This is a genomic window from Shewanella sp. CG12_big_fil_rev_8_21_14_0_65_47_15, from assembly GCF_002783505.1.
In the GTDB taxonomy this organism is placed as follows: domain Bacteria; phylum Pseudomonadota; class Gammaproteobacteria; order Enterobacterales; family Shewanellaceae; genus Shewanella.
In genome coordinates this window covers 1-88182 of sequence record NZ_PFGL01000062.1, presented here as the reverse complement: position 1 = coordinate 88182, position 88182 = coordinate 1, and the positions used below count along the sequence as shown (strand labels likewise).

Here is an 88182-nt window from a genome sequence, read left to right as displayed (position 1 = left end):
CAGCTCTCAATCCATTTTGAGGGACGCTTAGAAAACCATATCGATCTGTGAAATTAACCTGACACAGAATTATGAACAGCCTCCCTGAACCGAGTATTCGCTTAATAAGTGGAATGACCTTATACCAACCTTGGCCAGCAAAAACATCATTATTATGGAGTAAACTAAAACAAGAAATATCACGCCAAGTCGGATTTACGGCAGATAAAAAAGTAGCGGCCTATGCACAATTTCTAAGATCATCCGGCCAACCCTATGCATTATCAACCGCATGGACTGAAACGAGCCCATTTACTTCAGATTACAACTACGTGATCGAAATTCCAAATGTACATATCTTTTACTGGGGAGGGACCAAAGATAATCTAGAACAGGGAGAACAAGTCAATATTTCTAATCCAAGCCAAGTCACTAAAGACTTTATCGTGCTGAACGCCTCTATATTAACAGCATCAACAATTTTAGGTTTCGACCATAATACTAACACTAAAGAAATAACCTTCTTTCATGATATGCCTATCAAATTCATCAGTTCATGTAACAACAAAACACCCGCTGATCTTGATATAAAAACAGTACAAGACCTTAGTTTTGAAGAAAAAATAAAATTCTCAAAACAGAAAATTAGCCTAGCCCCAATGCCGAATCTCAGTGACAACGTGCTAATTAGTTCCTGATAAACGGCCACGCCCTCACCCACAGGATTACCGAAACTGGCCCAGCGATAAGCTTCATTTTGACTCGGTTCACTGTGATGACGCTTTTGAATTAATTGGTCTAAGGTATTGTATTTATAATCCACCAGCCCCGTTTGACTGTCATGCAACTGAACTAACTGATGGCGAGCACTGTAACTATAAAGACCAAGGCAGACCAGAGCTTCGACGAGAAAATCAAATATGGGAAATTTCTGAGGAAGTAATGAACCAATTGAAAGTGAGCCATAATTAACTACACTCTATGGCTCCTTCCAAATTTATAGCTATTTTTTCCAATAACGTTGGTAGTCACTCGGCAACCCTTCCCATGACTTGATTTTATCTATGATATCGATATCAAGTTCATCATACTCTTGGCTCTCTATATCCAATAATTTATACCAAGCGAAATCTTCATCGTATTTAAAGTCAATTGAAAAATCCCCATCGGGCGTAAGTTCAAATCTCGCTTTGTTCCATGGTACATCTTGCTCATTTTTCTGCATGATATGATATAAATCATAAAATGCTTCATCACAATCAGAGAAATTTACAATACCACTCTTTCTATCAAGATCGAAAAAATACTCTACCCCTTCTGAAATATATTTAGAATCAATGGAAATTGCTCGATCAATTTTATCCATATTTACATTCAGATACGCTTTATCCCATTTGCCTGGCAAACTGCTGAACATCTCTTGGCCAACATAATTATAAATACTATCAATGTTCTTAAACATCATAGACCTCAATTTTTAAATTTTTTCGGACTCTGCCGAACTCCGTTGATTGTAGAGTTAGCAATAAGCCTTTTAGGTGTTGTACTATCACCCTCATACTCTACCAGTATTTCTACTTCTACTTCTCTATTCCTATCTAAATTTTTGGCCCATTCCTTTTCCATCTGTCGCCACTCACCATGACGATTCTGCTCTTTCAGTTGCGGCACCAAATTAATTTTTTCAGCAGGCCCTTGAAATAAGGTACCAATTAAATGGCCACCATCATACTCTGGATCATCACCACCGTATTCGCTTTGTCTGGAACTACGGTGTTTTTTATCTCGTATTTTTTGATCATCAATACTCGACTTTCTAAGCTTACCTGTCACACGAACAGTACGTCCTTGATCATCGGTTTCATAAGTGTAGGTTGCTGGTTGTCCATCATGAATTGATGTAACCTCATATATCGTATTAGCCTGAGGATTCTCGAGTTCACTTGCCCAACTGCCTCGCCCATAAGGTGTATCAGATGCACTACCTGCGGTAATTGCGATAATGGATTTTGATTTAGGGGCCGATACTATACCAATATCATTTGGCTTCCCTTCACTTAGCCAATCTTCGAAGCTGCCCTCACCACCATTTGCTTTCCACATCCGATATTGTATGTCATCTTGTGGATTAGCTGTACCCCAAGTTTCTCCATCAACCCCGACTGCGTGATAGATAATTTCATCACTGTATTTACTGTACTGAGTTCCATCAGGGGCAGTAATCTCCTCCAGTCCGCCCCTGAGTCCAGGGCTATAAACCAGTGCCGCCAGCCCCGTTAGCGCCACGCCAGCTATAGGAAGCGCACGGGATAAAAGAGATTCGCCAACTGCATAAATAGAGTCATTCGCTGCAGTACCTACTGCAATACGACCCACAGTTGAAGCAACAGGCGTTGCAGGAGTAATAGGAACAGGGAGCGGTCTTGCCAACGCCGCCACACCCGCTAACGCAGCCCCTTCTTTACAGCTCAGCCCCCAGGGATCTATCCAGTTGATATGATTGGGGGCGTATTGGTAATGGTTCAAGCCACCCAATAGTCCAATGGGATCTTGGCTGATAAAACGGCCTGTTTGCGGATCATAGTAGCGGAAGTGGTTGTAGTGTAAGCCACTCTCCTCATCATAATATTGCCCCTGAAACCGCAGCGGATTGGCAATCACATTAACGCTGACTGTCGCTTGGCCCAATGCCGAGTAACTCGCCTGCCACACGAGATTATTGTGTTGATCTAATAACGCGAACGGCGTACCGAGTTGATCCAGCTGATAGTAATACACTTCACCTTGCACAATGAGCGCGAAAAGTCTGTAGCTTTGGCTACTATTCCCTGCCGGTTCGTACAAATACCAAGTGAATCTATCTTGGCAGTGTTCGCCTATCAGCTGATTGCCATCCCACAAGTAATCGATGCGGCCCGCAGCGGTGATTTTTGCGCTGCGGCGCCCTAAGGCATCATATTCATAACGGGTCAGATTTTGGCCATTGTGTAGGCTTATCAGTTGATTAAACCCGTTAAATTCCCGTTGCTGCTGTTGCTTATGCCCTTTAACGCCCAGTTGATTACCGCTGGCATCATATTGATAGTGGGCCTGTGACTCATCTAGCGAACGTTCGGGATAACGCGCTAATCTGTCCTGGCTAACAACCACGCCCTCACCCACAGGATTACCGAAACTGTCCCAGCGATAAGCTTCATGTTGACTCGGTTCAGTGTGATGACGCTTTTGAATTAATTGATCTAAGGTATTGTATTCATAATCCAACTGACCCGTTTGGCTGTCATGCAACTGAACTAACTGATGGCGAGCACTGTAACAATAACTGCGTTCATGCAGCCAAAATTAACTTCTGTGAGTGTGAGGAGAAGTTCACTTGTGCCATAGGGCGCGATGTATTTTATACAGCCATACATTAGACAGCCAAGCCAGCGTTTTGGCTTAAAAAGATTATTGGATATGGAAGTGTCATCTTTTTAAGCCAAATAACTATTTGTCTCGATGTAAAGCGTTTGAGAGGGCAACAATATCTGCCATCACTTGTTTCTCACCCAATTCGGCCAAGAATGCGAGATGTTCCAAAACTTTTACTTTTTGCAGGTTTTCCAACTTAGGCGCCCCACCTAAGGCCAACGCAGGCACAAAAGCATACATCTCATCGGCGTCCAACGGCCCTAATTTGATCATAGCCCTCTCAAATAGAGGTTTGCCTTCGATATCTTCTTCTTCCAGACTATTTTTTGAGGTAGTTGCAAAAAACAAATCTATGGTGCGTTCTGCTCCCCTTTTCTTCAAATCTTCGGTTTTATCCGTTGGAAATATCATCCCATAACAAGGGTTAATATCGAGGCTTGGCCCTGAAGTTTCGCCCCAGACATACAAACGGCCGAAGGCACTGCGACCTATGACATAGTAGTTATCCTTGCCGACAAAGGGGGTGCCCGCCAACCATAAGTCTAAAATTTCGCTGTAATCTGCCGGATTCACCGTCCAAAAAATACCCTCGCCCCAGCCACAGAAACCATATTCCTGCCAATATTCCAACAGTCTGGCCGGTAGCTTATCTTCAAAAGACCGTAAAACGGCCTCGGATGGTAGTTCCGATTTTATCGCTGGGCCAAACCCTGCGAAAGTATAAAAATTATCAAAAAATTTATTCATTTTACTTACACCTATGTAGATCGACATCCATTAAAGTATCTGGTCCGAATTCATCCAAGGCTTTTTGGGCCTCAATATCCATCAGTTCGACTCGTGTGAGCAGCATTTTTTCACCGAGTTCATTGACCCCTTTATTTTTCCATTGAGAACCGATAGATTGATTGACACTGGCATCACCTAGGTCGAACACTATATCTTTACCACCGGCAATCATATCTGGATTATGCAAGGCATTCAGGGTCTTCATATCGCTCAGAGCTAATTCTTGTGCCTTATCCAGAGCTTCTTGGCCTAAATATTCACCTTCATTTACCAGTTTGTCCGTATATTCTTTAATCAACTTCTCTTTGAAATCTTTTCTGGCTTTATCCTGAGCCGCTCCCGTGCCTTTACGACCTATAGCGTTATAGGACTCTCTATTATCCAGATACTCCTTAACCGACATCTTGTTGATGCCATCTTGCTGACCTTTGAGCTGTCTATCGTACTCGATATCCGAGCCTTTGCTATTCTTCTTGAAACAGGCGACCTTATGCTTTTTCATCAGGCTGGCTTTTGCCACGGTCAGCGCTTTATTGCTGGGTACCTCGACATTATCCAACTTCTTAACCACGGGCTCCAGTACCTTATCCGCTACTTTTCCAGGGATCAACGCAACGGCCATAGTAGCAGCGCCGACCAAAGTAGGCCCAGTTTCCAACATAGTAGACAGTTGCTCGATGGAATCTGCGATCCCTTCTACGGCCCACTCTATCGGTAATAATGTTACCGATTGTAATCCAGGTTCTTCTGGTGGAGGACCATAAGCCACTTCTCCTAAACCTTCCTTGCAACTCAGTCCCAACGGATCTATCCAGTTGATATGATTGGGCGCATATCGGTAATGGTTTATGCCCCCTAGCAACCCTATTGGGTCTTGACTGATAAAACGGCCTGTTTCGGGGTCGTAGTAGCGGAAGTGGTTGTAGTGTAAGCCGCTTTCGCTGTCAAAGTACTGCCCTTGAAAACGCAATGGGTTATTTATGTCGTTAATAGTAACAGTGGCCTTACCAAACACACTGTAGTGGGCTTGCCAAACGAGTTGATTAGTAGCGTTAATCAGTCCTATGGGGGTACCCAGTTGGTCTAATTGATAATGATATACTTGTCCGTCTTTCACCATCGCCATCGGTTTATGGCTATTAGGTTCGTAGAGGTACCAAGTAAAGTGATCAAGATAGTGTTCACCGATCAGAACATCACCGTCCCATAAATAGTCAATCCGTCCTTGGGCGGTGATTTTGGCACTGCGACGCCCTAGCGCATCGTATTCGTATTGAAAACATGCGCTACTACTCTCTAGCCAACTCAGTTGATTTAAACCATTAAATTCGCGTTTCTGAGCCATGCGGTTGGCCGATACAGGGGTTGACGCCGCATTAACTGAAGCCTTGGCCGCGCTCACGCTAACTTGATTACCGCTGTCGTCATAACGGAACTGTCGCCCATCGTATTGCAGCAGTCTGTCGCCTTGAACAGCAATACTCTCCCCCTGCGGATTTCCGAAGCTATCCCATTGATGCTGTTCATTCTGGCGGGGATCTTGTAAGTGCAGTTTACTCACAAGCTGATCTAACGAGTCATACTGATATTGCCACTGACCGCAGAATGTATCGCTCACACTAATACACTGATGTTGCAAGCTATAATGATAACTACGCTCATGTAAGCGGCTATTCGAGTCCTCTTGAGCAGATGTTAACCCTTGCCACTGTTGAGCGCAGAGGCGACCAAATACATCGTATTGTTGGCTGAGTAATATACCGCTGTGATATTCGCGTTCAGTTTCACGGCTTGCGCTATCGAACTGACGCTGCAATAACGGTTGTTGATTAAACCCTACATAGGCAGCGTGGCCTTGCTCGTTGTAACGTAAGGTGATTTGGCTACCATCAGGCAACAATGTCGCGATTTTACGCCCAAAATTGTCATATTCGTGTTCAATATGCCAATTGTCTTGCCAGTGTGATTTTAACGCTTTGTTATTACCAAAATGACTACTCGCATAGCCAAAACGCAATTTACGTTGAGCATTATTTGCCCGTAATAACCGGCCTAACTTGTCGTAGTGAAAATGTTGCTCACTGACATTTCGTCCGGTAGAAGTCTCTTTGTGCGCTTTTTGCTGGATAATACGACCTAAGGTATCGCGCTCTAGAATGACGTGACCTTGCTTACCCTCTTGAATTTTATGGATCCTACCATTAACGTCATACTCAATTTGCTGTGATCGACCATCAAAACCTTGTATTTGTATCGGCCTTTCTTGGCCATCGTAATCAATTTGATAGCAGGCATCGTCACTGCGTTGAATCGCGGTAAGGTTACGTTCACTATCGTACTGGTAGGCAAAGTGACTACCATCAGCTTGCCAATAATGGCTAGCTTGGCTTAGTCCGGCATAACCGAGACGTTGCTCGTGTCCTAGAGAATTACGCTGGCAAATCAATCGTCCCGCATCATCATATTGATAATGAAGCTCAATTACGTCGTGCTCTGGTATCTGACCATTTGCCATAAATGGGTATTGGCGTTGACAAATCACTTGCCCAGCACTATTACGTTGCCATTCAGTGACGAGTCCGGCAGCATCCACTATGCCATTCACTAACCCCAATTCATCGTAACTATAGCGAGTTAGCCCTTGTGGCGATTGCTGAGCGAGTAGTTGACCTTCCTTGTCCCACGCCAATTTAGTTTGTTGACCGCAGGCATCAGTAATGCTCACAAGCTGTGATAAGTTATTGTATTCATAACGTACTGATGCACCATTAGGGCCGGTCTCTGCTCGGAGCAATCCCGCCGATGAAAACTCACGGCGCCACTCCTGACCTTCTGCATCAATCACGCCGCTACGCTGCCCTAGAGCATTATATTGAAACTGGGTAATGCCCTCGTCGGCGGCTATCACTCGGCTTAACTGGCCGCGTCGGTTATATTCAAATGTGGTCACAGCCCCTGAAGGTTGAATTTCAGCAGTTTTCTTACCCTGTGCATTCCATTGGTATTGCCAAGTTGCGCCATCTGGAGCGATCTTTTTGATTAATCGATTTTGTGCATCATGGTAATAATGCCAAACTTGACCTCGACTATCTGTGCTAACGGCCAGCCGCTCTGCTTCATGGTACTCAAAGTGATAATCGTAACAACCATCATCCCCCCAGTTACGGCGACAACGGGCTAACGGTCCTGCACCATACCAAGTGAAATAATGCTTAAAGCCGCTCGCACGCTCACGTTCAACGAGCAAGTGTCCATTATACTGATATTGCTCAGTTTGCTGCGTTCTATTTGTTGCAGTTCTGAGATCGTTTGCCTCATCATATTCATAGATAGCCAGTAAGATCCCTAAGCGTTGTAAGCCTTGATCTGTATGCCTAACCGCTTCAATACGACTGATATTACCATTGGCGTGATAGGTTAATTCAATACCCCGCTTAGCGGTATAATCGATACGACTAAGTCTCTGATATCTATCATAGAAAAGTTGCAGAGTATGCCCAAGCTGATTAATCACTTGATGTAATACCCAGCATTGCGGCTTTTCATTGCACGGAACAAATACCCAATGAGTATCATCAGACTTGACTAGCACTAAGCTGCCATTTGATTCGTGTCGTAGAGCGAGCCCTTCGGCAAGCTGATAGGTAATTTTCCCTCGAGGAACAAAGGCAAATGGTAAGCGTCGACCTTCTTCGTCGACAAACCAAAATTGAGAATTGGCCTCGTCATCAATAATAAGATCAATATGCTGATGAAAATTACTCCGCCAACCAAAACCTAACCCTTGATTCTGTGCACTTTGGCTTGAACGATAGGTGCGAGTCCAGATTAATGGCATAGCACCTTCTAAGCTAAAATCAGTTAACGCAAGAATTTCCTCACCACTACACATAGCCACTGGATCGCCACAGGTGACTTTATCTTTATTGGGGGGTTCCGTTTGACCTGCTGCATTTTGGCCCTGTTGATCATTTTGGCCATGCTCGGACGGACTTTGCGTCGGCTCAGCTCGCCCTCCAGGATTGGACGCTTTCGCTGTAGGAGCGGAACTAGACGAAGCCGGTGCCGAAGGAACCTCTACTGGCTTCGCCGGTAAAATTGCGGCAAATAGCTGTTGTTCCACTAACGCTTTTGCAAGCGTTTGTCTTAACGCCCCTGCACGAGCTTGGCTCCACGTTGTTGTAAAAGAGGCTGACTGATTAAACCAAGCATACACAGACACAATCGTATCGCCAGGTAAGTCCGATACGGAAAACATCGATTGCAAAAAGGCAATAGCACTCTGCTCATCACTAAAGGCCAGAGAGGTTCGCGTGGGCTTTGTCGTGCTGAATAGAATTAAGTCGCCTGAGCGCGCTTTTAAAGATAACGACTTGGCTTGCATGCTAGTTTAACTTCCTTGCTGTAATAACGAACCATTCCAGGTCCGCCAACTAAATAATCCTGCTGCTCGAAATGCCTTGGCAGAAATCTCACACTGTAAGATATTCCCCGATAACAAGCCGTTTTTAAATCCTTCAAATATATGTAAAAAGCGATATAAACCACCTGCGGCACCAATTTCCCCTGTATGATAGGCGGGGAATAACAGCTGCGTATGTTGACTTATTTTGGCCGACAGTAATGGATATGCATCTAACCACTGCTGTGTGAGCGTTTCATCGCCATTATCAGGAAAGTAAATCGCCTGAAGTGAATCACTAGACTCCGCACTGACCTGAGTAAATAAAGACGTTAACGCCTGTTTCGGTGTACCTTCTACATCAGCATCCATAGCCGAAAAATTAACGACTACACCCACCTCAGACTGACCTAAACATAATCCCACGATCCCTTCGGATGGGCATAAACCCATGTGTTGGGCAGTGAGTAAGCGCTGCTGCTGTGCAAGCTGCAACAAAAGCTGTTTTTCTGCCAAACTATCCATGGCAATAATCCAAACCTGCTCTACTGCATCTACCGATAACAAACGGGATGCTTCAGCTAATGCTATTAGATTGCCACTACTGCCATATGGGAAAATACGGCTTAAGCTATGCGTCAATAAATGGGGATACACCACAGCTATCTGAGCGAATAACGCGTGTAACAAATGATCTTGACCATTAAAAAGCTCTGGTAAAACGAGTAGTACACATTCATCCTCGGGACACTGCAATTGCTCGGAAAACAAACAGTCAAATAACGCCATGAACTGTTCAATCGATAACTGACCTGAAGTATTGAATGTTAAAGACGATATGAAGTTAACTAATATCCCTTGATCCTCACCAAGAGACAACGCTTGCGGCTCAGGTGAGATCATATCTAGCATCATGCCATCGATGCTATTTTTAGCTCTACCAATAACAAGTCCAGATTGCAAAATGGTTATTGGAGATGCCATATCCCCCCCAATAAGCGACAAGGTCTGGCTAAGGGAGTCTGCGGGAAGTGTACTTTAGCGCGATAGGCTGCAGCCTGGCGCTGTCCCTGACACTCTAACTGCCAAAACGTTTTTAACTCTGTAGTGTCAATAACTTGCAGTTTAGTTAACGGAGGATACTTATTAACCACTAGCTCGAGGCTCGTTTCATCAATGAGCTCTAATTGCGAAAGTAATACCTCTGCCTCAACAGTACCGACTAAGGTATAAAGCACATCCATTGCGACATTTTCAGTCTCTTGCTCTTTTGTTAAGGCTAAAACCATAGGGATAAACTTGGACAAGCCACTAAAGCCGATAGCCTTAAAACTGGCAGATCTATCATTTGCTTCTGAGCAAATAAGGTTTAACAAACGGATCTTTAATGGCTCCGGCGCGCCACAAATCAATACAAAAAGATAATCCCAGTGACTTATTTCATTCTCTATTGCACAAGAAAGCAGTTCGAGTTCATCTGTGCGGTCACCTAGCATATATAATGCAAGTTTTATCTCTACACTCAATCTTGGCTCGGCATTCCGGATTGCGGAGTTCAGTGCCGCTTTTTCGGACATACATCCCATACTCGCGAGATACCATAGCATTGCAGAGGAAATATGTTGCTCGAGCAATTTGTCAGTATTGGGGATAGGGATATGCAGATAGCTTGCAAGAAGCCAATTGGCATACTCAGCATTGTCTTTCTGAGCAGACACAGCAATAGCCGCATAATCCATATTATGCAATGCCATTTTTAGCTCAGTTAGCCATAGAGCATGGGGAGGATTAACCTCAAATGCTGAATCAAATGGAATTGGTGAACAATCTAAAACCCAATCAAGCCACCGATGCTCTGTCACGTGAACCTTGCGTCTAAGCAATTCGTTTAATCCACGCATCAATTTTTGGTCATGCATCATAAGTAGCTGTCGATTGGTATAACGGCTGTGAACTAAGACATGTCTTTGTTCGAGGAGAGATGCGGTGATCTCGATCAATGACTTATCGGTTAGCATGATTAACCACCAATAAGCACCGTTGGAACACCGACCACAATTTTACCACCATGCGCGGTATCATCACCCAGACGGGCGGCATTTTTGCCATTAATAAAAACGGTAGATGAACCACCACTAATCGTGTCAGGTGGGCCGATACAAACCAATTTATCGCCCTTGCGAGCGGCAGGAAGACCACAGATGGAAACATTTGGCGAGCCTTGAACAACGGGACCACCAACATGGGGAACCTGTCCCGTAAACTTAGGGCAAATATGCATTGAGCCAATCACAGAGGCAGGTTTACCCATTTTATCTTTCTTCCTTGAATATCAATCAAATAATTAACTAGTTGATACTAACTTTACTGCCTTTAATCGTAATATTGGTGCCTTTAATGCTAATAGAACCATCACTTTTCATTGAAATTGAAGCCGAACCCGTTTTGATAGTAATAGCGTCACCGGCATCGATAACAAGTTTCTTGCCCACTTTTAACGTATCGCTACCATCAATAGTGCTTTTACGATCCTTATTAACAGTGTGCGTATCATTACCTTTAATGACAGATTTTCGATCATTATCAACACTGTCTGACTGATCATTCTCTACATGCAATGTAAAGTTTTTCTCTGCATGCAGATAGACTAGTTCATTTCCTTTTTTATCGTCAAAAGTCAATTCATTGAAATTAGCCGCACTCCCTTTCTCGCTTGAACGCGTACGGATACCACTTTGAGTTTTTCCGTCTGGCAAGTTATATGGCGGCATGTGATCCGAGTTATAAACTGAACCGATAATAATCGGTTGATCGGGATCACCATTTAAAAACTCAACAAGTACTTCTTGATCTCGACGGGGCAGAAAATTGCTTCCCCAATTCTTACCTGCCCAACTTTGGCTTACCCTAATTGGACAAGAACTTTCATGATCTTTAATTGCACTTCGATCCCAGTGAAATTTAACTGTGACGCGCCCTAAAGCATCTACCGAAATTTCCTCCCCCCCTTTGCAAGTCACAGTTGCGGTTTGAACACCCGAGATCATCGGCTTGGCAGTGATAGGACGAGGACGATATGGAACACTTTTAGGCACACACATAAAAGTATTGGTAATTTGTTGACGTGAGTTTTGACTCGCACCAGTCTGATTGACAATTGCACAAGTTAAGACGACCTGGGTTATCGCGTATTGCTTACCGACTTCAGACTTATCTTCATGTTCGCTAAAAGCAAAAGTTTGACCCGCTGTAAAAGTTCGACAATTACTTGAACCTTTGCGTAATTGAATGTCACGTTGCAAGGCTTCTAATCTCGATGCAGCGACAGCCTTCCCCCTTGGATGAGTGTCAGATTCAGCGTCATATGCAAACACTTCATAATCGGTATGCTTAGGTAATAGCCCACCTTTATCATGTGTTCCAGTGGGTAATTCTTTGGGTTTTAATAAATTATATCCACGTTGAACAAATTTACCTGGCGCCATATTAATAGCAGAATGCCATTGGTTAATATGAGCTTCAGCAATACTACCTGTATTAAATTTGACTTTATTTTCAACACAAGGCTCATAAGCTGTTGCTTTATCTGCCAAAACTAAAGTATGTTGCGAAGCTGTATGCGTAAAATAATAAAAAATACCTTCTTGCTCAAGCAAGCGGTTTATAAAAAGCAAATCAGACTCTTCATATTGGACTTTAAATTCATAATCTGGATAAGATGAAGAAATCTTAGAGGCTATATCAACCTTAACACCGTGCTCTGCAGCGACTTCATTTACAATTTTAAGAACGTTTTTCTTTTTAAAAATACGACTATTTACCCGATGTTGCATAAACCATGCAGCAGGAACAATAGTTAAAACATAATCTTTATGCACTTTATCGTCGGCTTCTTTCGCGACTCTTAGCCCTAACGATGTGACGTCAGAAACCATACCGTGAATAAAACGATTCTTTCCATCACCTAATTTCAACGTTATGGTCACTTCTTTACCAATTAACGCCTGTGAATCAATATCCTCACCATTAGTATAAACTTGCGCCTTCACATTAAAAAGTTCCGATATTGCCTCTTCAAACACAAAACGAGTCAAATAAAGTTTATCTTTCCCTAACGGAGTATCAATTTTGATACTGTTCTCATCCTGAGTCGCCAACTGCATATCGAAGCCTTAATGGTAGAAACAAAATAATAAAAAACTGATGCGGCAAAACCGCATCAGTTTGACCATTAGTCTTATAACTTTTGGCCTTTAACGCCACTGTAACCATAAACTTGTGGTGCAGATACGTTATTTTTGTCATCTGTAGGTACAACTGTCATCATTAGCTCTGTATAACTAATAACAATTGTCTCTACAGGACGATCACCAGAAACTGACATGTGGTAGCTACTTACCATTGCATCAGTTAGTTCAATTTTCATGATTTCTTCAATTTTATCACCTTGTTTAGTGATATGAAAAATCGCCTTTTTACCTTTACCAATAGTCGCTTCCTTGAATAAATCAGGAGAAGCTTTATCTTGTAACTTAGTAATGACAACATCGCTCAAACGAGTTGAACTAGCTTCACGATCCATAGCAGTACCAGTATGAGAAGAGATTTCACGTTGTGAGCCCCAATCCATAGATAGAACAGTAATCATGTCTTTAAAAGCTTCTGCAGTTGCTTCGCCTTTAATCCCTTCGTAGTCCAAATATGTGTTAGCTTGCATTCTATATTCCTTTTACTAATTAACGGCTGTCCTTAATTGGACGTTCATATGCTCAGGTATTAATGACCCTGGTACACAAAAATACAAAGAATAAAGGAAAGCCAAATACATTAAGCATCCCTTGATTATTAGATATATTTTTGTCGGTGTGCATTATACTACCAAAAGCGCTTCCCTCAATACTTGATAACTCACTCAAACATAGACCATATCAGTAACATATCAAGCAAATCAAAACCTTACCATAACCAACCCAAAAAAATAGTGATCAATTTTTTCAAATTAATACTTTTGGACTAATACGATATTTTTATAAAATATCATATTTGAACTCATTACCATCAACCATAAGTCTGATATTTGAAAGGAACTTGCTGTCTGCAACAAATTGTAAAATCTTGACTGACATCTCTGGCAATATTCTATTCTGAATAACGTTATGTATGGTTCTTGCACCACTATCAGCATCTTGACACTGCGAGACAATATAATTAACAACATCTTCATCGTAATTGAATTCAACTTTGTAATTACTCAACAACCTCCGACTAACACGTTTAAGTTGTAAACAAATAATCTGCTTAAGTTGTTCATCTGCCAATGGCAAATAGGGAATAACATTTATCCGACCTAAAAATGCAGGTTTAAATACTTGTAGAAGATCAGGTTTAAGTGCTTTAGCAAGTCCATTTGTCGAGGGAGATGTTGATTCATCCTCAAATAAACGCATAGTCGTATCAGTACCAACATTTGAAGTTATAATGATTATTGTATTCTTAAAATCAATATCTCTACCTTCCCCGTCCTTTATTGTTCCTTTATCAAAAACCTGATAAAAAATATCTTGAACACCGGGATGAGCCTTTTCCATTTCATCGAGTAGAATCACGCTATAAGGCTTACGGCGCACAGCCTCGGTTAACACACCACCTTCACCGTATCCAACATAGCCCGGCGGAGAACCGAGTAATAAGGATACTTTATGTTCTTCCTTAAACTCCGACATATTGATAATAGTGATACTATCTTCACTACCATATACTTGCTCTGCAACAGCAAGAGCGGTTTCAGTTTTACCTACACCACTTGGACCTGTGAGTAAGAAGATACCATTCGGTTTATTTTCGTCAGCAAGTTGTGCGCGTGATGTTTGAACCGTGCGGGCGATTAGCTCTAAGGCGTGCTCTTGACCAACAACCCTCTCTTCTAGAATAGACTTTAATGCCAGAATTGTTTTTATTTCATCAGCCTGCATTTTTCCTAAAGGAATACCAGTCCAATCAGAGACAACCTCAGCGACTAAATTCTCTGTAACCTGCCAATGAACCATTGGATTTTGAATGGCTGATAACAATGCCTTTATTTCATTCAGTCGATGAAGTGATGCACTATTATCTTCTCCATTCTCCGTATGCAGTAATGTCGCGAGTTCTCTTGCCTCTAAGACTAAACTTTTTTCGTATGTCCACTGTTGCTGAACTTGTTCAAGCTTATTATTTGCATCGAGAAGTTGATGAGTAAGCAAATCAATAGCAACAAAGTGGTCCGCACCTAACCTTAGTTCGCGTTGTAATAGTGCTATTTCTGCTTCGAGCTGCTGTACACGGCGCTGCTGATCTTCAAGCTGACCAGGAATCGCATCTTGACTCATTGATACTCTTGAGCATGCGGTATCAAGTAAACCAACAGCCTTATCCGGTAACTGTCGACCATTAATATAACGGTCTGATAAATGAACCGCTGCCTGCAGTGCTTTATCAGCAATATTAACACCATGATGCGTTTCCATAACAGGCAAGATCCCTCGCAACATAACGATTGCGAGTTCAGGCTTTGGCTCTTCGACTTTTACAACTTGGAAACGACGGGTTAGCGCCGCATCTTTTTCAAAATATTTTTTATATTCGGCCCAAGTTGTCGCGGCAATGGTACGCAATTCACCGCGAGCTAGTGCAGGCTTTAATAGATTAGCCGCATCATTCTGTCCAGCTTGGCCACCGCTGCCTATCATTGTATGCGCTTCATCGATAAACAATATTATAGGTTGAGCACTCTGGCGAACTTCCTTGATCACATTTTTCAAGCGGTTTTCAAACTCCCCTTTCATGCCTGCACCCGCCTGTAATAGCGCAAGATCAAGGACACGCAGAGAAACATTCTTTAGACGATCAGGAACATCGCCTGCTGCTATTTTAAGCGCTAAGCCCTCGACAACAGCTGTTTTCCCAACACCCGCCTCACCCGTTAAAATGGGATTATTTTGACGACGACGGGATAAAATATCGATCATCTGTCGAATCTCAAAATCACGTCCAATTATGGGATCTATTTTTCCGGTCCTAGCCTGTTTTGTTAGATCTACAGTAAACTGATCTAATGACGGTGTTTTACCTGCTGAAGTCGGTGTATCAGTAGTATTATTTGTACTGTTTTTTTCAGCTTGTTGTTCAAGTGAATGTTGAGCCAGACTTGGCCAGACTCTTAGTATTTCAGCAGCATCAATTTTGTCGAGTTCAGTAACACGCCTACTAATTGGCGCGAGTAAAGTTTCATCCTTCAACAATGAATAGAGTAAATATGCGGCCCGAATGCGCTCATCATTAAAATCAATACTCGTATTCAACCATGTTGCTTTTAACAAGTTAACAACTTGCACAGAAATAGCCGGTAAAGAATTGTTACCTGTCTTAAAGTTTTCTAATGCTTGTTGTAATTGATACTTCACCCTATCAACATCAATAGAGAATGCATTCAACAGAAGCCTGATATCTGAATCCTTCTGTTCCAAAATGGCATCCAGCCAATGCTCAATTTCAACACTATAGTGACTACGAGACTGACATTTTGCCGTCGCAGCCTCAAGTGCCATTTTTGATGATGGACTAAGCTTTTCAACAAGGCTCTTTAATGGGGTGTTTGACATAATAGCTTCCTTTGCTTATTTAACTACGCGCTAATTTAAAACCAACTCTGTTAGCTTCTTCCAACTTATGATTTCGAATACTTAATCTTCCAACCTGTCCCAACTGATTACTTCCCGCCCCTAACCGAACGGCAGGAAAATCAACATAGCGTCCGATTAAAGTGACCCTAGCTTTAACTTGAGGTGTTAAATACTCCTTAACTAGTTTTTGCACTAATAAATTAAGAGATTGATTGGGTAGTAATTTTCTTAATACTTCAGAGGTCGCCTTAATATTAATGTCAATAATGGAGCTTACATCCCATACTTTCTGCCCTAACATCATGCTCTTCCCTAGCTCAGCATTGACACCTTCAGGTTTTACTCCAGATGCTAGATAGCTACATTCTGACGCATTTAACGAAATCCAATGCCCTTGCAATGATTTTATTTCAATCTCTGCACCAAGAAATTCTGCCAGTATTTGTTTTAAAAATTTTGCTCCTCTATTTTTAGTAACAAATGCACCTGCGTAATATGAGTTTAGATTTGAAGCAGAGCCTACGAGTTTTAACACGACCTGACTAAATGGGTCTTGTGAAAACTGTTGACTGCCATAGTGACAAGCAAACTGATGTTTTTCCCAAGCCCTATAATAAAGTGATATAAGTCTATGATTAAAAATATCGAAAAAATCTCGCATCGTACGATCTTTTAATTTCAACCTTTGCAACATTAATTCTGAATAATGCTGTGGCATAACGCCAGAAGGGCCAGTCAACCCCATAAAGCTTACGTGAATATTAAATGCTTGCTTATCTGCGAAGCCATAGTCTTTGCTTTCCACCTTGCTGATTGCTTGCCCTGGAAAACCTAAATGCTGAACAGATTTAAATCTAATTAACTCCTGTTCAGGAAAAGCATCTCGCCCGACACTATGCCAGTGGAGTTCTTGAGATGATAACTGCTTTTGCAAGAAGTATACTGCTTGATAAAAGTCAAAACTCTCGGGAGAGTCTTTCCAATCTCTAATACTCATAGCAACACCTGAGTACCGACTCTAGCCGGCCATGTATGATAAACCTGAGCCTGATCACGCAATTTAATTGAGAGTCGAGTGTAAGAATTTATCGCAGCAAACTGCGAAAAGAAAATATCTAAAATACCGGCAAAAAAATACACTCCCGTTCCTGCATAGGATGATTGGCTAAACTCAATAAGAATATCTGAGCCTGCACAAACCGCGACTCTTCCTTGCTGGTTAACTCTTGCCGTTCCATTGCTAATGGTTACTGCGGTTATTCCATCGATCAACGCTCTGGACTCTGGCGCTCCCCGAAAATCATATAACTTTAATGTTTCTTGTAACTGAGACAATGCATTTTCGCCACTGAAACTCATGAGTGTAAGGTGATTTACAAGCTGCCAGCGGGTGTTCTCTTTCAATGCGGGTCTAACTGGTGAGGTCGGAGCAATTAAACAACGGACATCTTTAATAATGTCTACATGACTACGAATACTAAAATGAGGCTCCCCCCCTCCAAAAGGTAAATAAGAGGGCAAATTTCTATTGCTGCATAGTGCATTAACTTGAATGACCCAGTCTTGTTCTGTACCATCAATTGTCATACCTTTAAACTGACAGTCAATGATTGACAGATAAACTTCAGTTCCAGCCTCTGAATAACCACCGGCCCAATTCACAAATTCACGTCGACTATGCCAAAACATATTCTGCTGTTGGGAGAATGCGGGATGCCCTTGACTATAGTAAGGATTCAGAACCATTTCATTTCCAAAAGGATCATAAGCCCGAATATCCTGTATTGATATAATTTCACACACATCAGCATCTAAATAGCTTGCTGCAAGACGATATTCATACTGCGAAGACACTAACTTGATAGGCTCTAGCTTCTGCTGAAACAAGTTAATTACAGGAGTGCAGCCAAGCAAAAAACTATCGGCATTGATATGGCGTTCTAATTCAGCAGCGCCTTCAGAAAGATAAAAATATAGATTAAATTCATCTTTAATCCCATGCCAATTGGGGTCTAAATCAACTAGATCTATAAATAGAAATTTTTCAGGACATAAAAACTGCTCAATAAGCAATCGATAGCCTGAAAAACTTTTTTGACTGTATGGCACTACACTCTCATCGTCACCAAATCCTACTTGTTGTATATGCCGAGGTTGTAAATAACGAATACTTTCTTCATCAGAAGCAGAGATCCCAATACTGATAACTTTACGGTGTAAAAGCTCATAGAGCGGATACACATGATGACGTTGTCCATTCAAATAAAATCGCAGACGTGTCAAACCAAGCTCATGCATTTCCGTCGTATCAAATTCACAAGTAAGTGTAAGCTTAACAAGCGCCTTAATAGGCTGTTTTAAGTTCGGTGTTGGAGCATTAAACGGAGCATTTTTAAACTCTGCTTTTGTTACCTCTAAAGGAAGCACTTCCGTATCATAGCAAGATTGAAATAAACAGTTTTTAAGCCCTTCAGTTTTAGTTTCAAACTCAGTACCCCGAGCAACTAGAACTCCGGAAGTAGAAAGATTCTGGCTCGTCAACTTAAGAATTGAAAACGCAGGAATGGGTGCTTGATAATCTGGATATAGCTGACCCAATAATGCATCTGTTACTTCAGGAAAACTATCATCTAGTTTCTGCCTAATTTGAGCAGTGAGTAACGAAAAGCCTTCTATCAATCGTGACACATGCGGGTCTTCTACATTCTCTTCCGATATACGTAAACGGCCTGCAATTTTGGGATATTGCTCAGCAAACTCTGCACCCATGCGACGAATGAAAGTAAGCTCACGATTATAATACTTCAGGAGTTCATCATTCATTATTGATAATCCTTTATCGTTAATCCCAAGTGAACGGGTTCTATCTCTGAATCAAACATAATATGCTCAGGTTCAGGATCTGCATATAGTAACGCTTGGATTCTTAGCTTTAGCACGCGATCTATAACCTCTTCATTTTCGAGCAATGTCACTTCTACATCAATAAACCGCGGCTCAAAACGCCTTATCGTTTGTTCAACAGCTCGGCATAGCTTTTCACGGCCTTGATCGGTATCAACAACCATCACTGAAAAGTCAGGTAGACCATAGTTCAATAAGCTTTGATTTAATTCTTGATAGCAATCAGGCCAAACATGCCACTGAACTCGGCTGTTGAGCAGATTTTCAAGATCACGTTTAACATTTGACCGCAAAGCGCGTAAATCAAAGTTACGCCGTGAACGAAGATCATCACTTTGCCCGGGAGCGTCGTCGATCAGCCGATCAATAAGTGACATTTGTAAAGATTGCTTATTATTAATTTTCAATTAATTGATCTCAAGATATCGCATTAAAAGAAACTGATTAAGCTGAGCAAGATGTCATCTTTTCAAAACTACTTATCGCCGTAATTGGGAGCACTTCATCACCAACCAACCACATTTTAAGACCTGTCCCTGTGGCAACAAACTCCCCTTTTTGCAACCAATCAGTATCTTTCCCTAAGCGAGAAGATTCATCCTCACTTGAAACATACGTTAACGGAAGAAATGCTTCGCCGCTGGGACCATTTTCAATTGAAATGTCAATGCGTCGCCAAACACTATCGATAATTGATTCAGTCTTATGTACAGTTAAATGCTCAATTTCAGAAAACTTGGCTAAGTAAAACTTTCCATCAGTACCATATATTTCGACGTAACCCGCTAAAACATCATCTAGATCTCTAATATCATCAATAGAGCTGTTATTGACACTTGCTAACACTTTCTCTCGATCATTTTCGATTTCGAAAACTAACGATGTCGCAGCATCTATATCGTTCTCAAGCATCGCTAAGTTAACACGTATTGTTTTCTCAAAAATATCATCCGATTCCCGAAAGAGATTCGCAGTCATTCCACCACGATAAAAATCTATTCGTGCTTGATCTGCGCGGATCAGTTGCCTTAAATTTACTGCCCCCAATAGAAAGTCAGGATGTTGTCGAATAATCATGTCTAATTGATTATCAGCTGACTCTAAATCTCCATTGATACATAGCAACTCTACATAGATAGCACGTAGCTGAGCATTGATGGGATCCTCTCTTAGCGCCGCCTTGCAGTATTCGCAAGCCAAATTTAGCTTTCCTTGCTTAATTAAATCATTTAACTTTTTCATGTTATTCCTTTTACATTTAGATTGAATTTTGCTTTGGTGACAACTCAGCAACTAACCTTACAGTCGTTACCATTTGGTCCAACTGAAAATGTGGTTGCAAATGAATTATTGAATAAAACTGTCCTGGCTTACCACGTTTTTCTTTAACCTCTATCCTTGCGGCTCGCAATGGAAATCGTGCTCTAATTTCGTCGGATGCATCTTCAGTCGCAGTAGTGTATTTATGTAACCACTTTTGCATATTTTGCTCACACTCTTGTGCCGAATGATATCCACCGACCTTATCTCTCCCCATCACTTTTATATAATGGGCAAATCTCGCAACACATAAAATATACTGCAGCATTGCTGACAATCTATGATTAACATTAACGACCAATTTATTTGTTATTTTAGCCTGCTGAACAGAGGCATTATTATAAAATGCAAAAAAATCACTGTATGGAACGGCTGATAATGGAATAAATCCATTATCGGATAATTCAGCTTCAAATCGATGACTCACAAGTAAACTTACAGAAGGCTTATTAGATTTTTGATATATATCAGTCTCATACTGACATACAGGTAATCCACTTACAAGACCAAAACTATGGCTACCCGACTTAACTCCACGGATTTGACCAAACCAGCCGGATTCGCAATATGCTCGTAATAATACTGCAGCAAAAGCAAAAGCCGCATTTCCCCAAAGATAATCCTTTTCTGGTCTGGATAAATTTTCTTTAAAAACAAAGCTTTCAATTCTTGAACCGTCATCTTTATACGGGCTTCTCATTAGAACTTCAGGTAGCACAATCCCCAGAAAACGAGAATCATCCATTTCTCTTAAAGCATGCCATTTTATATATTCGATTTGTTTAAATTGATTACCAATATCTATCACTTGTCCTAATTGGGAGAAATCATCAACGCCAAATAAAGATGGATCAGCAGAACAAATAAATGGAGAAAAAGCAGCTGCAGCAGTTCGAGTCACATCTTTTAAAATATCAAGATCATTTACAGTATGCCCTGGGCGTATAATATGACTAACCCTATAATCCCCAACAATAACGCCAAACGGCTCACCACCTGGCATATCGAATTCATTGCTATATATAAGCTTAAAAAATTCACTTTGATCAAAATCAATTGCCCTTGTAACATCCTTTGAAAGCTCAGCCCAAGATAAAGAAATCAATTTAATCTTGGTCTTTTGTTCGCGATCATAAATGCCAGCCTGCTCAGTGAGGTATAAAACCCCTCTCCAACTCGCTTCTAATTCTTGCAATATTGAATGATGTAATATCTCATTAATCTGAGTGTTAATTAATTCATCAATTGCAGAAATAGACCGACATAGAGATGGAACTATATGTTCAATCTCTATGCTAGTCATATTTTCCACGTTCTCTAGCCAATATACTATTGCCAGTGCAGGATTGTCTTCTCGTAAAAAACGCGCAAGTACACCTCTGCGCGTAATATCAGAATATGTGGCACGATTTTCAATCGGATCATTTGACTCAGATAGAAAAATGTCTTCTGAGACAAAGTTAATCTCATTGAACATATGATCTCCCACATAAAAAACAAAAAATAGGACTTAACTTAAGCTAAGTCCATATCAAACTCACAAGTGAGTGCTAGCCACCGATTTGAGGGATCTTTGCAACTAATCGTAAAGATGTTGACAATTCCTCAAGTTGAAGCCAAGGCTTTAACCATGCAACCGCGTTATATGATCCTGGACGACCAGGAATTTCTTTAACTTGTACTTTCGCATCAGCTAAAGGATAACGCGCTCTGACTTCCTGTCCGCCACCTTCTGAAGCATTTACATAACTTAAGATCCAGCGATTTAACCAGACTTCAACATCTTCAGCTTCCATGAAGCTACCGATTTTATCTCTAGCTAAAACTTTCAAGTAGTGAGCGAAACGTGATGTTGCCATTAAGTATGGTAAGCGAGCTGAAATAGCCGCATTTGCCGTAGCCTCTGGGCTATCATATTTATGGGGTTTCTGAGCTGTTTGTGCACCAAAAAACACTGCATAATCCGTATTTTTATAATGACATAGAGGTAAAAACCCTAGTTTACCTAATTCGGCTTCTCGTCTATCCGTGATCCCTATTTCAGTCGGACACTTCAAATCTGGATCACCGTCATCACTCATAAAGATATGACTTGGTAAACCTTCAACTTTTCCCCCACCCTCGGCACCACGAATAGCAGTACAGAAACTATATTGAGAGAATGCATTAGTTAAACGGCTACCCAGTACATAAGCAGCATTCATCCAGCAATAATCTGCATGATCAGCAGTTATAGCGACCTTTTTAACTGGGTCTAACTCAAACTCTTCAAAACCAAATTCTTCTACTGGACATGTCGCATTACCATATGGCAAACGGCCTAATACTCGAGGCATAGTTAGCGTGACAAATCGAGAATCTTCACTCTCACGGAAAGAACGCCATTTCGTATATTCAAGAGACTCGAATATCTTCTCTAAATCACGGGGTTTAGATAATTCAGTCCACTCGTCAAATCCAAACATAGTTGGAGATGCAGATGAAAGGAAAGGACAAAAACCAGCTGCGGCGACGTTAGACATATAGGTTAATGTCTCAATATCCTCAGGATGATTGGTAAACTCATAGTCACCAATTAGTGCACCATAAGGCTCACCCCCAGGAGTACCAAACTCAGCTTCATATACTTTTTTGAATGTTTGACTTTGATCAAACTCAACAGCTTTACTTAAATCTTTATAAAGCTCTTTTTTTGTCATACTCATTAAACGAATTTTTAGCGTTGAACTTGTATCTGAATTACTGACTAAATGATTCAAACCACGCCAAGAACCTTCCAGCTTCTGAAAAGCCTCAGTATGCATAATGGCAGATAACTGGCTGGAAATTGCTTCATCAAGCCTTTCGATAGCTTCATTAAAGGTAACTGTTAAGTTTTTATTCCAAGATACAGTACCGTTAAGCGCTTCCTCCGTTAAAGTACGGATTAATTCCTCGGCTCGAGTAGCTTCCGTTTGCTTGGTTGCGCCAATGGCCATGTCCAGTAAAGAGGACGTTCCCACCTGCGCATTATCGTGTTGTTCCGCTAACGCTTCCATGCTCATATTATTTATCCTCTAAACTCAGTTCCTGCGCTAACTTCTGCAGGTCTTCATTATTGTTAAGCACTCGTTCAAGAATGTTTTCAAGCTCTTCTGACCTATCAATTTTAGTCATTAGATCACGTAGCTTATTACGAGTAGCCATCAACTTATCTAAAGGTTCGACTTGTCTAACTATCGCTGCAGGTTCAAAATCCTGCATCGATTTGAACTCAAGTTCGACTTCAAATTGGCTACCATCATTTGCGAGTTTATTATCAACTTTAAAATTTAATTTTGGATTCATTCGACGTAAAACATCATCAAAATTATCCCTATCTATTTGCACAAAGCGGCGATCTTTTAAGGGCTTCAAAGCCTCTGTATTATGACCCGCAAAATCGCCCATAACACCTACAACAAACGGCAGTTCTTTTTTAATCGAAGCTCCTTCTGTTTCGACATCATAAGTTATATGAACTCTTGGCTTCCTAACTCGTGATAATTTACTGTGAATACTTTCCATTTCTTTTCTCCTATTAAACAGAATTGCCTTGGCATAATATCACCTAGGCATGATTAACATTACTTAGTTTCAGTTATGCCGGTAAGTTTAAAATATCCATTGCGACTATTACTATCATCTATAAGCTCTTGCAATAACTCAGGTAAAGTTAAGCTACTCCAACGAATAACTTGCTCTAGCGAATAAGACATAGGCGAATGAGGTTCAGTTTTTCTAAAAAATTCTGCAGCCTGTTGTAAGCTTCTAATAACTTGTTGCCGTGTTTGTAGCTGATTACCGACAGCACCGATTGTCTGCGTTTCGTCATCAAAATTAATACCAATGCCATCGTCAATTTCAACACTAATAACTGCTAATTTATCGGCCGCAAGATATTTAACTGAATCAAGACATTTCTGTAATGCTTTGCTAATAGCTGTGGTAGGTTGTGGTTGTCCCATAACCCTATCCATATTTTTTGATAACTGTTCAAATTCATCAATAGCACTATTCAATTGCTCAACTAAGTCCCCATAGAATTCTTTTGAGGATTCAGAAACAGCTCTATTAATTTGCTCGACACTTATAACACCATTATCTGTTTTTTTCCGCTGTTTATCCTCATTTTCTCTAGACAGATCTAATGCTCGAATATATTGCCAAGTAGCATAACATCCAGAGCTGGTATCTTGAGTAATCGGAATACTCATAATTGGTGTAATTAATGCGCCATCACCATCGTAGCCATTAAGTCCAATTAATGATGCAATGCGAAATTCAATATCGTCATCATCGGGACTAGGATATAAACTATCCCAAAAATTCTCTATGATAAGGTGTGCAGTTTTAAAGCCAATGGCAAGCCCTCTGAAGCCATAAACTCGACACAATGCTTCAATTAACCAAGCAGCAAACTCTAGATCCTTTACCTCGTGCACAAGGGCATTTGGTATCTCATCAATAATCGGTCGCCAATCTCCAACTAAAGACTGAAAGTCATCTTCTTCTACCAGCAGCTTCCGTTCATTCGCTCTAGCATTGCTACGAATATCTTTTAATCGATAATACTGAGAACTTGGAGATATATCTGTGCGAGGATCGACTCCTGAAGGAGCCGACTCATTAACATCTTTTATTAGTAATGAGAAATCAATTATATCGTCATAGTCCATTGTTCATTATTCCATATCAGTTGCGAAAAAAGCCAAAAGTCAGAGTTCAACGCTTAGAATATAGCGGGATCGTTTTGGCACATTCATAATCTAAATTAGAATCAAATATACTCACTAGAATGCTCGTAACATTATCCTTCGCACCAGAAACCAAGGTTGAATGGAGTAGCGCTCTGTTAGCTTCATACACATTGTTATTGAGTAGGTAATCACCAATTTCTCTATCAGGAATTTCTTTATTCAATCCATCGGTACATAAAAGATATATATCTCCGGGACTGCAACGACCAAATATATAGTCAACCTCTATATCGGCATCAACACCGATTGCCCGCGTGATGACATTTGAAAGCTCATGATTCTCCGCATCATTCTCAGAAATTAATCCCTGTAAAATCATGTCATTAACTTGACTATGATCGCTACTAAGCTGAATGAGATTAGCAGAACGTAACAGGTAGCATCGACTATCGCCGGCCCAAAACACGTGATAGGTATCTTTACTTATAAAAAGCACAACAACAGTGGTACCAGCAGTATTACCCTCTAATGTATCTTCGCTAAAATCGCACACCGCACGATTTGCATCATACAAAGCTTGAACGATGATTTCAGCGCTAATACTTTCTTTATGTTTCAATGCAGTCTGAGTTAATACATCCATAACCAATTGACTTGCTATATCACCAGCAGCATGTCCTCCCATACCATCAGCAACAGCCCATAAACCAAATTCCGGTAATGACAAGTAGGCATCTTCATTAATTTTGCGAACAAGTCCCTTATGTGTTTGTGCATCAGATAAAAATTGCATAATTACATCCAGTACTAAGACCTAATGGTCTTAAGTTGCCAATTCCATTTCGCCCAATTTCCAGCGATCATTCCCGCAAATTGACTAATTTGGGGTAAACCAGAAGTGACAAGCATACAAGGCTCAATCTGTTCTGATCCTGCTGTCCACCAAAGACAGTATCGACCAAACTGCTGTACATAACTCTGGTGTAATAAATCTAAAAATGATATGTCTTTATTTGACTCTATCACCCATGGTTGTTTTATATTTTCCCCAGTACTACCTGATGTACTTATTTTATTCACTGGCGTCCATGGGATCTCATTTTCCTGTAATTCTTTAATCCATGCCGTTAAATTAAAATCATCGTCTAAACTTTGCAAAATTCGGTGTTCTAATTCAAAAAACCAACTCTTTTGCTCCCATGCTTGAGCTGGCGAGATATCAATAGCTGCCGCTAATGTAAATGGAAAGTTTCGCCCAACTGCATCAACACTCGGAATAACAGTGCCTATAATTGGAGACTCACCACAAACATTTGCAGAAAGAGCAAAGTGCCAAATCGGGCTTGTTAGATACGTAGGCAGCCACGACTCTCCAAGCTGCTCACGACTTACCGCCATTACAGCTTGTAACCACTCATTCCATCCATTGATAAAATCTGTCGGTAAATTTTGAGTAATAAAATCACCGTGGCTTGGAATTTTCCCATATATACCTAATTGTGGTCTCAAAGGTTGTTCGGACATTTAAATGCCTCCAATGCACCACTTAAAAATGGATTATCGACACTATCTGGCACTAGTTCGACTCTAGCCTTATTTCCTTGGACAGATAAGTAAAGAATCCCATCGTCTTTAGTTTCAGGACGCTCCTTCACCAGTTCATCCAATAATCTGAACCATGACCACTCACCTTTAAAGGTATTACTTGATAGTAAACCTGAGTTAGCAGGAGTAAAAACGAGTCGAGTCTGTAATCGATTTCTATCGCCGGGCCAAAAAAACTGCGTCATACGCGTTGGTCCATGCCTATAAGATAACTCCTGCCCATCAAGTTCAACGAGTAAGTGTGTAATATGCTTATCCAAGTAAATTGGCTTTAATCTAAAACCAATTTTTAACTTTTGAGAACCGGGCTCGAAATACATTGTTCGAATGTTTTGCGCCGCTTGAAAAGTTTTCAACACTCTATCACTCACACCAATATTCTGCTTAAAGCGCCATTGTTCGAGGTTCGTATTGGCAAATGGGCTCAAATAATCGATGAAAAATTGCTCTAATACGCCTCCATATCCGAAGAAACGTTCGAAATCCCGGAGCTTAATATCAACAGAACTATGCCTATCAAGAGGATAACGCCCATGGATCGCTTTTTGATATTCTGAAACAACATTACTTTTCCAAGCATCGTTGATGTGTTGTCGACTACCTTTAGCAAATAGTTTTGATGTGTCTGTAGAGATATTACCAAGCCAATCAGAAAAAGGAGATGGCACATCACTACGCAATCGACGTAACATAACGCTTAGTTCGCCCGCATTGTTTTCTCTTTGATTTGCAAATGCCTGCATTGCCATACCACCACTAGGTGCATATAACCGCTCTAGGTACGCATAATATTGCTGACTCGTCTGTGCAATTTGTTCCATTTGCGCACTATTAATCGCAAGAAGAGGTGCAAATGCTAACTCCACTTCATGCCCTGGCAGCTGTGTACCAAAGTCAGGAAGTTCGTCAGGAAGCAAACGTCCAATTCTTGATTTTTGTGAAGAAAACTTTGTATCGGCTACCTTTCCGGCAACATCAAGCGTCATATCCACGTTTGCAGACTCAGGCAACGACGATAGTTTTGTGTTTTGTTGGAAAGCCTTAATCAAACTTTGGATAGGCTGCTCAGGCCCGGCGAGGACTTTAGTCACATAAAGACCTTGTTCTAAATCGTCAATTTTCTGTATATCTAAATCTGCAAGTAGCTCTTTCCAGTAGTTAATATAATCACGCAAATACTTTTCCGTAACTTGCGCTGACAATACTTTTTCTACTTCTTCATCTTCTTCAGCTTTAATGTCACCATATATCCAGTTATCGGCTAATAATGCTTTTATTATCCTTCGCTTCTCAATGTTGAATACACCATGAAAACCTTGATATGTATAAAGCCCTGGTATCCCTTGTTTTAATGATTCACCACTTTTCCGAACAATAACATTTGCGCTTTCCATCCCCAACACATCTGATAATTTGAAGTCCGGAATGTTATTTTGCATTAACTCATTCTTAACTTTTTGATATGCCAGTTCTGACAAAGGCATAGTGAGCAATATATCTCGAGTTTCAGCGACTATTTTATCATCATAATTCTGGAGCTGTGCCCCATTAACAATTAATGCATTTAGATGAGATAGCAAGGAACGTCTTGTATCTGAGTTAACCTCACCAGGCAAATGTCTCTGCAAATATGCTTCATACCATGTAGTAATTTGCTCGCTCTTAAACTTTTCAGGGTGATAAAGCATTAAATATGTTTTTAACGTCTCATACAAATAATCTCGATGAGTGCTATTCGTTCTCATTTCATTTGTCAAACCATTAACGAACTCAGGTAGTAAGCTTGAATATAATGCTTTACTATAAATTATCTTCGCTGACTGTCCTAATTTATCACCTTGATATAAGCCGATATTTTTCAGTTCTCCATCGGGTAAAACACCAGCATATCCAGCAGGCATATCACGTAAAATACTCAATTGATTATTTAATGCTAATAGATCGGTGTTTGATTTAGAAGCAGCTTTGTAATGTTCAACTGATTGAGCGGCATTTTCAATCAACTGCTGATTCCAGCGATAACTGTCATACCAAGCATATAGAATCCATGTGGTGGCGATCAGGGTTAGCGCCGTAACACCATGACGTAGCCATGTATTCTTAGTTTTGTGGCGAAGATTTACAGTCGCAAGATCACGTTCTGGGATAAGAATGTTTTCAAAGAAACGATGGATAAAATATCCTTTACCTTCGCCTTTTTGCTGCCTTAATGGCGGTTCAGCTAAGCCACTGCTTCCTCCAACTTGCTGCATGATCCTATCGATAGGAATACCTTGTTGCGTTGCACTTGTAATATATACCCCGCGTAACATTGTTGATTTTTCAAAAGGGTTTTGTGAAAAAATTTCTTTGAGAAAATCATCCGCGGCACTCTGCAACAAACGAAGCTGGCGAGGAAATTCATAGATAGCACTTCGACTTTCAAGATCTCTTTCATGCTGTAAACAAGTAAATAATCGTTGATATAAACGATTAATCAGCGCGTGGAACTCTTTATTAAACTGAGAGACTGCACCCGTTTCATCCCATGTTTGGTCTGCAGAGAATGTCACTCCCCAAACTTGCTCTCTTTCTTCCGCACTTAAATCTGCAAAAAACTCAGTAAAACCCGCGACTAAATCGGCTTTTGTAAAAATAACGTACACAGGAAAGGTCATGCCTAGTTGGCTTTGAAGCTCCTGTACTCGCTGCTTAATTGCTCTAGCATGAATATTACGCTCGGTTTTAGTCTGATTGATCAGATCCGACAAACTAACAAATACGAGCACACCATTGATCGGTCTACGAGGTCGATATTTGCGCAATAAACCTAAAAATCCTTGCCATGCAGCTGAGTCCTGTGACGCATGACTATCTTGCGTAGTATATCGACCCGCAGTGTCGATTAAGACGGCTTCATTTGTGAACCACCAATCACATTGACGTGTACCACCTACACCACTGATAGGATCAATACCTAACTGCTCCATCAGCGGAAACTCTAGACCTGAATTTTGTAGTGTGGTCGTTTTACCTGAACCTGGTGCGCCAATAAGCATATACCAAGGCAATTGGTATATGTCCCTTGCACGGCTAAAGCGTGCATTCTTCAATATATCGATAGCTTTCTGCATCCGCGAAGTGAGTATTTCGATATCGCGTTTTGCTAATTCATCATGTTGCTGTTCGTCACTACTTAATAGAGATTCTACAGCTTGATTATGAGTTTTTAACTCACGGCTGCGTTTGATGAATTGAGAGATCATCCAAATCAGAGCGATTGATAATAATGTGATCAGTCGTGCACTCGTCGTCGCAAGGGGTTCTACACCTGCAATCGCAACGAGTGGTCCACCAAACCAAATCAGTAATGCTAAAGCGAGTAAACCGAGTACTGTAATAAATAATGACGACTTTATTACTCTCAGTAACATGCTAAGTATTGCTTTGAAGTTCATTAAGCTATCCCTTGCTAATACATCTTATTTCAGTAAGTCTATTTCGACACGACGATTTAAAGCCCGATTTTCAGGGGTATCATTGGGTACAACAGGTTCTGCCTCACCTCGCCCCTCGGGCTGTAAACGTCCATGTAAATCTGCTCCAGCAGCTAAACTGTCTGCCATCGCATTTGCTCTTGCTAATGAAAGGTGCCAATTTGATGGATATTTGCTTGTAAATATGGGTTGATCATCGGTATAGCCATTCACTAAAATACGGCCTTTCGTCCCTTCTAGGGCCCTAGCTATTTTCACAATAACAGGCTGGAACCCTTCATTGAGATCGGTTCCGCCCGTTGTAAAAAGATGATGAAGTCCCACCCGAATTCTCACGCGATCCGGTAACTCAATAACCTCGAGTAATTGCATGCCAATTTCTGTTTGCAGTAACTGTTGCAAACGTGCGCCTTCATGCACGGTAGAGGCTGAAACCTGAAGCGCTTGTGGCGTATTATCTACAATTAAAGAATTCATCTGCCGATTGACAGCATCAGACTGTGCATTCAGTTTATAACTTAAATACATATATGCACTGAGTAATAAAACGCCAACAAAAGAGCACATTACCCATAGGGGTATACGATTTTCTAGATGATTAACATTCTTTGCATCGGAATGCCAATGTGGTGATAAATCTCTCGGTGGTTCACCTTTTTGACTACGTATAGCCTTATAAGCACGGTCTTTTATAAGTTCTAGTTTTTCATAGCCATTCGTTTCAACTCTCATTTTCCCAATGAAGCCAAGAGATAGACAAAGATATTGCAACTCTAACTGCATTAAATTTTCTTTTGGGGAAGCGATAGCACTTTCTAAAAGCGTAAAAAAATACTCTCCACCAAATGTTTCGTTATGAAAAGTAGAAAGCAGACTCTCGGTCCCCCAATCGCTGTTTTCACCCCAGGCGGTGTTGAGTACGAGTTCATCCAAAAAACTGCATACACAGTAACGAGCCCGCTCTATTAATTCAGAGGATATTTGCTTAGCTCTCAATTGCAATTCGTACTGCTGAATTAAATAAATGCAGTGTTTCTTAAGTCCTAATACATCTTGATGTTGTTGCGTACTTCGGATTGGCGCGACTAAAGAAAACAGAAGGCCTGCCTCGTCTATTAGCACATTATCACTCACCGATAAGTACAATTGGCCACTTTGAAATGATGTTGGCGCCTTTGGTATCGCCATTTGGGTTTTATCGCTCTGATGACTAGTGTCATCACGACTTGCATTTGTGCCAACAGGATCAGCCTTTCTTGCTCCCGGTCGAGGCTTCATTATTGTCTTATCTGACATGACATACATCCCTGTAAAGAGTCTTGAAATACAAAATCATCAAGATTTAATCGCCCACAATTCCAGCTTTAATCCCGGATAATTACCAGATAGATGCAAAGCAATACCGCCACTATTACTGAGTTTTTCCCAATAAATTCCGCTCTTATCTAACTGAAAGTAATGGAAACCAGCATGATAAGGTACTTGTCTTGGCGCCACCGGTAATCCTGTAACAGCAATGCCAGGTAATTGGTTATTGACCAGTTCTCTAATATGTTCAACGGGTCCAATTTTTAATCTTGCCGGCAAGTGTTTACGCACATCATCAGCGGGTAAATCTGCACTAACGGCCAATACAAACTGCGCATACTCCAACAGAGTTTTATCCGTTAATGGAGATACCATAATGCCAAACTTAGCCTGTTCAATTGGTAACGCAATGGCTGTTTGTTCTAATACAACACTTAACGTTTGGTTTAATATCACCGATAAGTTGCCAAATACTGTGGCCAAATCAGTATGGTTATACTGCGGGAATTCAGGTGCACGCTTATCTCGGCTGGTAAAAGTCGCCAATTCTCCAAGCATGGTTATAGCATGTTGATAAAGGTATTCTGGATGCTGTCCATCACTTTGCTTTATATGCTGAAAAATCGGCTCATATCGATTAAGCACCTGTAGCATTAAAAAATCGGCTATCGAGTTGGCGTTTCCTTGCCCCCTTGAGATTCGAGCGGCCAGCGCTTCAGCACGTTGTCTCAACATGCCTAACGTCTCCTGAATAAATCCTTTTAATTCACCATTGCGTTGAATGTTAATCGTTGGTGGAATAAATTTCTTATCCAATTTAATTTCACCGTGCTCGCTAACCTCTTTTATTTTTGCAATTGGCATTGCAATATAACCACCGCGGTCTTCACTCTCGAGCTTCAGCAATAAACGCAACTGCGCAACCTGTAGTAGCTCTGCACTTTCTTCTGATAATGTGTTATCCGAAACCAATTGGTCTGAAAATTGATAGCGAGTTATTGTTGTACTATCTGCGGTTGCAATATCAACGCTATTCACCTTCTCGAAGGCCAGACAAAGAAATACCTGTTGCTCACGGCACGATTTAGGTATCTCAATAACAGATGGTATTAAGTCATTCATTGGCAACTCAAGCAATGTTCCATCAGGTAAAATTCCCTGTAATGAAGTAATACCAAACTGAGAAAATTTTGTTGCTTTGTCATCAATTTCTAATTCTGAGACTCCCCAAGGGAAAAGTGACAGCATCGCATTGCACTTTTGCTGCACATTAGAAAAGTAACGTTCTTGCTGCTGAAAGTGTTGTGGACGTAGAAACGTTCCTTCAGTCCAAGCTATCTTGCTAAAATGACTCATCTAAACAACTCCATTATGAGATATTAGCGCTTCGTTGCCGCTTCGGTGTCTCGGTCTCTGATATAGACCGCAAGTTTATCGATATAAACATATGCATCATCATATCCAGTAGGATCCGCATCGATTACTGCGTGCCAACGTGCGCCCTCTACATCCCTGTAGGCAACTAAAATCGCAACCGCTTTAGTTGTTGGTTGTAAAAACATTTCATACTCTAAGCGAGCACCAGGCTCAAAAACTAATTCATCTTTTTTAATTAAGTCCGTTCTTAATGTTTCGCTCGCATTATCATATAGTGCAAAAAAGTCCTGATTCTCAAAAACCGTTTTTGATGCCAATTCATACACATTTACAATAACCGGTGACGCTCGACCATCACTATCAGGATTGATATCGTTAGCAATACGAAAGTTCATCGTTGTTGAAGGCGGAAAGGCCGAATAAAAAGTTTGACATCCGATTAAGCTCATAGACATCACTACGGCTAGTAATGCTTTATAATTAAACATTAATTACAACTCCTTTGTTATTAATAACACTGCACTATTCATCTATTATTCATAAAAGCATCATATGCATTTACAAACTCATCACTTATGTTACTATTCTCTATATTTATTTCATCAACAAGTCCATTATGTTTGAGTTGATAAATATTCCAAAATCTTGCTTTCCGCTGTGCAGGGTTTAACTTATCGAACAATGACTCGCTATAATCTTGTTTGGCAATTTCTGTCGGTGACAATTGAGTTAAAATACCATTCACAGCACCCTTAGCGCCTGCAATAATGGCAGATTCATGACGATTAATATCGATGAACGCCTCTTGTATCGCTTGCTTTGCTGGCATAAAGCTTAACGTTGACCGATTAAACAAATTATGAAATGCATCATCGATTGAGGCAGAAAATTTCAGTGGATTATTTTCTTTCTGTTGAAACGTTGTTTGATTCACTCTAAAGTTGCTCTTAACTTCAGATCTTGTTCGCATAATCTGGATTAAACCTGATAACGATTCTTGCAATGCAATACCTAGCTGTTCCCACCACTCATCAGAATTTTCAAGGTACTGTTCATAATTATCGATCCCTAACCCTCTTAAAAATGCAACACTGCCATTACGTCCATCTTGTTGAGACAAGAATGGGCTAACTATTTTCTGCCCTACTTTGATTTCTGCGTCTTTCTCATCGAATACCTTACTATTCAAGCTTTCAGGTACGATGTCGAACTGTTCATCATTGCTGGTCCATTGCTGTTCCCACTCATCAGGGATCAAGGTGCTAGGTGCCATAAAATGTTGTGTAAGAGGATCATTATCACTACGTTCAATAATTGACGATACAGCAATACCGTCAGGCACACCCTTTATCGAAGTCTGAATACTCTCAATTGAAACGCCCTGTCCAGGGTCCGATAATGACAGGTTCTTCGATGTATTCTTTTGATTATAAGTTGGTTTATTAACCTGAGTTATATCTGAATGGCTTTTTGTATTTAGCTCACAAATTGAAACCTTAACTTCATAATCCCCGAGGCAAAGGACATCACCTTCAACTAATGGAGTTTGTTTTTCTTGCCCAATAGGCTCAACCGAACGATTTAGAAATAATCCATTAGTTGACTGATCCTTAATAAAAAAACGCCCATTCTCAAAAAGGATTAAAGCATGGATACCAGAAACAACTCGCTCGGGATCAGGTAAGCACCAATCAGCCTTTTCAGAACGACCAAGACTGCCACCACTCGTGCCAAATCGCTTAACTGATATTTGGCGTGGTGAGAGTCGATGGTAACTTACGACTGATAATTCGATGAATGTATCAATTTGATGCACTTAATACTCCTGTATTACAAATCCATCCCATGGGCTAAGCACAATAAGTCTGAACTATTGCGAGATTGCAGAGACTAATTTTAAAAAAAGTTCGTGTCAACCAAACTAGAGCACATAGGAAAATATTAGAAAGAGTATTCCAAGTAATTTGGCTAAAATCACAAGTTAAATTAGATGGTTACAAAGGGAAATAGATAAATATCACCACGTCGTTCTTTCGTATTATTTTTTATTTTCAATTATAAGCCAAAAGTAGCAATGATAATGAACGACTGAAATGGCTAAATGTTATTACTTCTGTTAAATATTATAATATCGAGAATACGGTATAACTACGACGATGAATTTAGGTGAGGAATTTAACAAGAGCTATTTGACTGCAAACAAAGCGAGCTGTAACATGATTCACTTTATTAAAAGTGATAAATCTATTCACCCTTAATTCTTTGGACTATATGGGATAATAGTTCTTTCTAAGATCCATAACAGGAGTGTGGCATGCTTGATTCTGGGAGAGTGAGACTGGCTGATGAAACTGACGAATCATCTGGGACTTCTACTCAAATAAACACTAACATTAACAACTCTTCAGAAGAATTAGACACATCTGATAAAACACTCTTTATTAAATCCCCTACAACTATTCCTATCGTAGACACTCCCTCTGTTTCCCTAGAAGGTTCCACATTAAAAAATCGTTATTACTTAGAAAGTAAGATTGGTTCTGGTGGTATGAGTGATGTTTATCGAGCGAAGGATATTTTCCTTGAAAATTCTGGGATAAAAGATAACCACGTTGTGATTAAAGTACTGCAATCACAATTTGTAAATCAGCCAGAAGCATTACAACTCCTATTAGAAGAAGCACATAAAACCCAGCTGCTGTCACACCCTAATATAGTGAGTGTGTTTGATGTTGATTCAGATCAAGACAGATACTTTATCGTTATGGAGTATCTTGATGGTGAAAGCTTAGACCAGATCATAAAACGTTATAAGCCCAAGGGGTTAAGTCTTACGGCTGCGATGAAGTTACTAGAGCAAATCGCAGATGCATTAAATTATGCACACAAAAGAGGCATAGTTCATGCTGATCTAAAACCTGCAAATATTATGGTGGATCGACATGGACATATTAAAATACTCGATTTTGGCGTTGCACACCGCATGCAACTAAATTATGACGCGTATGCCGCAGCCCCTTTATCACAGAATGCGCCAATTAATGGCTTTACACCTGCCTATGCAAGTACAGATTTGCTTGCAGAAAAGACACCTGCTGTCTCTGATGATGTTTTCTCGTTTGCCTGTGTAACCTATGAGCTTCTTACTAGCAAACATCCTTTTGACCGTATGCCTGCCGATAAGGCACAAGCGCAACGTAAAATCGCATTAAAGCCATCGCACCTAAATGTATTACAGTGGTTAGCGCTAAAAAAAGCACTTAACTTTAATACTGCTGATAGAAATATCTCCATATCAAGCTTAATGACACATCTCAAGCGCGAACTCTGGAAACCTACGCTGGCAACAATAGCGGTACTAGCAGTATTAGGTGGTATGAGTTATCAAATTTATTCGCAGGAAAACAAGGTTGCACAAGTACAAGCAAGACAAACACAATTTGAACTTGACAGTCGTCAGCTATTAGCATTTGCCGATCTCGACGCTAAACAGTTTCTTGCAACCTTACCAAGCCTTGAGATGCAAGACCCCATCATCCGTGCTGGACTGCTTAGACAGCAAAGAGAAAACATCCTTAGCTATGTTGAGCAGCAAGTGGATCTCATATTCACTGACAAACAGCATGATTATCCCGACTACCCTAAGATGCAAAGCTTGCTCAGTGAAGCAAGAGCCCTCTATCCCGACTCCTATTTCTTACTCACCTTGAATAATAATATGGTTCGTGGAAAACAAACTGCGATTGATGTCTTACGTGAACAATTAGCGAGTTTCTTATTACAACAGAATTACTCACACCAAACGAATGGCAACGATATCTATAAAATTGCAGCTAATTTTGAACACATAGATCCACAATACAGCATTCAGCTACAAGACAACGAAATACAGGCTTTTATCCAAGCATTTGATCAAGCTAAGCAAGCGTTAGATCCCATTGTACTAGAACAACTTATTAATGCTGGAAACCTGCTTTTTTCAAGTACAGAACAAACTAAAGCATTAATATCTCAAGGTAATCAGCTTAAAACCGCTGTAAAAGCAATGTCTATTTACCATCAAGCCATTGCGAAAGGTCAACAAGCCGCATTTCCCTATTCAGATGCCACTGTTTTCTATCAAAATGCCTTTGCTACTCTGGAAAACTTGTTAGTCACCAGTAAAAGTACTGCAGATGTGGATGAGGTTTATCAACGTTTTGAAGCTTATACACCCATAGTTCCATCTGACTTTTCTCCCTACAATGAGCTACGTAAGCAACTGGCTGATAAATATCTCAATTTGGGTAGCCAATTACTTGAAGCTCGGAAAGTAAAAGATGCTGAACGCCAAATACGCAGAGCCAATGAGCTGATGAATAACAAATAGTCACTTTTCAACGCGTTCAACAGTTTTAGCATGGAGCAGTGAAACGGATGTCTTATGTAAATTACGACGGCGTAATAGTTGAGGATATATGGGGAAAAACCTATCTTATCAGCAATTGCCCCTTTGCCAGAATGGATCTGGGTGAAGATTACCTCACCCTTATTCAAGATCTCATTTTTGGCCGCCAATTTTTATACAAACTGCAACCTGAGTGGCAACAAGATACCGTGTTTCGAAAACTCTATTTGCAAGCCATGCCTTGGTGTCAGAAACTGCCGAACTTAAACACCCATCAAGTGGCGCTGGCCGTGGTCGACTGTTTTATCTCAGGCAAGCTATTAGTCTGGCAATTAACCGACGGTTGGTCAAAACCGCCGGCAGGTTCCCCAGGTATAGGCGGTTTAGTGCCGCTGGCGGGCAGTGTACTATCTGCCACTGTTAGCAGTAACACCACCAGTACCAATAAGAGCCGCTCAGCGTCACCGCTCGTTGCCGCCCCTATCGCACAAATTAAATCCCATGAATCGTCTATTGATACAATCGTGGGTGGTGCCAAACAAATCGCTAATGATGTCATCGCGGGTCAACGCGCAGCGGAGGCGGAATGGTTAGCAGAACAAGGTATTATCAAGGTAACGGATACTCAGACTAATAAACTATTAACCCCAGAGGAAGTCCGCGAACGTTATGCCGGCATAGTCACCTTCGATATCGATACCGCCGAGCAAGCGGGTGCCAATACGATTAAGGACATGCGAGGCTACAGTGCCGCGCTACTTGCTGTCGAATTGGCGAGTTCAAAGTTCAAGAAGCTGCTCACCGACCCCAAAGGTCTATACAAAGAATTGACTAAAGTGGTCGAAGATGCGCTGAAAGATGCCCGCAGCCCCGCTGAAGCCTTGGGTCACCTTGGCGGTAACCATGCAGTAGATCGTTTGGGTCTTAAGCCTGACGAGCGCTTTATTAACCGATACCATGGCCCCGATGGCATGTATTATGATGCCAATGGTAAGAGAGTTGAAGCTGAGTTCAAAGGCTATAACAAAGACAGTAACGTCTTGAGCACGAATACTAAAGAGCAAAAACAGGGTTCCGAAGCGAAAAATCTTACCCGTGCAAGACAGATGACAGGCAAAAAAGGCAAAGTCAATCAGCCATCCAAACGTCAAGGTGGTGAATATACCGAAGATGAGCAAGCACTTTGGGGGGATATTGAATTAGCTACCGGTAAGAAAAATCATCTGGCGGTATTTACTAATACCGAAACCGGTCAGGTTCGCGCCTTTAGCCAAGATAAAGACGGTAACCTTATAGACAAAGTGTTGGATGAGCCCATCCCCCATTTTAATGATGCGAAAGATATTATTAATAACGCCTTTTCAGGGAAAAAATAACCATGGCAGCAAAGAAAATCCCCCAAATGACGCAGGCTGAAATAGAACAGGATATTGAATCGGAATTAGAGCGTATCAAACGGCGGCGTAATGCAGAAGCTTCTGGTTACTATCAGATTAATGATATTGAAGTTGAATCTGTTGATTGCGCTTATGCAATGGAATACGCGGGCCTTGGTATGGCTTATGCGTTGCATGGCGATTGGGACTTAGCCAAGGAAGCCTTTCACACAGCGGCAGAATATAAAATTAAACCGCTACTAATGGCTTATTCTCCTGAGTATCCAAACTTTCTAGGTGATGCTTGTACTAGGGGGGCACAAGCGATTGATGTCGTTGATTGTTTCAACTATGCCATGGCCGCAGGAGATTTAGCCATAGCCAAGCAGGCCTGCGGCTTATTTCCCGCCCAATGGCGCCCTCGCAATAGCAAACCAGGTACTGCCGACGACTTTGTGCATGCATTACATGCGTGGTTTAGCGGCGATAAGATTAGAGCAGCTGGTTTTTGTCAAAAAAGCATGGAAGCCTATATTGCTAAGCCCAGTAAAAAAATCACTGGTCGCAGTAATTACTACACCCTACATTTGGCTTTATGGGGCATTATTATCAACGACCAAAGCGTGTTCGATACTGGCATTCAAAAACAGTTGGAGATTTGTCACCATGAAGCCCGTTATGGTGAATGGAAGGGCATGGTTGAAGGTCATTTCGCAGAATACGCCCTCGCGCTCACCAACTTAGCGATTCAGGCGGGGATGAAACACCAAATAATCGACCCATTTATTCCAGAAGGGCTTGTCTGGCAGCAACCGCGTTAAGCCATGCTACATGCCACTAATTGCACCTTGTTGGAATATTTTGTGGTCGAAGCCAAGGGGCCTGGGGCTAAGTTACAGCCAACTAGTCTAAAAGAAGCCGCCAGCATCTTGGCGGCGAGGTGGATACGGATCCCGAACTGTTGGCGGCCCTGTTTGGCATAGATAATTATGATCCCAGCCAGTCCTTTACTCTGGCAGTCATAGATATGCAGAAGATGCCGCCCAAGGCCGAGCGCAGCAGCTTTATCCCCACCTATGATAATATGCGTCGATTCGCCGAGCAGGAATTGACCGAGAAAGAAGGTTTTACTAAACCTTGCCTAGCGGCGATCCTAACCCCAGAATTTTCCGAGGGTTATGCCGGCTTCATGGCCGCTTATGCAGGTACAGGGAAAAATGTCCACAACAGAGATGCGGTAGAAGAATATGCATTAGAAACCATTCCTGATCCCGAGCTGCGAACATTAAATCGCGCCAGGCATGTGATGCAGGGAGAGTTCGGTGCCAATCCCCTGTTCGCGGGCGACGGTATGACCAAGGTCGACCAGAATAACCGCTATGCCAAGGACATAGGCCAAAACTCCGGCGTAGTGGAGACCTTCACCTTCGAGCGCGATCCGCTCACCATAGACGAGCTGCAGACACTCGGCGCAGTAACCCTGATCCCAGCCATTCCCTTGAAGGCCTGATTAACAAAAGAATAAAGGAATCCCCATGCAGTTATTACACACGGACAGCTTGCCCGCGGGCCATAGGCTAATCGCCAAGCTCGACTACTTGTTATTCAAGGATGAAACCTTGTATGTAGTGGCCTCTGCCAGCGACTTTTACTTCATTAAGAAAAGCCCGGCAATGTTTGCCCATAGAGCAGAAGAACCAGGACTTAATCTCTATCAAACCGGCTTCCCGCGGGCGGCGGCGGCCTGGATGGTCGACACCATAGAGAATAAACTGTGGAAATCTGCCGCCGAAGGCGGTTTGCCCTCGGGCACTCATTTCGTCGATGAAGACGTCGCCGGTGAAAACCTCAAGATCCGCCGCAGCATGAATGTGGGCGCAGATCAAGATAAGGGCTTCGTGTTGCTCAACTTCAGTCGTCCTCATCTCAAGTTCACGGAAAAAAACTTTCAAGAGATAGACATCTCAGACCGCTTGCTGCTCGAGGGTGGCCTGCTGGACGTGTTGAAGCGGCTTTAACCATGCTACTACACTGGCATTTTGGCGATTTAGGCGGGGATAAAACACCAGGTTATTGACCCTTTCATTCCATAAGGGCTTATCTGGCAGCAACTGCTTTAAGCCATGCTACGTGTCACTGATGGTACCGTGCTGGAATATTTTGTGGTCGAAGCCAAGGGACCAGGGGCTAAGTTGTCAACAAGCGCCTCAAAAGCCGAACATCAATGCCACTATGATCTCTTTAAAACCAACTTCAACCATATTATCCAGAGTTTCACACCCAATTTTCTGTAGAAAATAAGTTAAGATAGCGTTATCCAAAGGATGCCACGTCATGATGAATACGTATGTAAGCGGTTGTACCTAAAACCAAGGCAAGGCTACTATAAATCCGCTCGTTTCACCCTCTGCTTGTGGGGTTTGAAATGCGTGAGGTCGTTTCTGATAGGGTGAATACAAGGATTGCTATCAGACTTAAGTTCTTTCTGCTGACTGGCTTTGAGCCACTCTTTTGGACTGACTCGTTTTAATTAAGGTGTTAAGTCCAAATGTGAAATGAATTTATCGGCGAATATGCTTCTGAGGGAGAGGTATATTCGCCATTTTTTCACAGAGCAGACACGTTCATAACCTGTGCGAAACCATCCATTGCTCGGCAAAACAATTAAAACAATAAGCACTCAAGGCAGAAATACTGCCGGCAACAGAAAGGAAGTTCAATGTCTTCGAATCATCAACAGGCTAATCATCAACAAGCTAATCAACAAGATAGCCATCAAGCTGTCGTGCCTCAGGCGCCGCATTCATTCAAGCCACAACCTGAGCTGAATTTCTGGCAAATTTTTAATATGTGCTTCGGCTTTTTAGGCATTCAATTTGGTTTTGCCCTGCAAAATGCCAACGTCAGTCGCATTTTCCAAACCTTAGGCGCATCTATCGACGAAATCCCCATACTGTGGATTGCCGCGCCGCTAACGGGTTTGTTGGTTCAACCTATTATTGGTTATTTGAGTGATAAAACCTGGGGACGCCTTGGCCGCCGCCGCCCTTATTTTTTGATTGGTGCGATTTTTACCACTCTCGCCATTTTTATCATGCCGCACTCGCCTACCCTATGGATTGCTGCGGGCATGTTATGGATCATGGATGCCTCGATCAACATCGCCATGGAGCCATTTCGCGCCTTCGTCGGTGACAATTTACCGAAAAGCCAGCGTACCCAAGGCTATGCTATGCAAAGCTTTTTCATCGGCATTGGCGCTGTGGTTGCATCAGCTTTACCCTATATTTTGACTCACTTTTTGGATGTCGCTAATACTGCACCAGCGGGCGAGATTGCCGACTCAGTGCGTTATGCCTTCTATTTCGGTGGCGCAGTGTTATTGCTCGCGGTCACTTGGACTGTCGTATCGACAAGGGAATATTCCCCCGAAGAGCTTGCCGCCTTTAATGCTAAACAAATCGATGCCGAGGATGAAACCTTAGCCCGTATCCGCAGCGCCAAAAAATATCAATTTGCGTCCTTCGTGTGGATGGGTCTCGGCGCCATGCTCACCTTCGCTATTTGGGCGCAGGATTTAGATAAACAATTGTATATCTTAAGCTTAGGAATTTTCGCCTTTGGCCCATTGCAACTGTATTGCGCGCTGCGTTTGGGCAATTCACACCCCGCTGAACGCCATAAACTCGGCATGATATTTAGCGTGGTCGATGACTTATTCCATATGCCCAAAGCCATGCATCAATTGGCTATCGTGCAATTTTTCTCTTGGTTCGCGCTGTTTGCCATGTGGATTTACACCACGTCTGCCGTGACGTCCTACCATTTTGGCAGCAGCGATGTGTTGTCTAAGGCCTATAACGACGGCGCAGATTGGGTCGGCGTGCTGTTCGCCTCCTACAATGGTTTTGCCGCCATTGCGGCGATATTTATTCCTATGTTGGCTAAGCGTATTGGCATCAAACTGACCCACACAGTCAATATGTTCTGTGGCGGTATAGGCTTGATTAGCTTCTTCTTTATTAAAGACCCAAGCCTGTTATGGCTGCCTATGATAGGTGTGGGTATCGCATGGGCGTCCATTTTATCTGTACCCTATGCCATGCTGTCTGGCATGTTACCCCCACAGAAAATGGGCGTTTATATGGGGATTTTTAACTTCTTCATCGTGATCCCGCAGTTATTGGCCGCAAGCGTTTTAGGCTTAATTCTCAATACCTTATTTGATAACCAGCCCATTTATGCCCTGATCACTGGCGGTGTGCTTATGATGTGTGCCGGTATCGCAGTGCTGTTTGTCGAGCAAAATCAACCGACATAAATCATCAGACTTAACGACAAATAACAATATATCACTCTGATTTGGGGAGAATTAACATGCCCGTAAACTCAACATCGCAAGGACACAAGCGCAAGAACAGCACTTTGTCCCATTTGCGTATCAAACCCTTAGTGTTGGCGATGGCAGCCAGTGTTATCTGCAGCCTTGGATTAGCGGCTTGTTCTCCTGTCCCATCGACTTTATCAACCGCTTCGACATCGAATGAAATTGACTCCCTGTCCCAGTCGATAGCCCCCGGCGCACCGGGTAAAGCGCCGACTTGGGCATTTTCGGGTAAAACCGGTATTGGGACGTCTTACGAGCCTTACACCCAAGGCCAATATCAAGATTCGGCGCAAAACCCCGTTAGTCGCGTCTGGTTCTCCCTCGCCCAAGGTATTTTAACCGAAACCATGTATGGCCTTATTCACAATGCGCAGCTCAAAGAACTGCAATTTGTGATCACGGGAAATGGTTTTGTCGATACCGAAAAAGATAACACCATCAGCAGCATAGAATATTTAGATACGGATGCTAACGGTCGCCCGCAATCCCTTGCCTATAAAATTATCAATAAAGATGTTGAAGGTAAGTATCAGATTGAAAAGCATATCTTTACCGATCCCGACCGCGACACCCTAATGATGCGCGTCACTTTTACCGCCTTTGAAGACGGCATTACGCCGCATTTGTATGTCAATCCGCATATCGACAACGCGGGCGCCAATGATATCGGCCGCATCGACACTCATGCTAATAATCAGGCGCTGGTGGCCTATACCGCCGCCAAAGACAGCAGCGTGATGACGGTAAAATCCGATCTGAATTTTGTGCAGGCAACGACTGGCTTTGTCGGCGTCTCCGATGGCCTAGCCGATTTGGCCGATAACGGCAGACTCGATACGCCCTATCAAACGACCAGTGCACAGGATAAATCGACCGTCGGTAATATCGCCTTTACCGCGAGCTACCCTACGCTTATCAAAGCCAAACCCGTCACTGTTAATCTCGCCATCGGTTTTGGTAAAGATGAAACCCAAAGTTTAGCCAATGCCGATGCCACCTTAGCCGCAGGTTATGATGCTGTGCTCAGCGCCTACAAAGGCGACGCCACCCACGTCGGCTGGCACGATTACTTAAGCTCACTGCCCACCATCGCTAACATGGCCAACAACACCACAGATAGCGGTAAGCTGCTGTATACCAGTGCTATGGTCTTGAAAGCGCAGGAAGATAAAACCTATGCGGGCGCACTTATCGCTTCACTTTCTAATCCTTGGGGCGATACGGTTTCGGCAGCCGTGCCGAGTACTGGCTATAAAGCGGTATGGCCGCGCGACTTTTATCAATGTGCCATGGCATTCCTCGCCATGGGTGACACGCAAACGCCCAAGGTGGCCTTCGAATACCTGAAAAAAGTGCAAGTGACCGAAAAGACGCCCGGCTTTACGGGTACGCCGGGTTGGTTCCTGCAAAAGACCCATGTGGATGGCCAAATTGAATGGGTTGGCGTGCAGCTCGATCAAACTGCCATGCCTATCATGCTCGGCTGGAAACTCTGGCAAGCGGGCGTACTCACCCCTGATGAGATCGGTTACTGGTATCGAGAGATGCTCAAAGGTGCAGCAGACTTTTTGATCAGCGGCGGTGAGGTCAATCTGGATTGGAATCACACCCAAATCACCCCGCCTAAAACCCAGCAAGAACGTTGGGAAGAACAAGCGGGTTACTCCCCCTCGACAACGGCCGCAGTGATTGCCGGCCTTGTTGCCGCGAGTGAAATAGCCAAAGAAGCCAAGGATATCGACTCCAGTAGCCGTTATCTTGCCGCCGCCAAAGGCCTAAGTGACAGCTTAGAAAAACACTTAGTCACCACTCAAGGGCTATTGAAGAACAGCGCTGGCGTCAGCGCACCTTACTATTTACGTTTGAGCCCGAATGGCGAGCCAAACACTGGCGATACGCTGGCGGCGAATAATGGTAAGCAAGGTTTAGATCAACGTCAGATCCTCGATGGCGGATTTTTAGAACTAGTGCGTTATGGCGTGCGCGGTGCAACCGATAAGCTGATCAATCAAAGCCTTCAACTGATTGATAACACTGAGCTTGAGCACAACCTACGCATAAAATACGAGTTCTCCGCCAAAGATGGCAGCACTATCCCCGGCTTTAGACGTTATGGCAACGACGGTTACGGTGAGGATACGGTTTCTGGCAATAACTATGCGGAGTCGGGCAGCAACAGCGCCAATCAACGTGGCCGAGTCTGGCCCTTCTTCACCGGTGAGCGCGGTCATTTTGAGCTAGCACTCGCCCAAGCGAAAGGTGAACTAACAGGCAATAACGCCCAGCAAACTAAACAGCAGTTGATCAACACCTATGTGCAGGGCATGGAAACCTTTGCGAATGCGGGCATGATGTTACCCGAGCAAGCGTGGGACGGTGTCGGCGATGCTACTCGCTACCATTACCAACTCGGACAAGGCACCAACTCGGCCACGCCGCTCGCCTGGACCCATGCCGAATACATCAAGCTGGTGCGCTCAATGACCGATGGTCAAGTCTGGGATCACTACCCTATCGTCCCAGCGGCATTGAAATAATGAGTTTAACCCCAGCCTAAGGATAAAAAGCGAGCACAATGCCAATTGTGCTCGCTTTTTCAGCTTAAGGATCGGCGCAATAAGCGCGATATTTTTCCGTTATTGATCTTGCCAGATCAACACTTGGGCCGGTTCGCCATTACTGCGAGTCGCGCGGTACATACCTTCGGTATTAAATGGCGTGGCAATGTTGCCTCTATGATCGACCGCAATCACGCCACCCGAGCCGCCCGCTGTGATCAAACGTTGATTGATCACTTCATCGGCCGCCTGAATAATCGATTTTTGCTGGTACTTCACCTTGGCACAGATATCCCCCGCCACTTGGTAGCGAATAAAAAACTCGCCATGCCCCGTTGCTGACACCGCACACACGCCATTTTCGGCGTAGGTGCCCGCGCCAATCACAGGCGAGTCACCGATACGGCCAAAGCGTTTTGCCGTCATACCGCCGGTCGAGGTTCCCGCGGCTAAATTACCATTTTTATCTAAGGCGACTGCGCCAACAGTACCGAATTTATAATCGAGGTCCTTCATCTCAATGCCGGCAATTTGGGCTGATTTTTCTGCCGCCTGCAGTTTCTGCCGGGCATCGAGCAATTGCTGGTAGCGGGCATCGCTATCGAAATGGCTGTTAGGGACTAAGGTAAAACCTTGGGTTAAGGCAAACTCCTCCGCCCCCACGCCCGACAACATCACATGTTCAGACTTATTCATCACAGCGAGGGCTAAATCGATAGGGTTAGCGATATGGCGAACCCCGGCGACGGCGCCGGCATTCATGGTTTTACCGTCCATAATCGATGCGTCTAACTCGTGACCACCATCATAGGTATACACAGCGCCCACACCCGCATTAAATAATGGGCTGTTTTCTAAGACATTGATTGCCGTTTGTACCGCCACTAGGCTATCCCCACCCTGCTCTAATACCTTAGAGCCCTTATCGACGGCTTCCTTGAGTTTGTCTTTATAGGCTTGGCGCAGCTCGGGGGTCAGGTTAGCTTTAGAAATCGTGCCAGCACCACCATGGATAGCAATGGCAAAGGGTTTTTCATTGGCGTAGGTGTGTTGCGACATAAAAAGTGCACTCGAGATTATTAAACTAAAGGTGGCTAATTTTATTTTCATTATTTACATCCCCTTAAACAGTAGCGTCCTTTGTAACCATTTCAATGACTAATTTCAATCATCTCCTTGCCTGTTGCTTTTATTCTGGCGACAATGATGCCACATCACAGGGATCATAAAGTGCAGCTATTCTTGCAAATCACGTCATTTTCTTTTCGTTTCAATTTGCTTGTTGGCCTGAGTTTAGTCACGTCAGTGACTGTGGCCGCCGACAATTTTTTAACGCTTTCGGTCACAGGCGTCGATGAGTCTTTACAGCGCAATATTCTCGCCCATTTAGGTAATTTGCCCGATTCCGAGGTGCAGCGCCGTGCCTTTTTATTCAACGTTGAAGACAATGTCAGTACCGCTTTAGAGTCCATGGGTTATTACCACGGCGAAGTCGAAGAAAAATTGATTGAAAACGACAAGGGGCCTTGGGAACTCAAGCTCATAGTTACTGCGGGTGAACCCATTAAAATTCAATGGGTTGACATTAACTTCTCCGGGGAGATGCTGACGGATAGCGCTTTCGATACCTGGTTATCCCAAGTCAAGATCAAACCCGGCGATACCTTAAATCACGGTAGTTATTCGGAGTTAAAATCCCAACTGGTCACTCTCGCCCTCGCCCGTGGTTATTTCGATGGAGAGTTCACCCAATCGCAAATTAAGATCAATCGGGATGTAAATACTGCCCAAATTAGCCTGCATTTCGACTCGGGCGAGCGTTATCACTTTGGTCAAGTCAGCTTTGATGGCCACACCCTAGAGCCGGATATTCTCACTAAGCTAGTGCCGTTTAAAGAGCATGCCGCCTATTCGACCCGCCGCGTCAGTGCCCTTAATCGGCAGCTATTAGATACTGGGTATTTTGCCAATATCAAAGTGCTGCCGCAGATAGATCAGGCTAAGGATAACCAGTTACCCGTAAAAGTGGAGCTAACGCCAAAAGCCAGCCATTCAATTGAACTGGGTCTAGGGGCGGACATAGGACAAAGCACAGATAAAGCCTTCGATCCTAGAGTACGGGTGACTTGGCGTACACCCCAGGTCAACAAATACGGCCACTCTCAGGAAACCAGTCTAGAGTGGTCACCTGAAAGGCCCAAGTTTTTAACGACTTATACTATTCCGCTCACCCATCCACTGGACGATCAGTTGAAAATTCGCTTAGGGTTGCTGCGGGATAAATACGGTGTGACCCAAGTTTATGAGCCAAAGGATAGGGATTTTCGCAATACTGGCCAACTCGAATCCACTAAATATCAACTCGGATTACTTCGTCAACAAAGATTGGATAATCAATGGTTAATGAGCTACTCACTCGATGCCATTCGTGAGGAATATACCCAGTCGGATATCGATTATAGCCCCAGTTTGTATTTGACTGGCATCAACTTCTCTAAAACCACACGGAGCGATAATTCCCTCGATCCTAAGTCGGGTTTTAGGCAAGTATACAGTATGGATTATGCCGATCCCTATTTAGGTTCGGACATACGTTTAGCCAGATTACAGGCGAAGTTCAAATGGATTGATACCTTCTTCGATAATCACAGATTAGTCGCCCGTATCGATTTAGGCGCTAACCTAGTCAATGAAAATGAACTTGCCTTTGTTCCCCCTTCTTTGCGTTATTTTACCGGGGGCGACCAAACTATCCGGGGCTATGGCTATCAAGAACTCGGGCCCTATCTGGACTTTGTGGACACCGATGGCAACATCAATCGTGAAGTGATAGGTGGTCGCTATTTAATGGTCGGAAGTTTGGAATATCAATACTATGTCACCCCAACATGGCGGGTCGCAACCTTTGTCGATGCGGGTAATGCCTTCGACAATAATCAATTTGAGCCGGTAGTCTCCGTCGGGGGCGGTATTCATTGGATCTCCCCCATTGGGCCAATTAAGTTAGATTTAGGGGTAGGATTGAAAGAGACTGACACCATCGACCGCTCTTGGCGTATTCACTTAACCATGGGGACAGAACTATGAGTCAGCCCCAAGGACCCCATGATAATACAAATATTCCATCGGATAGCATGTCTGTGGGCACACCCGTTGCAGCGGCTGTGAGCAAAGCACCATCCATTGCACAGCGCCTCTGGCGCACGTTTAAGCTCTTAACCCGTATTCTGATTTATGTGCCATTAACCCTATTAGTGCTTTTAGCACTGCTGCTAGGCACTGAAATTGGATCGCGCATTAGTGTCGGCTTAGCTAGCCAATTTGTACCGGATCTCGACCTCAGCTATACATCGGGCTCACTCAATAAAGAACTGACCTTATCCCATGCCGCTTGGTCTATGGATGGCATAAAAGTTGAGCTTGAGGATCTGCACCTCGCTTGGCAGCCCATCTGTTTATTACAAACACAGCTGTGTGTTAACGCCCTCACAGCAAATAAAGTTGATGTAAAAATTGATACCGAACAACTCTCTGCCGGGAATGCACCTGAGCCAGTATTAGAAGATCCGCCCGAAGCGAATACCGAACTCGTATTACCATTTGACATCACCCTCGATATGGCACAGCTCAATGCTATCAATGTTGAAGTCGATGATATGCGTTTTAGCGCCAACCAGATTGATACCGCAGCCACTTGGTTTACAGAAGGACTGAACGTCAAACAGCTCAAGAGCGAGGGACTCTTAGTCTTTATTCCCCTTAGTACAGAAACGACCACAACCGCGAATGCGCCAACGGGCAATGTTCAATCTCCCCAGGGAGCATCTCCTACATCGCCCGTGGATGAATGGGCAATGGCACACCTACCCCAAGTGTTTATGCCGTTTCCTGTGACGGTTAATAGCCTGATTTTAGACAATACCTTGTTGCAAATGGGTGAGCGTAAGGACCATTTTAGTCATGCCGAACTGCAGGGAAGTTTCCGTCAATATCAATTGACCTTAGATCATTTAGTGCTCGAACATACGAGTGGTAAGGCCGATATCCTAGGCACACTCGCACTCGAGAAAGATTACCCTCTGTCACTCAACGCGGATTTCACGCTCAACCAGCTTCCAGAATTACCCGAGCTCACTCGGCAACAGTTGAGCCTGACCTTAAACGATAGCCTAGGACAATTGCGGATTAATGCCTTAGCTAAGGGTGATGCCGATTTTACCTTAGAGGGTCAAATTACCCTGAAAGATCCCTCGATGCCATACAAGGCAAGGCTGCAGCAAGCAAGGCTGCAATGGCCACTTCAACAGGCAGAGTATTCAGTCGATAACCTTAGCATCGACACCCAAGGTACCCTTGAAACTCAGGAGGCGAAAGTCAGCGGCAATGTGCTCACCCCCTTCCATAAAGTGCTGGCAATTGAAACTGAACTGCTTCATAGGGATACCACACTCTTAGTCAAACAATTCAAGGCCAAGGGTGAGATCGGCACGCTGAATATCGAAGGTGAACTCGATTACGCCGAAGCGTTCGCATGGAAAGCCAAGGTGATTCTCGATAGCATCAAGCTTCAAGAATTAAACCTGCCATCCACACAGACCGCGGATAAAACAAGTGAAACTGATACCGCGACCGCAGCGACGACCCCATTGCCAGACAGCCTGATCTCGGGGAAATTACAGACCACGGGTAAATTCGATAATTCCCATTGGCAAGTTGCACTAACCGATACAGTGCTAACCGGTACGATGCAGGGCTATCCATTTGATATCTCGGGAGATGTCAGTGTCAACGATGCTCTGCATGTCAGTGCGAATGGACTGAATGCCCAAGTGCTTGGCTCGACCCTGAATTTAAAAGGGCAAGCCAATACCCGCTGGGATCTAGAAGGCGAATTACAGGTTCCCGATTTTAGCCTCTGGTTACCCCAGGCCAGTGGCCAGTTGCAGGCTAACATCAATGTCACCGGTGATGCGAAACACCCACAGGTTGAATTAAGTGCACAGCTAGCGGATCTGATCTATCAAAACATCAAACTACGGGAATCGATCCTCAAAGCCTATTACAAACCCTTAGATGAGCACGAATTTGCCTTCTCCCTCAAGTCAAAGGCATTCCATCTTGGCTCACAGGCCCTCGATACTGTCACCCTTGGCAGTAAGGGAAACATTCAAGATCAGAAGCTAACACTCAATGCCAATGGCGATCTCGGCCTCGAACTCAGCATCGCCAACCATTACGATCAGAAAAAATCTCAGTTGCACACTGAAATCAATCGACTCAACCTTGCCACCCCGCTCGGCCTTTGGCAGTTAGATAAACATATCAACCTGAGTTGGGATCACAACAAGCATAAAGGCAATATCACGCCCTTCTGTCTCGTCACCCCAAATAGCCAGTTCTGCTTGAATAACCAAATCGTGCTCGGCAACACGGGTGATGCACAGGTCAGTTATGCCGGCAATCCAGGTAAGCTCCTCATACCTATTTTACCGAGCAATATGCATTGGGATGGTAATGCTAGCCTCCTCGCGAACCTCGTTTGGGCCGCTGGCCGTAAACCCACCGCCGATCTTACCTTGGATTTCAGTCCCGGCAGTCTCAAGCTTAAACGGGCCAAAAACCGTGAGGTCACCGTTAACTATCAGACACTTTCTCTACATTCCACCTTAGATGCTAAACGGCTCGTATCTTCAATCAATTTTGAATCTGAAGGGGTGGCAAGCTGGCAGAGTGAAATCACTGTCAATGTAACGCCGGATCGTGCACTTTCGGGCTATGCCAATATAAAACAGATTAATTTACAGCCACTTGGCGAATTTTTCCCACAGTTGAATACCGTTGAGGGCTTATTTACCAGTAAGTTAAACTTTGCAGGTACACTCAATGATCCTGCAGTGTCAGGCAATATTGCCCTGACGCAGGGTGCCTTTGCCCTTACCGCTAACCCGACCTTAATCAATAAAATCGATATGTCTATGACCCTCGGTGGGCAACAAGCCGAACTTAAGGGCCGCTGGATGATGGGAGATGGTTTAGGGAGAGTCACAGGGGATCTACGTTGGCCACAGGGGCAATTTAGCGGTGAACTGGCGATCAAAGGTGACAAGCTTGCGGTGATCCAACCCCCATTGGCACTACTCGATGTGTCCCCCGATGTCACTCTCGCCTTTAACAATCAGCAGCTTGAGCTGAAAGGCGTGGTCGATATTCCATCGGGTAATATCAAGATCGTACAACTTGCCGAAGGCGGTGTCGCCCTGTCCGATGATGTGATATTCGATGACTCTATCGCCGCAACACAGCCTAAGGCCAGTCCCTATGCGATAGTGGCCGATCTGAATATTAACGTGGGGAGCAATCTGAGAGTCGATGGTATGGGGCTTAAAGGCAAGCTGCAAGGCACCCTTAAGTTGCAACAACAGGCGTTTCGGCCACCATTGCTATTTGGTGATATTAAGGTCAAAGAAGGTAATTATAAATTTATGGGGCAAACTCTCAAAATTCGGACTGGGGAAGTCCAATTTGTCGGTCCAACCTCAGTGCCTAACCTGAACATTGAAGCGATTCGAGAAATTAAGAGCGAAGATCTGGTTGCGGGTGTGCGAGTCACAGGAACACCGGCACGCCCCGTCGTGACACTTTTTTCTAATCCTGCCAAAGAGCAAGCCGAGATCTTGTCTTACATTATTAAGGGCAGCGGGTTTAACAATACCAATAACGAGCAAAACAACTCCCTAATGATGGGTGCTGCGTTAGGGTTAAGTTCACAGGTCGGTGGCGGCGGTGCCATTAATAATATCGGCAGCACTGCCACCGGCATTATCGAAGAATTTGGCTTCTCAAACGTCCAGCTAGATACAAACGATGAAGGACGCGTCGCCATTAGTGGCTTTATTGGCGAAAAACTTATGGTGAAATACGGTGTGGGTGTGTTTAACCCTGGCTATGAGATGACAGTAAGATATTACCTGTTATCCCAGCTCTATCTTGAAACCGTCTCAGGAACCTTAGGTCAATCCCTCGATATCTATTATAACTTTAATATCAAGTAGTTCTGGTCGATAATATTGCATCGGCCAAGTTTGTTATCGGCTCACAGTAAATGACGAACACAAAAAAAGCGCCCTAAAGGCGCTTTTTTGCTTCAATTACGACAATTAAGCGTAAACGAAGTCAACGTGTTCGATGATTGGCTTGAACACGTGGCGCTGCATAGCTTGTGCACGAACACCCACTTCCTTACCGTCTAAAACGATAGTGACTACAGAAGTGTAGAAGTCTTCGTTAGCTTGGATGTTAATGATGTCTTTGTGATCAAAAACAATAGAAACTGGCTCTTTGCCTTGGCCATAAATAACAGCAGGAACTTTACCAGCATGGCGTAGGCGGCGGCTCGAACCTTTCCCTATTTCAGTGCGGGTTTGTGCTTGGATAGTGTAAGACATGTGTTTCTCACTTAAATTTAGAGTAAAAGTTGTCATCATTTTCGACCAATGATGACTCATATAAAGCGCGCGCATACTAACACAGTTGCACAACACACACAAGAATACTACAGCGAGAACGCCATTGAACATGGTCCGGTACCGTTATGAGTTCCAAAGAAAATTGACTGAATTGGGGGACTTGTATCTTGGCTGTTACAGCTGAGAAACGGCTTTGATCGCAAACAAAAAACACGAGACATTGATCACAATTGCACTAAAAGAAGCCTGCTAAGCTCGGGCAAATTTCGTTAACAATGCCCTTCAACATGCGTCACGCGCTGTATTTATTACAACTAGAAAATCGACTTTCATGCCAGTTAGCCCGCGAACTCGTGTCCCTTATCGAAACCGTTCCCTATCAGCAAACGACTATTGAATTAACGTTATTGGAGTTGTTGGCTTGCACTCAACAGAAAAATCATAGCTTGATCCAACTGATGCAAACAACAGAGTCAACTGATATCGAGTGTCAAAGACAACGACAATTTCAATTTTCACAGTGTTTAAATCAGTTGATCTGTGATTGGCAACAACACAGGGAAATGAACAAACTCGGTCAGCAATTTTTGCCCCTCCTTAGGCATTATCTCGTTGAAGTACAGGCCCTAGAGCAGGCTTTTTATCAACACATTCTGCGGCAAATTGGCTCGACTACCAGTGCCTCACAGGACCACAATCAACATGTACAAACCCCGACTTAGGATAGTACCCCACTCCACCCAATTTGAGTGATAAGGCTGCATCCCTGAGGGTTTTCAAATTCACACTCGGGATTGCAATATCCATGGCCATACCGCGCATATGGTAACTCTTCTTAGCGACACCACCGCTCTTATTTGCCAACATTGCATTCGTTTTAGGCGAACGGTAGCCAGAGATCACATGGATTTCATCATCAACATTCAAAGTACTTCGCAGCGTATAGAGTAAATCGAATAAACGCTTATCCATGGGCGCAGCAACATTTTGCCTATGATCGCGTAGTAAATGGCTAAAATCCGCGAGCACTTCACTTTGATACTGACCATCGACCCAATAGCTGCCGTCATTACGTTCGCCAGTATGCCGATTATAGAGACTTAACTCGCGGATCCCCTGTGTGGATCGGCTCGCGATGGCTTTTGAAGGGATTAAGGAACACAATGCCACACCACTCAGGCCTAACAACAACTGCCTACGGGCAGGACACATTAACGTCACATCATCACCATTTGTTCGATTTTTGGACACTGAAAAGGCAAATTATACTGAATCGGCGCTCAGATCAAGTATTGAACGGCTATCTAAAATTCAGATCTGTAAATGGCTAAAAAGTTCAAGTGCTTAAGGCTGATAAAAAATAACCGCGGGCACAGCATTGGTTAATTCAGCCTCCAGATGATAAATATCATTACGGTATTGTGCTAGCCCTTGGTCATCAAGCCATGCAGTCCAGTAAACGAGGTGCACTGGCAATTTGTCAGATAAGGCGAACCATTGCGGCTGAGTAACAACTGGCGCTAATCTGTCCCATAAAGCGGTATCTTTAATAAGATGCGCCTTAAACCACAAGGCCAATTCATCGACCCTTTCAACACGAATACAACCAGATGATAATGCCCTATCAGCCTTTTTAAAGAGACTTGGCTCAGAAGTACCATGTAAGTACACGCTGAAATCATTTTCAAAATGAAATTTGTACTTACCTAATGCATTCCTCGGCCCTGGACGCTGTACTAGCTTGAACGGAAAATGGGAGGATGCCAGTGCTTGCCACTCCTCCGGGGAATGGTGCACTCGTTGACCCTCGACATTGTAAACATCAAACCCACGTTCAGAGAGATAATGGCCATCTTTTCGAATGTGCGGCAATATATCCCGTCGCAGGATACTGCGAGGCACGCGCCAATTAGGGTTGAGCACTACGTTGGAAATTTGACTATCTAAAATAGGGGTTTGCCGGGATGGCTTACCGACAATCACCTTAGAACGTAAAGCGAGTTCCCCCTGCACGACTAATTTCATTTCAAATGCGGGCACATTGATAAGCAGGTAACTCGGTGAGAGTGTTTGGCTAAAGACCCTCTGGCTAACTTCATTTTTAGCCAGTAACTGTGCACGTTTATAGGGGGATTGGTTAAGCCAAAACAGCGTCTGTTTGCCAACCACACCATCGGCCTCTAAACCATGGCGCCGCTGAAATCGCTGGATAAGCTGCATAAGCTCTTCGGTATAAATTTGCCCTTCATTCGCCTCAGTTGGTACACTTAACTCCGTGGGTGAGTCTCCCAATAACCAGAGGCGTTGAGCTAAGGTATTCACTATTGGGCTGGCTTGGCCTAAGGTCAGTTTCTCCTCCAGCACTAAAGGTTCCCAAGCGCCCTTATCCTCAAGCTGTACCAATTGGCTAATTTTGTTTAACACTGCAACATAACGCGGGTCATTAACCGGAGTTTCTGTAACAGGGGTTTCTATAAAAGGGGCTTCTACCACAGGTATTTCTACAACTGGGTCTTCTTCAGCCGATGACGTTTTATTCGCTGTCGTTGCAATAAAATGCCAGTAGGTAGAGATTTGCTCTTGCATCCGCAACAGCTCTGCATCTTGCTGTGCGTGGGAAAGCCCCACTTGGTCAGGGTCAAATAGAACCGCCTGCCACTGGGAGAGTGTTCGATAATTAGCACTAAATACTGGGCTAACCCCCGCCAAATCCAACAGCAGTGTCTGTTCGACTAACAGTGGATATTGCTGCAATGGATTAAGAGGCGAATTGATTTCCTGGGAAGTCGGTCCCATCACCGCTTCTGTCGCCGCATGAGCGCAAGCTGGCGTATAGATAAAAAACAAAGATAAACACAATATATGCGGCACTATATCCCTAAAGTGCAAAGATGGCGCAGGTCTACACGGCGTTAATCCATTCACAGGCATCATATACATCTCCCTGCTGACGCATGACATTAGTGCCACTATTCCCTATCACTATAGTCAAACTATGCACCAGAATCGGGATTTTACTCGCATAACAGCAGATCAATTAAATAGATAAAAAAATGCCACCCTATCGGTGGCATTTAACATGAGCTAGGCGCAAGCTTGATGAAATCTAGGCTTGCAGCACGGCATCAACTCAGTGCTAACCTCAGCGTTAGCAGAAAGACACTAAATCTTCTGCCACAAACTGCTCCGGCAATTTCTGCAAACTGCGCAGCATAAGTGGATTGGCCAGAATCAATGCCATTTCTTGACGATTGAATAATGACAACGCGCTTTGTTGACACTGTGCCTCATGCACTTTCACATGCACAATAGCCTCAACGGGCTCTATCGGCGTACCCGCAGCACGCAGGGGTTGCTTATCCACCATGGCTAAGTGCAATTCCATCAAAGCAGTATCCTTTAGGAGTTGCGCTAATGTCCAAGGCTGTGAAATATGTCCTTGATAAGCTGCTCGGGCATCTTGGGCCTGCAAACAAATCGCCGCAGGACTACGCTCCTCAGGCGTTGCGAGGATCCCCGCACGCTTAAAGACTTCACCAATCTTTACCGAACCTGTCCACGCCGAAATGGGCACAGCAAACCATAAACCAATCAGTGCTGGACTCATCCAAGCTAACAAAGTTAACGAATCCAAAATGGCCGCATAACCTAACATCACCCCCGCCAGCATATGCCAACGATGACGATATATCAGCGTAAGCCAAGGCATACTGCCATCATCACGGCGCTGTGGCGACCAACCACTATCCCGCCCCATCAGAATCGACATCACGGCACCACAATGGATAAACATCATGATAGGTGCGATTAACGCCGAGAGTATGACCTCAAAAATCACACTGAAGATGGCTTTAATGCGACCACCCACACTACGGGCAAATGCACCATCCTTCAGTAATAGCAGGACGCCAAAAATCTTCGGCCCAAACAATACCCCCATAGTGATGTAGAACAATCTCAGTGCCCTATCCGAGTCCATGATGGGCCATGTTGGGAACAGCGAGAATTGATCGGTAAAATACTCGGGCCGGATAAAATGCGCCTGCAGGGCGAGCATTAAGCCCGTTAAAATCAGCAGTAACCAAAAGGGCGAAGATAAATACGCCATAATGCCCGTCATTAAATGAAGACGGCTCACCCAGTGCAAGCCTTTGGTCGGTAGGATACGCGAATGCTGTAAATTTCCTTGGCACCAACGGCGATCGCGCACCGCTAAATCGATAATCGATGGCGGACATTCTTCGTATGAGCCCGGTAAGTCATAGGCAATCACCACACTCCAACCGGCACGACGTATCAATGCAGCCTCGACGAAGTCATGGCTCATGATATGCCCCCCAAAAGGCGGTTTACCCTTCAGGTTAGGTAATCCGGCCGCACTCATAAACGCTTCGGTACGGATAATGGCATTATGTCCCCAGAAGTTACCCTCTTTTTGCACCCACCAACCTAAACCAGTGCCAATGACGGGACCATAAATACGCGCCGCAAACTGCTGCAGACGCGCCATTAAGGTCGTGCCATTAATCAGCGAAGGTATGGTCTGGATAAGCCCAGCATCGGGATCGGCCTGCATACGCTGGGCAAGTCCGGTTATGGTTGAGGACTCCATTAAGCTGTCCGCATCGAGCACTAATAAGTGATCGTAACGCGACCCCCAACGACGGCAGAAATCCGCCACGTTACCCGCTTTACGTGCCACGTTTTTACGGCGACGACGGTAATACACACGGGAATGCTTATGGGTTTCCTGGCGCAGCACCAAAAAAGCCTGCTCTTCTAACAGGGCAATTTCGGGATCGGTTGTATCACTTAAGATAAACCAATCGAAGGCATGGCCATGACCCGTTTGCGACAAAGCCTCGGCCATCACTGACACGGCGGAGAATACGCGGTCCGGTGATTCGTTATAAGTCGGCATTAAAATCGCGGTGCGAGTATGTAACTCTGTGACCTCAAGCGCTTTGGCCTTAGGTTTTCGCATTAGGATTAAAAAACCGGCAATCCCGCTACAGAAGGCTAATGCAATCCAGCAGAAGTTGATTGCAAATAACACCAGCATTAAATATTCCAGCGGGGTGATCCCCCCTATGCTGAATACTGCACCCATTTCATAGATAGCAAATGCAGAAAGCAGTAACGCCCCACCCACGACAAAAAAGCGTCTAGAGGTGCTTGAACGAACGCCATTAGCCACAGTGCTTCGACGAGGGAAACCCTCTGGCATTTTGCTTAAGCTTTGGGGCTCCATAGCGCCAGGCCTTTCATTTGGCATGGCGCTGCCCCCCACGAGCACTTCAGCCTCGAGCAGCGAATTCTCGGAAACAGTCATATTTTATTGCTCCGTCATGGACCTTAAAGCGTCCAGCGATAGAGCCAGGTTTCAACCTGACGCGGTGTTGGGAACTTGAGTTCAGCACGTAATTCGATAAGATCTTTATCTTCAGGCTCTAACTCAAACGCGAGGCGATAGCCGTTATTAGCTGCATTACGGGCGATAACCACGTTAGAAATCACGCCGCCAGAAGCTTCCACCTTAGCAAGGGGTAACTCATCTGGCATAGCACCGTTGACATGGTAATCCACAACAAATAATCGTCTTGGGGTCGCCTTAGCGATATCGGCACGGCCACTCGCAGTACGACTCACCACAACAGCATGGGCTTTCGCAACTGGTTCATCGCCCCAACTCATGCGGTAAGCAAAGTGATATTCGCTTCCAGCAGGAATAGGTTGACGCGGTTTCCAGAAGCTGACGATATTATCATGAATTTCTGATTCTGTTGGAATTTCAGTAAGCACTACCGCACCTTGGCCCCAATTACCCACGGGCTCAATCCACAAACTTGGGCGGCGCTCATAGGTGGCTTCTAAGTCCTGATAAGAGGAGTAGCTACGCTCACGTTGGATCAAACCAAAGCCTTGTGGCGAGTTGTCGGCAAATGCGCTCACCTGTAATTGGCGAGGATTTGCCAATGGACGCCATAGGTGCTCACCGCGGCCGTTAAACATCAGTAAACCGTCCGAGTCATGCACTTCGGGTCTAAAATCATCGGTGTCGTGACGGCCATTCAATGAATGTAAAAACATACTAGTGCTAGGTGCTAAACCGACTTTGCTTAACTCAACCCGCGGAAACAGTGTTGCTTCGACGTCGATTTGCGTGTTATCACCAGGACGCACGGAGAAACGGTAAGCCCCTGCCACACTTGGGCTATCTAAAAGTGCATGGACGACAACCAAGTTGCTATCGTAATAAGGACGTTCCACCCAGAATGCACGGAAGATAGGAAATTCTTCCCCTTCAGGATCGGCCGTTTTCAGTGCCAAGCCTCTGGCCGATAGACCATAGGCATTCCCTTTCCCCAAAGCGCGGAAATAACTCGCCCCTTGGAACACCATCAACTCATCAAAAATACCATTGGTATTTAATTGGTTATGAATACGGAAACCTGAATAACCTATGTCGTCATTTGGCAAGGCCTGGGTAATGACTTCACCGGCGGTGAAATACTTAGGCTCATAGGCTAAGTGAGTCGCTTGATTGCCTTCTACAATGGCAATTTCGATCAAATCTTGAAAATAAAATCCGCGGTGAAACATCTGCATTTGAAACGGCAAACCTTGATCACGCCAAATAGACGCAGTCGGGTTAAATCGAATATCGCGATACTCATCATAGGTCAACTTGGCAAGGCCCGCCGGCAAGGGGTCCTTCAATGTCGAATAGGGCTTAGCCGCTAATTTTCGAGCAAGTTTCACCACAGAGTCACCGTCAAAAGTGCCCGTTTTAGTGAATCTCACTTGATTTTTAGTCGCGGGCTGAGTCGCCACTTTCGGCGGCGTGACCACAGGTGTCGTGACAGGTTTGTTCTCAGCAGGTTTTGTCTCTTCAGCAACCACTGCACCAGACAGAGCAAAAGCTACGCCTAGTGCCAGTGAGCAAAGAAGTGACGAATAAGGTTTGGACGATTGGCAACGCAACAAGCTAACCATAGGATAGGTAACCTAAAAATAAACTAAGAAATCAATGTTTTTTCTGTATACAGTGAATTATTTTCACCTCTGTTTTTGGGCGAAAAAAAACATGCTGTTACATATCGCGAAAGATATCAGAAGGAGAAAAAAACTCATAAATAAAGATGCAGTTAACTCCCTTTGAACAATACTATTTAGTAATATAGTTATAACCATAAAGAATAACAAGTGAGTTTTGTCATGCCAGTTGGATCTTTAAAAGCAACAACCGCTGGGAGCATGCCGTCAAGATCTCAATATAGAAATAAAATCAATCTCTTTAGCAAATGGATCGCTGCTAATAATCTTAGGTGATAGCCAAAAATTCGCGAAGGTATTTATGGGATAAATTGAGATATTTGATGGGCTAAACCCATAGACCCGCACTGGCTAAAAGGAGCAAGCCAAATCCAGCATCACCCCGCCTCATATTGAACCACAACGACGGTGACCACGACTACTGCGGTAGAAAAATTGAAACTATTAATCCCCCTTGTTGACGAGGCTGGAGCTGTAAGTGTCCCTGATGCAGTTCAATAATATGGTGGCAGATAGAAAGCCCAAGTCCTGCCCCAACGCCTTCATTTTCATTCACACGATAAAACCGCTCGGTGGCGCTGGCTATTTGCTCAGGTGTCATTCCCTGCCCTTGATCGCTAATACAGATCTCCACGCCCGAGGTGACCGAGTGCGCCGATATCTGGATTTCAGATTCGATTGGACTGTATTTACACGCATTTTCGATAATATTCTTCAACACTAGGAGCAAATAAAATCGGTCACACTTTAAATATAAATGGGAGTCTATATTAATATCCCATTGATAATCAGTGATTTGTGGCATTAACTGATTCAGCGCATCTTCCACCATGGGCAAGAGCGCATAGGATTGTACATTCAGTTCATCGATAGAATCCACCCGCGCCAGTACCAATAGCTGTTCAACGGTATGACTCATATGTACCACGCCCGCATCGATCGCAGCCAAGTGAATATGCAACTGCGGATCATCTCCCACTAATGTCGCTAAACCATGTTGATGTAACTTAATCACTGACAGTGGGGTTTTCAATTCATGGGCCGCATCGGCACTAAAACGCCGCTCCCGGGCAATAAAGCGTGCAATACTGGTAATATACTGATTAAGCGCACGGCGCACAGGGACTAATTCCTTTGGCAATGGCATAGTCAAGGGGGTCAAATCGTTTGGCGTTCTCTGGATCAGTTCCCGCTCAAACTCTTTCAGTGGTCGAAAGAGGATATAAAACAACAAACTCACTATGATGAGGGTCAGTGGTACAACAATTAATGGCACGACGACGGCATTATGCATTATCTGCGACACTAATTCTTGGCGCACTTCATCCTGCTGGGCTGTAACAATCCACACCCGATTTTTAATCGAAAAAAAGCTAAAGACATGCCAAAGCTCCCCCTCAAACATTTTTTTATGGTAGCCCTGCACCAGCTCAGTGATGGGCTGGCGACCGATATTATCGGATAACACTATGGCTTGCCCTGACTCACTCCAGATCTGAAAAGCGAGTTTATGCTCATAGGCCAGTTTCAAGGCATCGGCTTTCTCGGCGAAGGTGCTGACTTGACTATCGGGCACATGGAGAATTTGTGGCCCACGGTTTGGTCTCGAAAGGTCGGCCTCATTCTGATAAAAAAGTTCAAGTATTTTAGCCGTTTGTAACATTTGCGCATCGAATAGTTCTTCAATTTGATGCCTGGAGTCCCGGGTACTGAGCCAGCTAGAAATGCCTACCGACACGGAGATCCCCGAGAGCATCAACAGCGTGAGCAACAAACGTAATGAATACAAGTCCAGACCCTTTAATCGATTCAATCGGATATCCCCGTCGTTTAGGTATGTTACTAAATACCGATAAACGCAGGGTTTGTCACTCAAATCCTCGGGTTAATTTAATCGAGCACCAGACTAATTCAACTCAATCAAGGTATAACCTATGCCACGTACTGTCTTAATTAAATCATTTGCGAGCTTTTTACGCAGATGATGGATATGAACTTCTATCGAATTACTCCCCACCTCGTCCCAACCGTAGGTCAACTGCTCCAACTGGCTACGGGTCAATACACGCCCTGCAGACTGGGCAAGCTCGAGCAGCAATTGAAATTCACGCCGAGAAAGGAGCACATTTTGATCGCGAAAGGTGACTTCGCGGCTCGTTAAATCGATACAAAGTGCGCCAATAATCAAGCTATTATGATCCAGACCATGCTGACGTCTAACGATGGCACGAATGCGTGCGGCTAGCTCACGCACATCGAAGGGTTTACCAAGATAATCATCGGCGCCTATGTCTAAACATTCGAGCTTAGTGTCAAAATCGGTATTGGCGGTCAGCACTATGGTTGGAATGGACACGCCCTGCTGACGCCAGGCTTTGAGTAGCTCTTTACCGTTACCATCGGGCAAGCCCAGATCTAGCACTATGGCACTAAAACTTTCATTTTTGATGCCCACTAATGCCTGCTGATAGCTGTTTAAGTGATCAACCTGCATACCCAGCTTGGCGAGACTTAAACAAATGCCCTGGGCCAGCAACTCATTGTCTTCCACTAACATAATACGCATTAATGATGCCTTATCGAAAAATACTATATTGAACAGACTGTTGCTCTAAAAATATCTCGGCACTCGTCCCCTGTAACATGGCCATAGTGGCGAGCATGCCCGCCGTGACGCAATTGGGCCCAAGTACAGTGACCGAACGTGGTGCACCGACGACAGGATAGCCAGTGCGTGGATCGACAATATGGCCATAACGCCGACCATCGACCTCAATGAAACGCCGAGTATCCCCACTCGTCGCCAGCGCCCCCTGACTGATGGCAAGGACTTTCGCCGCATGGTCAAGATGCTGTGGATCTTCGATGCCCACCTGCCACGGTGTCGCTTTGGGTATTGGGCAAGCAATATCCCCTCCAAAATTGACTAATACCGATATCTCTGGATAGCGATCCGCTAAATGGTAAGCGACGCTATCGACGGCGTATTCCTTTGCAATACCGCCAAAATCGAGCTGCATTCCGGCGGGCATAGTTAACCCATGGGAATTAAATTCGATGCGTTCAAACCCCACTAGAGCTTTAGCGCTGATAATATCTTGGTGTGCGGGGAGAGTGGCATTGGGCTCAAAACGCCACAGCTGCATCAAAGGTCCGGCCGAAATATCAAACAGCCCTTCACTCAAATCAAAGCATTGTTGTGCAAAAGATAATAGCTGCAAGGTTTCTTCGTCTATCGCTTGCCTCTGGCCTCGGGCCTGATTCAATTCCCATAGATAATTGTTGGTGATGAAACGGCTGTATTTTTGTTCTATTCGGCGCACCTCAGTGACCGCCATCTCGAGCATTTTATCGGCAATGTGTGGCTCATCGGAGGCAATAAGGAGTTCGCAGGGACTCGCCATAGCGCGAAACTCACCGACATAACCCCATTCACGGCGTGACAAGGTATAGGGCACTGCCGCCGGGGAAGATGTCAACAACATATAGTCACCTCTTCAGATTGCACCACATTATGTTCCCACCGCACTATATTCCACTGCACTATATCCACCGCTATATATGCCACTCTAGCAGCAATCATACCTAATCACGCTGTGGATAGCTTGAGTAAGGATGTCTCGAATAGGGATAGCTTAATCGCCATTAAGCTATCCTCAACACCTATACTCAAAATATTCCGCAATCTAAAAAGAATAGCTAAATTGCGCAGTTATCGCTTTTTGAGTCGGGAATAGATCATAGTTTTGCAGCTCCCCAGGGATAGCCGTGCCATTATTTTTCGGATCCTGTTGATAGTATTCCAAACGGTAGGACATTTCATGCCCGCCCGCTAAGCGATGCCCAAACTTCACACCAATAGTGTATGCCGTCATATCGCCAATGCGATAATCGGCACTGGCAAACTCGGGCATGGGAGTATCGGCCATCAAGAAGGGCTGATAAAAGTCCACCGCGCTTTGCTGGTAATAACGTAAATGCAATTGACCATAAAAACTGCCGCTAAAGTAATAACGGTAATGGGTCTCTAGAGTGTGCGAGGTTAAATCCCAATCATCGGTATTGTAGCGGTAGGAGAAATCCACCACCCCCGAGTCTAAAGCGCCTTTAGTCATCACATAAAAACTGTGTTTTAAGCGGGAATCGGGACGGTTCTCGTAGACGATATCTTGAGTCAGACCGTTGTCATCTACCACACTCAGGACTTTATAGGGATCGGTTAAATAGCCGTTGACACTGGATAAACCGTAATTGGCCTGCAACAGCCAACGTTGGCTCAGCACTTGGGTGATGCCCAACATAATATCGGCGGTCTGCTTATCATCGCTACCGCTTTGACGGGTCGCATCAAATGCTGTGCGGTAGGCTTCTTCTGTGGTGAAGTCATCGCGCATGGCCATAGAGGATAAGCTCACTGGGCGTCCGCCGACGGGATCGACCACATCGAAACTATAGGCCGTCCCGAGAAATAATGTCGTATTGTCCTTATTGAAACCGCGCTCAATACTGGCATTGAGCCCCATTGACATATAGTCAAATTCCTTTGAACCATACACCCCAGCAGTGACTTTCCAATCTGGATTTAACACTTGAGTCCAGTTCACATTGCCTTGCACACGGGTATCATGGAAAGTGTCATCGAGCGGCGTATCCCCCGCTGCCACACTGTATTGGCCATTGCCCGATGGACGGGTAAAGGTTTGACTCGTCCCCTGGGCGACGGCACCCGACGCCGAAGCACCAGTTAAACTGTCTACAACGAGTTTAAGATCCAGCACACTGTCATCACCAAAGGCTTTTTGCGCTGTACCTATGGCTTCAACGGCCTGCACTCTATCCTGCTCACCGTAATACATCAGCGCCGCATCGACTTTCCAATCATCGACTTTTTTCGCTATTTCGGTGGCATGACCACTGGTGGCAAATAGGCCGCAACTGGCTAAGGCTAAGGCGCCGGCAATCTGCTTAGTCGGTCTTGCATTCTTTTGATTGTTATTTTTAGTCATAGCTGACAACACCTGTAGGTCACTTATCTCTATGCAATACCGCGGGATTTCGCCCTTGATCTCGTCACATTTGTTCATTACATCTAAGGGCAAATAACACCAACGGAGCGTTTAGTTACAACCACAACCACCACCAGCGAAGGCTCGGCCACCGCTACTGCCTTCTTTACTGAAATAGATATGATCATCGAGGGCCAGATCGAGTTTTTCACTGTCGAGTGCCATATCACTGCGGGCCAATTGGCCTTTCTCCCAAGGCTCTACCCCTAAGCTTGAGCAACCACTCAAGCCAACAATCAGGGCCACGACGACAAAAAGGGGTTTTCGCATAAATTACTCCTTCAATAGGCTAATAAGTTCTTGCTCATATTCAGCGGCATTGTCTTGATAAAAACCAACATGGCTTTGCACTAACTGCCCCTGGCGATTGAACATAAAGCTGCTGGGCATTCCCAGTAAATCGAAGCTACGGGCGACATCGCCTTCGGGATTAAAACGCACAGTAAATTGGGCGGGAACTTGCTTTAAAAACTCATCGGCTAGGGCTTGGTCGGTATCGAGGTTAATCGCAACTACGGCTAGGCCTTGGTCTCGATACTTTTGCTGCATTGCATTCATCCAAGGAAAGGACTTACGACAAGGACCACACCAAGAGGCCCAAAAATCAACGTATACAACCTTGCCCTTAAATTCGCTCAACGAAATCACTTGGTTTTGTGCGTTAAACACTTGGTGATCTAAGGAAGGAGCGCCATGGGCTCCAGCAGTTAGCAATGCTAATAACAACCATCGTTTTCTCATAGGGAGTCCACCTTTTACAGTTGAGTGTGAATCTATTCACCGAATCTTAAGGTTTTCTTAAACTGAAAAAGAAAAAACCACGCTGATGTTCCCGGTTCTTCCACATATATCAGTTGCTTACAAAACGAACCGCACCACAGTTTTATAAAAAACGGGACATTTTGACCCATTAGGAAAAGCGAAATTAGATCTGGGTCATGTTAATTAAATGTCAAAATCTGTTCTATCACATCTCTCAAAAATTCTTGATATACATCAATAATCTTTACAGTCTGGCGGCCTAAACTGACAGAGTCAATTATGTAAACCCTTACCAATTTACATTTAAATAACAAAAAGGTTGACCCATGGACACACATGCAGCCCTATATGAACAGGGAAAGGCGCGCTTAGATGCACTGCGCCAATTCGCTCCCCGTCAACAACAATCTCTTATTGAGAAAATGCAACAACACGGCATTAGCCGCCGTGATTTTATGAAGTGGAGTGCAATGGTGACGGGCATGCTCGCATTACCACTGCCCTTTAGTAATTTAGTCGCAGAGGCCGCCGAATTAGCCGACCGTGTACCCTTAATCTGGTTACATATGGCCGAGTGTACTGGCTGCTCTGAATCCCTAGTTCGTGCCGATACACCCAACTTAGATTCATTGATCTTCGATCATATTTCCTTGGAATACCACGAAACCTTAATGGCTGCAGCGGGTTGGCAAGCCGAAGAAAACCTCGAACATGCATTAGAAACCTACAAGGGCCGTTATCTGTTGGCCGTTGAAGGAGCCATACCTACCGCCAATAACGGCAGCTTCTTGACCGTAGGCTGTAAAGGCCACACAGGTTTAGAAATTATCAAACATGCCGCCGATGGTGCCGCAGCCATTATCTCTGTGGGGACCTGCGCTTCCTTCGGTGGGGTACAGGCCGCCTACCCTAATCCAACCGGGGCTAAGGGCGTACATGAAGTGGTCAGTAAACCCGTGATCAACTTGGGTGGTTGTCCACCGAGTGAAAAGAATATCGTCGGCACCCTGATGTACTTCATCATGTTCGGCAAGTTGCCAGCGCTGGACATGTTCAACCGTCCCAAGTGGGCCTACGGCGCACGGGTACACGATAACTGTGAACGCCGTGGCCGCTTCGATGCTGGTGAATTCGTTGAAGAATTTGGCGATCACGGCGCAAAAGAAGGCTATTGCCTCTATAAAGTGGGTTGTAAAGGACCTTACACCTATAATAACTGCCCAACGGAGCGCTTTAACCACCACACAAGCTGGCCAGTATTAGCGGGCCACGGCTGTATGGGCTGCTCAGAGCCTAACTTCTGGGATGATATGGCCGACTTTGAAAAACCCCTTGGCCGTCAACTCCTCCATGGATTGGATGCGACCGCAGATACTGTTGGTGCGGTGATTTTAGGCGCGACTGTCGTGGGTATTGGAGCCCATGCCGTTGCCAGTATTTTTGCCAAGCCGCTGGAGGAATAACCCATGAGCAAGCGCGTTGTTATCGACCCTATCACACGTATCGAGGGTCACTTACGTATCGAAGTTGAAGTTGATGAAAATAACGTCATCAACAAGGCTTGGTCATCTTCAACTCTTTGGCGCGGTATCGAAGTCATCCTTAAGGGTCGTACCCCTATGGATGTCGGCCTGATTGTGCAGCGGATCTGCGGAGTCTGCACTTATTCCCACTACCGCTGCGGTACTGAGGCGGTTGAGAATGCCCTTGGTATTCAAATCCCGTTGAACGCCAAATACCTACGCTCATTGATGCAAACATCCTTATACATGCATGACCATATAGTGCATTTCTACCATCTACATGGCTTAGACTGGGTGGATGTAGTATCAGCGCTGAGCGCCGATCCTGCTAAAGCCGCACAGGTGGCACTCAAGTACACGGATAAACCTATCGCCGCCGGTGAAGGTGAATTACGAGCGGTGCAAGAGAGAGTCAAAGGCTTTGTCGAAACCGGTAAATTGGGGCCATTTGCCAATGCCTATTGGGGCAATGGCACCTATAAATTTACCCCAGAGCAAAACCTTATAGCCCTATCACACTACCTAAAAGCCCTAGAGGTTCAACGGGTTGCAGCAGAAATGTTGGCAATTTTTGGTGGTAAACAACCGCATCCACAATCCTTAGTCGTCGGTGGTGTCACCTCGGTGCGTGACATGTTAAGCCCAGCACGTCTGCAGGAATGGAAGCAAAAACACGCGACCGTGACTGACTTTATCCTGCGCGCCTATCAAGCGGATATCGTGATGGCAGCCGAAGCCTTTGGTACTGAGCCTAGCGTGCTTGGCGGTGTGAATGTGAAAAACTTCATGGCGACCAATGACTTCGTACTCGCTAACGGCGAATATATGTTCGATCAAGGCGTGATTATGAATGGGGATTTAGCCGGTGTTAGCGATGTGAATCCTGAACTTATCGCCGAGGATGTCAGCCATGCTTGGTATACCGCCGATGCACCACAACACCCCTACGATGGAACGACTATTCCAAACTATACCGGCTTTGTAGAGCGGGATACCGTCTACGGCAAACTGCCAACCTTAGATGGTGACGGTAAATACTCTTGGGTGAAATCCCCCCGCTATCAAGGTGAACCCGTCGAAGTGGGCCCACTCGCCTGCCTCTTGGTGAGTTATGCCCGCGGTAATAAAGTGGTGGTGGATTCGGTTAATGCCCTGCTCACCCGCACGGGTTTACCGATTTCAGCGCTATTTACTACCTTAGGCCGCACCGCAGCGCGGATGCTACAGACGGTTATCGTCGCCCAGGAAGGGTTAAGAACCTTCGATGCACTGCTGACCAATATTCAGTCCGATGAAGCAACCTATGTGAAGCCGGATATCGACCCAAGCAAAGAGTATGTCGGTCACGCCATGATTGAGGCGCCACGGGGCATGTTAAGCCACTGGATCCGCATTAAAAATGGGGTGATTGAAAACTACCAAGCCGTGGTACCTACTACCTGGAACGCAGGTCCTGTGGATGCCAACGGTAAGATAGGCCCCTATGAAGCGTCACTCATTGGTTTAAAACTGGAAGATCCAACCAAACCCCTTGAGGTGATACGTATTATTCACTCTTTCGACCCTTGTATGGCGTGTTCTGTACACGTGATGGACTATAAAGGTCAAGCATTGAGCGAGTTCCGTGTCAGCCCCAATGGCCAATAAACGAGGGAGGGAACGCAAAATGAACCATTCTGCAACCCGCATTCGGACACTGGTTTTTAGTCCGGCAATACGAATTTTCCACTGGTTACGGGCACTATCGATTCTCGTGCTCGTTATCACTGGCTTCTATATTGCTTGGCCGTTTCTTGTGGCGCCCGAGAGCACAGATGTGCTGGTACAAGGCTGGATACGTTTTGCCCATTTGATCTGTGGTTTTATCTTAACCGCAATCACCTTGGCGAGATTCTACCTGTATTTTTTCAGTCGCAGTGATATCGAGCGGCGCTCATTTCGCGATGTGATGAGCGTGAAAAGCTGGGTAACTCAACTGAAATCCTACATTTGGATGGGACACTTACATAAAGCGGGTGTCTATGGACCGCTGCAATTTGTGACTTATGTAGCAATCTCACTGGTCGCTCTCGTGATATGTATAACGGGTCTAGTGCTGTATGCCAATGTGTATCACCAAGGTTTAGGTGGCATGCTTTGGGGCAGCGCAGCTTGGATCACAGCACAAATGGGTGGACTGGCACAGGTTAGGATTTGGCACCACTACTTAACTTGGGCATTCGTTATCTTTGTGGTTATCCACGTCTACATGGCGGTTTGGTCAGGGATACGCTTCAAACATAACTCGGTCGACTCAATTGTCTCTGGCTACGACTATCCGAAGCCAGACTCACACCACTAGGAGTCCAATGAAGATATTGCTACTCGGTATTGGCAATGTCCTGTACGCCGATGAAGGCATCGGCGTACATTTTGTCAATTACATCGCTGATAATTATCAGTTTAACCATGAGTCGCACCAGCTCGAGTTGCTCGATGGCGGCACCTTGGCCCAGGGACTCATTCCGATTATTTGCCAATACGATTATTTGATCGTAGTCGATACCGTCAATGCCAACGGCGTCGAGGCTGGCGAAGTGTATTTCTTTGATTTTGATAAGGCGCCACAGGAAATCGACTGGCAAGGCAGTGCCCATGAAGTGGAAATGCTGCAAACCCTCAATATGATGGACATGGTCGGTGATAGACCTAAAACCTTTGTACTAGGCGTTACCCCCACAGTGCTTGAACCTATGGTACTCGGTCTGACCCCCAAAGTGGCCGCCGCAGTGCCGTTAATGGAAAAAACCTTGTTATCCCACTTAGCCGCCCTTGGATTCACGACAACACGCATTGCCGAACATAGTATCGATTCGCTGATCCCTCACTCTTATAAACGTGGCGTCACTATTGGTGAAAATATAGAAGATGAAAAACATCAGATTTGATTTTACCTGCTCACGTCAGGTGCCTTTGTATGCGCATTTATGTAATCAATATCTAAATTATGATGCGCTGAATATCAACATAGGTTGCGATGCTCAGCACCACCTTGGCCAAGATGATTTTGGTCCGATAACCTATTTTATTGAAGCCAAGGGCGAACAAGCGCAACTCGAACAGTTAGCCGATGCCATTGCCGCTGACTTTTTGATTTCCACTTGGCTGATTGATTCTGGCATTAACGTTATCGACGAGCCTCAAGGCAGCAAAATTTTATTACCCTATTCACAGTCTGACTCTCATCACGCTATCGCGGCTTTTTGCCAGCAGTGTTACCCGTTAATTGGCGATAATCAGTCGGCCAAATTTGGCACGCTCGATTTAGTCTGCCCCTGCTGCCACGGCGAAATGCAATTAACCCCTGCACAAAAAGCCTTAACTTTATCAGATATTAAAACCATGGCGCAGGGTTTGCTAACCCAAGGCCCACTGACATTAGCGGCCGCCGATGAGTTGCAACTCAGCCTGACACCGTTTGATCTCCCCTTAGGCGAGCGGCCGCAGCTGTTGATTTGTAATCCTAATACCCTGAACGCCCATTTCTGCCTGAATGACGCCCAAGTGCTCGCGCTTTCCAGTATTGAAAAACCGCTTATTTGCGCCAGACCCACACAGGAACACGATAAGCTCAGTGCGCCACTGTACGACATTTGCTTTGCCTATAGCCGAGTGATCTTAGTGCTCACCGAAGTGTTAAGACAAAGAGGGGTCGATTGGGTTTACATTCGCGGCCAGCATAATAGATCGAAACTCGCGTGGGTCGAGGGGGCTTGGGCACAGTTAACTAGTTATGATTTACCGCCAATAACCAAGCAATTTACCGCGCCCGAGCCACTCAGGGATGAGATCTCATTTTTAGGATTTAAGGCTCAATGGCAAGCCGTAAAAAAATCACGTGCACACCAAGGCACGCTCACAGTCCAGATCGATCCATTGGATAAGGGTGAAACGGCCATTGAACGCCTAGCAAGCGCAGAGGATCACAGCATCACAGATGCGGCCTTATTCGCCACCTTGTTAAATGGCAAATTCACCTCGCAAAAACAAGCAAAGAACGCCGCCGCGATCTACCTAAGCCATAGCCATCCCAGCCAAATTGTCACCTGCGATAATAAAGGCGATACCGCGCTGTTCTTTGCCCTGCCCACGCTGCCCGATAACGGTTACGAAATCTTCCATCAACTGGACAGCAGCCCACAAAAAGCCGTAGCGCAAAAGTTTAAGAGCTTGTTCCCCGAAGACTATTTAAAACTCTTAAGCTTAAAACTCCATGGCAGGCGTGACAACTTGCAAAGTCTATGGGCCATTGCCGCCATTTTAATTGGTCTTAACAAGGACGAAGAGACCCACAGCCAAGAATGGCTCAGCGATGCACTGATGGCGACCGCCATGCGTTACCACGGCGCCAATGCTCCACGCATCGATTATCCACTCACTAAGGGTGAAGCTCACCGCAGCCTTAATTGGTGTAAAACCCTAGGCACAGTGTTAAGTTTTCGCGTCGCGGGTAATGATGATCCAAGCCAGCTCGCCTTCGCCATGCAGGACTCCCTTGCCGACTACCTCGCTAACTGGTTAGAGCATATTGACTTAAATATCGGCGTGCACAATATTGCTTTGGCTGGCAATGACTTAGCCAATGAAACCCTGTGTAAACGCATTCGTTTGCGCTTAGGCAAAAACTTCCCTTTGGTGGTCAATCGCAGCCTAGACTTAGACGGCGATAACTTAGCCGTGGGCGCGCTCTATGTTAAGCAGCGTAAACTCAATGAACAAGCGTAAGCGGCCCCAGAAATATCTTATATAACCCTATAGATAACATAGGCAAAGCGATAATTGAGAGTAGAAGATCTTGCCCATAGGGCAGCCAGCGTACGCCGTAAACTCCAGATCACCGGCATAGTACAAGGGGTGGGATTTCGCCCCTTCGTCTATCGCTATGCCAAGGCGTATCGACTCACAGGCACAGTGCTCAACAATGCCAACGGCGTGACCATAGAACTGCAAGGCAACGAGAACGACCTGCAAGCATTTATAACGACTTTAACGAGCACACCGCCGCCACTGGCACGGATCGATAATGTTATCCAAACATCACTGCTCTTAATCTCAGGCGAAACAAGCTTTGACATCATTCAAAGCGATGCCAGCGAGCAGGATAATCTCACTGCACAGGTGGCCGTTTCGGCGGATAAAAGTACCTGCCAAGATTGCTTGAATGATATGCATAATCCTGATGATCGTCACTTTGGCTATGCCTTTACTAACTGCACTAACTGTGGCCCAAGATACACTATCATCAAAGCCTTACCCTATGATCGCCACAATACCTCGATGGAGGGCTTTGATATGTGCCCCGAATGCACTAAGGCCTACCATGATCCGCTGGATCGTCGCTATCATGCCCAGCCCGTCAGTTGCCCGGTATGCGGTCCCAGACTCAGTTTAAAAACGCCCCAGGGGCAATGTATTCAAGAAGAGGGCATTCAAGACAAGAACGTTAGGCATAAGGTCATAAACTTAAGTACGGATATTGCGGTGCTTCAAGCCGCAGTAGCTAGGCTAAACCAAGGGCAAATTTTAGCAATCAAGGGCCTAGGTGGATTTCACTTAGTCTGTGATGCCAGAAACACCCAAGCCGTCAGCACACTGCGTCAGCGCAAACAGCGCCAAGCTAAGCCGCTGGCGGTGATGATGGCCGATATCGACATGGCCAAACGTTATGTCACAGGCTCAGACGCTGAATGGCAAGTGCTTAGCTCGCAGGAGCGGCCCATAGTACTGATGAGCAGCCGAAGCGAGCATGATCTTAGCTTAGCCGTCGCTCCCAACCTGAATAAACTCGGGGTATTTTTGCCCTACACACCGCTGCACCATATGCTGTTAGGCCTCTTCAAAGGGCCCTTGGTCGCCACCAGCGCTAATGTGTCGGGGGAGCCGATTATCACGGATTGTGCTGAACTTATCAGCCACTTAAGCCATGTAGTGGATGCGATAGTCGACCATAACAGGCCGATTCTAAATGGCTGTGACGACAGTGTTGTGCAGGTTATAGAACCGCATTTATTACCGGCAGAGGTGCAGGTGCTGCGTCTCGCCCGAGGCTACGCACCCTTAAGCTTCCCACTAGATACGCCGCTACATAAATCGATTCTCGCCGTTGGCGCACAGCAAAAAAATGCGCTGGCCTTTGGTTTTGGCAGTAATGTATTTTTAAGTCCCCATATTGGCGATCTGTTCAGCGTCAGCGCCGAGCAGTATTTTGAGCGCACCTTAGCCACCTTCACCCGCTTGTACCAATTTTCACCAAATCTTATTCTGCGCGATAAACACCCAGATTATGCCCCCTCACGCTGGGCAGAAATGCAAACAGAAACCAAGCAAACACCGTGTTTAGCGCTGCAACACCACCACGCCCATGTGCTGAGTGTGATGGCCATCAACCAATATCGTGATCCCGTTTTAGGCTTTAGTTTCGATGGCACAGGTCTGGGGGACGATGGCAGTTTATGGGGTGGCGAAGTGCTATTAACGACGCTCGATACGGCCGAACGGCTGGCGCACTTTGAACCCATAGCCCTGCTGGGCGGTGAGCAAGCGATTAAGCAACCCGTGAGATTATTACTGGCATTGTTGTTCGAGCAAATGAGCCTCGATGCAGTGATCGCGCTTAACTTACCTATTATCAATAGGTTAAGCCAAAATACCTTAACGAATTTATATAAAATCTGGCAAAACGGCAGTGCACTTAAAAGCTCATCGGCAGGAAGGCTGTTCGATGCCCTCGCCTGCGCCTTAGGACTGATAGAAACCACGCTGTTTGAAGGCCAAGCCGGCATGGCAATAGAAGCCGCGGCCAATCGCGCCGATGCCTTATCCCTCGATATCATTCAGCTCAACTTACCGCTTAAGGCCGACCAGTGGTGTAGCAGTGATATGTTCAAGCAACTCGTTGAATTGATCACGGCGCAGCCACTCACGGACCATAGACGTTATGCCATCGCCCGCGCCTTCCTGCACACATTGGGCGATTCACTTTGTAACTATGCCGCTAAGTACAAACAACTGCCAACTGTGCTCTGCGGCGGTGTATTTCAAAATAAATACCTACTGGAATACTGCCTAAGCAAACTCAGTACCCAAGGTAACAAGGTATTATCCAGTCAACAGATCCCAATCAATGACGGCGGCATCGCCCTTGGGCAACTCTGGTATGGAATACATCAAACTCGCTGAATGGCCTTGATATCCATCCTGCATTTTATCTCTATAAACCTGACGAACATCAAAGAATCATGGCCGGATTTGTATCACACTTAACATTAGCTTAACCAAATAAACGCTCAGTTTTCAACCTAAGCAATACAGTGTCAGGTAACACACCCTCGACAAGGAGAGATCAAATATGTGTAAAGACTGCGGCTGCTCCCTTACCCGCCACGAGCATAACCACCACGGCGCGCACGCACACGAGGATAGCCATGACCATTCCCATACCCATGAGCATAGCCACCAAGAATTACACACCAATCCCCAGTTAAACGACAAGAAAACCTTATCTGTGATCCATAAAATTTTAGATAAGAACGATGTCGAAGCGGGCCACAACCGCGCCCATTTTGAGGCGCACAATATTACCGCCTTTAACTTAATGAGTAGCCCCGGCAGTGGCAAGACCACGCTTTTAGAACACCTTAAAGAATATACGCAGCTCAGCTATGCCGTGATTGAGGGGGATTTAGAAACCTCCCGCGACGCCGACCGCTTAATCGCTAAAGGGATTAAGGCCTACCAAATTCAAACGGGATCGGCCTGTCACCTCGACGCCTTTATGGTGCACGGCGCCCTGCACCATCTGCCCCTCGAAGGCTTAGATATCTGCTTTGTGGAAAACGTCGGTAACTTAGTCTGTCCAGCAAGCTACGATGTTGGCACCCATAAAAATATCGTGCTGCTTTCGGTGCCAGAAGGTGATGATAAAATTGAAAAATACCCGGTAATGTTCCGCCGTGCAGACCTAGTGTTGATCACTAAGTGCGATCTATTGCCCTACTTTGATTTCAAGCTGGACGAAGCCAGAGCCCAGCTTAAAAAACTCAACCCAGCTACCCAAATCATTGAAGTCTCAATTAAAGATGGCGATTCAATGCGGGCCGTTGCCCAGTGGCTTAAGGACAATATCCGCCAAACATCTGTGGGAGAGCCGCAATAATGTGCTTATCCATTCCATCCCAAGTCGTGGCCATTGATGCCGAACGTCAGAGTGTCACCGTCGACACCTTAGGGGTTCGCCGCGATGTCAGCAGTCATTTAATGGCAGAACCCCTTGAAATTGGTGACTATGTGCTTATTCACATTGGCTTTGTGATGAACAAAATCGACAAGGAAGATGCCAAACAAAGCCTTGAGTTATATCAAGAAATAGTCACTAAGCTCGAAAGCGAAGTGGTGCACTGATACACGAGTGTACCCTATGGATTAGGAAAGGCGTGCACCAGATAACGTGCACCAAGGAAAGAGCATGCTCGAACTAAAACACCTCTATCAAGGCTTTCGCGACCCCCAAACTATCGCGACTTTGGCCCAAGATATTCAACAAACGGCTAAATTGGTCAAAGGACAGATCAATATTATGGAAGTGTGTGGTGGCCACACCCATACCATCATGAAATACGGTCTGTTGGATTTACTGCCGGATAATATCGAGTTTATCCATGGCCCAGGTTGCCCTGTGTGCATTATGCCTAAGGAGCGCATCGACCAAGCCGCGGCATTAGCCTCCCAGGCAAATGTGATCTTAGTGACGCTAGGCGATATGATCCGCGTCCCCGGCTCTAAGGGCTCGCTTGCCAGTTTTAGGGCCCAGGGCTGTGATATACGGCCCATCTACGATCCCTTAGATACCTTGAAAATTGCCCGCGATAATCCCGATAAAACCGTAGTGTTCTTCGCCATTGGCTTTGAAACCTCAACCCCTATGACAGCCATTTTGCTGCAGCTCGCCGAGCAGCAGAAACTCGATAACTTATTCTTTCATATCAATCATGTACTAGTGCCGCCTGCTATGGATGCCGTGATGCAAGATCCCAATGCTAGGGTCAATGCCTTTATCGGCCCCGCCCATGTAAGCGTGATCAGCGGCGCGAAAATTTACCGCCCCGCCGTTGCGCAGTACGGCACGCCGGTGGTGGTCGCAGGCTTTGAACCCGTGGACGTGATGGAGTCCATCCTGCGTATTGTGCGCCAAAAAGCCGCAGGCAAAGCCGAGCTAGATATCCAGTACAGCCGCGCCGTATCGGAGGAGGGAAACCTCACCGCACAGGCCAAAGTCAATCAAGTCTTTCAAATCAGGCCCCAATTTCGCTGGCGCGGCCTAGGGCCTATCCCAAATTCAGCGCTGCAGATCAAGCCCGAATATGCCCATAGGGATGCCGAGCTGCGTTTTAAAGACCGTTTGCCTGCCAAAGAAATTGACGATCATAAGGCCTGCCAATGCGGCGATATTCTCCGCGGACTGGCAAAACCTAAGGATTGCAAAGTCTTCGGCCGTGGCTGCAATCCCGAAACCCCCTTAGGTAGTTGCATGGTGAGTTCCGAGGGAGCCTGCAATGCCTATTACCGCTATCAAGGCGTCGATATCAAGGAGCCACACCATGGCTGATTCCCCAAAAGATAAATCCATCCAACTCAGCCACGGCGGTGGCGGTAAAGAGATGAATAAACTGATCCGTGAGCTGTTTTTTACCGAATTTGATAACCCGATTCTGCGCAGTGAAGAAGATGCAGCTAAGTTGGATCTGCACGGGTCAACCGCTTTTACCACGGATTCCTTTACTGTCTCACCGCTGTTTTTTGCCGGCGGCGATATTGGCAAGTTAGCGATTGCAGGCACTGTCAACGATCTCGCCATGATGGGGGCTGAGCCTCAGTATTTAAGTTGCAGCGTGATCATAGAAGAAGGTTTTTCTATCAATGACTTAACGGCAATCGTTCGCAGCATGGCCAAAGAGTTAGCACACTGTGGTGCGCGGATTGTCTGCGGTGACACCAAAGTCGTCCCTAAGGGTTGTGCCGATGGCTTATTTATCAATACCTCAGGCATTGGTCGTATCCTGCGCCCCAATATTTCGGCGGCGAATGTCGCTCCGGGGGATGCCATTATTGTTTCCCGCGATATTGGTTGCCACGGCGCGGCCATTCTAATGGCCCGTGAAGGATTAACCTTAGAATCAAGCCTTCAAAGTGATTGCGCGACGCTCTGGCCCGTGGTCGAGCAATTGATCGCCGCCAATATTCCCATCCATGCGATGCGTGATGCCACCCGCGGTGGCTTATCGGCGGTGCTTAACGAATGGGCAGTTGCATCTAATGTGAGCATCACAGTGAATGAAGCCAGTATTCCCGTCAGCGATGAAGTCAAAGGCCTGTGCGAACTCTATGGATTCGAAGCCATGGATCTTGCCAACGAAGGCACCTTTATCTTAGCCGTTCCAAGTGACATTGCCTTAGGTGCCTTAGAAATCATGCAACGCTTTGGCCGCTGTGAGAATGCAGCCATTATCGGCACTGTGGAGGATAAATTAGCGGGGAAAGTGGTGTTAAAAACCCCTTGGAATACCACTCGCTACCTCGATCTGCCCCAGGGTGAATTACTACCAAGGATTTGTTAATGCACGAATATTCTATTGTCAGTGCCTTGATTGAACAATGCGAGCAGCATGCAAGGGCTAATCGAGCCAACAAAATCACCCGCGTAGAGATTAAACTTGGGGTCATGAGCGGGGTTGAGCCCTCACTGTTACAAACCGCCTTCGATACCTTTAAACTCGATGGCATATGCAGGGACGCTGTACTCAATATGCAAATTAAGCCCTTAGTGATACTTTGCCAAGACTGCCAGAGCGAGTCCGTGCTGAGCGAACGCACCGTCGTTTGCCCTGCGTGTCAAAGCTATCGCACTCGGGTACTCGATGGCGAAGATATGCTACTGATGCAACTTGAAATGGAGCAAGAAGAGGATTAATCATTCGCTACCCAGATTGCTAATAGCAGCGCTTTTACTAAAGAGTGCTGTCGATAACAAGTCCCCTCGAAACAAAAATGGCTTTGAGCACTCAGTGTTCAAGCCATAGTATTCAATGCCATTCACGTTCAAAGCCATTAGCACTCAAAGCCATTTTGAGCCACAATCAGCATCTAACGGTAGATTGAGGCTTCACCCTCTGGGCGCGTCTTAAGGACCCTTAGAAACCACATATACTGCTCAGGGTAAGCTAAGATCACTTGCTCGACCACTTTGTTCAGCGCTAACGCCTCGTTTTCTTTACCCACCATATCTTCAGGCGCAACCGCCGCCATCACGGTGAGATCAAATTGCCGTGTCGCTTGGTTGTAGCCAATCTTCACCGGCAGCACTTGGGCATTACCCGCCTGGGCTAAACGTCCAACGACCGGGAGCGTCGCCTTCACTGTGCCTAAAAATGGCGCAAATACGCTTTGCTCTGGGCCTAAGTCCTCATCGGGCAGATAAAAGAAGCTGTTATTACGCTTAAGCTCGGCCAATAACGCTCGAATACCCGCCTCGCGCATATACACATAGCCACCGCAGCTACTGCGCACTCGATTGCTAAACCAATTGAATAATCCATTTTTATGGGCCTTAGCCATAGTCACCATAGGTAACTCGAGGTTAAGGCGTAAGCCTGCATAATCGATGGGCCAGACATGGGGCATAATAAAAATCACCGGTTGGCCCGCCGCTTGAGCCGCTTTCACATGTTCAAAACCAATAAGATTCACCCGGCGGCGCAAATGCGCTTTCGAGCGCACTAATAATTCACCTTGGGCCAACAGCACTAGGACAAAGTTTTGTACGTTCTCGCGGATTAACGCTTCGATCTCGGCGGTGGATTTTTCAGGGAAACAGGCTTTCAAATTTGCTCTCGCAATCCCTATCGGCTTTTTCGCAATCGGGAGCACTAATCTTGCCAATAATCTGGCAATGGGATCACGCAGCCATGCGGGCATGAGTCCGAAAATCACTAATAGACCAATCGCCAACCAAGTGGCCCAGTATTGAGGGTGTAATAGGGCGAGTTTAAAACGACGGTCGAAATGTTTGGGCTGTCTTGACAAAGAATTCACCTCAGACAGTGGATAAAGATAATGAAGATATTGCACGAAAAAATAAACAGGAAAGCCACTCCCAAAGGAGTGGCTTTCCCATCAAACAAACGAAATTACTTACCCGTGTTTGAAGCTTCTACGCGGGTTTTCAGCTTCTGGCCGGGACGGAATGTCACGACACGGCGAGCAGAAATAGGGATATCTTCGCCTGTTTTTGGGTTCCTTCCCGGTCTTTGATTCTTGTCCCTAAGGTCAAAGTTGCCAAAGCCAGATAACTTGACCTGCTCACCACTTTCAAGTGCGCCTCGAATCTCTTCAAAGAACGACTCAACCATCTCTTTGGCGACACGCTTGTTCATTCCCAGTGTTTCAAAAAGATGTTCTGCCATTTCGGCTTTGGTAAGTGCCATACTTTAATCCCTCAACGATGCGTTGAACTCGGCCTTAAGGGCGGAAACAACTGATCCAACGGTCTCAGCAATCTCTTTTTCCTCAAGTGTACGAGTAGTGTCTTGTAATGTAAGTGCTATCGCTAGGCTCTTTTTGCCAGGCTCAACACCTTTACCTAAGTATACATCGAACAAGTTTATGCCAACCAACTGATTTTCGCCAACTTTTCTTATCACTTTCATCACATCGCCTGCAGATACACTCTCATCCACTACCACAGCGATGTCACGACGATTAGCTGGAAACTTAGATACAGCTTGGGCTAGCGGTAAACTGGTATGCAATAAAGCATCCAATTCCAACTCAAAAACGATGGTTTTACCATTGAGTCCAAAAGGCTTCTCCAAACTAGGATGGATTGCACCTATATGACCGATCACTCGATCATTTCTCAATATTTCAGCACATTGCCCCGGATGGAGAGCAGAATGTGTCGCTACTCTAAAGCTAAATTCTGATGCGGAAACTGTCAAGCCGATAATTGCTTCTAAATCACCTTTAAGGTCGAAAAAATCAACGGTTTTCGATTCCATAGCCCAATGTTCGTCATTTTGGAGCCCAGTAATGACGCAAGCGAGCATAGCTTGCTGTCTTACACCGGATTCTGCATTGATATCAGGAACAAAGCGCAGGCCAGTTTCAAAAAGTCTCACTCGGCTCTGTTGACGACTTTGGTTGTAACCAACGGCAGTCAATAATCCTGTAAACATCGACAAACGCATGGCCGACATTTCACTGGAAATTGGGTTTGGTAACACCATAGCGTCTAAACCAGGGTGAACCAGATTTTGCAGTTTGGGATCGACAAAGCTGTAGGTGACCGCTTCTTGGAAGCCGCGGGCGACCAATAGGGCACGCACGCGTTTTAGGCTTAAGTCAGATTCTTTATGATCTGACATACGCAACGCAGCAACCGGTGCCGTATTCGGAATATTGTTATAACCGTAAATACGCGCCACTTCTTCGATTAAGTCTTCTTCAATCGCCATATCGAAGCGATAGGTCGCAGTAGTGACCTGCCAGCTCCCCTCACCTGCAACTACGCTAAAACCTAAACGCTCGAGAATTTCAGCCACATCTCTGTTGGGTACATGGTGACCGAGGATTCTATCTAACTTGCTGCGACGTAATAAAATTTGCGCAGGTTTGGGTAAGTCAGCGTCAGATTTAGCTTCCACCACTGGGCCCGCTTCACCGCCACAGATATCCAGCACTAAACGGGTCGCACGGTCGATAACTTTATGTTGCATCTCAGGGTCAACACCACGTTCGAAACGGTGTGATGAATCCGTGTGCAGGCCCAAACGACGTGACTTACCCATAATGGCAAGCGGCGCGAAGAAGGCACATTCAAGTAATATGTCTTGGGTAGTGTCGCTCACACCTGAGTATTCACCGCCAAACACGCCAGCAAGGGCTAATGGACGCGCGTCATCTGCAATCACCAGTGTATCACTTGGAATCGTGACTTCGCTGCCATCGAGCAGGGTGATTTTCTCTTCGCCAGTACCTAAACGCACTTGGATATCGCCGGTTAACTTGGCCAAATCGAAGGCGTGCATAGGTTGACCGAATTCAATCAACACAAAGTTAGTGATATCTACGATAGGATCGATAGAGCGAATGCCGCTACGGCGCAGTTTTTCCTGCATCCATAAGGGTGTTGGTGCTTTCACGTTGACGTTTTTCACCACACGGCCTAAGTAACGTGGACAAGCGGCTGGCGCCTTAACGTTAATCGTCACCTGTGCATCCGTTGTTGGTGTGACAACTTGCCACTGTGGCTCAACCACGGCTTGGCGGTTTAACACGCCCACTTCACGGGCAAGGCCTGCCATGCCTAAGCAATCGGCACGGTTAGCGGTTAAATCGACTTCAATCACGGCATCATTAAGCTTGAGATACTCACGCAGATCTGTGCCTAGTGGCGCGTCCAATGGCAATTCGATAATGCCATCGCTTTCGACGTTAATGCCAAGCTCGCTGTAGGAGCACAACATGCCTTCTGATGGCATGCCACGCAGCTTGGCTTTCTTGATTTTGAAATCGCCTGGTAATACGGCGCCAACCATAGCCACGGCCACTCTAAGACCCTGACGACAGTTTGGTGCGCCGCAGACGATATCGATAAGCTCACCACTGCCGACACTGACTTTGGTCACGCGCAGTTTGTCTGCATCTGGATGCTGACCACATTCGACCACTTCACCAACCACTACACCGCTAAAATCGGCAGCCACGGCTTCAACGCCATCGACTTCAAGGCCAGCCATAGTGATCTGGTGGGATAATGCTTCACGGCTGATGGAAGGATTTACCCATTCACGAAGCCAAGATTCGCTAAATTTCATGCTATACAGCTCCGTTATTTAAATTGCTTCAGGAAACGTAGGTCGTTTTCGAAAAACGCACGTAGATCGTTTACGCCATAACGCAACATAGTTAAGCGCTCGACACCCATACCAAAAGCAAAACCAGAGTATTTTTCTGGATCTATGCCGACACTGCGCAGCACATTAGGGTGCACCATGCCGCAGCCTAGCACTTCTAACCATTTGCCATTTTTGCCCATCACATCCACTTCGGCTGAAGGTTCAGTGAATGGGAAGTAAGAAGGACGGAAACGCACCTGCAGATCTTCTTCGAAGAAGTTACGCAGGAAGTCATGCAAAATGCCCTTCAGTTCGGCGAAGTTCACATGCTCATCCACGAGCAAACCTTCCACTTGGTGGAACATTGGCGTGTGGGTTTGGTCGTAATCGTTACGATAAACACGACCCGGAGAAATAATGCGCAGTGGTGGCTGTTCAGTTTCCATCGTACGGATTTGCACGCCCGACGTTTGGGTACGCAGCATCAGCTTAGGATTGAAGTAAAAGGTATCGTGATCGGCACGCGCTGGGTGGTGCTCAGAGATATTCAGCGCATCGAAATTGTGGAAATCATCTTCAATTTCAGGTCCCTGCTTTACCGAGAATCCTAATTCCCCGAAGAAGGTTTCGATACGCTCAATGGTACGCGTCACTGGATGTAAGCCACCGATCTCTTGGGTACGGCCTGGCAAAGTCACATCAATCTTTTCGGCGATTAATTTGGCTTCCAGCTCCGAACTCTTCAGACCATCGATGCGCTCAGTTAATTTTTGTTGAATCGCCTGTTTCGCATCATTGACCGCTTGGCCAAAGGCGGGCTTTTCTTCAGGGCTTAAGCTACCCATCATTTTCATCATGTCGGTGATCTTACCTTTCTTACCCAGGTAATCGACACGGATATCATCCAGTGTTTTTAGATCACTGGCCTGGTCAATAATGACTAAGGCTTGTTCTACGATCTCAGTTAACTGCTGCATTTTCTCTTCCACTGCATAGTCGCGCTTGATAAACAAGTGCTATGGGCGCCAAACTTTCAGGCTATTTGGGTGCTCAGGTTATCGGGCGTTAATGCCAGACGCTTTGCTAGCTATAACGAAATAAAAGGACAGAAATTTTACGCGAGCGAGCGAGATATTACTAGGGTTTAGTGGGGGTTTTTATCATGCAAATTCATGTGTTACCCCCGAATGGGCACGCATCCTATGTAAGCCGACATTCAGCCGATGCTTTTTAAGCCAAGATCTTTCCTGTTCTGCACCACTAGCACCAAATGTAACTAAACTGTAAACTCGAGCTTGTACCTTGCCGACATTGCAGCAAATGCATCCAAAAAGACTGCAATTGGATAAAAATAATACAAGCAATTGCTTACAAAGCAAAAAACATAAAGTCTATGGCAAACTGACCGATATAGATTCGGTATCAGCCCAATTTATCGAGGCGCTAATGAAAGAAGTTAAATTTCGCTGGATAGATCAATATCTTATCCACATGACCTTAAAAACCAAATTCGCTATTCTAGCCCTAGTTCCCATGTTAATGATTGTGGGATTCTCAGTTTTCCTTAATAACCAGTTTCAACAAACACTGCTCGACAATCATCTAGCCACACTACAAACCTCGTCACAAAAAATAAACCAAGTGGCGGGTCTGCTTTACGGAAAATCCGCCGAACAGGAACGTCAGGCACTCGAAGGCCAGCTAAGACGTGATCTACAAGGCAATGTCAGTATTGTTTCGATCACCACCGCCGACGCTAAGGCTCAGTCCATTGCCCGCAGTGGCGGTGGCATAGAGACTAGTGGTAAGGCGTTAAGGGCCATTAGCAGCGTGAATGATCAAGAGCTTATCACTATCATCCCGATAGATGAGCGGGAGCTTGATGCCCAACTCGCCAAGGATAATTGGCTGGTTTACGGCCTGATGGCGGCACTCCTGTTCGTGTTGTTTTTATTCAGCTATTACATTTCCACCTTTGTTGGCGGTGCACTCTACACCACTGTCATGGCATTAAAACGGGCCGCATCCGGTGATTTAACCGGCCGTTTAAACTTCTTCGAGGTGAAGGATGAGTTCAGTATCTTAGCCATCAGCATAGATACCTTAGTCGAACGTCAACATACCTTAGTGAAGCAGATAGCCGAGTCCACCAGCAAGATTAGGGAAGTCGTTTCCTCCTTTAGAAGCACGGCGCAGCAAGGACAATCCCTTGCGGTAAACCAACGCCAGCACCTCGATTCCTTAGCGACGGCCATGGAGGAAATGACCGCGGCGGTAAAAGAAGTGGCGCGCAATGCCGAGCAATCCTCCGCCGAAACCCAAGAGGCCAATCAACAGGTGAGCGCGGGGTCTAAGGACATAGACACCACAGTTAAGGCGATAGATCTGTTATCGGATGACATTTCCAACGCCTCCGATGCGGTCGCAGTGCTTAACGAAAACGCCAGTAAAATCGATGAAGTGGTCTCCACCATTAATGCGATTTCACAGCAAACCAACCTACTCGCCCTCAACGCCGCCATTGAAGCGGCGCGCGCCGGTGAGCAAGGTCGAGGCTTTGCGGTAGTTGCCGATGAAGTACGTACACTTGCGGGTCGCACGCAAGCCGCAACGGTTGAGATAAAAACCATGATCGAGGCCCTGCAATTGGGCGCCCGTAACTTGACGCAGGTGATGTCTCGTACCGTGAGCCAGGCAAGCGAAGGCAAGCAGCATGTGCTGCAAACGGGCACAGATCTCGAACATATTGCCCACCATAGTCATAAAGTCTTCGAAATGAGCGTATTAATTGCCACCTCGGCGGAAGAACAATCGGCGGTTGCCAACGAAATTGCCACTAATTTGATGGAAATTCGGAACCAATCCCATGATGTGGAGCAATCGGCAAATCAATCGGTTTCAGGCTGTGATGAGTTGCAAGCCACCGCGGGGCAATTGGACCAACTGATGGTGGGATTAAAAATCTAGCCGCGAGTTTGGCTAACCGTCACTATGCACTCAATACAAAAGTAAGGGAGCGATTATCGCTCCCTTACTTTTAGTTAACAGTTTGTTTATCAACTGGTCCTTAAGGGATCTTGCTTAAAAAAGCCAACGCTTTATCTAAATCGCGGGTGCGTGCCATCGGCGGCAGAGAGTTTAAAAAGGCTTGGCCGTAGTAGCGATTCACGATGCGATTATCGCAAAGGATCAGCACACCGCGGTCTTTTTCATCGCGAATAAGCCGGCCAACCCCTTGTTTCAGCGCAATAATGGCCTGAGGTAACGACACTTCAGTAAAGGGATCGAGCCCCTGGCGACTCACATTGTCGGCGCGGGCACGATACAGTGGCTCATCGGGCGATACGAAGGGTAATTTGTCGATAATCACACAGCTTAACAATTTACCGCGCACATCCACCCCTTCCCAAAAACTGCTAGTGCCGAGCAACACCGCATTGCCGAGTTGGCGAAACTTAGTCAGCAGACTCTGTTTACCCGCTTGCCCTTGCACCAGTAGCGGATATTGAGTGCGGGTTCGCAGCGCCAACGCCGTTTGTTCGAGCATATGGTGGCTAGTGAATAAAATAAAGGTGCGTCCCTGGGCCGCATCTATCGCCTGCACGCACACATCCACCAGCTGTTTTAACGCTTGCTGTTGATTGGTCACGCTGCCCAGTTGTCTTGGCACACAAAATACCGCTTGGCGCGGATAATCGAAGGGGCTGTCGAGAATGCTTTGCTGCGCATCGACAATCCCCATTTCTCGGGCGAAATGGGCAAGACTGCGGTTAACCTGCAAAGTTGCCGAGGTAAATATCCAGCTGGTTTCCGGCACAAATAACTGCTGGCACTCACGGGCAATATTGATTGGTGAAATTCGCAGCACCACAAAACGACTGCCAAATTCGATACTGTAGGCCGCTTGATGATTATCACAGCTAAAAAACACGCTCAGTTTACTATTGAGTTCGGTAAGCTTAATGGCAATATCATCCAATAATTCACTGCGGCCAATATGGGCCAGTAATAAATTTTGCAGCGCGGTTAATTCGGTCAATAAATCCCAAGATGCCAGCACTATGGTTTTATTTCCCAACACCCGTCGCCAGTCTGATTCGCCGCAGGAATATAACTGATTATGCCAATCACTTAATTTAGCGAGACAACGCTGGCAAAATTGGGCAATTTGCCCAGTGTCGCTGAGTTCTGTTTGATAAATAACCAGCAACTTTTGAATAAAATCGTCGATAGTGCGACTCGAACATTGCTGGCCAAAATAATTAACGCAAATATCGGGTAATAAATGCGCTTCATCGAAAATTACCACATCGGGATCGGGTAATAACTCGGCAAAGCCAGTGTCCTTAAGCACACTATCGGCGAAAAACAGATGGTGGTTCACCACGATGATTTTGGCATCCATGGCACGGCTGCGCGCCTTGCGGGTAAAGCAGGCATCGTAAAAGTCGCAGCGCTTACCAATACAGCTTTCCTTAGTACTGACCACGAGCGGCAGCGCCGAAGAATTCTCAGGCACTGAGGTCAAGCCGCCAATATCGCCATCTTTACTGATCCCCGCCCACTGATTGATTTTCAACAAATCATCCAACAAACGCGCATCGATATGTGTGGCCTCACTCATTTGCTTATCGAGTCGCCACTGGCACAGATAATTATTGCGCCCCTTTAGCAGCGCCAGTTTGGGCTCAATTCCCAACATGGCGACCAGCGCGGGTAAGTCTTTAAAAAACAACTGCTCTTGCAGATTTTTACTGCCCGTACTGACGATAACTTGCTTACCGCTTAATATCGCAGGGATCAAATACGCAAAGGTTTTACCTACCCCAGTGCCCGCCTCAATCACCACATTACCCTTAGACGCGATCGCCTCACTCACCTGCTGCGCCATCTGCATCTGGCTTGTTCGCGCACTAAACCCTTGAATATGCTTAGACAATACTCCATCGGGCAAAAAAGCGCGTTGCACTTCGGCCGCGAGCCGGCTCACCGCTGCAGCGCCTTTTGAGGCTGTTGGCTTAGCCACTGTTTCTTTAGATAAACCGTGCTTTGATGTCGGTTGACGGGAGCGAGTCAAAGGGAGAATCAATCCTTTATCAAGGTGTTAAGGAGCGTTATAACACAAGGTTGTAAGGCCATTATAAGCTGCCACGCGGCGACTGAGAGAGTGCGTAGTGATACTTTTTAGCACAAGCACTGGTCAGTGCAGCAAACCGCAGCCATAAAAAATAGTGTTAAGCTTAACGGCTCAAAGCATTATGCTGATTTGCGATAAGACTACAAGTTAGCAAGAATAATTTCACGGGGTCATTCCCTCGCGCCATTCAAAAGACCGCCTTAAGTCCATTCATTATGGGCATGTCAGTTTTGATACAAAGCACCCAAAACAAGACAGTTGAGCTACGCGCAGCATTAATTGTCATTGTTTCCCCAGTGACACGCCGCCTATTTCTTTTAAAAGATGTATCCCAGAGGGCTCGACTAAAACATCCCTGTTTTAGAAGGTCACTGGTGCAACAAGGCCAATCTTAACTACCCCTCTAGCGGCTCGTTCAGCTAAAAAGCTATTGCCCCAAAGTGTTTTTCGTATTTTGAATGCTTTAATCAAAATCAAAGTCGTGGGACTTCACCCCCTGATTTTTAATCAAGAGTCGACCAAGGAGGACTGCTCGTCCTATCAAAAACGTCCATGTTAAATAGCCAGCTCGATATCCCTATCTC

Annotated in this window: 66 protein-coding genes; 24 read left to right on the top strand and 42 right to left on the bottom strand. The window is 45.1% G+C overall.

The genetic code is table 11. The features are described 5' to 3' along the window. The first annotated feature begins 71 nt into the window (after positions 1-71). Positions 72-677, top strand: a complete 606-nt coding sequence (locus COW15_RS16750) for a hypothetical protein (protein ID WP_293633931.1) — start codon at positions 72-74, stop codon at positions 675-677. 305 nt (positions 678-982) lie between these two features. On the opposite strand, the gene COW15_RS16745 is transcribed toward COW15_RS16750, so the two are convergent. The 25 genes from COW15_RS16745 to tagH form a co-directional block, all read right to left on the bottom strand. Beyond that, on the bottom strand, positions 983-1441 hold the full coding sequence (locus COW15_RS16745; RefSeq protein ID WP_293633929.1) for an immunity protein YezG family protein: 459 nt from the start codon (positions 1439-1441) through the stop codon (positions 983-985). Positions 1442-1449: 8 nt separating this feature from the next. Further along, positions 1450-3267 carry a DNA/RNA non-specific endonuclease gene (locus COW15_RS16740; protein WP_293633927.1) on the bottom strand — a complete coding sequence of 606 codons (1818 nt, stop codon included), beginning with the start codon at positions 3265-3267 and terminating at the stop codon, positions 1450-1452. Between the two features lie 198 nt (positions 3268-3465). Continuing rightward, positions 3466-4137: a GAD-like domain-containing protein gene (locus COW15_RS16735; RefSeq protein WP_293633925.1), complete on the bottom strand. Its 672-nt coding sequence runs from the start codon at positions 4135-4137 to the stop codon at positions 3466-3468. A gap of 1 nt (position 4138) precedes the next feature. Further along, positions 4139-8563, bottom strand: coding sequence for a polymorphic toxin type 15 domain-containing protein (locus COW15_RS16730; protein ID WP_293633923.1), 4425 nt, complete (start codon positions 8561-8563; stop codon positions 4139-4141). Between the two features lie 6 nt (positions 8564-8569). Then, a complete protein-coding gene (locus COW15_RS16725) occupies positions 8570-9565 on the bottom strand; it encodes a hypothetical protein (protein WP_293633921.1) in 996 nt (331 codons plus the stop codon). Beyond that, the gene (locus COW15_RS16720; RefSeq protein WP_293633919.1) at positions 9550-10599 is read right to left on the bottom strand and encodes a hypothetical protein; all 1050 of its coding nucleotides are present in this window, start codon (positions 10597-10599) and stop codon (positions 9550-9552) included. The genes COW15_RS16725 and COW15_RS16720 overlap by 16 nt, the downstream gene beginning before the upstream one ends. Before the next feature lie 2 nt (positions 10600-10601). Further along, positions 10602-10892 (bottom strand): PAAR domain-containing protein, encoded by a 291-nt coding sequence (locus tag COW15_RS16715; protein WP_113940351.1) that lies wholly within the window; start codon positions 10890-10892, stop codon positions 10602-10604. Between the two features lie 37 nt (positions 10893-10929). Then, positions 10930-12744: a type VI secretion system tip protein TssI/VgrG gene (gene tssI / locus COW15_RS16710; RefSeq protein ID WP_293633915.1), complete on the bottom strand. Its 1815-nt coding sequence runs from the start codon at positions 12742-12744 to the stop codon at positions 10930-10932. A gap of 74 nt (positions 12745-12818) precedes the next feature. Next, positions 12819-13298 (bottom strand): type VI secretion system tube protein Hcp, encoded by a 480-nt coding sequence (locus COW15_RS16705; protein WP_293633913.1) that lies wholly within the window; start codon positions 13296-13298, stop codon positions 12819-12821. Positions 13299-13608: 310 nt separating this feature from the next. Then, entirely contained in the window at positions 13609-16221 is a 2613-nt protein-coding gene (gene tssH, locus COW15_RS16700; RefSeq protein WP_293633911.1) for a type VI secretion system ATPase TssH, read from the bottom strand. A 19-nt stretch (positions 16222-16240) separates the two neighbouring features. Continuing rightward, positions 16241-17239, bottom strand: coding sequence for a type VI secretion system baseplate subunit TssG (gene tssG / locus COW15_RS16695; RefSeq protein WP_293633909.1), 999 nt, complete (start codon positions 17237-17239; stop codon positions 16241-16243). Beyond that, on the bottom strand, positions 17236-19065 hold the full coding sequence (gene tssF / locus COW15_RS16690) for a type VI secretion system baseplate subunit TssF (RefSeq protein WP_293633907.1): 1830 nt from the start codon (positions 19063-19065) through the stop codon (positions 17236-17238). Before tssF ends, tssG begins: the two co-directional genes overlap by 4 nt. After that, on the bottom strand, positions 19065-19553 hold the full coding sequence (gene tssE, locus COW15_RS16685) for a type VI secretion system baseplate subunit TssE (protein WP_293633905.1): 489 nt from the start codon (positions 19551-19553) through the stop codon (positions 19065-19067). The genes tssF and tssE overlap by 1 nt, the downstream gene beginning before the upstream one ends. A gap of 37 nt (positions 19554-19590) precedes the next feature. Beyond that, positions 19591-20388 carry a type VI secretion system accessory protein TagJ gene (locus COW15_RS16680; protein ID WP_293633903.1) on the bottom strand — a complete coding sequence of 266 codons (798 nt, stop codon included), beginning with the start codon at positions 20386-20388 and terminating at the stop codon, positions 19591-19593. 16 nt (positions 20389-20404) lie between these two features. Then, positions 20405-21943, bottom strand: a complete 1539-nt coding sequence (tssC, locus tag COW15_RS16675) for a type VI secretion system contractile sheath large subunit (protein ID WP_293633901.1) — start codon at positions 21941-21943, stop codon at positions 20405-20407. Positions 21944-22016: 73 nt separating this feature from the next. Further along, on the bottom strand, positions 22017-23510 hold the full coding sequence (tssC, locus tag COW15_RS16670; RefSeq protein ID WP_293633899.1) for a type VI secretion system contractile sheath large subunit: 1494 nt from the start codon (positions 23508-23510) through the stop codon (positions 22017-22019). Position 23511: 1 nt separating this feature from the next. After that, positions 23512-24012: a type VI secretion system contractile sheath small subunit gene (tssB, locus tag COW15_RS16665; protein ID WP_293633897.1), complete on the bottom strand. Its 501-nt coding sequence runs from the start codon at positions 24010-24012 to the stop codon at positions 23512-23514. A gap of 59 nt (positions 24013-24071) precedes the next feature. Then, entirely contained in the window at positions 24072-25163 is a 1092-nt protein-coding gene (gene tssA / locus COW15_RS16660) for a type VI secretion system protein TssA (RefSeq protein WP_293633895.1), read from the bottom strand. Positions 25164-25209: 46 nt separating this feature from the next. After that, entirely contained in the window at positions 25210-25977 is a 768-nt protein-coding gene (locus COW15_RS16655) for a protein phosphatase 2C domain-containing protein (RefSeq protein ID WP_293633894.1), read from the bottom strand. Positions 25978-25991: 14 nt separating this feature from the next. Then, positions 25992-26708, bottom strand: a complete 717-nt coding sequence (tagF, locus tag COW15_RS16650; RefSeq protein WP_293633893.1) for a type VI secretion system-associated protein TagF — start codon at positions 26706-26708, stop codon at positions 25992-25994. Further along, positions 26690-30226 (bottom strand): type VI secretion system membrane subunit TssM, encoded by a 3537-nt coding sequence (tssM, locus tag COW15_RS16645; RefSeq protein ID WP_293633892.1) that lies wholly within the window; start codon positions 30224-30226, stop codon positions 26690-26692. The genes tagF and tssM overlap by 19 nt, the downstream gene beginning before the upstream one ends. A gap of 24 nt (positions 30227-30250) precedes the next feature. After that, the gene (gene tssL / locus COW15_RS16640; RefSeq protein ID WP_293633891.1) at positions 30251-31561 is read right to left on the bottom strand and encodes a type VI secretion system protein TssL, long form; all 1311 of its coding nucleotides are present in this window, start codon (positions 31559-31561) and stop codon (positions 30251-30253) included. A 39-nt stretch (positions 31562-31600) separates the two neighbouring features. Further along, entirely contained in the window at positions 31601-32929 is a 1329-nt protein-coding gene (tssK, locus tag COW15_RS16635; protein WP_293633889.1) for a type VI secretion system baseplate subunit TssK, read from the bottom strand. Between the two features lie 23 nt (positions 32930-32952). After that, a complete protein-coding gene (gene tssJ / locus COW15_RS16630) occupies positions 32953-33438 on the bottom strand; it encodes a type VI secretion system lipoprotein TssJ (protein ID WP_293633887.1) in 486 nt (161 codons plus the stop codon). A 38-nt stretch (positions 33439-33476) separates the two neighbouring features. Beyond that, positions 33477-34766, bottom strand: a complete 1290-nt coding sequence (gene tagH, locus COW15_RS16625) for a type VI secretion system-associated FHA domain protein TagH (protein WP_293633885.1) — start codon at positions 34764-34766, stop codon at positions 33477-33479. Between the two features lie 498 nt (positions 34767-35264). On the opposite strand from tagH, the gene COW15_RS16620 reads away from it, so the two are divergent. The 8 genes from COW15_RS16620 (at position 35265) to COW15_RS16585 (ending at position 45637) form a co-directional block, all read left to right on the top strand. Further along, positions 35265-37319: a serine/threonine-protein kinase gene (locus COW15_RS16620; protein WP_293633883.1), complete on the top strand. Its 2055-nt coding sequence runs from the start codon at positions 35265-35267 to the stop codon at positions 37317-37319. 47 nt (positions 37320-37366) lie between these two features. Further along, complete coding sequence (locus COW15_RS16615) at positions 37367-38713, top strand: hypothetical protein (RefSeq protein WP_293633881.1); 1347 nt, start codon at positions 37367-37369, stop codon at positions 38711-38713. A gap of 2 nt (positions 38714-38715) precedes the next feature. Beyond that, positions 38716-39534 carry an Imm49 family immunity protein gene (locus COW15_RS16610; RefSeq protein ID WP_293633879.1) on the top strand — a complete coding sequence of 273 codons (819 nt, stop codon included), beginning with the start codon at positions 38716-38718 and terminating at the stop codon, positions 39532-39534. Positions 39535-39653: 119 nt separating this feature from the next. After that, positions 39654-40223 carry a hypothetical protein gene (locus COW15_RS16605; RefSeq protein WP_293633877.1) on the top strand — a complete coding sequence of 190 codons (570 nt, stop codon included), beginning with the start codon at positions 39654-39656 and terminating at the stop codon, positions 40221-40223. A gap of 25 nt (positions 40224-40248) precedes the next feature. After that, positions 40249-40731, top strand: a complete 483-nt coding sequence (locus COW15_RS16600) for a hypothetical protein (protein WP_293633875.1) — start codon at positions 40249-40251, stop codon at positions 40729-40731. A 105-nt stretch (positions 40732-40836) separates the two neighbouring features. After that, positions 40837-41007, top strand: coding sequence for a hypothetical protein (locus COW15_RS16595; protein ID WP_293633874.1), 171 nt, complete (start codon positions 40837-40839; stop codon positions 41005-41007). 425 nt (positions 41008-41432) lie between these two features. Continuing rightward, positions 41433-43034, top strand: a complete 1602-nt coding sequence (locus COW15_RS16590) for an MFS transporter (RefSeq protein ID WP_293633873.1) — start codon at positions 41433-41435, stop codon at positions 43032-43034. A gap of 140 nt (positions 43035-43174) precedes the next feature. Further along, entirely contained in the window at positions 43175-45637 is a 2463-nt protein-coding gene (locus COW15_RS16585; protein WP_293633935.1) for a glycoside hydrolase family 15 protein, read from the top strand. Between the two features lie 99 nt (positions 45638-45736). Here the strand turns inward: COW15_RS16585 and COW15_RS16580 are convergent, their stop codons facing one another. Next, positions 45737-46768 (bottom strand): isoaspartyl peptidase/L-asparaginase, encoded by a 1032-nt coding sequence (locus COW15_RS16580; RefSeq protein ID WP_293633872.1) that lies wholly within the window; start codon positions 46766-46768, stop codon positions 45737-45739. A gap of 120 nt (positions 46769-46888) precedes the next feature. On the opposite strand from COW15_RS16580, the gene COW15_RS16575 reads away from it, so the two are divergent. Together COW15_RS16575 and COW15_RS16570 are read left to right on the top strand one after the other, a co-directional pair. After that, positions 46889-48745 carry an autotransporter assembly complex family protein gene (locus tag COW15_RS16575; RefSeq protein WP_293633871.1) on the top strand — a complete coding sequence of 619 codons (1857 nt, stop codon included), beginning with the start codon at positions 46889-46891 and terminating at the stop codon, positions 48743-48745. 47 nt (positions 48746-48792) lie between these two features. Then, a complete protein-coding gene (locus COW15_RS16570) occupies positions 48793-52710 on the top strand; it encodes a translocation/assembly module TamB domain-containing protein (protein WP_293633933.1) in 3918 nt (1305 codons plus the stop codon). A 105-nt stretch (positions 52711-52815) separates the two neighbouring features. Here the strand turns inward: COW15_RS16570 and rplY are convergent, their stop codons facing one another. Beyond that, positions 52816-53103: a 50S ribosomal protein L25 gene (rplY, locus tag COW15_RS16565; protein ID WP_198780098.1), complete on the bottom strand. Its 288-nt coding sequence runs from the start codon at positions 53101-53103 to the stop codon at positions 52816-52818. 308 nt (positions 53104-53411) lie between these two features. Here rplY and COW15_RS16560 point away from each other — a divergent pair, with 308 nt between their 5' ends. Next, positions 53412-53846 (top strand): hypothetical protein, encoded by a 435-nt coding sequence (locus COW15_RS16560; RefSeq protein ID WP_293633869.1) that lies wholly within the window; start codon positions 53412-53414, stop codon positions 53844-53846. Here COW15_RS16560 and COW15_RS16555 read toward each other — a convergent pair. The 10 genes from COW15_RS16555 to COW15_RS16510 all read right to left on the bottom strand — a co-directional run bounded on the left by COW15_RS16555 (position 53797) and on the right by COW15_RS16510 (position 65987). Beyond that, positions 53797-54345, bottom strand: coding sequence for a DUF882 domain-containing protein (locus COW15_RS16555; RefSeq protein ID WP_293633867.1), 549 nt, complete (start codon positions 54343-54345; stop codon positions 53797-53799). The two genes, COW15_RS16560 and COW15_RS16555, sit on opposite strands and share 50 nt — an antisense overlap. 123 nt (positions 54346-54468) lie before the next feature. Then, positions 54469-56058: a L,D-transpeptidase family protein gene (locus COW15_RS16550; RefSeq protein WP_293633865.1), complete on the bottom strand. Its 1590-nt coding sequence runs from the start codon at positions 56056-56058 to the stop codon at positions 54469-54471. Positions 56059-56272: 214 nt separating this feature from the next. Next, positions 56273-58456, bottom strand: a complete 2184-nt coding sequence (gene mdoH, locus COW15_RS16545) for a glucans biosynthesis glucosyltransferase MdoH (protein WP_293633863.1) — start codon at positions 58454-58456, stop codon at positions 56273-56275. Positions 58457-58479: 23 nt separating this feature from the next. After that, a complete protein-coding gene (locus COW15_RS16540; protein ID WP_293633861.1) occupies positions 58480-60120 on the bottom strand; it encodes a glucan biosynthesis protein G in 1641 nt (546 codons plus the stop codon). Positions 60121-60598: 478 nt separating this feature from the next. Further along, complete coding sequence (locus COW15_RS16535) at positions 60599-61993, bottom strand: ATP-binding protein (protein WP_293633859.1); 1395 nt, start codon at positions 61991-61993, stop codon at positions 60599-60601. Between the two features lie 93 nt (positions 61994-62086). Continuing rightward, a complete protein-coding gene (locus COW15_RS16530) occupies positions 62087-62746 on the bottom strand; it encodes a response regulator transcription factor (RefSeq protein WP_293633857.1) in 660 nt (219 codons plus the stop codon). Between the two features lie 10 nt (positions 62747-62756). Beyond that, on the bottom strand, positions 62757-63665 hold the full coding sequence (locus COW15_RS16525; RefSeq protein WP_293633855.1) for an FAD:protein FMN transferase: 909 nt from the start codon (positions 63663-63665) through the stop codon (positions 62757-62759). 201 nt (positions 63666-63866) lie between these two features. Then, positions 63867-65186, bottom strand: coding sequence for a DUF3570 domain-containing protein (locus COW15_RS16520; protein WP_293633853.1), 1320 nt, complete (start codon positions 65184-65186; stop codon positions 63867-63869). Between the two features lie 111 nt (positions 65187-65297). Beyond that, positions 65298-65516 (bottom strand): DUF4266 domain-containing protein, encoded by a 219-nt coding sequence (locus COW15_RS16515; protein ID WP_293633851.1) that lies wholly within the window; start codon positions 65514-65516, stop codon positions 65298-65300. Positions 65517-65519: 3 nt separating this feature from the next. Then, positions 65520-65987 (bottom strand): TlpA disulfide reductase family protein, encoded by a 468-nt coding sequence (locus tag COW15_RS16510; RefSeq protein WP_293633849.1) that lies wholly within the window; start codon positions 65985-65987, stop codon positions 65520-65522. Between the two features lie 347 nt (positions 65988-66334). Between COW15_RS16510 and hyaA the strand changes: the two genes are divergently transcribed. From hyaA to hypA, 11 genes are all read left to right on the top strand, one after another. Further along, a complete protein-coding gene (hyaA, locus tag COW15_RS16505; RefSeq protein ID WP_253988004.1) occupies positions 66335-67471 on the top strand; it encodes a nickel-dependent hydrogenase small subunit in 1137 nt (378 codons plus the stop codon). Between the two features lie 3 nt (positions 67472-67474). After that, positions 67475-69178 (top strand): nickel-dependent hydrogenase large subunit, encoded by a 1704-nt coding sequence (gene hyaB, locus COW15_RS16500; RefSeq protein WP_293633844.1) that lies wholly within the window; start codon positions 67475-67477, stop codon positions 69176-69178. Between the two features lie 19 nt (positions 69179-69197). Further along, positions 69198-69872, top strand: coding sequence for a Ni/Fe-hydrogenase, b-type cytochrome subunit (cybH, locus tag COW15_RS16495; RefSeq protein WP_293633843.1), 675 nt, complete (start codon positions 69198-69200; stop codon positions 69870-69872). Positions 69873-69879: 7 nt separating this feature from the next. Beyond that, a complete protein-coding gene (locus COW15_RS16490; RefSeq protein ID WP_293633842.1) occupies positions 69880-70458 on the top strand; it encodes a HyaD/HybD family hydrogenase maturation endopeptidase in 579 nt (192 codons plus the stop codon). After that, a complete protein-coding gene (locus COW15_RS16485) occupies positions 70439-72295 on the top strand; it encodes a NiFe hydrogenase (RefSeq protein ID WP_293633841.1) in 1857 nt (618 codons plus the stop codon). The genes COW15_RS16490 and COW15_RS16485 overlap by 20 nt, the downstream gene beginning before the upstream one ends. 54 nt (positions 72296-72349) lie before the next feature. Beyond that, entirely contained in the window at positions 72350-74749 is a 2400-nt protein-coding gene (hypF, locus tag COW15_RS16480; RefSeq protein WP_293633839.1) for a carbamoyltransferase HypF, read from the top strand. A 169-nt stretch (positions 74750-74918) separates the two neighbouring features. Beyond that, a complete protein-coding gene (gene hypB, locus COW15_RS16475; protein WP_293633837.1) occupies positions 74919-75725 on the top strand; it encodes a hydrogenase nickel incorporation protein HypB in 807 nt (268 codons plus the stop codon). Continuing rightward, a complete protein-coding gene (locus COW15_RS16470) occupies positions 75725-75970 on the top strand; it encodes a HypC/HybG/HupF family hydrogenase formation chaperone (RefSeq protein WP_293633835.1) in 246 nt (81 codons plus the stop codon). The genes hypB and COW15_RS16470 overlap by 1 nt, the downstream gene beginning before the upstream one ends. A gap of 64 nt (positions 75971-76034) precedes the next feature. After that, entirely contained in the window at positions 76035-77174 is a 1140-nt protein-coding gene (gene hypD, locus COW15_RS16465; protein WP_293633833.1) for a hydrogenase formation protein HypD, read from the top strand. After that, a complete protein-coding gene (gene hypE / locus COW15_RS16460; protein WP_293633831.1) occupies positions 77167-78183 on the top strand; it encodes a hydrogenase expression/formation protein HypE in 1017 nt (338 codons plus the stop codon). The genes hypD and hypE overlap by 8 nt, the downstream gene beginning before the upstream one ends. Further along, a complete protein-coding gene (gene hypA, locus COW15_RS16455; protein WP_293633829.1) occupies positions 78183-78536 on the top strand; it encodes a hydrogenase maturation nickel metallochaperone HypA in 354 nt (117 codons plus the stop codon). The genes hypE and hypA overlap by 1 nt, the downstream gene beginning before the upstream one ends. A 173-nt stretch (positions 78537-78709) precedes the next feature. Here hypA and lpxM read toward each other — a convergent pair whose 3' ends face one another. The 4 genes from lpxM to pheS form a co-directional block, all read right to left on the bottom strand. Continuing rightward, positions 78710-79648: a lauroyl-Kdo(2)-lipid IV(A) myristoyltransferase gene (gene lpxM / locus COW15_RS16450; protein ID WP_293633827.1), complete on the bottom strand. Its 939-nt coding sequence runs from the start codon at positions 79646-79648 to the stop codon at positions 78710-78712. 104 nt (positions 79649-79752) lie between these two features. Continuing rightward, the gene (ihfA, locus tag COW15_RS16445; protein WP_253988015.1) at positions 79753-80049 is read right to left on the bottom strand and encodes an integration host factor subunit alpha; all 297 of its coding nucleotides are present in this window, start codon (positions 80047-80049) and stop codon (positions 79753-79755) included. A 3-nt stretch (positions 80050-80052) separates the two neighbouring features. Next, positions 80053-82440: a phenylalanine--tRNA ligase subunit beta gene (gene pheT, locus COW15_RS16440; RefSeq protein ID WP_293633823.1), complete on the bottom strand. Its 2388-nt coding sequence runs from the start codon at positions 82438-82440 to the stop codon at positions 80053-80055. A gap of 14 nt (positions 82441-82454) precedes the next feature. Next, positions 82455-83438 carry a phenylalanine--tRNA ligase subunit alpha gene (gene pheS / locus COW15_RS16435; protein ID WP_293633821.1) on the bottom strand — a complete coding sequence of 328 codons (984 nt, stop codon included), beginning with the start codon at positions 83436-83438 and terminating at the stop codon, positions 82455-82457. A 469-nt stretch (positions 83439-83907) separates the two neighbouring features. On the opposite strand from pheS, the gene COW15_RS16430 reads away from it, so the two are divergent. Continuing rightward, complete coding sequence (locus COW15_RS16430; protein WP_293633818.1) at positions 83908-85428, top strand: methyl-accepting chemotaxis protein; 1521 nt, start codon at positions 83908-83910, stop codon at positions 85426-85428. Between the two features lie 100 nt (positions 85429-85528). Here the strand turns inward: COW15_RS16430 and COW15_RS16425 are convergent, their stop codons facing one another. Beyond that, entirely contained in the window at positions 85529-87538 is a 2010-nt protein-coding gene (locus COW15_RS16425; RefSeq protein WP_293633816.1) for an ATP-dependent DNA helicase, read from the bottom strand. Between the last annotated feature and the right edge of the window lie 644 nt (positions 87539-88182).

What these genes read in the sequence shown, in the direction of transcription:
- COW15_RS16750 (WP_293633931.1), top strand. Translation starts at nt 72, where the DNA reads ATGAACAGCCTCCCTGAACCGAGTATTCGCTTAATAAGTGGAATGACC.
- COW15_RS16745 (WP_293633929.1), bottom strand. Translation starts at nt 1,441, where the DNA reads ATGTTTAAGAACATTGATAGTATTTATAATTATGTTGGCCAAGAGATG.
- COW15_RS16735 (WP_293633925.1), bottom strand. Translation starts at nt 4,137, where the DNA reads ATGAATAAATTTTTTGATAATTTTTATACTTTCGCAGGGTTTGGCCCA.
- COW15_RS16730 (WP_293633923.1), bottom strand. Translation starts at nt 8,563, where the DNA reads ATGCAAGCCAAGTCGTTATCTTTAAAAGCGCGCTCAGGCGACTTAATT.
- COW15_RS16725 (WP_293633921.1), bottom strand. Translation starts at nt 9,565, where the DNA reads ATGGCATCTCCAATAACCATTTTGCAATCTGGACTTGTTATTGGTAGA.
- COW15_RS16720 (WP_293633919.1), bottom strand. Translation starts at nt 10,599, where the DNA reads ATGCTAACCGATAAGTCATTGATCGAGATCACCGCATCTCTCCTCGAA.
- COW15_RS16715 (WP_113940351.1), bottom strand. Translation starts at nt 10,892, where the DNA reads ATGGGTAAACCTGCCTCTGTGATTGGCTCAATGCATATTTGCCCTAAG.
- tssI (WP_293633915.1), bottom strand. Translation starts at nt 12,744, where the DNA reads ATGCAGTTGGCGACTCAGGATGAGAACAGTATCAAAATTGATACTCCG.
- COW15_RS16705 (WP_293633913.1), bottom strand. Translation starts at nt 13,298, where the DNA reads ATGCAAGCTAACACATATTTGGACTACGAAGGGATTAAAGGCGAAGCA.
- tssH (WP_293633911.1), bottom strand. Translation starts at nt 16,221, where the DNA reads ATGTCAAACACCCCATTAAAGAGCCTTGTTGAAAAGCTTAGTCCATCA.
- tssG (WP_293633909.1), bottom strand. Translation starts at nt 17,239, where the DNA reads ATGAGTATTAGAGATTGGAAAGACTCTCCCGAGAGTTTTGACTTTTAT.
- tssF (WP_293633907.1), bottom strand. Translation starts at nt 19,065, where the DNA reads ATGAATGATGAACTCCTGAAGTATTATAATCGTGAGCTTACTTTCATT.
- COW15_RS16680 (WP_293633903.1), bottom strand. Translation starts at nt 20,388, where the DNA reads ATGAAAAAGTTAAATGATTTAATTAAGCAAGGAAAGCTAAATTTGGCT.
- tssC (WP_293633901.1), bottom strand. Translation starts at nt 21,943, where the DNA reads ATGTTCAATGAGATTAACTTTGTCTCAGAAGACATTTTTCTATCTGAG.
- tssC (WP_293633899.1), bottom strand. Translation starts at nt 23,510, where the DNA reads ATGAGCATGGAAGCGTTAGCGGAACAACACGATAATGCGCAGGTGGGA.
- tssB (WP_293633897.1), bottom strand. Translation starts at nt 24,012, where the DNA reads ATGGAAAGTATTCACAGTAAATTATCACGAGTTAGGAAGCCAAGAGTT.
- tssA (WP_293633895.1), bottom strand. Translation starts at nt 25,163, where the DNA reads ATGGACTATGACGATATAATTGATTTCTCATTACTAATAAAAGATGTT.
- COW15_RS16655 (WP_293633894.1), bottom strand. Translation starts at nt 25,977, where the DNA reads ATGCAATTTTTATCTGATGCACAAACACATAAGGGACTTGTTCGCAAA.
- tagF (WP_293633893.1), bottom strand. Translation starts at nt 26,708, where the DNA reads ATGTCCGAACAACCTTTGAGACCACAATTAGGTATATATGGGAAAATT.
- tssM (WP_293633892.1), bottom strand. Translation starts at nt 30,226, where the DNA reads ATGAACTTCAAAGCAATACTTAGCATGTTACTGAGAGTAATAAAGTCG.
- tssL (WP_293633891.1), bottom strand. Translation starts at nt 31,561, where the DNA reads ATGTCAGATAAGACAATAATGAAGCCTCGACCGGGAGCAAGAAAGGCT.
- tssK (WP_293633889.1), bottom strand. Translation starts at nt 32,929, where the DNA reads ATGAGTCATTTTAGCAAGATAGCTTGGACTGAAGGAACGTTTCTACGT.
- tssJ (WP_293633887.1), bottom strand. Translation starts at nt 33,438, where the DNA reads ATGTTTAATTATAAAGCATTACTAGCCGTAGTGATGTCTATGAGCTTA.
- COW15_RS16620 (WP_293633883.1), top strand. Translation starts at nt 35,265, where the DNA reads ATGCTTGATTCTGGGAGAGTGAGACTGGCTGATGAAACTGACGAATCA.
- COW15_RS16615 (WP_293633881.1), top strand. Translation starts at nt 37,367, where the DNA reads ATGTCTTATGTAAATTACGACGGCGTAATAGTTGAGGATATATGGGGA.
- COW15_RS16610 (WP_293633879.1), top strand. Translation starts at nt 38,716, where the DNA reads ATGGCAGCAAAGAAAATCCCCCAAATGACGCAGGCTGAAATAGAACAG.
- COW15_RS16600 (WP_293633875.1), top strand. Translation starts at nt 40,249, where the DNA reads ATGCAGTTATTACACACGGACAGCTTGCCCGCGGGCCATAGGCTAATC.
- COW15_RS16595 (WP_293633874.1), top strand. Translation starts at nt 40,837, where the DNA reads ATGCTACGTGTCACTGATGGTACCGTGCTGGAATATTTTGTGGTCGAA.
- COW15_RS16590 (WP_293633873.1), top strand. Translation starts at nt 41,433, where the DNA reads ATGTCTTCGAATCATCAACAGGCTAATCATCAACAAGCTAATCAACAA.
- COW15_RS16585 (WP_293633935.1), top strand. Translation starts at nt 43,175, where the DNA reads ATGGCAGCCAGTGTTATCTGCAGCCTTGGATTAGCGGCTTGTTCTCCT.
- COW15_RS16580 (WP_293633872.1), bottom strand. Translation starts at nt 46,768, where the DNA reads ATGAAAATAAAATTAGCCACCTTTAGTTTAATAATCTCGAGTGCACTT.
- COW15_RS16570 (WP_293633933.1), top strand. Translation starts at nt 48,793, where the DNA reads ATGTCTGTGGGCACACCCGTTGCAGCGGCTGTGAGCAAAGCACCATCC.
- rplY (WP_198780098.1), bottom strand. Translation starts at nt 53,103, where the DNA reads ATGTCTTACACTATCCAAGCACAAACCCGCACTGAAATAGGGAAAGGT.
- COW15_RS16560 (WP_293633869.1), top strand. Translation starts at nt 53,412, where the DNA reads ATGCGTCACGCGCTGTATTTATTACAACTAGAAAATCGACTTTCATGC.
- COW15_RS16550 (WP_293633865.1), bottom strand. Translation starts at nt 56,058, where the DNA reads ATGATGCCTGTGAATGGATTAACGCCGTGTAGACCTGCGCCATCTTTG.
- mdoH (WP_293633863.1), bottom strand. Translation starts at nt 58,456, where the DNA reads ATGACTGTTTCCGAGAATTCGCTGCTCGAGGCTGAAGTGCTCGTGGGG.
- COW15_RS16540 (WP_293633861.1), bottom strand. Translation starts at nt 60,120, where the DNA reads ATGGTTAGCTTGTTGCGTTGCCAATCGTCCAAACCTTATTCGTCACTT.
- COW15_RS16530 (WP_293633857.1), bottom strand. Translation starts at nt 62,746, where the DNA reads ATGCGTATTATGTTAGTGGAAGACAATGAGTTGCTGGCCCAGGGCATT.
- COW15_RS16525 (WP_293633855.1), bottom strand. Translation starts at nt 63,665, where the DNA reads ATGTTGTTGACATCTTCCCCGGCGGCAGTGCCCTATACCTTGTCACGC.
- COW15_RS16520 (WP_293633853.1), bottom strand. Translation starts at nt 65,186, where the DNA reads ATGACTAAAAATAACAATCAAAAGAATGCAAGACCGACTAAGCAGATT.
- COW15_RS16515 (WP_293633851.1), bottom strand. Translation starts at nt 65,516, where the DNA reads ATGCGAAAACCCCTTTTTGTCGTCGTGGCCCTGATTGTTGGCTTGAGT.
- COW15_RS16510 (WP_293633849.1), bottom strand. Translation starts at nt 65,987, where the DNA reads ATGAGAAAACGATGGTTGTTATTAGCATTGCTAACTGCTGGAGCCCAT.
- hyaA (WP_253988004.1), top strand. Translation starts at nt 66,335, where the DNA reads ATGGACACACATGCAGCCCTATATGAACAGGGAAAGGCGCGCTTAGAT.
- hyaB (WP_293633844.1), top strand. Translation starts at nt 67,475, where the DNA reads ATGAGCAAGCGCGTTGTTATCGACCCTATCACACGTATCGAGGGTCAC.
- cybH (WP_293633843.1), top strand. Translation starts at nt 69,198, where the DNA reads ATGAACCATTCTGCAACCCGCATTCGGACACTGGTTTTTAGTCCGGCA.
- COW15_RS16490 (WP_293633842.1), top strand. Translation starts at nt 69,880, where the DNA reads ATGAAGATATTGCTACTCGGTATTGGCAATGTCCTGTACGCCGATGAA.
- COW15_RS16485 (WP_293633841.1), top strand. Translation starts at nt 70,439, where the DNA reads ATGAAAAACATCAGATTTGATTTTACCTGCTCACGTCAGGTGCCTTTG.
- hypB (WP_293633837.1), top strand. Translation starts at nt 74,919, where the DNA reads ATGTGTAAAGACTGCGGCTGCTCCCTTACCCGCCACGAGCATAACCAC.
- COW15_RS16470 (WP_293633835.1), top strand. Translation starts at nt 75,725, where the DNA reads ATGTGCTTATCCATTCCATCCCAAGTCGTGGCCATTGATGCCGAACGT.
- hypD (WP_293633833.1), top strand. Translation starts at nt 76,035, where the DNA reads ATGCTCGAACTAAAACACCTCTATCAAGGCTTTCGCGACCCCCAAACT.
- hypE (WP_293633831.1), top strand. Translation starts at nt 77,167, where the DNA reads ATGGCTGATTCCCCAAAAGATAAATCCATCCAACTCAGCCACGGCGGT.
- hypA (WP_293633829.1), top strand. Translation starts at nt 78,183, where the DNA reads ATGCACGAATATTCTATTGTCAGTGCCTTGATTGAACAATGCGAGCAG.
- ihfA (WP_253988015.1), bottom strand. Translation starts at nt 80,049, where the DNA reads ATGGCACTTACCAAAGCCGAAATGGCAGAACATCTTTTTGAAACACTG.
- pheT (WP_293633823.1), bottom strand. Translation starts at nt 82,440, where the DNA reads ATGAAATTTAGCGAATCTTGGCTTCGTGAATGGGTAAATCCTTCCATC.
- pheS (WP_293633821.1), bottom strand. Translation starts at nt 83,438, where the DNA reads ATGCAGCAGTTAACTGAGATCGTAGAACAAGCCTTAGTCATTATTGAC.
- COW15_RS16430 (WP_293633818.1), top strand. Translation starts at nt 83,908, where the DNA reads ATGAAAGAAGTTAAATTTCGCTGGATAGATCAATATCTTATCCACATG.